Genomic DNA, 115,343 nt, shown 5'->3' with positions numbered 1-115,343 from the left:
CAGCCGAATCGCAGTCAGCATTTGGTGTGGCAGGCGATGACTTAGCGGGTTTCCCTAACGGTCGCCGCCCTGGTGATGACGTAGTTGATATCGCCCTTCGCGTAGTTATGGGCCGTTTGTGCTACCCCATCCCAGTAGCAGGTGAAGATACAGACCTTGGCCTTTGTACACCAGAGGACGCCAGCGTAGGTAATGTACCTTTCACTGATGGTGCACCTGTCGATGCAAGCATGATTGATTCATCATTTCCGTACCTAAAAACACCACTTGCTGGCTCTGAATAAGGAGATCCATCATGTCTATGAAGATTAGGTTATTAAATAAGCGTGGTGGTAACACTGCGCCTAATAAGCAAACGCCGTCACTACGTCAACAACACCGTATGTGGATTGCTTCAGGATTGGTGTTAGCACTTTCAGGTTGTTTCGACAGTGACGACGATAACGACTATCAAGCCCCTGAAGAGAATGCAGCGCCGGTTGCCGTTGACCAAATGCTGACAACGCTGGCTGATATTGCGTTTGATGGCACCTTAACGGCATCCGATGAAGATGGCGATGCACTGACCTTCGGTCTTGGTGAAAACGGCAGTTTAGGTAGTGCAGAAGTAAACACAGATGGCACCTTTACTTACACGCCAAATGCTCAAGTGACAGGAAGCGATAGCTTTACGTTTACTGTTTCTGACGGCGTAAACCCTGATGTTACCGCTACCGTTAGCGTAACCATAGAAGCGCAGCAGGTGTCTTTCTCTAGCTATACCCGCGATGCCTTCAATCAAGCGCCAACGGATGAACCGTTACTAATAAATGGACGCGAGTTCACCCAAGATGCTGACGAAACAACATTTGATGACTTATTGATAGACCAATAACACGCATTAAATAATAGAAATTTGTTAGCAAAAAACCAGTGTCAACCGTAAAGCCAGGGACGGCTTTTTTAAGGACCTATTCATGAAGTTTGTAAAGTGCTCAGCTTTGAAACGAGCCCAAGCAATTGCATCACTCACCCTGTCAGCTTGTTCGGCATTTGCCCAATCGCAAAACCCTGATTTCGATAGTGTTATAGCAACATGGCAACCTCAGCAGCAATCAATAGCGAATATAGGCGAAGCGGAGAAAGTCCTGTCTTCAAGTCGCTTCCTTTCGGCAACAGGAGATGAAAGAGAGCGCGTAACGCGTTTCGCAAACTTTATGCGAAAAGACTACACCTCATTGAATGCCGGACAGAAAGAGCGCTTAGTCATATTAGAGGCTCGGTTGTTACAAGGCATTCATAAATTTGACCAAGCACAGCAACACCTAAAGCAAATTGCCCACTTGCGATCGCCGGCTGCTTATTTACTCATGGCTGATATTGCCATACAGCAAGGTGACGCAGCTAAAGCAAAGGAAACCTGCGTAAAGCTGGTAGGGAAAACGAGTTTTCTGCTTGCATTTACCTGCATGGTAAGCGCTGAGTTTTCGCGAAACGCAGATATTAAGCTATTTCACAAACTCAAAGCTTTTGAGATTTATACCAGTAATGCTAGACCTGAGGAGCGCCAGTGGTTTTACGAAGTGTTAGCCGACATGTCTTTGCAGCTTGGCAACGCAGAAGCCGCTCTGAACTACCTATCTCAAAACGAGTTCGAGCAGCTTCCCATAAGCGCATTATTAGTATGGGCAGACGCCAACTTTGAAACGAGGAGCTATACGTCGGTAACTGAAACCTTCTCCTTAACTGTGCCAGATATAACGAAAGCCGATGACGGTCTTCTGCTAAAATGGGCCATTGCCGAGCGTGCACAAGGAATTATGCGATCAGAAGTGCAAACTCAACTTGCTAAAAACATGGAGATAAGAGTGTGGCGAGAAGACAGCTCGCACGCAGCACAAGTTGCCACTTACTTTTTAGAAATAAAGCAAGACTTCCCACTTGCCCTTAAATTTGCTGAACTCAATTGGCAGTATGCCCAAGCGTTAAGTGACAAAAAACTTTTAGAGCGCGCCCGCCGAGCTAATGTTGCATCAACTAATGCTTAAGGCTTTCAATTACCTCAGTGAACGACCCATGATTAGATTTATTGTATTTCTTATAGCAGCAACTTTCAGTATTCCAACGCTTTCTCACGAACTAAGTAACGGTTATTTAACCCTAAAAAATGAATCTAATGAGACACTTTCAGGCGAACTCTTATTGAAACCCAAAGACATTGGGCAAGTTGCCGGGCTTGATGCTAATAATGACGGCAATTTGACATGGGGCGAAGTTAATAGAAACCACAATCTAGCGAACGGTTACATCCAAAATCACCTGATAATTCGAGGTAGCGAGACACGATGTACCGTTAGTGTTGCACCACCCTCTCTACGTGATATATCTGCAGAGTCATTATTGGTATATCCGCTGTCGGTGAATTGCGCTTTTTTAAACGAAGTGTCTGTAAATTACACAGGTATGTTGAGCGACTTTCCCACACATAAACTGCTTACTTCCATCACCCTTAATCAACAAACAAGCGTGTATGTACTAGACAGTGAGCGCAGCTTTATCACTATAGCCCCAGAAAACAACCATTGGGTTTCCCAATTCGGCGAAATGGTTTATCAAGGTATTTGGCATATTTTTATTGGACTGGACCATATCCTGTTTTTGGTCGCAACACTACTGACCGTTAATTTATTCAGAAAAAATAAGCGCTGGGAAAAAGAACAAAGCAAAAAGCTCATAATAAAAAGTACGGTAATTTTAGTCAGCACGTTTACGCTAGCGCACTCAATTACGTTAACTGCTACGGCACTGGACTTTATTTCCCTTGATAGCCGTATTGTTGAACTAGGCATTGCTATTTCAGTGGTTATAACCGCAATTAACAATGTGTACCCTATTATCATGCGTTTAGGGTTTATCACCTTTGGGTTCGGCTTACTTCATGGAATGGGGTTTGCGAGCGTATTTGGAGACCTTAACGCCGAGTCTGGAAGTTTGGCGATGAACGTGCTTGCCTTCAATATAGGCGTTGAGCTAGGACAACTCGTTATAGTTGCGCTGCTGCTTCCATTACTCATTTTACTCAGAAACCTAAAGGCTTACTCAAAAGCTATTATGCCGATTGCGTCATCAATAATTGCGGTAATAGCGATTAATTGGACGTTGCAGAGGTGGTGATGCGAAATTTGCCTAGGCCTTTACATAAACACTGTTATTTCTTGCTCTTTCTAATATACTTGTATTGACATGTGGTACACTAAACTCGACAGTTAAACGTAGGAAAAGCGATGTCAGAGGCAGGAAGTTCAAAACAAGGAATACAGGTAATTTCACGGGCAGTAAAAGTGCTTCGCGCTTTAGAAGGCAAGCCAGATGGCTTAAGTTTAAGTGCCATTGCCAGTGAAGTTGACTTACCCCGTTCTACAGTTCAGCGTATCGTAGGTGCACTGGCAACTGAAGGCTTTTTAATTTCGGCCAGCCCCACTTCTCGAGTCCGCTTAGGCCCAAGTCTGGTATCATTAGGCTCTGCGGCAAAAGTTGACATAGATAGGGTTATTTTGCCTTATATGAAGCGCCTTTCTAGAGAAATAGAAGAAACCGTGGATCTATCAGTACAAGACGGCAATTCTATGATATTCATTGATCAAGTTATTGCCGACTCACAAAAGCTTCGCGCCGTATCAGGCGTGGGTGATGCATTCCCAATTCATTCTTGTGCGAATGGCAAAGCCATTCTCGCCAGTAAATCTGACAGCGAGATTACTGCCATACTAGCTAATGCCTCATTCACAAAGCTTACCCCGTACACTTTGTCTGAAGCATCTTCCTTACAGATAGAAATTGAAAAGATACGTAAAAAAGGCATTGCCTTTGATAGAGAAGAACACTGTGAGGGAGTATGCGCAATAGGTATTGCCATTGAAGATCCCTATGGTCGTAACATTGCCATCTCTATCCCTATTCCGTCTGTAAGGTTCAATAGAAACAAACGGGAAATATCAGAAAAACTTATTGAATATAAAGCGATTATAGAAAAAGCATTAGGCGCCAGCTTGCAGTAGTATTAAGCGCAATGGTTAAGCGAAACTCGTTAATATAAAGGGCACTACACGTGCCCTTAACTTATCCCAACGCTCAATTTAAAAAAAGGAGTAACCACAATTACCTCCGCTCTTTCGTAGCCTTGGTTACCGATTATTCTGTTGAGCTACCCAATAGGCAGCGCAATATAAAACTATGCCAAATAGAATAATACCGCCCATCCAAAGCTTTGTGACCGTATCAACACTCATTTTTTCTCTCCCCATTTGTTTATCATTGCGTGTATCACGATGAAAAACAAAGTGATGGAAGCAATGGTTATCAGTGATAATAAAAACAATTGTGCCGCTAAGTTCATGATACCTCCTAACCTGCGAATGCTGCAGATTTAAGCTTCTTCGCGAATAACGCTGGTTGGCTATTCCTAACTCCAAGGTTGCCCACAACGGTTAATCCAAAAGCAACGATGGCTACAATGTGTGCGTTTTCGAGCATCGTGAGGCCAAAGTAGGTTTTAATTGGTGTAAAGGACCACAGCAAGTTAACCAGCCAACTAGAGAACAGCACCAACTTGGCTACCCATACACTTCTTTTCCAAAACAACCCGGCCACAATGATAAAGAAGAAAGGCACTAACCAAGCGAACAACCAAGTAATCGCTAAAATAACGTTAGGATGGAAAAATAACGTCATCAACGCAGCCACAAAGCCAATAGTTATGATGGTATAGCGAATGAGCTTTTTTTCTGCCTCTGGGCTAAGCGCCTTCTTTAAATGTAAGCCTACGATGTCTTTAGCGAAGATGGTAGCGGGAGCCAAGGCAGACATTGCGAAGGTAGATAACAAAGCACCTAAGAAACCTGCTTGCAGCAGCACCACTAACCAGGTAGGTAACAACTTAATGATCAATGCCGCGCCAGCCAACTTTGAACCGAGTTGAGCAAATTCGGGAATAGTAGCTGCCGCAATTCCCACCAACACAGGGAATACGCCGAACAAGCCATTAATAGGTGCGGCTATCCACAATGAACGCTGTATGGTTTTTTCATCTTTTGCTGACATTGCAGCCTGCATGCCTTGCTGATTGACAGATTGGGAAAACACCACTGAAAATATGGATGCTAGAGCAAAACTTACGAGTAAATCGGGTTTACTGAGAATGGACAACTTAAAAACTTCATCACGGCTTTCATAGTGTTGCACCACCCCCTCCCAACCATCTGGAAGTACATAGGCGAGATAAATACCCGCCGTAATGACCGCTACATACATCACCACTGCATTGACCAAATTTACCCACATGGTTTGCTTTATTCCCCCCATGCAAACATAGGCGGTACCAATGGCAGCTCCAATCACCGCACTCCAGCCGAGTGGCCAGCCAGACATGGCGGAAATACCAATTCCCAGTGTTTGGGCTTCAAGCGTAACCAAACCAAACACCACCATAGCAGCAACGCATGCGGTATAAATTCGCAGTTTTTTGTTATACAACTTGCCAATAAGCTCAGGGATAGTAGCGGTGCCTGTTCGACGAATCCAGCGCCCTGTACCTAGGCAAATGACGCATAATAGTATGGTATGTGCGAAGCAAAACCATAGCGCCACCGCCCCCAGTGAAAAAGACATTTCCATTAGGCCGTAAACGTGTGCAGACCCTAAATAAGTAATGGCAATCGTGACTGAGAACATAGCGACGCCCGCATTACGTCCGCCAAGCGCCATATCTGTGACTTGCTGTTGTTGTGACGCACGCCAGCTGAGATATTTTCCAATCCCACCGATGACGATAATATTGTACGCAAGCACCAGTACTAAAATGGTATTCATGGCGACCTCTTATCTCTCTTCTTATCAACTCACGGTAATGACGTTTGCGTCCTCACTACCCAGCAGTGCATCCACCATCAACATAAATAACTTGGCCGTTAATAAAGCTCGATGCAGAAGCTGACAACATCATCACTACCCCTACCATATCTTTCGTTTCAGCCACTCTTCCCATGGGTAGACGCGCTAAAAATGGGGCAATTCTTTGTGGATCTTCACAGATTTCCTGCGTTAACGGCGACTTGATTAATGTTGGCGCTATTGCATTGATATTAATAGTAAAGCCTTCTTTTACACCTTTTATCGACCATTCTGTGGCTAACTGCTTAGTGAGATTATCGATGGCGGCTTTCGAGGCCGCATAAGCAGTATAGCCATCAGGGTGACCACAAAAACCACGTACCGATGACGTATTCACAATTTTGCCGTGTCCCTGCTTCATGAAATACTTTCCGAACTCTTGGCAAGGTATCAACGTGCCTGTCACATTTACCGACATAACATGCTCAAACTTATCCTCAGGCATGGCTTCTGCAGGTGCTCTAAACGCCATTCCAGCGTTATTAATTAACACATCGATATGCCCATATTTGCGATCAATTTCACCCACCAAACGACTAATAGAAGTTCGATCTGTGACATCACTACTGTAAGCCACGCAACTTCCGTCAGTGTCTTGAATTGACGCGACTACATCATCTAAGGTGGATTGGTTCCTGGCTGTGACGATTACATGTGCACCGTGTAATGCAAATGTGCGCGCGTAAGCGGCACCCAACGTGCCATTCCCTCCCGTAATCACCACTACTTTATCTTTCATATCGAATAGGTTAAGAGCGAAATCATCACTCCAAGAATCTGTCATAGCCATGGGCTGTCCTCTGATTATGTTTACCGATCTGTTGTTAACATTTTCGTCAAACTAAGATGTTGAAAATGTCACCAACACAGTGGCAACGCGATTGGTATTATTTTTTAGCCTGCGTCCTTCGTTAGGAAAAATCGCAACAGAGTCTCCTGGGTGTAATACCGTTACCCGATTCTTTTCATCAATAACCGTAAGTTCACCGTCAATGACGTAGTACGATTTTTCAAACTCTGCACCAAAAGTACCTGTTTGATACTGCATGTTGGCGCCCCCATTAGGTAGGAAATAGCTTAGTCCTTGCCAGAACTTGGTTAATCCCGTTTCTTCTTCGCCCTGTATTTTGAGGGCCACCATGTCAAAATGAGCCGGAGGGTTGTAGGGTTTGATGTCTGAAAGTGAAACAATTTTCATCACACTCTCCTTAAAAATCGACGTTGTCTTTGCCTTTTAGCCCCAACATAGAGCGGGTCTCTTCTGGCGTGGCTATCTCTAGTGAAAATTCGGCAAGAACCCGCTTAATTTTTTCAACTTGTTGTGCGTTGCTCTGTGCCATTTGCCCCTTCCCAATGAACAAACTGTCTTCTAAACCTACACGAACATTGCCTCCCATTAAGGCGGTTTGTGTTGAAAACGGCATTTGGTGTTTACCTGCCGCTAATACTGACCATTGATAGTCATCTCCAAATAAACGGTCGGCAGTACTTTTCATGTACATCAGATTTTCTTCATCCGCCCCTATGCCACCTAAAATGCCAAAGATGGTTTGGATAAAGAAGGGCGGCTTCACCAAACCTCGGTCTGCGAAGTGGGCAAGGTTATAAAGGTGCCCTACGTCATAGCATTCGTGTTCAAACTTAGTGCCGTGCTCAGACATGATCGTCATGATTTTTTCGATGTCACGAAAGGTATTTCTGAAGATGAAATCGTCGCTATTTCTGACATATTCTTCTTCCCAGCTGTGTTTCCACGTTTTATAACGGGAAGCCAAAGGAAACATGGCAAAGTTAATACTCCCCATATTCAAAGAGCACATCTCAGGCTTCACTTTCATGGCGCATGCCAAGCGCTCTTCTACTGACATGGTAGGGCTACCGCCAGTCGTAAGGTTGATTACTGCATCGGTACGCTGTTTTATTTCAGGTAAAAACTGCATGAATACATCTGGGTCACCGGTTGGTTGGCCCGTGTAAGGATCTCGTGCATGAAGGTGGATAATAGACGCACCTGCATCGGCAGCCTTCACAGATTCATCGGCAATTTGCCTAGGTGTTATAGGCAACGCATCAGACATTGTCGGCGTATGCATAGCCCCAGTCACAGCACACGTTATAATCACCTTTTTGTTCTTTTTCATTGCTCTATCCTCGCTGCTGGGTCACATTTAAAAGATAAGTGTTAAGGTCATCTCTCACCTTCTGAATACGGTGTTCATTCCAAGATAAAAACCCCTGCCCCGTTTTCACTCCAAGGTTATTTTTAGCCACTTGGTCTTGTAGAACCGGCGAAGGGGACTTATCCGCGTTTAAACTTTGTAGAATGACATTGTGTATATCGAGGGTAAGATCTAGCCCAATGAGATCGGCATTTTCGATAGGACCAAGTTGAGGTAGACGCAGTCCAAAACTGTTCTTCACCACCACATCCACATCCTCTGCTGTACAAACGCCGTCGTTGACTAGCGCAATTGCTTCGCGCCACAAGGCGTGCTGCATTCGATTACCTACAAACCCAGGCACATCCTTTTTCACATGAACAGGCTTTTTACCAACGAAAGTGAGCAGCGCCATCATATTTTTAATGACATTCGTACTACTTTTTTCACTTTCCACCACTTCTACTAGTGGCACTAAATAGGGAGGATTCCACCAGTGCGTACCAACCACTTGGTTTTGAAAATCCAAACCATCGAAAATATCTTTAATAGGGATGACCGACGTGTTGCTGGTAACGATGGCTGTAGATTTAACAAACGGCTGTATTTGCCGAAAAACCTCTTGTTTTAAGGCAAGCTTCTCAGGAACGGCTTCAATAATGACATCGGCATTGGCCACGGCAGCTTCGATATCGCTAACTACATTGACATATTGGGTAGCAGAAATATCTCCACCCGTACTTTTTATGCCGCTGGTTATCTTGGATAATGCGGTTTCCCTCGCGCTCTCAAAGGGGTCAAATAAAAACACTGACAACTTATGGCTAGCGAATACTTGCGCTATGCCACACCCCATTAAGCCTGCGCCCAAAACAGCAACTTTGGTTGAATCGAACATAATAAAATCCTAATTCACATTAGCAAGAGGTTCTTAAGTGCCGAACCTCTTTCAGTGCTTTACTCGCTTTCGCCGCTTTCAATTCGAAACGAACCTGAACGATCTATCATTGCAACGAGCCTAACGATACAACCATCACCGCCTTTCCAGCGCCAAGGAAATGCTGCAATGGTACAACGCTTACCTGTTACTTTATCTAATTCACCACCGACATTTTCAATGCCGCATATACCGTTGCCTAACAGCGCACGATGGCAAGGTTCCCAGTCGGGGAAATCATCAATAATGGCTCGTCCCCCCGTATGCTCTTTGTATTCTTGCTCTAAGTGAGGAATTAGCGGGCCAGGACCATGTGGGCCAATCGCGGTTCCTAATGGATGGTCAAGTGCTTGCACATCAATCCCCACCATTTTTACTTTTTTCTTCGCTAGCCATTCGCCAGCCTCTTTGTAAAGCCCAGGGCCATAATGGTAGTACTCAGAAGAATCTGCATAGGTGTGATGCCACCCAGTATTAATGATAACAATGTCTCCTTCTTGAATAGCCGGAGTTGCATTTTCCAAGTCTTCCGCCGTAATTACTTCCCACTTTTTCTTTGGAATAGACACCACAACACCTTTGCCAAAAAAGCGTGGTAATGGCATTTGATCCATAAAAGGCGTGCCTTCCACTACGTGAGCTGGAGCGTCTATGTGTGTACCCGAGTGCATCACCGTTGTAATACGCTGAGTAAGCACGCCAGATTTAGACATACCATGCAGACGTTCAATCTTTACATCTTCAAAATATGGCCAGCAAGGCTGCCCTAGTCCCCATTCATGACTAAGGTCATAAAACTCCAAACCCGTGTCATTATTTATGTTCTCTTCATGAATCATACTGTCCATATCGTGCTTCGAAATTTTATGCACTCGTTTTAAATCATTAATCTTCATCTTATTACCCATATTGTGATACACGTTAACCGCTATATGAAACTAGCACATTAAAAAAACATGTCAATAACATTTTTTTTACACAAAATAGAATGAACAAATAAACAAAAACTATTAAAAACAAAAATTTAAATAAGTTGGAACGAGCAGCACTAGCAGCTCACGAATTGCAAATAACTTTTTGTTAACATTTTTAATAAGAACTATTGACAGGGTTAGGGAGGAGTTGTAGCGTAATTATTGAACAATACAGGTGTATCACATTGTGGTGACAAAAGAGGCAAAGTAATGTCTATAACGAACTTGGGGAAACCTGATATGACGAAATTTAAATGTAGCAAACTCACACAGGCAATATTACTCAGTTGCTCAGTTGCAATATCCCACTCAGTGTTCTCTCAAGAGCAGGAAGATGAAAAGCAAAACAACAATGCTAAGTTAGAGGTGATAGAAGTTACCTCTCAAAAGCGCACCCAAACCTTACAAGAAGTGCCTGCCACTATTACCGCTCTTCCTTCCGATGAAATTGAAAAATATGGTGTAGATGATCTCTTTGAAATTGCCGACTTAGTCCCTGGCATGGTGTTTTCACGAGCACCTGACGACGGCTTAGCCCTAACCCTAAGAGGCTTAGGCACCCCAGCCAGAACGCAAAGCTTTGACCAGTCTGTTGCACTGTTTCAAGACGGCATGTTTGTAGGAAAAGGGCGTATGTATTCCGCTGCTTTTTTTGATGTTGAGCGCATTGAAGTGATAAAAGGCACCCAAAGTACCTTACTAGGAAAAAACACCAGCCTAGGTGCAATTAGCATTGTGAGCCGCAAGCCTACAGATGAATTTGAAGCCAGCCTTAAAGGGGGCATCGAAGTGGCTAATCGAGGCTGGAATCTAGATGCAGCAATCAACCTACCCGTAAGCGACAATTTCAGTTTACGAATAGCTGGGCACGCTGCGGATCAAGACGGCTGGGTAGAAAATATTGCTACTGGTCGAGATGTCCCGGAAGACAGCGACCGGGGGTTACGTATTACTGGCCTTTATACCCCATCGGATACACTCACTATTACAGGTGCGTACCAACATTCTACCGGTGAACGTATTGGTAACGCCTATCAGTATGTGGATAACGGTAATTATTTTACCGACGACGTTATAGACATTATTGGCGAAGCACAATTGGACAATACCAAAAATGCTTGGTGCGACGAATGTAAATACAATGAAAGTTACCACGACACCACGGTAGATTCTTTCACTCTTACCATTGAAAAAGAAGTTGGCGAGTTAATGCTTACTTCGGTAACATCAACCGCGAACTATGACATTCTTTTTTATGATGATTTTGATTTCGGCAGTGCGTTTGACGAAGTTACCTATGTGACAACCGGAGACGTTGAATACTACAGCACATACTTCAAACGTGTTGAAACCTACGAGCAATTTTCACAAGAGTTGAGACTGGCCTCAGAAGGCCGCGATGATTTCGACTTTATGACAGGCCTTTTCTACTTCAACAGTGATTGGGACTCCTTGGAAGAACAGTTCTTTAACACCCCAAATTTCCCCCCTGGAGATATAAGCGGTGAAATATTCAATGGTTCATTCGGCAACGACTTTAAGCAAAAAACAGAAACCCTTTCTGTGTTTGCGCAATCTGATATATATCTTAATGACGACCTCACCTTAGCGGTAGGTTTACGCTATACCGATGAGAGCAAAGATGTAGAGTTTGATCGTATTCAAGGTGACTTACAAACCTTATGGAATACCGTCATCAACCCGCCTTTCGAGTCGGATTTAGACTTTGAAGACAGCTTTTTAAACGGCAATGCTTCGTTAAGCTATAACTACGATCGCGATACTACGCTATATGCATCTTATGGCGTTGGAAGCAAAACTGGCGGCTTTGCTGAATCTGCTGAAGTCACTAGTGGCGACCCCTCATTAGATGTATCTGAAGGAGGGGCACGGGTGAAATCGGAAGAAGCTCATACGTATGAAGCAGGTGCAAAATTGGTGTTACTGGATCAAAGCGTGAACCTAAATGCTGCTATATTTTATACTGAAATTTTCGATTTTCAGGAAACCTCGTTTCTTGTCACCGACTCAAGCGCAGGCTTTTTAACCCAAAATGTGGATGTTGAATCCACTGGTTTTGAACTAGATTCCCTTTATCAAATTAACGATGATTGGCGTATATCTGCCGCCGTAACATACGCAGATAGTGTTCACAAAGACGATGGTTCAGACCTAGCGCAGGCACCAAAATGGACAGGCAATATAGGTTATTCTTATATTAGCGAATTAGGCTTTAAAGATTTGCTATTGCTAAGTTCAGGCACCCTTCGCTATCGTGACGAAATGGTAAGCCAAATAAATGAAACCTACCCTTCTGATAGCCTTACTACGCTCGATTTTTCTATTGGCATTGAACCCTACGATGGCGTGTGGAACTTACGACTGTCAATTCAGAATATCACTAACGCCCGTTCAGCGGATTTCAGCAGCCCACCTGCCGCCCCCATTGGCGCCATACTTGGCGCGCCAACCGGCGATCAAGGCATTACCGCAGAAACGCTGAACCAGCAACGCATGATTAACTTACAATTTGCGTATAACTGGTTCTAACCGCGTTACCTACAAGGATAACGTAAACATCAAACACATAAATGGGCGTGTTGAACCAACCGCCCTTTTTATTTGGGCATTCTTTAATCAACCAATGCTAGATAGCTAAAAAAAGTGTTGTATGACGGCTCACTATCGCTATAATGCCCCACATCAGCACGATGTTGATGTTTTATAAATGCCAGAGTGATGAAATTGGTAGACATGACGGATTCAAAATCCGTTGCTAGAAATAGCGTGCCGGTTCAAGTCCGGCCTCTGGTACCATTCTCTTCTTAATAAATAAAAAGAGAAACAATAAACCGACCTTGAGTCGGTTTTTTTGTGCCTGTAAGAAATTGAATCGGCACGCCTAAAGCGCGCCGTCCGAGTGTCGGTCCAACCAAAGTCTGGCCTCTGGTACCATCCATATATTTTTGCAAAGCGTTTAGCTTGAATCAATTGACCTTTGACTCGTTTTTTTCTGGCGTTTTAAGGCTCTCCTGTCCTTGTCTAAATATAAGGTAATCTTTTGCTAACTTTTTATCTTCACTCATGAAATTAAATCCTTTAAATTAACTTCACTCTGCGCTTACCCAATAGTGCCAACATGAATTTTTGCACTTGATAAGTGGTGTTATGCTCCGCCTCATTATCTATTAGGTGACAATCTGAACAAATAGACAAGGCCAACGTAAAGTTGGCTGGACTTTATATACAAAGTCTAGCTTTGACTGACTATAGGTTTAGTGCTTCTGAACGTTTGAAATTGACGGTGAAATCACATTGCCAAATGTCCGCTTAATGCCCTGAGCCACTCGTCAACCATTTTTATCCAAGCAAAGGCGAATTCCTTTCCTTTAAAACCTTCAAATACTGCGTTTCATTGTACGGAGTATTAGTTTTCCAACAGCGGTATAAAATTCTTATCCATTTGAATGCAAGTGAGCGCACTGCTTGATGATGAGAGTTTCCTTTTTTCTTTTGCTGCTCATAGTAAAGCTGCGCCCAATAAGAGTATAGAACGGATTTTGCTGACCATTCAGTAAACGTTTGACGAATAAATTTCGAGCAACCCCATCGCCAGTGGACCCAAGCGGTTTTTCCGCTGCGCTCAGTTACAGGCGCAATGCCTGCATATTTTTGTACTTCTTGAGCGCTTCCAAATCGGTTTCTGTCTTCTCCAAATGCAACCAATAATCTCGGACCAAGACATTTTCCAACACCAGGTAAAGATTCATACAATGCGGCGTCTGGCATTTCATGGTAGATGGCTTCTATTTCTTGATCGAATGTTTTAATCGCTGTGATAATGGGAAGTATCTGATTAGCCAGTGTTATCGCAAGCAGTTTGTTTGATTCGATGACAACACTATCGTAAGTCAACGGTGTCGCACTTTTTATCGCCTCTAAACGAGGTGATACTAATTTGGCAAAACTACCGCGAGAGGTAAGGAAGCGAGAGATTGTGTCGGGTTTTGCGCGTTTAATTCTATCCAGCGACGGCCATCGAGTAATGAATTCGACGAATAACTGCGAATCTCTATGCGTGAACCACTCCAGAGGTTGCGGGTAATATTGCTTAAGCGCATTGATAAGCCGATTTACATACCGTTTCTTTTCATCCACTAATCGACGACGTTCCTCCACCAAAAAGGCTAGTTTTCTGATTTTATCGTCAGCCATTTTAAGTGGAGTTATTTTATCTGGATAGCGAACTAACAACTCAAGTGCGATTGACGCGTCAGTTGGATCATCCTTAGCTCCACTCGGTGATAACGCTCTACGATATCGGCACAGCATCGTCGGATTAATTGGGAATAAGGTGACAAAAGAATACTTTTGTAAGGCATAGACGATTGGCCCTTTTGACAGCTCAAGCGCAATAGCAATTTGTCCTGGGTGCTGTTGATGCAGCTCCGTAATCCACTGTTCAATAGCTTCAGCCGAGTGTTTTACAACAGCTAACTCCCTTGTACCATCAGCATACTGGATGCAAACATCATGCTTGGACGAAGCCCAATCTAATCCAATAAGAACGCTAAAATCATTTGTTCTAGACATAGTTACTCTCCCAACAGTTAACGTGTTGGATATGTCAGCTCAGTCTTTCGAAGAAAATATAGCGGCTATTCTTAAAGCAACCCCTGAGTATTTGTTTAAGACTAAGCGCACTCAGAACATCGAAAAAAAAGCGGTAAACATCGGGTGTTGTTGTCTGAGATTCGTATGAACCGAGCACATATCCTAAAAACTACATTATCGTTTATAGGATGCGAGTGACTATAGCTTGTCTTGAACTGCCGCCCGGATTCCGTGTAGTAGTGGTCCGGCTAGGCCGCGATTTTTCTGTACATGTGAATGATCAAATGTAAGTCATTACGTTTATCCGCATCAGTCACTTAAATACAGCCTCGCTTTCTATATTCCGCTTCCCATTCTGCAAAGCGTTTGAGTAGGACATCTTTAGTCTTTTGCTCACGTGCTAAGGCGCGTTTACTTTTCTTCTGAGCGGCCTGATTATCAATATGTGACGCCAGATAGTTCTTCTTCAAACATACTTGGCACAACATGGCTATAGTGTTGCTCGATCATTGCGGTGCTAGTCCCACATTGCCTAGCAAGTACATCAATCCGAAGATAACGGCTAAGCAATTGCCATGTTATGTAGGTATGTCTTAACGAATAAAGCGATCTCTGGCCGTCAGAGCTACTTCTTAACTCACATTCATCAAGTGCAGCGATGAACGTCCGTCCCAATTCTTTTGTAGTGCTTCCCTCAGCAAGCCTGAACAGTTCGTCATTGTGCTTTCGTTTTGGAAAGCGATCTCTCAGCTCCATAAGCGGATAGACGATATCGTCTTTACACACGACCGTTCTTGTACCGGTATGCTTTGTCGTCTTGCCCTTTCGGATTTTGATTTTGAAGATGACTTGGTGGTCTTAGCGTGTCATCTCAATGTCAGCCCAGGTCAGTTCTTCTATGTCGGCAAAGTGGTCAGTCAGCAAAGTCAGGCTCTGGGAGCTGCAATGAGAAAGCTGATTCATATTTGCTATGGCGAACTAAAGACAGAGACTGAATATCAGCCCAACATCGTTCTAAATTGAATTTGAATCGCGCGGAGCGAGATGGTATATCGCACAGTTATACCGCCAATGCATGTTTCTATTTGTTAAACTAATACAAATAACGGTTACTACACTCTCATAAAAAAGGTAGATGCCCACGATAAAGCAATCCACCTTAAATAACTCTTTAACTCAATGACACTAAATTTTGTGCTCTATTAGGTTGCAGTATAACCGCCATCTACTACTAAATTTTCACCATTGACCATGCCAGCTGCGCCGCTAACAAGATACAAGGCTGAATGCGCAATTTCTTCTGGTTGAGCAAAACGACGCGCCGGTACTTTCGCTTTAAAGTTTGCACCTGTTTCGCCAGACCAGTAACCACCCGCGCCTAACTCAGTCTCTACAACCGTAGGAGAAATAGCATTAACAGTAATACCTTCAGGGCCCCACTCCATTGCCATCACGCGGGTCATGCCTAGTACACCAGCTTTACTTGCGCAGTAAGCTAAGTGACCATCAAGTGCCACCAATGCCGCCTGAGAAGCAAGGTTAACAATACGCCCACTCTTTTGTCTCAGCATTTGTTTACCCACTTCACGGGCATATAAGAATGGACCTCGTAAGTTCACAGCCATAGTGATATCCCAGAGATCTGCTGGCGTCTCTTCAGATTTAGCAAGGGGGCCAATACCAGCATTGTTTACAAGAATATCAATACGTCCAAGCTTTTGCACCGAGTCAGCAACGATTTGCTGCGCAGATGCTTCATCAGCGACATCAGCTACCCACGCCAGGTTGTTCTCACCAAGTGAACGTGCTGTTTCATGAACGGCTTCGCTTTTATCCACCAAAATAAGTGTCGCGCCACGCTCAGCAAAAAGCTCAGCTATACATTTACCAATACCTGATGCGCCGCCTGTGATAAGAGCAACTTGCCCTTCAAGGTTGTAGGCTTTATCAAACGAAAATGACATTTTTTATCTTCCTCTTAATTAGTTTTATACGCGCTATTTTTTTGCAAGGCCGCTAGCACGGGCGTAGGTTGATACCACTTCTTGAATCCAGTGTCTGGCTAAAGAAAGCGGATCGTTGTTTAGGGTCCCTGCACGAAATGCCGCATATTGAAGTGGCATAAATTGACTCAACAACGTCATAGGTGCAGGTTGCTCTGTAAGGTTGTTAATAAGCGTTTGTACGCTTTCATCAACTTTAGGGTCTGCCCAGTAGTAACGCGACCTATCGCTAAAGCTGTATTTGCGCGCAAAAGCCTGCTCTTGCTCGGTACCTGTGTAATATTTAGCCCAGTTTTTCGGGTTTTCCAGCATTTGCTGTTCAAGTACTTGGCGTAAGTTTGAAAGTGGTTTATTGGTGATCCACTCTTGTTCAATATAGCTTAACGCAAACAACGCCTCGCGCGCCGCGTAGGTTAACCCTGGGCCAACTTTTAGAATGGCAAAATGATCGCGAACCAGATTACTTAACGCTGTTTCAGTTTGATAATCGGTAGAGTGCGCCTCATAAACCAGGTTTTCAATGTCTAATATGGTTTTGCTTAATTCCTGTGCTTTTTCAGGCTGATATCCAATGACCATAGCATGGTCAAACTCAACACCAGGCTGAACCACTACCCCGATGACTCTCTCCCATGCACTTTGCAAACCGCTTTGGTTAAACTTTTCTTTGTGGGTGTTTATGGTTTGTTTCAAGTCATCAATATTGGTGGTGGCAAGCTCATGTAAGTCTTCTTGGGCACCGCCGGGCACAGGTACCTCGGTACCAATAATATACATAGGGGGCACTTTCGAGTCGTCAATCGCGGCTTCGGCGGCGGCACATAAAATGGTCGCGCGCTCGGCGATTACTTCATCCGAAAGTGGAGCTACATCATCTGCGCACGCCATGCTCGCATCTAAGTGTATTTTAGAAAAGCCAGCGGCTACATAATCTGCCACCATTGTTTTTGCTGCTTCCATAGCTTCTGCGGCAGGTAACGATGTCCATGGGTTTGGCCCTAAATGGTCGCCTCCCAAAATAAGATCATCTTCAGAAAAACCTACTTCCTTTGCAATATCTAGCACATACTGACAGAAGTCACTAGGCGTCATACCGGTGTAACCGCCTTCATGATTTACTTGATTACACGTTGCCTCTACGAGCAAGGGTGAGCCATCAGTTTTAGCTTGCTGCATAGACGCTTCAATAACAAGTCGGTGCGCAGAACAAACAGAATAAATCCCTCTGCTACCATCGGCTCTATTTCGTTCAACAGTTTCTTTCAGAAAATTAGCATTCATGTTTTTTCTCCACTGATAGTATAAAGTGATCTAGCTCGTTTACTGTCGAGTTACCTTCCATAGGACCACGTTGTGTCACGGCCAGCGCGCCTGCAGCGTTTGCCAATTTTAATGCGCGCTCTATTTCAATCTCTTGTGCTAAGCAGGCAATAAGGGTTCCGCCAAAGCAATCACCCGCCCCTGTTGGGTCGACCTCGGTTACCTTGAATGAGGGCATTTTTATCGAACGTGTTCGATCGTAGTAAACGCAGCCTTCAGCGGCATTTTTTACCACCACCATGTCCATGGAATATTTGTTTAGTAGGGTTTCAACAGCGTCGCTTTCTGGTACATCACCACAAAAATAATGCAGGTCTATTTCGCTGGGGAGCAAAATGTCGCACGCCTCTAAAATTAGCTGAGTGGCTTCTTGAATCACCGGCGATACCATGATTTCTGGGCGAATATTCGGGTCAAACGATACTTTTCCGCCACTTTGCTTAACCAACGCTAATGCGCGCTTAACCGCTGCAATTGAACCCGCGTTGCCAAGCGATGAGCCCATTACATGAAAATAACGGCAATTGCTGGCAAGGGCAGGGTCAACGGAGTCTTCGTTAATAAGCGCTGCTGCACTGTTACTAATGTTAAAGATAAACTCTCGGTTTCCGTCTTTTTGATAAGTAACAAAAGCAGTGCCTGTTGGTAATTCGTCCGAACGGCTAATACCACTTACATCCACACCATCACTGCGAAGCCGGTTTAAGATAAGCTCGCCAAAACCATCATTTCCAGCACAACCAATAAAGGCCACGGAAGCCCCTATTTTAGCCGCTTGATCCGCGAATATTGCTGGAGCGCCACTTGGATAAGGCCCAAGAAATACACCCGGCTCGGTAAAGGATTGGCCAATATCTTCTGCCATAATTTCAGCGAGTAGTTCGCCCATACATAAAATGTCAGTCATCGCTCAACTCATTGATGCTTGTCGTCCTCTATTAGCACTAGGACAACCGTTTAATTACATAAGCAATCCCGCTTTTTATTAAACAGAATTGCTACTTTTAATCGGCTTTGTTTTACCTTTGATAGCGTTTAACGAAATCACTTACTTTCGATTTTTTCTTTAAAGCTTATCTTAAGCATTCAAAAAATTAACGCTGACTACTTAGCTAGCCTGAAAACGTGCCTAGTACGAAATATCGTGACAACCCGCCATTGTTAGGCATTTAAAAAGTGGACGATATGGTTAAATCTGTATATCGCCTGCTTAAAGCGCGGCAAAATCTAGATTTAAAATCACAATAAAATCGAAACTTTCGAAAGCCATTTATTTCATTTTTTGATGGTAACCTTGGATTTACTGTTCGTAAAGTTATTTCGAAGATTTCGTAAAAAAAAATATTCTAACGAAAGTAAAGGTAAACAATGATCGTTGCGAGCGGTAATATCCGCTAAGCGAAAATAAGAGGTTTAAGATGCGGGTTGTTAGCTTGCCATCCCCCGGTAGGCGAGGATACGGCGAAGACGGCGTGTATAAGGGCTGATTATTTACGGGTGCTTAATTGCGGATTCATAGTGTAAATAAGCAGGCCATAATTAACATTATGGCCGCATAACTTATCCTAGGGCTGGGTCACTGCTGATAGAAGATTACTTCCTATACCACTATACAAGTGGCAGTTAGCGTTGCTAACTCAACGTATTATCAATACGCGCGTATGTGGCCAAGCCCTATTCACTTAGGCACTGTGTTCAGCCATTGATTGACTGCGACTACTCCAGCGCGTAGCAGGTTGCTCCGCTTTATTGAGGGTTTTATGGCGTTGTAGCGACCAATATGCCGTCACAAAGTAAATAACCGTACAAATAAAGCATGCTATTTCAAACTGAGATTTATGCATGGAGTAGATGCTCATGCTGTCACTAAAAAACATCACTTGGCTGGCAAAGGCAAAAATTATAAGTAACGAAATAGTAGAACAGCCGTTCAATACTTTCGTAAATAGTGAGCTATCTTCTAGGGGGGGCTGCACGTTTTTCGCCTGTTCTGCTTGGTAAGCTTTTATGTTTTGCAGTTCTTTTTCCTCAGCCTCAATTTCTTTACTGTAGTTCTCACCTGCGCCATATTTTTTAGCCAGTAAGGTGTAAACGACAATAGTGAACAACCAAGTCGGTATAAATAAATAGTAAAATGACATTACATCAATGATATTCAGACTAACGCCAAACACTAGCGCCAGCACCCACGATGCAATAGCTGGAACGCTGCGAGTAATGTTTTTATATTTAGCCCAATAGCGGGTTAAACCAATTTTAGGAAATAAAACATGCTCAGCAAATACGATACCGCCAACGGGCACGACCAATAAACCTGCGTAGGTAAGTAGTGGCAACATTTGAGAAAATACAAACGGGAAACAAGCAATAATTACGGTAACAACACCAACAATAGCGGTAGTACGTTCGCGAGACTGCGCCACAAAAATAGATTGTGCAGCAAGACCAGCGCGGTAAAGATTTGCGTTTGCCGTAGTCCAACCTGCGATGATAACAACCACAAAGCCCGTCCAGCCTAATGCGTGATAAGCAACATCGCCAGGATCAAGAGATGATATTGTGGTTTTTAGTAACACCGCTACACCAGCTCCCATAACTCCTGCAGCGATCCACGCTAAGTAATGACCAAAAAACATGCCCACACCTGAAAATAAACCGTACCGTTTACGTTTAGCAAACCTAAATATTGCCATATCAATTAAGCCAAAGTGGGTAATAGAGTTTGCTGCCCACGCAAAACCAATAACTTCTAATAAACCAATACCTGGCTCTCCCTGTGCATTAGTGCCGGTCCATATGGAGGCGTCTCCTATTGCTATAAAGTCACCAAAACTATTTAAAGCAGTGGTGCCCAATACATAGTTAGAGAGTTCAGGAAATAAAACAAATGAGCCGGCTAAAAAGATAACAAATAGCCAGGGCGCACAGATTTTAGAAAAGTCTGCCACAGTGGAAAAGCCATACATAGCAACAAACACAACAATTGAGCCAACCGCTAAAACAATTGCTACAAACGATAAACTATTTGGATACCAATCTAGCTGCGCCGGAATGTTAAACAAAAACCTCACCGCTGTTGCCGATACAGTGATCATTGCAGCGGATATCACACTAAATATAACCACATTAGCCCAGTTATAGAGCTTGGTCATCGAATTACCAGCAATCTTATTAAGGTAGTTGTATATACTTAAACGTGTTTCTACCGCAATGGGAGTGGTAATCAACCACCATGAACACATCGCTAGAAAATTACCAATGAGTAATCCTAGTAAAATATCGATGGTAGATGCGCCCAGCGCCACGAAGGTTGCACCAATCACAAATTCGGTTGCCGCTACATGCTCACCAGCAAATAGGCCAGCAAAGTGTTTCCAACCGTGCAGTTTGTGGTTAGCAACGGGAAGTTGCTCCTCATTCACATTGTCTAATCTATGTGTATTTATCGTCATGGATTTTCCTACTATTACAGATATTGTCTGCTTATAACTTCGTCACACTAAATTGTTCATCGCTCCCTACTTTTGCATTATTCATGGTCGAGTGGCGTCGAGACACAACTCACAAAAATAGTTTTTACAATAGCTACTTGTGTATAAATAACGCTCAAATAAGATAATATTGATGCTACTTCGATACTTTTTAACCAGGTAATTCACTTTCGAATAACATGGTGAACATTTTCTGCTAGCGCTCAAAAGTAATCGTCTACTAAATAAACCATTAGCGAGTGCGTAAATAAAAAACGATAAAAGCATTAACTTAAAAAACATACGTGAAGCTTTACTTATGCTTAACGCACGATAATAAGTGCAATACTCGGTTTAACCCCCACATCAAATCGAAAGCATCGAAAGAAAAAAGCTTTCATTTGTTAATAGTAACGCTGCGGTTGAGGTACGTAAAGAAATTTCGAAGACTTTGTAAACAAAAACCTTCACTCGAAAGGTTAATAAAGCAAGATATGCTTGAGTCTACAGCGGTTAATAGGTTAATTATTTTCACGCAGTGACGTTGTAAGGAAGTAGCGAAGAGATAGTAAATAGGCAGCAGGATAATGGTGAGCCTAAGCAGAGGCAGTAAAAAAGACGTGGTGAGCACACTTTATACATTTGCCTGTTTGTTACCGCTCGGGATGTAAGGGGAAATCAAGCCATACTTAAGCTTTTTCAATTACTTAGCGAGAAAGCCCAGTGAGGGTTAGTCACTGGGCCGTGTATGGCTGCCGTTGCTTATTTGGCGCAGCGCTCAATAAAAGTATCAAGCTCGGAAAAGGTAGAGGTGCCTTCCATAGGGCCTTTTCGTGCCACCGCTAACGCACCTGCGGCATTCGCATATCGTAGTGAATCTTCTGGTGACATTCCCTTAAGACGGCATACCACAAAAGCTGCGCCAAAACAGTCGCCAGCGCCTGTAGGGTCTACCTCATCACTGGCAAAAGGGGGAAGTGATATTAGCTCACTGCGGTTATAGAAGCTGCCGCCGTTACGACCACGCTTAATCGCAATTTCGCGCACGCCAAGATCAAGGATTTCCTCAATTGCTTCATTTTCTTTATTAGAGCTGGTCAGCATAGAGATATCGGCACCACTTGGTAAAAATATATCTGTATACTCTAAAATGAAATTAAGCGCCTGACGCATTTCAGGAATTTTTAGCATTTCTTTACGGATATTAGGGTCGAAAGAAATAGAACCACCGTTATTTTTCACTATTTCAATCGCTTTTTTCATTTCGTCAATAATACGGAACGAAAATAAAGACGACCCCATAACATGGAAGTGTGTACAATTTTTAAGTAACAACTTTGCCGAAGGGGTTAGCGAAAAGTGTGCACATGCGCTATTCGTATAGTTGAAAATAAAGTCGCGTGAGCCATTTTTTTGATAAGTAACAAATGCCGTACCCGTTGCAATTTTTTTGTTAACGCTAATACCACTGATATCGACGCCATCGTTACTTAGCCGAAACATATTAAGCGCACCAAAGTCGTCGTCACCTACGCTGCTGATAATGCCACAAGGTTGATTTAGCTTCGCTACTTGGTCAATAAAAATAGCCGGAGCACCGCTAGGGTAAGGGCCTGCTAATGCGCCCGGCTGTCGAAAACTTTGACCGACTTCTGTCGTCATAATTTCCACTAAAATCTCGCCCATGGTCACAATTTTGTTCATTTACACTCCATTATTATACTGCCTAAGGTACGCATAATAGTTAACCGCCACTATATATATTATAACTACCCTGAGTGCTGGTATTTGACATATCTGCTTGCTGAAGTAGCGCAAGCTCTTCATCCCCCAGATCGCAATTAACAATGAGCGTACTCAGTTCGCTTAAGCGACAGACAGGATACCCTTCGCATGCAGAGAAACCTACACGTGAGATTAAGCCGATATTTTTTTCTGCATGACTGACAACATCGCGATATAACCGCGCCATAGCCGCATTTTTAACGGTAAGATAGCCCTCTTCGTTTACGCCCATAAACTCAATGAAGCACTTGTTCACTAACTGCAGACGCACCGCTTGTTCAGCAATAGGGCCTACCAACGCAGTGCAGTCATCAATCACCGCACCACCCAATATTTGTAGGTCGCAGTTAATAAATTGCTGCACAGTGGGAACTATTTCATAGGTATTTACAATGAGTGACAAGCTTTCGTGAAGCGCCAAAAAAGGCACCATTTTATGTGTTAATTCACTCGCGCCTAAAAAAAGCGTATCGCCACTTTCGGCGCTATTGGCGGCCAGCTGCGCTATAAACGTCTCATCAGCCTTACTTACTGTAGACGACGAGGTTGCTTCAACTGGGTAAGATTGGGACGAGCTTGAGTTAGGATTATATTTCGCGCTACCAAACGAGCGCACTATAAACCCCTGCTCTTCTAAATAGTTGAGGTCGCCACGAATGGTGACCGTAGAAACCGAGAATTGCTGACTTAAGGCCTCTACTTTCACTTCGGTTTGTTGGCGAATTACATCTAAAATTTGTAATCGGCGCTTCAGTGAACTATTTCCAGTCGATCTGACCAAACTAATCTCCCTCAACAATCGGCCAGAACGGCACTGCTAACTTTACATAATTAAACGTTTACAAAAACATAGGTTTGTTTAGCGCGGCACTTCTTTGCCCTGCTTTTGATGTATAGCTTGAATGTAAAATTCGAACTATTCGAAAATAAATACTTACAACCGCGAAATACTAACGCCAAGGCCCCGAAGGGTCAAGGTGATGAAGTATGGGCCTGAAGGTAAACGTCTTGATACTTTAAGTTAATGACAATTTTTCGAGATAGCATTATTTGAAGAAGACAGCAAATAGGACAGTCACTTCCTCTGCTGATGTCCAGTTGGATTCTGAGCTAACTCATGACTATTGAAACACCCCATCCATGCAAAGAATTTGCAAAGTTTTTCAACATGCTTTAACTTATTGATTTTTAAATACAAAAGAATGCAGTATCTTTTCAAATTCCGTTGCTAGCGATAGCGTGGCGGTTCAAGTCCGCCCACTGGTACCAAACATTAAACCAACTTTTCAGTTGGTTTTTTTGTATCTGAAGCTCAGTAAATCGCCACGCAAGCGTGTCGGCCGAGTGTCGGTCCAATCAAAGCCCGCCCACTGGTACCATCTCTTCTTTGTAGAAGTAGATACTGAAACCGGCGAGAGTCGTTTTTTTTGTGTCTAAAAGAAAGATAACCTACCTGACAAAAGCGGCTCTACCCCATAACCGGGGGATCAGTATTTATCCTGTTCTATTAATTTGGGGTAAATCAGACGAGTAAATTAACTTTAAACAAAAGCTTTTTCAGATCTTGTCTAGAATCAAAAACTAGAAGAAGAATGACTGTCTTTGTAGACTCTTCAACTCGGTAAAGCACCACATTATGACTATCGACAAGAAGCTGCCTGTATTCGGTTAACCCTAATTCCAGGAGCCTGTCGCTATGAGGCGCAGAATACGGATTTCCATAGAGTTGAGACTTAACTTTTGATTTGATAGCTCGCTTGGCCTCGTTTGCAACATTGTGATTAAATTTTCTGGTTAAAAAGGCATCCAGTTTTTCAAGCAAAGTTTAAAAACCGGTGTCATTTTTATGCTATATTCAATCGTCGTCAAATGCTTCATCCAGATCAAATAGCCCGTTCTGTCGCGCACTGCGTTCTGACAAGTTTATGAGTTTTAATAATGTTATAGTTTTTTGCTGTTCTTCGTAGTCATTCGCATCCTGAATAACATACTTTGGCTTGCCATTTTGCGTGACCAAAATGGGATTATCCAATTCCAGATGATTCGCATGTTCCTTAATGTAAGATACAGTTTGAGTTTTCATGACAATCTCTATTGGTCTAAATATAGACTTATTATAGTCCGATAGACGAGGAATGAAACGGATAGACTTCCTAGTGGATTGCAATATTTTCATGATGTACCCATACCGGAACATTTATTTAATCAATACTTCATTTGGTACTGCCTAACAATTGAAGTCCCCCACCAAACCAATTAAAGTCGCTCAACATTCCCCCCTAAATTCCCAAAAAGGCTTTAATTGATGAACATTGAACGAATGGAAACCAAGCAGCGCATGAGTCGCATTGTGAAGCACAATGGCGTTATCTACTTATGCGGGCAAGTATGTGCAGATGCCACGCAAGATATTACCCACCAAACTCAAACCATGCTTGATAAAGTGGATAGCTTACTTGTTCAAGCGGGAAGCGATAGAAAGCATATGCTTTCAGCGACCATTTACCTTAAAACCATGGATGATTTTGCGAAAATGAATGAGGTATGGGATAACTGGGTACCAGAGGGTTATGCTCCAGCGCGAGCTTGTGTTACTGCCGATATGGCACGCGAGGCACTGCTTGTAGAAATCTCTGTTGTTGCAGCTGAGATTGTAGACTAAGCATAGAAATTAAGAACTGATTTTAGGCTCTATGATTATCGGTATGCCCACACATAGAGCCAACCATTCTAAATTTATTCAAATATTTCTCGCCGTCATATCTCTGAAATAAATATCCTATAGCGTATAAGGTTCTCTGAAAGTGCCGTCAAAAGCACTATTTCAAAATGCACATTGCTCCGATATGAGTTTTCATGAAGAAATTGAAACGCTATCAATACGAACGATATGCCATCCTCTGTCAACTCGCCTACCCCGACGCCGACGCGCAATACGAAAAAATACTAGATCCTTTTCATGAACGTCATCTTGTCGATAAATACGGTAGAATGAGCGTAAGGATATTGTGGGTTGAGAACAAAAAAGAAGTCATCATCGTTTTTCGCGGTTCGTTAGGCTTCAAAGATTGGTTTGCCAACCTGTTTTTCATACCCTATAAATTGCACCAATTAAATAGAAATTTCTTTGTCCACTGGGGGTTTGCCCGATTGCTTGCGCAGCCAATGTACTCAAGTACAAAAACCTCTGATGACGCCTTACCGCTCAGAGAACTACTCGTAAAAGTATTAGAGCCACTTCGTGCACAAGGCAAACGGTTTTCATTTATCGGTCACTCATCCGGTGGCGCGGTCGCCGTGCTCATGGCCGATTATTTCGAAAGACGGTTCCCTAAGTCAGTAAAAAGAGTGGTTACCTTTGGGCAACCTGCTGTTGGCACCCGCTCTTGGTACAAGCATTACTTGTTAAACCATCGAACGTATCGCATTTGCTGCGACCTAGACGTTATTACCTTTATGCCTCCCTTCCCTTTTTACTTCTGGCATGTGGGTAAAATGCTGTGGCTGCATGATGATAAAATTTATGAAAACACGCCTACCCACAGGCGATTTTTAATGTCTCTTAAAAGCTGGTTGTTGCGCCCTATTACCTACCACTACATGCGGAAATATATCCGCAACAAGTCATTGTTTGACGAGCATTAAATCGATCATTTTTAGCCATTTGAGCGTAAATTAAATGAGTTAATACACGCATACCCATCCAAATGAGTTAGTTGGCAGGCGAGAGGAAAGATGGCTTCATTAATCATAGAACGCGCAAGAGCAGCACTTAAAAACGCATTTGTCGGCGACGCACTCGCTATGCCAGTGCACTGGTTTTACAACCCAGCTGATATCTATAAAGCATTCCCATTAGGAATAGAACAATTTGAGGATGCGCCATCCTTTCATCCCTCTTCAATAATGTCGCTACACTCCACGCAAAAAGGTGGACGGGCAAACAAAGCATCAGCTAGCCAAAAAGAGATAGTGGGTGAGGTCATTCTAAAAGGAAAAAGACAGTACTGGGGTAAAGACAACGTTCATTACCATCAGGGAATGAAAGCAGGTGAAAATACGCTTAATGCCCACTGTGCTCGTATCGTTCTAACATGTGCCCTTAAAAGCTATGATGCAAACGAGTTTTTAAACCAATATATTAGCTTTATGCGCGCTGACGAGCCTAGTCATCCAGACACCTATGCCGAGTCTTATCACAGAGGTTTTTTCGCAAATCTCGTACAGGGCATTCCGGCAGAAAAATGTGGAGCGGTTACCCACGATACAGCCTCAATAGGCGCATTTGTATCAGTAACCCCTCTAGCGATAGTAGAAGCTGCTAAAAATACCGCGCTTAGCGATATCAAACACCTGTGCCGTGAACATTTGTATTTAACTCATCCCGATGAGTCCTTAGCTTCAGTCTGTAATTACTATGTAGGGCTGATATACAAATTGGTTCACCGCCAAGATGAATCACCCAAGGATATTCTAGAAGAGATTGCGAGTAAGTCAGCAGGGGTGGACTTGGCTGAGCTTAAGGCAAAGAACAAAAGCGATATTGAAGTTGTAGGGCGCATGTATTCGCCAGCGTGTTATATTTCAGACGCGTGGCCCGCTGTTTTGTATTTCGCATACCGCTATGCAGATAATCCGAAAAGAGCGCTTATAGCAAACACTAATGTGGGCGGTGACAACGTGCATCGCGGTTTTGTTTTAGGGGCCATACTAGGTTTAATACACGGAGCAGAGATAACCCCATGGTTTAGTGAATTAACTGATGCGAAAAAGCTAAACTCGCTAATCGATTCTCTAGCCGAGGAATAATTAGAATACGGAAGTATTGAAGTTTAAAGCTGTGTACTTTCAGGGCGAAGCGAATGCCTAACTTAGCGCTTTGTAAGCTACTAACTAACGATATTCGCTTCAGCCTAGTTAACTTTGTGGCAAAACCTTACAGCCTAACTGTTTGACCCGTTTTCGCCGCTTCAAATATGGCGTTAACAATCTCAATATCAGCAAGCCCTTCGCTACCGCTTACCATAGGCGGGCGACCCGTTAATATGGCTAAAGCGTCGTTATCCATTTGAAGCGTTTGCTGCATTCCGTCAATAGGTTGCAGTGTTTTCCCGTCAGAAGTTGTCCCCGTTACACCGTTGTAGCTCTGCATAGGTTTTAACTGATACCAACCGTCTTCACAGTCCGCTTTGAAATAATTAAACCCTTTTACTACGCTAGTGCCGCAATCGGCCACCAGCCCGTCACCAAAGTCCATGGTAAATAAAGTAGTTTCATCAACCTCGGTGAACTTGTTTGGGAAGCGCTGTGGAGGATGGCTACCGGTAACAGACAAAGGCTCTCGCCCAGTTAGGAAGCGCGCGCTGTTTATTGCATAAACGCCCATGTCATAAAGGGCACCGCCTCCCATATGCTTTTTCATGCGCCAGTTGTCTGCCGCCCTACCCTGCCCGGCATAACCCGCAAAGCTTGATACTGCCGTTATATTCCCATAAGGTTTCGTTTTTAGATACTGATGAAATGCGCGGGTATTAGGTTCGTGCTGCATGCGATAGCCGATAGACAAAGTCACACCATTTTTATTACAGGCGTCGATGATAGCTTGGCACTCCTCACTATCCATCGCCATTGGCTTTTCACACCAAACGTGCTTTCCAGTATTTGCAGCCTGCACAGCAAAGTGTTTGTGCGTACCTGTGGGCGTTACAACATAGATAACGTCAATATCATCATTATCAGCAATCTCAGCCATAGAACCGTATGTATATACGTTGGCGTCTTTTATGCCGTACTTTCTTTGCCACTTGGGAATTTTTTCTTCGCTACCTGTGATGATGCCTCGCAGCTCACAATACTCAGTGTGCTGTAGCGCAGGCGCTAATAAATTTGTGCTGTAATTGCCCAAACCAAGCAAGGCTACGCCTAGTTTCTTTTTAGCAGGCTGAGCAAGTAAAAAAGGGCTGTGAGCAACGAGTAAACCCGAACCCGCTATTTGAAGAAAATGACGACGAGTAATACGAGGCATTAGCCCTCTCCATAAGACAATAATCCATGTATGCTTTTAATAGTGCTTTACTTGTCTATACAGATCACACAAAGATGACTAAGAAGGATAAGAAAGCTCATGGTTGCGACTATATATTTAAGAGGTTATGAGTTCTTAGCTACTGTTTTAAAACCTTATCTGTTGGAGTTTACTCTTTCGTTTCGTAATACTTAGCACTGAACTTTAAACATGAAATTTTCGTAATATTTATACCGAAACCACACCAACATATGCGTGAAAAACGCTTCTCACCAAAGGCTAAGACATGGATAACGCTGGCTCTATCAATGAAAAACAAAAAAAGAATTTAACTGGCGCTTACCCTAAAATAGCCAAGCAAACTAAATTGCTTAACACCTTAGTAATCTTCGCTTTTATTTACACCATGTATTTAGCGAAATCACTTCTAATTCCACTGTTCTTTTCAGCTTTTATAGCCTTACTGTTAAGCCCACTTGTCGCCATCGCTAGAAAGGTATATGTGCCACGGACAATTTCGGCTGGCGCTCTAATAGTACTGTTGGTAGCCCCTTTTACTTTGTTGTCAGTACAGCTCGCTGAGCCTGCTGAACGTTGGCTACACTCCCTTCCTAAAATAGCTGCCGAAATAACAGAAGAAATAGAAGAAATTAGTAGCAGTATTGACGCCTTTACTACCCCTCCACCTCCTCCCGAGACCGAGCCCGAAGAAAGAGAGTCTTCGATTTTTGATTGGTTTGGCGACAAGGATGAACCCGATACGCCAGTGACTCAGTCTGATAAAACAAATTCAGTAACAGACAAAATTAAGCAGACCGGCATTGATATGGGTTTAACGCTTTTCAGCAGCGCGCCGTTTTTATTAGCGCAAATTCTGGGCTGTGTAGTATTAATTTTTTTCTTGTTAGTTTTTGGTCCTAACCTGTTTCATGTTTTCATTAGAGACTTCCCCGTGGTTACGGATAAAAGACGAGCATTAGTGTTAGTCGATCAAATTCAACGAGAACTCTCTTCATACATAGTAACGATTAGTATTATAAATACTTGTTTAGGGCTGGCTACTGCAGGCGCATTTCATTACTTTGGTATCGAAGATGCCTTATTGTGGGGGGCACTAGTCGCTTTAATGAACTTCGTACCCTATTTAGGTGGCGTTGCAAGCTGCGTTGTACTTCTTGTTGTGGGGCTCGTTCAGTTTGGGCTTACAAGTAGTCTATTTTTACCCGCGGGGGTCTTTCTTATTTTAAATATCACCGAGTCTCAGTTGATCACACCGGCTGTTTTAGGACGAAGTATGCAGCTTAACCCACTCATTATTATAATTTGGATAGCAATAACAGGTTGGTTGTGGGGCGTAATTGGTGTGCTGCTTGCTGTACCTATCCTAATGTGTGTGAAAATAATACTGGCAAACTTAGGGGTGTTTAACCACTGGATAAGGCTTATTGAGTCGAAGTAACACCTTTTTATCTAGCTAAAAATTTGACTTCCATTGCTATGAAAAAAAGGGGTCGTTGTAAAAAAGGCCTAATAAAAACATGTAAAAACGTTACATAGGCCTTTTATAGTAGGTGATAAAAGCTATTTGAAAAAAAGCTATCAATCAAAACAATATTGACTACATCCCTTTCGCAATCAAGAGTCTTTGTTGCTACGTTCGGTTAATATAAAAATGCCAAAAGGAGGTAGTTTCACATTACCATTGTTGATTTCGATGGATTGTGTGCTTACTCCATCAGCCCAAGCAAACAAACTGTAAGGCTCTGCAGGTAGATTAGATAACTGGTAGTTATCTAATTCGTCGTTAGCAACATGAAGATAAATCCAAACTGATTCATTCTCAATACCATTAGAGCGGCGATAGCCCAGTACTTTATTCTCATTATCGCAATGAACAATGTCTGTGCGAGAGCCCGTCAAACCCGACGTAGCTTTGCTCTCGCCTTTTCGTAGTTGAACTAAACGCGAGATAGCTTTCAAATACTCGCCGAAGCTTTCTTGGCGCGACCAATCTAAGTCTTTTGTATCGTTAAACCAGCCAGTCTCTTTGAACTCCTGTCCCTGAAATAGCATAGGAATACCAGCGCTTGTAAGCACCAGCGTGGCTGCTAACATGCCTTTTTGACGCGCAAAATAATCGTCATCTACATTCCCAGGCGCAATTTCTTCCACCAAGCGGGCTTTACCATTCGCCACTTCATCGTGAGATTCTGTATAGACTACTCTCGAAAAGGCGTTGCCGCTATATTGTTTGCATAGGGCGCTAACAAGTACATCAAGATTGACGTTTTCATCGTTCGATTGAGTGAGCACTTCACGTACCGGGTGTACAAATGCAGCGTCCCATTGCGCCGTGTAACCACAACCACCTTCGTCTACAAGATTTGTAATGTAGTCGTGCTGATGTAAGTCTTCAGCAATTGTCATTTTTTCAGCGCATGCTTGTTGAATACGCCCATTTATTCCCTTAATGAGTTCATAAGCTTCTGGAATATCATCCTCTCCTGAATCTGCACCAGAGATGGTACGCATGAAAGGCACCATGTCCATACGCAAACCATCTGCTTTGAACTCTTGAAGCCACATCATGGCATTGTCGGTAATATAATCTCGCACCTCTTGACGGCCATAGTCAGGGCGGGTGTCACCCCAAGGGGTACTAGAACGCTCATCGTTATAGAAATAAATTCCGCCCTTGTCGTTCTCGCTCCAGCCATCAAATTGCCAAATATCCAAGTCACTAGGACCAAAGTGGTTGTAGACAACATCCATTATCACACCGATTCCCAGCTTGTGAGCAGCGTCGATAAAACGCTTAAGACCATCTGGGCCACCATAAGCTTCTTCAACAGCAAACGGGCAGGCTGGGTTATATCCCCAACTAATATCACCTGCAAATTCGTTCACCGGCATAAGCTCAATCATGTTTATACCCAGTGACGCTAAGCTATCTAACTTCTCTATCGCCGTGTCGAACGTACCCTGCTCGCCATTTTTACGGTGAAAGGTGCCAATATGAAGCTCATAGATAATTCGTTGATGAATAGGAACAGGCTTAAAGTCTTCTACTTCCCACTTGAAGCAATCATCATAAATAACGCTATTACCAACACTATTGGTCATTAACCTCGCCCTAGGGTCGTTCTTCAATACGCAATCACCCTGAGCATTAGTTATTTCATACTTGTATTCATGACCACCTTTGGCATCATCGGTTTCACAACACCACACACCGTTGTCCTGTCTCCGCATACTGATGCCTGGGCGATTCCAGTCATTGAAATCTCCGGTAAGTGAGACGCTTTTTGCATTAGGCGCCCACACGGAAAAACGATATCCATTTTGTGTTTTTACTACACCTGGACCTATTGGATTTTCACACATTTTATTAGCGCTCCAACGCGAAGGGTTGAATAAAAAAGAGGATTGCATCGCGAAAGTAGCGACGACTCAAATAGAGTCCGTTGGATGTGCAACTCAAATGCCAATAACAAGTGTGGCTGAGCCCTTATAACTCAAGAGTTACTAATGCTGCGTCACCCTGTGCCGTTTAATTTTGCGTAGTTTTTACACATTGCTTGGTAAAATTGGTGATGAGTAAGTTAGGTACTGACTGCATCTGGGTAAATGTAATATCAATAAGAAGAGTTGTACCTCCGCTAGCTAGCCACCCCTTACGAGTTCACGCATTGCATAGCGGTTTAACTTAATAACCGCTATGCAAAGTAACAATATGAGAAGATGTAATAAGTGAGTTTTATTTAAGGTGTTTCTACATAAGGAATGAAGCGACCTAATACAATAACGCTCATCCATAGCGCTATAGATAACCAAGCCACTACCGCTGCTTCTTTGCCTATCGTTGGTGGCTGGTGAGTCTTATGTAGCTGCGGTTTTACTCTTTTTACAAAGTAAATCGTATTAACACCAGCTAGTCCGATAGCCAGCATCTTAAGCCCGAAAGCAAGGTTGACTAGGTATCGTCCAGGGTCGCCTACTACAAATAAAACCCCCGATATCAAATTAATAGCGAAACCGATAAGGGCAAAACGGAGAAACAACTCAACATTGTTTAGCGGAATTTTTTTGGCAACACCTACAAGCCTTAAATCGACGACAAGTAAAGCCCCAAAAAGCATGCTTAAACCTAAAAAATGTGCCATTTCTAATATTGGAAATACTACAGCATTGTCCATAACGAAATGATTAAGCTGGCTTGATTGTAATGTCTCGATCACTGTGGATAGAAAAGTATTCATTTTTACGCCCCTAACCTGTGTAGCCAATCAAGCGGCCAGCAATAATAGCAAACACCCAACAAAGCAATGCGACGACAGCCAGCGTCTTATGCCTTTTATCGTTTTCGCTTGGTGATGACATCGCTTTTTTGACCATCAACTTAGTAAAAGTAAGTCCCAAAATGACCATTACAATTTTTACTCGAAAAGCTAAGTTGAAATAAAGCTCGGAAGCGTTTCCTAAAAACAAAGCTGAACCCGATAGAAAATTAATCACGAAACCAATCAAGCCTATCGACCAATAAGGAGTAAAAGATGAGAGAGGTATCCTTGATGCAAATCCTAAGACACGAGCACATAACATCAATGAAACGCCCACCATAATCGCCATACCAATTGCATGCAGCGACAGGATAATGGGATATCCCCATTGCGTGCTCGATACAGTTGTTCCAATTTTTGTCTCTTCAAACCAATACAAAAGAGGTTTTACCGATTGACCTGCTTCAACTTTTTCTGAGGCGCGTGTTACACCTACACCACCTAAGCTGTCTGACCCTCGTTCAGCGGTTAGGTCTTCACATTCGTAGTCTATGTATTTGTCATTGGTGAAGGTTACCTGATCTTGCCCTTCCATTGGTGACGCTAAAAATAGTGGGTCTGTTATCGTATATTTTCTGGTTAAAACAGTGCCATCTTCACTTAGCGTAAATCGCTCTACTATAGTCATTTGTGTACTGTTCTTAGCTGGAGAAGGTGGGCCTGGTCTTCCCGCAGGGCGACTTCTCCCCTCACTAGGCAGGCCTTGTTCACCGTCTGGGCGTGGTGGCCGGTTTGCCCTTTCTTGCCCCGGTGGCGGGCCGCCAGGATTACCTCCAAGAGGCGCCATTATCCACCCTTCATCAAACCCTGTGGTTGTCACGACTAATTCATCGCCTTCCCAATGTCCTGTAGAAAAACCGGCACGATTAGGCTGGTAGTCTTTTGGAATAGTAGTGCCGTCTAAGTAAATCGTACGTTTCAAATTCATGAAGCCGTAAGTCAACGTAATTCGTTTATCTGTTTGGTCAATATGATTGACCATCATATCGAACCACCAGTCCATGATGATATTGGTAGGCTTACATTGGTATCGAGGGTTGTCTGCTGATGTCGCCCCTTCAACCGCTTTTTCTCCAGCAGGTGTTAGCATAGCTCGACTACCTCCTCCACCGGGAGGGCCTTCGCTTGAGCGAACCATGACCCAATTTCCAGCCATATTCAACGAACCATCTTCGCGAAGACGCTCACGCGAACTTAGGTCTACGGTCTGCTCTGGTGACGCGGCGTCAAGATGGTCGTCCTCATCATGGTGCTCGTCATCATCATGATGATCGTCCTCGTCATGGTGGTCGTCCTCGTTATGAAGGGCTTCTTCTTCATGATCTTCTGCACTATAACCTTTTGACGGCTCGTTTTTTACAGCACCTTCACCGTTTTCAAAAACGCTACCATTTTCATCAAACTCGCTGTTTCGAAATGCGACAACACCATTTTCAAAGGTGATTTCTTTCATGTAACAAGTAGTAGGATCGGTTCTGTCTGGTGAACCTTTGATGGAAATGAAGCTACCCGTTTTAAAGAGCGACTGAGTCCAGCCTCTTCGCTTTAACAAAGAACCAGACTGTAATTCGCACCGTTTGTTCGTAACCTTACCGGTTTCATCAATTGAGTCGAAATACACGTAAGCATGTGGGTTAACAAGACGAACCCTAGTAATGTTACCGCTAAACTCGACCGTTGCATTGGTATCGAATTGTCCGCTACTTCCGTGGTGGGCATGTGCTGATAACGAGGTTAATAGCGCAGCAAAAACACATAAATAAGCAAGGTGCCGCATTACTTTTTCCTTGATAAATAGTTTTGTTCGGGTCACTTGTCACCTAGATTGGAAATGGTTTACAAGGTCAATGATATGTCTTTGGTTTGTAGGTAGATCATAGTAAATCGGATCTCCTCTCACCATAGGAAAAGTGTAAAGACGGGTTAAATTATACGCTTAGCACTACAGACAACTTTTCCAGTTTAACTACTCACTCCTACCTCATTTTTAGCGACCATTCACTTTCGGAATACCTTTTTAACACCTAGTTAGCCTCTTTCCGTAAAGTTCCGTAAAAGAGGTAAACCTGCGTAAATCCACTTGACCATTCCGACCGAAAATCACTCAAATAGATTTATAAATCATTAGCTTATGTAAATTCGAATTTACACTAATGAAATACAAATGAAATATAAAAGACGAACAATTGCGGGCTGTGGAAAACAGAGGCTTTTTACCTCTCTACTAAATACGTATTAGTACCTAGCGCATTGGTATCGACAACAAAATACAAACCTAACTTTCATTAACAAAGAGAAGCACATGATTAAAAAAACTTCGCTTAGTCGCATTGCGATGGCTGTCGCACTGTCTATTGGTGTTACCGCTACAGCGGTCGCAGCCACCGGTCAATCTTCCGCAATGCGCGGTACAATTGTTGGTCCGCAAGGTAATCCAGCTGCAGGAAGCGCTATTACCATTATCCACCAGCCTTCAGGTACTGTAAAAGAAGTCACGGTTAACGAAGATGGCGTATTTTCAGCCCGTGGTTTGCGCGTTGGTGGCCCTTATATGATTATTGTTGAGTCAGATAAGTTCCAAGGCCGCGTTATCGAAGATGTTTACTTAGAGTTAAATGACACCTTCGAGCTAGATACAGCGCTGGAGTCTGCGTCCAGTATTGAGCGTGTGACGGTTACAGGTAGTCGAGATTTTTTTGCGAATAATGGCTCAAACTCAGTCTTCGGAGAGTCCGCCATTTCCAACATGCCTACATTTAATCGCGATATCAAAGACATTGTACGCTCGAACCCACTGGCAGTGGTAAGCGCTGACGGAGAAGAATTGAGCATTGCTGGCTCAAACCCTAAATACAATACTTTCACCGTAGACGGTGTAGGTGTTAACGACACCTTTGGTTTGCAGTCAAACGGATACCCTACTTCTCGCCCACCTGTTTCGTTAGACGCTATTAGCCAAGTGTCTGTTGAGTTTACCCCTTTTACAGCTCGTGCCGGGAAGTTTGGTGGTGGTAATGTAAACGTGGTGACAAAATCTGGTACAAATGACTTTCATGGTACTATGTTTTATGAAGAAGTCCCTTTTTCAGGCACGGCCGAAGACACAAAGCTTTACAATACAGAATATGATGTTGATAACGAAGAGTCCTCATATGGTTTCACGTTAGGCGGACCGCTCATAAAAGATAAACTTTTCTTCTTTGGTTCTTATGAAAAATGGGAAGAAGAAATAGATACAGGCTTTAATGCTTCCGCTTATCCATCAGAATTAGTCACCGCAGCAGAGAACGTCATTACTGCTCTTAGTGAAACATACGGATTGGAAGACTCGATTGCTGGCGCGCCCGACGCCGATGAAGATGAGAAGTTCTTGGTTAAACTAGACTGGAACATCAATAACCATCATCGTGCTGACTTCACCTACAGCTATCAAGAAAATACCGCGGCACAAAACTACAATGACGATGCCGAAGAAGTGCACCTTACCTCCAACACCTGGACACTTGCCCAAAAGAATACTTACTACACCACGCATATCTACTCAGATTGGACCGATAATCTTCAAACTGAGATAAGTGTATCTTACAAAGAATTTGAGCAAGCCTCTGTTACCGCTTCAAATTGGGGTGAAATCAACATAGATACTGCAACGGGTACCGATAACGGCTACTCTATTGTTGCTGGCGTAGATGAAAACCGCCACGCCAATGTACTAGAAAATGAAGTATGGAACTTTGCGGCTCACGCCACCTACCTCGCCGGTGATATTGAATATAAGTTTGGTGCCGAAATTGAGAATACATGGAACTACAACCTGTATGGTCGTGATTCATTGGGCACATGGTACTTTGACGATGTCGAAGGTTTTGCTAACCAAGATATTTCGTTCTTCGAATATGCAAACGCATATACCAATTCTGTAGATGACTTGGCCTATGATGTAGAAAGCACGGTCTACGCGCTTTATGGTGACGCAACCTTTGAGTTATTCGAAGACTTTATGGTAACTGGTGGCCTTCGTTATGAGTACCTTACGGTTGAAGACTCACCGCAACTTAACGATAACTTTGCTAATACCTATGGGTTTGCTAATACTGAGAACCTAGATGGCTTTGATATTGTCTTACCTCGACTAAGTTTCAACTGGACGCTTAGTGATAAGCTTACGCTTCGCGGTGGTGTAGGACGCTTCTACGGCGGTATGCCATTGGTGTGGATATCTAACGCTTATACCTCTGATGGCGTCACAAACGATTCAATCACCTTTTCAGATTTAGACGCTACCTCTGTCGACTTCACATCAGTTCCAACTGAAGCGCAAAGTGCGCTAGTACAAGGTGCTGGTAGCACAAACAGTATCGATCCTGATTTTGAGCTACCCTCAGACTGGCGCTATCAAATAGCGGCAGACTACACCTTCGATATTCCAAATGTGGGCGATAACTTTGCATGGACCACAGAGCTTACCTATGTTGACCGTAAAAATGCAGCCTATTGGGAAGATCTGTCTCGTGTAGACAACGGCAATAGTACAGTGGACGGTCGTATCATTTGGGACAACGTTTACGATGGAACTGAATATGCTGATAACTATGACATTCAGCTTACCAATTCTGACGATGGCGGCCGCAGCATTCTATTTACCACGGCATTGGCTAAGCAATGGGATAACGGCTTCAGCCTAAATGCTTCTTATACTCACCAAGATATTACTGAAGTTAACCCTGGTACAAGCTCTACTGGCGAATCAAACTATCAGTACGAAGTAACCGTAAATCGTAACGACCCGCTGTTAGGCACCGCATACTATGAAACTAAGCATCGCTTGTTGGTTAACTTAGGCTATACCCATCAATTCTTTGAAGGATATAACACTAACGTTAACTTATTCTTTGAGCGCCGCTCAGGCCAACCATTCTCATGGGTACTCGGTTCATACCAAGACGGCGACTTAGGCGATCAAACCGCGTTTGACGATTCAGATATTTATCTACCTTATATTCCTTCTGGTGCAAACGACGCTGCGGTAGATTTCGAAAGTGGCCTAAGCTACGACGAAATTATGGCTATTGCAGAGCAAGCTGGTGTAGCAGGTTACGCTGGAGGCTACGTAGATAAATACGCTAACACGCAGCCTTGGGTTACCACTATGGACTTAGCGATTTCTCAAGAAATCCCGGGATTTGTTGAAGGTCATAAAGGCCGCATTTATCTAAACATCGATAATTTTGCAAACTTGCTGAATGACGACTGGGGTAAGGTTTACGAAATGACCTACCCTCAGCAGATTTTGTTTGATTACGATGTGAATGAGGCAGGCCAATATGTTTATCAAGAAGCTTATGGCGGCACAGATACGCGCAACTACGATTCTTTCGACGAAGAGCAATCAACTTGGAGAATTAAGGTTGGCGTTAAATATACGTTTTAATGCTGCTCTTAAAAGCACTATTTAATTGCTTCTAACGTAACCGCAAGGCTTACAGACGTAGTTGAAAATAAAGCATCGCCCTACATAAACCCAAGGCGATGCTTTTTTCGTTGCGTTAACCGCTGCAATTAGTGAACTACCGCGTCACGCAGACTACTACACCCTTGGGCGCACCGCATGCAGTTCAAAATCTACTGTGCCGTTTTTAAGCTTTTCGAGCTGCGCTGCATATTCTGATGAAGCAAGAACCGCCTCAATATCATTCGCGCTATTCCACTCTAGAATCACAATCTGCTGTGGCGCTACAGCATAGGGGTTATGATCACTTAGTGATATATCCTGAGTTATGGATATCACTTTACCGCCCAACGCTTGCGCTTTTTTCGCAAAGCTGTCGATAAAATCATAATAGTTGTTAGGTGCTTTTGGGTTCACCCAGGCCAATGAAACTGAATATATCTTGTCTGTCGAAAATGTCAGCGTGGTAGGCTTAGTTACTTCATAGTCATAAAGCTTTAACGCTTCCCAAGCCTCTCTTCTTAACGCCTTTATTTCGCTAAAAAGTGGTAGCGATTGAAATGATTTTTGCGCGTTAAGTGAAGGCCACTGACTTACCACAAATACGTTAGGACTAAATGTTCCTATTAGCGTTTTTTCAACGACAAGCACCCCATGTTGGGTATATCCATATTCGCGTGCTGTTGATGCTCCTAATTCAAAATACTTATCACGCAGCGGCCGTTTTTCCGCTTCAGTTACAGGTGCAATAAGCTGCATCACCGCGCCTGGATTAAAATGCACCGACAGCGTTTTCTCTTTTTCATTAGCTATTACGGGTGAAGCAAACAAAACACTCAACAACCCAAAACTTAAAGCCATGAAATTTATTGAATTAAGTGACATTCAAACTCTCTCTGTGATAGTTAACTTTGTGGTTATGCAAATACATTAGCAACTGAAGCAACCCAAAACACGGTTTGTTTTTTACTCACAATGGTGCATTATTGTTCCATGAAAGATTGGAACGATTACGCATTAATTCTTGCCCTTCACAGGTCGATAACCTTAAGAGCGGCCGCTGTAGCTCTAGGAACCACTCATACCACGGTGGCAAGACGCTTGGCATTATTGGAAAAACAATATAGCGCCAGTATTTTCGAGCGTATTCCAGGCGGGTACCGCGCTACCCCTTTTGGCGAGCAGCTTGTCGCCACCGCAATGCAGGTTGAAAATGTAGTTCGCGAGTCAGAACGACTTTACTGCGCAAGCAATGAAAAGCTCGCAGGCCCAATAACGCTCTCACTGGGCGAGCCCATGTCGCAGTTTTTATTAGCCAAAGAACTCGGTGAGTTCACTCGGCTATATCCGTCTATTCAATTAAAAGTGAAAAGCTCCACAACGTTCGCCGATTTAGACAAAGGTGAGGCGGATGTCGTAATACGCGGGGCACCTAAATTACCAGAACACTTAATTGGTAGGCGACTTTACAAGCTAGGCTTGTGCTTTTATGCACACAAAGATTACTGTGAAAATACGCCCCGTAAAGACTGGCGCTGGATTGCGCCGTTAGAGAATGAAGTTTGGCCGCAGTGGCTAGCACAATCGCCTTACCCAGAGGTAACAATTGGAATAGCAATCGATGACATCATCTCTCGATATCACGCTATATTAAACGGCGTAGGTATGGGAAGAGCAGCATGTTTCATGGGCGACCCACACCCCGACCTAGTGCGATTACCGGGCAGCGCGCCCGTTTTGAAATACGATATTTGGCTTCTCACCCACCCTGATTTGTATGAACAGCCCAAAGTAAAATTGCTGATGCAGTTTTTAACCGATGCGTTAATGGCTAAAAAAACGCTCGTTGAAGGAGAGGCATAAGTCTATTTACGGTAAACCATTTAGCTGGCTTACTGCTGCAGAACAACGCTTTGTTTATAACAAACGGACCATATTAGCAGCTGCAAGCCCAAGCCTCCTTAAACAAAAGCGACCCACACTATAAGCCGCCCCTTATGGATATCGCATTATGCAGTCTGACTACGACACCGCTTTGGGTACGTTAAGCGCATTCCGTGCGTCATTGGTTAGTTTCACTAACGCTTTTCGTACGTCTGTTGAAGACATGCATGGCGCCTCAAAAGGGATAAACCAAGTCTGCTTTTCTGTACCGCAATGCATGCCTTCTGGAAATACGCTGTGCATTATCGGCGCTTCAACGTTAACACCTACTTTGTGCTGCAAGATAAGATGCATCGCGTCCTGATGGTCTTCATTCATATGGGTAATCATGCCCTCTGCTGCGCTATGCCAGTCTTGGGCTTCAACGCGCCAATAGTTTTTATCAACCCAATGGATTTTTCCGAACCCACCAATAAAACGTACTCGCTCAGTACGAATAACGTAAAAATTGAAATCGTGGGTTTGCTCGTATTTTTTAGCTTGTGGGAATAAACGAAGATACTGTGCTTTCACGTCATCTTGGTTCGCTAGCTCCGCACTCCCCATAATTGTCACCCGGCCATTCGCCTGAGAGTCATCTTCACTAGCATCGAAAATGGTTAAGCTAACCTTGTCGTTCGCTTTAATATTACGCGTATGCAGTGCGATATCACTGATGTAGATAATTGCGTCACCAGCAGGCGTTAAATAATAAGGTACAACCGAACCAAAAGGGTAGCCGGGCATTGATGTTGAATGCGTACCTAATACACCGCTGTGATGGGTGCGGCTTAGCTGTTTTGCTTGAAATGCAATATCTTGCATGCTCATGGTTAACTCCGTTCTTGTTTATCGGTTTTCGTAAAAGTTAATGTGTCACGAAAACTTGTTTTTGTTCGTTTTTAATTAGGTTTAACTGGGTGTGATAGCACCGAGAAAGCATATCGGTAGTAAGTACTTGCACTGGTGTCCCGTCGGCTAAACACTGCTTTTCCCCCAGTAAAATGAGTCTGTCGCAATAAGGGGAAATTAAATTTAGATCGTGACTTACGCAAATAATGCACAGCCCTTTTGCCCGCAGTGCAACCAGTTGCTGCATGACGAGTTTCTGATGGCGTAAATCTAAGGCTGAGGTGGGTTCGTCTAACAGCAAAAGCTTGCCTTCCAAACTCTCGTTTTGATCGCCCGGTATTATTTGAAGAATAGATTTAGCTAAAAATATTCTCTGCCTTTCCCCGCCAGATAAGGTTTGAATATTGCGAGCAAGTAAATGCGTTATGTCAAACTGCTCGGCAATACCATGAATCAACCGACTCTTTTGTTCTAACGACTCAACATACTGATACCGCGCCAAATGAAGTAACTCGTCGGCGATAAATCCAAATGGTGTTGACGCGCTTTGTGCCATCACTGCACGCTGCTTTGCTAATTGATTTGCACTTAGCAAACTAATTTTTTTTCCGCCAAGCGTTAGCGTTCCAGCAGATGGCATTTCTACACCACTAAGCATAGTAAGTAGCGTAGATTTACCGCATCCATTTTCACCCGCTATCGCGGTAAACTCACCAGTGTTAAATGACAAAGATATTTGCTCAAGCAAACGCGTGTCACCTCTGGCTATCACAACATCTTTTAATGTAAGCAACGCCGTGCTTAACGGTTTGCCATTCTCACTTTGCTTTAAAATTTCCATTTTCATTTTAGCTACACCCCACCACCAAATATGCGGCGTTGTTGCCACAGTAAGTAAAGGAAAAATGGCGCCCCTACTGCTGATGTAACAATACCAATAGGTATTTCCATAGGCACAAATAAGGTACGAGCCAATGTATCGGCAACCATTAATAGCAATGCGCCCATCAATGCGCTGGCAGGTATCAGCACCTTGTGGTTTACACCAAATATTGCCCTGCACATGTGGGGCACCACCAAACCTACAAAGCCAATAATGCCGCACAGCGCCGTCGCTAGTGCCACAGAGAACGCCACCAGCCATAAAACCCAGTGTTTGTATCGGGTAACATTAAGCCCCATATAAGCCGCCTCTTTTTCACCAAGCGCGAGTAAGTTAAGCGCATTACGTGACTTCATAAGACCAGTAAAAGCCACAAGCCCAGCTAGCGCAATAAGACCACAAAGCGTCCAGCTTGCTCCGGCAAGACTACCCATGGTCCAGTAGCTTATTTGGCGAAGTGCATCATCGCTTGCTACATAACTAATAGCCCCTATTACGGTTCCGGTTAAGGCGTTAATGGCAACCCCAGCCAAAATAAGCGCGGCTACTGAAACGCCTTGCGGTCCATTTGAAAACCGAAGCACTGTCCATACAGAAAGTAGTGCACCACCAAATGCCCACATGGCTACCCATATAGACTCAAGCGCGGGGATGAGCGGAGGTACTATGGTCATACTAAGGGCTGCGGCTGCGGCCGCGCCACCTGCAATACCAATTAAACCAGGGTCGGCAAGCGGATTGCGCACTAGCCCCTGCATTGCACAGCCAGATACGGCTAGAAGCGCGCCAATCAGCATTGTCATGATCACCCTTGGCAGCCTTATTTCAGACAACACATACCAATGGGTTGTGTTTGCTGCCGTATTTTCTACCGTACTTTCTACCGTATTTACGCCGCTAATGAAGTATTTAAGTTGCTGTTCAATATCAATGGGTAAACTGCCGCGGGTTAACCCTACATAAGCACAGATCAACAGCAATACAACCAGTATTCCCATGCCTATACGTTTTCGCTGCGCGCGGGCATTAATAAGCTGAAGGACTACAGGCGTCAGTCGGTAATCACTTGAATAATCGCGTGGGTTATCACTTGAGTTATCGCCTAGGTTATTACTATGCTTAGCTGCGGAAGATAACTGCATTATTGACTCGTTCTACTGTTAGCAGCATTTTGCGTTTGTTTCATTTCAATGGCTTTTCCTGCGTGCTCTGCAACACGCTGAAGCGCTACATCAAAGCGCGGAGAAAGCCCCAAGCTAATGCTGCTATCCATGGCATCAACTAGGCAATGAATACCGGCAAAGGTGGTTGCCAACGCATGGTGCGTACAAAGTGCGTCCTTCGCGCTTTTCCCACGTAGCATGTGACCAGCGGCAATCACGATATCAGGGTCTTGCATCAGCACAGACTCGGCACTCATCACTTTGTAGCCTTCCACTGCTGCACCTATATTAACGATACCCAGCGTATCGAATAGCGCTTGGGGCACGGTATTTTTACCCGCAACCGTTATTCCTCTGTCATTATTCGCCACTACAAAAAGCGCTTTAATTGGCGTATTGAACGCTAAGGTTTTATCTGCGTACCGCGCTTTTTGTTGCTCTACCTTCTTTTCAATATCGTGAACAAGGGCAACGGCGTTATCACTTGCCGATAGTTTTTCGCCGATATCCAGTACTAGGCGCTTTAGACCAATTAAGTTTTTGTCTACGTTAAAGGTAGTAACCTCTACGCCAGCATGGGCTATTTGTTCAAGCGCAACACTTGGGCCTGTCGCCTCTGCTCCTAGCAGCATTGTGGGCTGTTGGGCCAATACTCCTTCAGTGCTAAGCTGACGAAAGTACCCAAGCTTTGTTAAACTTGCCGCTTCTTTTGGGTACATACTGGTACTGTCAGTTGCAATTACCCAATCGCCTCGTCCTAATGCGAAAACAATTTCGGTGATACTGCCGCCAGCGGTAACAATTCTAGGAGATGCAGTTTGCGTTTCATCTAAAGGGGCGCTAAACGCCCCTACTGCAAACAAACTCCACCCTACCATCACAGTACACAACGCTTTTACGGCAATAGATGAAAGTGAAAGAGCCTTTTGCAACATCATTTACTCTCCACTTACCGGGTCGGCGCGGAAACTATACGCACCTGATGTTCCCTCTTCATCGTAGTAGCTAGTAATTTGAAGCTTGTAAGTCGTATCGCCTGCCTGAATTAAATAAACCCCAAACTGTGAGTAAAGTAAGTGGCTGGTACTGTCGTAGAAATACCAGTTGTTCGCACTCATCGCGTACTCGCTAACGGTCTCTTCACTGAAGCCATAAAACTGTGCCGCTTCGGTATCCACGCCATCGTACGTTTCAGCGTCGGTGCGAAGTACGGTCGCATCATCAGCAATAGAAAGGGTAAATTCCCCCGCTCCGTCCGCACATGGAATTGATAGATCCCAACCGTCTGCTTGTGTAACTACTTGCTGCATATCGAAGTCAACGTAAACGGCGTCGCTACAACCCACCGCATCAAGGGTCAGTGCGACTTCTTCAGCAAAGGTGGTTTGCCCGTCAAGAACGCTTTGATGCATAACGCCAAGGGTTATTTCACCGATACCTCGCCCTTCAGTAACAATATCGGTAACGTGAAATTTTGTGTAGTTGCTGTCAGAGGACACGATGTAATAGGTTTCTTCATTTGGCGTTACTACGTGAGTGGTGAAGTCGTAGTTGTAAAAGGTATCGCCGATCACCTGGGTTTCTGTATCTGTACTGAACGCTTCAGCTTCTGGTATACCACTTTGAGTAACAGCTAAGTAGTCGTCTAGTTCGCTGTCAGCACTGGCATTTAAGAATAAGTCAGACACTGGCGCGCCCGTATCATCGTAAAAGTCATTATTATTTCCGGTAAAATAAAGGCTAACAGCGGTTTCCTGGTTTGTATTTAAAAACACATTGGTACGCTTAAAGCCAATATCCCACGTGGTATCTGTTGCGGCTTCTTCTTCAGTAAGCGTAAGTTGCGTTTGTGTATCTAAGTCAAAGTACACAGCCACAGGCTCGGATGTAGACCCTGTACTAAAAGGCCCGTAAATGGTTCCCTCTTCGTTTTCGCCGTCACTGCTTCCGGCATCTGAATCTCCGCTACCATCGGTCACTTCATCAGGCGTTTCAACAGAGGTGTCATCACTACTTGAGCTGCCACAAGCAGTTAGTCCGAATGTCATGGCAAGCAGTAACGCTAAATAGGTTTTGTTCATGTGTTTTCCTTATTAAAATTTGCCGAATTAACCAGCGGTTTTTAGTTGTTGGTTTGGGATCTGCCGTTAGGTATTTTTTGTTTTGATCTCAAACGCTGTTTTCTGTGTCGGTGCTTTCGTTATTTGGTTATTTCAATACTGGTAACTCACACCCAGATACAATCGCCTAGCAGCAATGGGCCTTGCATCAAAAGCGCCCGCCACAAGAGCGTCAGATGAGCGATGTTCATCAGTGAGGTTTTCAAGTCCAAGGCGCGCTTGCCACTGAGGCGTGAACTGGTGCTGCACGACTGCGTTAAGCGTGGTAAAGCTGTCTTTGGCAATTGTGATATAGCCACTGGAAGGCGACACATTTCCCTCATGCACTCCGTAAAGCTGAAGGCTGGTGTCGGTTTGGCTAAACTGATAGGTAACGGATGCTTTAACTAAATGAGTAGGGCGTTCAGGCAAGCGCTGTGAGCTGCCATCTTCAGTAATTAAATAACTGTAATTCAGTTGCCACTGCCAATTATCATTCTGCGCGCTGGCGCTTAAATCTGCACCGTAAAGGGTAGCTTCATCGAGGTTTTGATAAACTGAAATATCTAAACCTGCCTCTTGCGATGCATCCACGTCTACCGCTGTGGTGATGAAGTCATCAGCTTTAGTGTAATGAAGGTTAATATCAAGGTGATATAACCAATCATTTTGGGTCGGTTCTATTCGAAGATTAGCACCTAAGTTGGCATTCAGCGCGGTTTCAGGGGTAAGTGCGTCGTTGCCAAGCACCATATAACCTAAGTTACTATGGTCGAAGATGTAATAGCGTTCCTTGAGGTTAGGCACACGATAGCTACTGCCAGCCCCTGCGCGAAGTTGCCATGAAGTGCTGTCAGCACTAAATGACTGGCTTGCACTTGTTTTAAATGCTGTATGCCAACCAAAATCAGAATCGTTTTGTATTCTTGCGCCAGCTAAAAGCTGGGTGTCGTTTTTCTGCCAGTTTCCTTGTAAATAAAGCTCGGCACTTTCTCTACTTACGTCGTCAACTTCAACCGTGCCCGTGCTGAGGTTTTGCTGGTCCAGCGTGTCGCCATGTAAAACAAGGCCGCCTACCCACTCAATATCTTTGGTGGAGTAAATCTTTTGCGCTTCTAATTCCGCAAGCTGAATATCGGTTTGACGTAACCCATTGCTGTTCCCGCTTTCTTCATTATGTGAAAGATAGCGTGTGTTGATATGCCAATCGTACTGCTGTTCAACGCGAACGTCGTGCTGCCACTGGGTAACGTTTGAAAGATAACTAATAATGGTGGCTTGACCCGGTATTGATGACTGAGGTTTGTTTTTTTGCTCGTCCAGCCATTGCCCTTTGTATTGCACGCTAATGTTATTTATCAACGTCGATAAAGACATTTGCACAAAAGATTTGTCTACCGCGCCACCATCTTGTGACGTGGTTTCGTTGTCGTAATCAAAACCAGGGTTAGTAATATTTTGGGCCGTTATGCCAAGCTGCCAATTGCTTACTGCTTTCGCTGCAGTGACCCTAGACGTATGCCCGAATTCATCACCGTCAATTGCATCATCGGTAAAATAAGATGCCTCGTAGTCTGCTGAAAACTGCGAGCCTTCTACCTTTTCGGTAATGATATTGATAACGCCGCCCATCGCAGAGCTGCCGTAAAGCACAGAAGCGGCGCCTCGTACAATTTCAATTTGCTTAATATTAGCAACGCTAATTTGGTCAAGATCGACCGAAGAACCTGTAGGTGAAATAATAGGTTGGCCGTTGATTAACACCAGCACATGGTCACCATTGAAGCCATTTAGCTGAACGTTGTACCCGTCTTTTTGACTGCGTCTAACCACAACACCGGGCATCACTTCTAGCACTTGGCGTAGTGTGCCTTTACTTAATCGAGCAATGTCCTCTTTATCTACCACGTCAACTTTTACAGGTGAGGATGCCAATAACTTTGGTGTTCTAGTGCCTGTAACAACAACGCGTTCAAGATCACCTTCTGCTAAAACTGAAAAAGCCAACGGAAAGCTAGCGGCTACCAAAAGTGGAGGTAAAAAGTGAACTCGTTTCATTTATTTTTCCTTTAACGCAAATGATAATGATTTGCGTTTGATCTTATTTATTTAGAAACGTTTTGCAAGAAGAAATGTAGAAATTCGTTAGAAATACTCTGCTACAGCATTGGGTTAAACGTATTTTTTGCATTAAAAACAGAGCGATAGGACGTTAAAAAATTTTCGATGTTTTGCGAGAAAAGAACAGCATCACGTTGGATTGGCAACACGACATAGTGGAATAAAAAAGAGATAGAAAGAAAAAAGCATTTTCCTTCTACTCTTAGTAATGCGGCTTCCCTTACAACAAAAAAATTAGTAGTAGGAAGACCGCTACACAAATGGTGTAGCGGTATGCAATTTGTAGCTAGTTAGTCGAGTCATTTACGTAAAACACATTGTCTGGTATTTCATTTCCAATGCCTGTGTTGTTACGAATAACATCGGCTAGCGTCACCCCATCAATCATGTCTAGCTCTTCATCTGTTAGATAATTTTGGTACCAAAACCTGTCACCATCTCGAAGGGCTTCAAATTGCTCCGTGACCATTGCGCGAAATAAAGGACCTAACTGAGAACCTTCTTCCGCCACTGGGTCCTCTGCAAGACCGCCAGTAAACAAGTCAATATCGTCAACGCTTGCATAGGTTGCCTCAAGCGCTACTTGTAACTCAGTATCTGAGGTTACTTCACTGAACGACTGTTTGCGCGCTAGTCCGAATTGGTCGCGCATATCATTGTAGGAAGGCACACCGTGATCTCTTCCTCTTTGAATATTTAGCGCAACCAAATCTAAGCCCCCTTGGCCGGGTGAACCGAATAAAAAGTTACGCAGTTCACTAGTAACTTTCACGTCGATAGCTTGGTGTAGCTGACCTGCAAGACCTCTTAAAATAGGCTCAATACTTTGCTCATTGGTAAGAATGCTAGGCGCAGTAAAGAACACTTCTCTTACAGATAAATTTCCTTCGTCAATCGTATTTCCCTGTGCATCAAGTCTCAGTATCTGGTCGTTGATAAGCGAATGACCATGACGAAATGCTGCAACAGAAAACGCATTATAAAGCCCGGGATCAACGGTATTATCATACCCTTCATAGCGAGATAGCGCGTTATCGCCAATAAGCGCGGGCAAATACTCGTTGTAAGTTATAGCCTGAAGTTCAGCTATCACTAATCGACGTGCTGCTTGGAAGATTTCTTCGCCTGATGCTCTAGGCGACTGTTCAGCCAAAATTGCCGCAAGTCTATTGTGCTCCCTAACCCATAAGGTATGCATGACAGTTAGTCCAACCTGTTCGTTGGCACGCACTTCACCGCCTAAAAACAGCTCGTCGTCTTCCACACCAAACGCGTTACCGTTGGTTTGACCGCTGGTATTGAAAGGCAGCAAGTTACCTTCACTTGTCGCTAAGTAAGGGCTATCTTCCCCTACCCTTATTGCTGATGCACGTTGTTCGTCCGAGCCATAGATCATACTGCCGTCTATCCATGCGGTAAGCTCGTTTTCTTGCTCTCTTGGATTACGGGTACTCGTTCCAGTGTCATGGTCAAAAATGGCCCTAGAGAACAAAATAGTCGCGGAACCGGTGCTTTGCGGGTCAAAAAAAGGATCTCCGGTAGGGACCGAGATATCTGCAATTTCCTCAAGACCATCAGTTAACCCGAAGTCGTGATCGATGAACTGCCCCCACTGCCAAACGAAATCAGACGTACCGAAATTGTTAGGAATAACTTCACCGGTTTCTTGATGGTGTATATTGTTGGAAATTAAGCGAGCACTAGGTCGATTTACCCCCGACATAGTAGAAATGCCATTTTCATAGTCTGGCTCACCCCAACGTTTTAATTGGGTAAACGCAGCCCCCCACAGTGGGTTAGCATTATTGTTTAAAGAGCCATCTATGGTTCTCACTTCTCTATTATCAACAAAGTCATTGTCGTCGTCCCTGTCATTATTAACACGTTCTCTTCGTTCGTTAGCATCTTCGTTTATCCCTTGTGAGGATGCTCTGCGGTCGTTAACCACTACGGTCACGTCATCAGAAGCCGTAACCCCTTCGCCATCGGTCGCGGTAAGACGAAATACTAGGGTTTCGTCATCTGAAGTAGATGGGGCACGAAAGCTCGCAGTTAAAGTGTTTGCGTCCTCGATATCCACCGTCTCTCCCGAGATCTGCTCCCATTGAACGCTAACGCTGCCTTGCGTATCGCTAGCATTACCCTGAAGCACTACCATAGACCTTTCATCTATTGTTTGCCTTTCCCCTGCTTCTACTACAGGGGGTGTATTAACATTGTTTTCATCAGAACTACAGGCACTGATGGCAATGACAGCTGCTGTCAGTGACATTCTTACTTTTTTCATATTCAACGCCTTCTTTCACTTCTACAAGAAGTAACTAGGTTTACGAGAACAGATTAAAACGCACTTAATCATGAACTCACTGCTTAGTAATAACTCACTACAACGTGCTAATAGAGCAACACGCGGAGAAATTACTTATAATTTCGACATGGAAAAGCAGCCGTTATCATTAGGTTTAATAGATATCGCTGAACGCAAAACAAGATTAGGAATAATTCAAATGATATAAAAATTTGATAAGCAAAGATTTTTGCGCAAAACCGTCAGAAAAAAGTTGGCAAGTTTATTGAAGTATTCAGTTGAAAATAACGTTTTTGATAACGCTATACCTTGGAAATTTAGCTTTCACACTAGAAAACAACGAGATTTTGACACTATGCGCCTACCTACTAAACAACTTATTAATAAAATCGAAAATTTGTCTAATGGACTGACGCCAGAACAACTATCGAGCTTTTTAGATATTATTGACGCTATGACGGCACTTGTTGAAGAAGCGGGCGAATTTAAGGAATGTAATAAGAAGGATAGCAAGGTAAAACCCGCACAAACACCTTTAGTACCCAACGCTGTTCACTAAGTGTAATCAGCAAACGTTGCAAACCAAAGGTTGATTAACGCTGTGCATTGAAATACTTTAGCGCGCAGACTATTTTGCAGAAAATTGAAGAAGATAATCGCGTGCTATACCTTGTTGCAGTAACTTGCCTATGGGCATTTTCCTTTTCACTTATCGGTGAATTTTTGGCGGGCTCGGTAGATAGCTACTTTGCTGTACTAACCCGCATTATTCTTGCTGCTTTAGTATTTCTTCCGTTTCTTAATTTATCACTACTAAGCGCCAAGCAAAAAGCGGCGTTGGCAGGTTTGGGGGCTGTGCAGTTAGGGTTAATGTACATCTTCTTCTATCACGCGTTTTTGTATTTGTCCGTGCCGGAAGTACTGCTTTTCACCATTTTCACACCACTTTATGTAGTCATATTAAACGACGCTCTGTTTAAGCGCTTTACTCCGTTTCATTTGCTGTGCGCGCTTATCGCCACCGCCGGGGCAGCAATAATCCGCTTTAATGGCATAAGCGATAGCTTTTGGCTTGGTTTTACCATTGTTCAGGGCGCGAACCTGTGCTTTGCGCTAGGACAAGTAGGCTACAAAAAGCTGGCCTCTACTTTTACAACCCAAGTGCCTTATCACAACGTTTTTGCATGGTTTTATTTGGGCGCGCTGGCTGTTGCCTTACCTGCGTTTTTCCTATTCGGCAATCCAAGTCACCTACCAAAAAATACCGAGCAATGGGGAGTGCTATTGTGGTTGGGTATTGTGGCATCGGGGCTTGGGTATTACTTTTGGAATCAAGGTGCGCTTAAAGTTTCTGGTGGTACGCTAGCCATTATGAATAATGCGCTTATTCCGGCAGGGCTTGTGGTTAACTTACTCCTTTGGCAAAAAGACACCGATTTTACTCGCCTGTTTCTTGGTGGTGCCATCATCGCTGTTGCGCTTTGGATGTCTCATCAATACGCCAAAAAACAGGGGCGAGCATAAGCCTTACCAAAGCCAACGCTACGCAGGACTATACTCACTTATCATGGTGTAGTCTTTACGCGGCCCAATGACCTGCCATGTAGAGCGCCACACAGGCCACGCTGTGAAGTCATAGCGCACTACATAATTGTCATCGCCGCATAAGTGCTCAGCGTTTGGGTTGGTCGCACTGAAAGAATGAAAATAACGTTCATCGTCGAACAACACTTCAAATAAACCAGTTTGAGGCTGCTGCCAGAAATACCGACGCTCAGCTAGCATTATACTGCCGTTAGGCGCAGTAACCTCGCCTTTTTCGTAATACGCCAAGCCGCTTTTTTCATCTTGTACGCTGCCTTCCAGCCAGCTAAATTCAGCCTCGCCAGAAAAGGTAAAAACATCGCCATTTCGCTGGATGATTTTGCGCGTTAGCGTCCATCGCCCAGCAAAATCGTCCAAGGTATTAGGAGAGTTAACTGTCATTGTGCCTCCCTTACCAAAAATAAGTTACAGTGGCTGAATATTGATCGCCTCTGCCTGGCGTTCCAGGGATTTCTTCAAAGCGCTCGTCCCACAAATTATCCACGGCCAATACAAGGTTTAGCCCTTCAATTTGAGACGGTGAATAGGTAAGGGTAACATGCGAGAAAAACGCAGAGTCGCTGCCGTTTCTAAGCGCATTGGTTTCTTGTTTTCGCCACTCGTTGTCAATGCGAATTTCAACCGTATCGGTTGCAAACCACACCAACCCAAGGGTTGCGCGATGCGGCGGATAGTTAAGCGCGTAAAAGCTCGCGTCTACCTCATCAATTCGATAGTTTTCAGACTTGTCTAAGTAGGTGTAGCTGGCTACTAAATCTGCGCTATCAAAGCGCTTAACTGCAATCAACTCAGCACCCAGGGTTTCAATATCGACCGGGTTTGCACTGCGCGCTGAAGTAGCATCAAAGCTATACGTCCAATCTGTCAGCTCGTTATCCCAGCGATAGAATACGGCGGTATCAACTTTGAAAGAGGAATGATCAAACGACGCTCCAAACTCTAGGTTTTTGCTGACTTCCCGCTGTAGCTGGTTGTTACTTCTAAACAGACCGCTTGTGGTGCTGCCGCCTACAGCAGTGTAGCCAGCCACCTGCGTCGCTTCTGCATACGAAAGATAGAGCGTACGTGAGGCGTTGTTCCCTGTTTGGGTAAGCCAACTGATATCGCCCACAAAAGACAGTCGGTCGTCGTCGCGATTCGTATCGTCAAACGCCCCACCTAAACGAACGGTAAGCGATTCATTGCTGTTCAACTGAGTTCGATACTCAGGCATTACGCTTATTTTGTAGTAGTCGCGAGAGGTGAAATTATTCTCTAACGTGGTTGATGTGATGTCGTCTGCGGTAAGCTGTGCTGCGTAGTTGATACCGAATTCTTGTGAAATATTATGAATACCCGAAAACGCAAATGACTTCACTTTGGTTTCGTGAAACGCCTGAAACGCTTCAGGATTTTCACGTGAGAACACGTAATGGTCGTCATTTTCTCTGTAGTAAGCTGAAACCTCAAAGGTATTTCCCATCTCCTTTTCGCCGTAGCGCTGTTTATGATTTAGCATGACCAAACGAGTTTGAATATCTTCCGTTTCGTTTACGTTGAAAGGTGTATACAAGTTAGGCCAGCCAAAAAACTTTTGCTGGAAGCCATAAAACAAATCAGTTTGTGAATCGTCACTTGCTAGTTGGATGCGCCCTGACGCACGTTCGAACTTATGATCGCCATTGGCAATAGTCCCATCACTCTCAGAGCGAGAATACTCGCCTTCAATTCCTACGGACCAACCGGGTAAATCACTAAGCGTGTGCTTTACTGCACCGTGTACACGCTGCAAATTGAAGTTGTTATTACCTACTCCCAGTGACACGCTACCTGCTGTTTGAATAGGGCGCCAATCATAAGACACCGTACCTACTGAACTATTTACGCCGTAAAGCGCGTTATCTACGCCCGTAAAAATACTCGGTTTCGTCAACATTTCTGGTGCAATGGGAATTTCAGCGAAATAGTGCCCTGTTTGCGGGTCAATAAGCGTTGCGCTTCCTATGCGAAACCCCGTGTTTTCGAATATACCGCCGCGAATGGTGACGTCAGCCTGCGCTTCTGCCATGTTCCTTGATTGCAAATCGACACGGGGGTCGTACTCTAAATTAGATATAGGTGAATTAAACGTTCCTACCGGCTTGTTATTCGCCGTCGCCGCCCCTTCAATCGTAATTTTTTCTACGCCTACTTCGTTGCTGTTCATGCCAGAGTTAGCGTTTGATGGACCAACACTTTCGGCGGCCATGGTGGCAAAAGATACCGTGAATAAGAGCAAAGATAGGATTGTGTGACGCATCCAGTGTCCTAGTTAAAAATTTATGTTCAGCCTGCAGGCAAGAGTAAAAGAACGCAGAGTGTATAGCATTAGTGGGCCGAGGAAAACGCTGGCTTGAGGAGTTTGGACCATGCCGGGCTTACCGACTAACTATACAGTAAGCGTTAAGTAACAGTTCTAGTAATAAAATCAAACAAGCCGGAGGCTTCGATGTTCCGGCTTGTTTGTTATACATTTTCTATTCGCCGTTTTGCACTGGCATTTTCCCTGAGTCACGGTTTTCCCACCCGTGCCCGTTGAACGGATCTACACCTAGCTGCTGCATAATGTAGGGGAAGTCAACGTTAACCCAGTTATCTACAATTTTACCGTCTACCACTTTCCAAAAATCCATATAGCGAATTTCAACTCTTTTACCAGTAGGCTCTATTCCCATAAAGGTTCCCGTGTGAACCGCTTCTTGGCGACCAAACGCAGCGCACCACTCACCTTGTGTAACGCGAGCTTCATCTATACAAACTTTATCAGAAAACGCAGCCTGAAACGGTCGCTGCCAGTTGTCTTGAAACTCTTTTAACCCTTGTTTGAAGCCGCAACCTGCATTGCCCATCCAGCGAAAGTTCTCGCTGAAGAAACGGCCCATATTATCGATATCATGATCATTTAATCCATCGACCATAGCGTCAATGGTATCAATGGTTTCCTGCGTTTTTGACAAGTCGTTGTCTTTTGTAAGAATGCCTTGTTCTGGACGTGAACCTTTCATCTCATATCTCCCGAAAAAGTGTTGAGTAATGCATATTAAAAGCTCTGTTTAAAGAATGCGTAATTAGGGTTTTGAAACAGAGCGTAAAGTAGATATTTAGCGCTAAGAACCAAAACTGGGCTCATCACCCTAGTGATTGCCCAGTTTGTTCAGCGTTTAAAATAGCGCACTGCGCTACACGTGTTAGTCGAACTTGTACTGTAAGCTTACGCCGTATGTACGCGGGTTATTCCAGTTTGCCTGAATGGAGTTAATAGGCAGCCCATTAAGCACTTGAGACTGAACCACTGCACGAGTTAGCACTTCTTCATCCGTCAGGTTATTTGCAAAGAAATCGACGTTTAAGTTTTCATTTACTTCCCAAGAGATGCGAGCCGTTACCATGGCGTGTGCATCTACTTTTGTTTCAGGAATGTTGATATCAAACGCGTAGTGATCGTCAACAAAGTTCACGTGCAGATAAGGTGTTAAGTAACCGCCATTTGGCAATGAGTATTCATACCTTGCGCTTAGGCCCAGCGTATAATCTGGCGACATAGCTGGAGAGTAACCCGCAAAGCTAAACTGGCTATTTGGATCGTTTATATCCTGACGGCCATCAACATTGCCTAACCCAAGTAGCGGCTGAAGTTGAGAATTACCTACAGCAAAGTCGTCGGCGAACTCGGCGTTAAGAAGCGCCAAGGTTGCATTTAACGTTAACTCGCTTAGTGGGCGCCATTCCAAATCAGCTTCTAACCCGTAGGTGTCAACCTGACCACCATTTTCATAATATTCAAAGGTTGTACTAACGCCAGTAGAAACGCACTGTGCCACGGTTAAATCAGTTGTTGTGTCGTTACACGAAACTGCAAACAGCTGCGCTTTCACATCGTCATATTGGTTTGCAAAAGCAGAAACGTTAAACCGAACGGTGTTATCGAATAAAAAGCTCTTCAAACCAATTTCGTAAGAAATAACTTCTTCATTGTCGTAAAGCGGGTCGGCGCCACGCGCTACCACCCTCGCGTCGTTAGCACCACCAGTACGATAACCTGTTGCTGCACTGGCATAGACCATCATGTCTTTTGCAACATCTAGCTCGTAAGCTAACTTCCACAATACCGCTGAGTCGTCCCAATCGGGAATTGAATCGCCTGTAAATGTCTTTTCGTCTTTGTTATAGCGAAGGCCAACCAATAAGCGGTTGCTGTCGTTAAGTTGATAACGAGCTTGGCCAAATACGGCTACAGAGTCGACTTCATGCGGGTCGTGATTTGGATTTCCCCACGAAGGAACCGTAATAGAATCTGGCTCACCGTTACCGGTTGTATCCTCTCGCCACAGCCATTCCCAATCCGCTTCTTGCGAGAACAAATAAACACCCGCTATCCAAGAAAACGGGCTATCGCTTTCAACAGATGACAGCTGTAGCTCGGTAGAAAACGCTTTTTGGTCGTCCTGACGTCCAAAGCCCCCAACAAAGTCTAAGCCACCATCGCTGTAGTCGTTATCGTAGAATTGCTCGCCTGACAGTTCAGAATAATTGGTGGTCCACTTTGCATTTGCCCAGTCCATCGCCCAGTCGAGCGTCAAGGTTGCCGACCACGCTTCCTGGTTATCGAAAGACACCGCATTTCTGTATACATCATATGGGCCTTCATCATCTCGCTCAGCATCAGCTGGCTGATAAATGTGGCCAGGTGTCACCGTAGCAACAGGGTTGTAAACGCCCGACCCCGGTGAGGTTTCAGAAATTTGATAACCCGCAATTTGTTGGTAACCCCAAATCGCTTCTGAGTTTGCATCTTTCTTACTGTAATCAAGGCGAAGTAATGCAGTAACATCGTCTGAGAATTCGTATTTAGTCGTGTTACGTAAGTAGAATTGGTTCTTTTCGCGTAAATCGTCTGACGAGCCCGGTAAGAAATGGTTTTCGATCATGCCGTCATGACGGTCGTGGCTCATGACAAAGCGCGTAGCGGCTTTATCACTTAGCGGCAAGTTTAAAATAGCTTCATAGGCCGAACGGTCATAGCTACCATGAGTAAGTTTCACAGAACCACTGGTATAGCCAAGTTCAGGCTGCTTTGAAATAACGTTGATACTACCTGCAAATGTATTTCTTCCATATAGTGTTCCCTGCGGCCCGCGCAGTACTTCAATGCGCTCAATATCAACGTAAGCCCCTAAGCCACCGGTGGTCGTTGGCACATAAATACCGTCCTGGAAAATACCAACAACTTGTTCAGCAATACCTGTACCGGCCACGCCAACTTCGTTGGTACGAGCACCGCGCATAGCGGGACGAACTTCACCACCCGAGCTGCCTATTCTTAATCCGGGAACAACGTTTTCAAGACCACTAATATTTTCAATGCCGTTACGCAAAATATCGTCTGCACCTAACGCGCTCACAGAAGACGATACTTCCTGCAAATCTTGAGATTGTCGGTTTGCTGTTACTTCGATACGTTCAACACCCGCTGCTTTAGCTTCGCTGTCGGGAGTTTCTTGTTGGGCGCTAGCGCAAAAACTAACGCTGATTAGAAGTGCACTTTGAATAGCGCGGGAGAGGTATGTTGTATGGTACTTTCGTTGGTCTTGCTTCATCGTGATAGTTCCCAGATTAATAAAACCTTATCTGCAGTAACTTGTTAGTGCCCTGCGTTTATCAAGCCTTTGATGACCCTGCCTGTGACAACATCATACTAGGTTGTTTAATTCTTGGTCTAAACAAACATACAACCCAATTTACTTCGAAGTCAATAAAAATGTTCAAAGATTGTTAATTCATGAATTTTAATTTTTTGTTTAAACACACTAAAAACAAATAAACCAATGTAATAAAAGGCTTTATTCATAAATAAAGAGCTTTATCAATGACAACAACAATAAGATTTCGAAGTATAAATAGAGACTTCAAGTCAAAAACGACTGGTAGGATCTGAATAGAAAAATCGTACTCGAAAGGATAGAAACCGAATGCTGATGCATGAGCTAAGCATTAGTGGAAATAGGTAAGAAAGTGCACTTAAGATAGCTTGGGTTATCAGAAAGCCCACCTAGCAAAAACGGACGTTTTGCTAGGTAGCTTCGAGGGAAAATGACGTCAGTCAGTACACCTATTTCAGGTATAAAGCCCCTAATATTGTTAGCTTAACTGTAGGTGGTAGTGCGCGATAAGATATCTAACCCTTGTTGTTTTAACCAATATGGCACATCCATCAACACCCAGTTTTCCAGTAATTTATCCCCTTTGCGGTAGTACACATCGACTACTCGCATGTCGGCACGAATACCCGACGCCGGCATGCCGAACAAGCCGCCACCAGCCGTATTCGATAGGTTAGGCCAGCCAAAGAAACAGGCAAAACTGCCTTCACCAAATCGCGCCACATGACCATTAAAAACTTTATCTTTCAGTCCTTTACGAAAAGGAAATTGATGTTGCTGCTGGTAGCGCTCGATAGTAAATGTAGCCCCTATTCCCGCTGGCCCGTACCACACCATATCTTCACTCCAGCATTTGGCGAGAAGCTCTGGAGGACAGTTGTCGTTACCCGATTTGTTCAAAGAATCTAGGTCTCTTACCATTTCTTCAACCAGCTCAATGGTCTTTTTAGACTCCTTAGGATCTTGCTCTTCAAACAGTAAACCGTTGTGATCACATGGCCCTGGATAAACAAACGTATGGCCTGTTTCTACGGGCAAAGGATTAAGCCCAACTTGTTGCATTAGTGCAATTAAGTCGAAGAAAACAGCGTGGCTAACTATCTTATTTTCGCGTACTTCAAAAAACTCGGCATACCGTAAAAACGCCAGTTTTCCCGTATTTCTAATACCAAGAAATGGCTTGTCGAACAGTCCAGCAAAGTGACCCATCGACATAACCCATTTGCCTTCGCCGGCGCTGTTATTTCCCGCCATAAATACGTCCTCACGGCGCTTCATGCGCGTAAAACTCTGTTTTAACGGCTCCCACAACTCTTGCACTAATTCTGCTGGAGTCGAACATTTATCAAACGGATAGCAGGCATAAATCTTCGCATTTTCATCAACATACGATTTCACTACGCCTTTAACATCACTTGCCTCACCGTTGTCAAAAGCGGCTTGATAGGATCTGACCACGGCTTTTTCGCTATTAAAACTCATGACTTACGCCTCTTTGTTTAAAAAATTGTTAATACTGGCATGAAATAATTAATGACTTCGAAGTCATTATGTATTAGGTTGAATATTATTGTAAATAGAAAGCGCGCTTATTAAGCAGGCAGAGTAAAGAATATGACTGAAAATTTTGGCGTTTTAAACTGGTCTATCTTAGGCGGGTACATCATTGCGAACCTGTTGCTGGGTTTGGTGATTGGTAAAAATATAAAAAATTCCGACGATTTTTATCTCGGCCAAAAACAAACTCCGTGGTGGGCAATAGGTATTTCGGTTATTGCCACTTACGTTAGCGCCATGACGTTTCTTGGGGCACCAGCCTGGGCTTATTCAGAGGGGCTATCTGTTATAGCACTTCATTTGAACTACCCTCTCGTCATCATGGCTGTAATCATATTCTTTTTCCCATTCTTCTATAACGCAGGTGTAGCGTCCATCTACGATTACCAAGAACGGCGTTTCGGCAAGCGTGCCCGCGCCATGGTATCCAGCATTTTTATGCTAAGCCAAATCATGAGCTCAGCAGCTATTCTTTATGCTACCTCTCTTGTGTTGTCGTTCATTACTGGCGTACCTGTAGTGTGGTCTATTGTTATAGTTACTGCCATAGCGCTTATCTACACCATGATGGGCGGCATTACTGCCGTAATTTGGACTGACGTTATACAGTCAGTGATCTTATTTGTGGGCGCGGGCATTATTATGTACGCCCTGCTTGAAAGCGGCGACACTACGCTGTCTTCATCAATGAGCGAGCTTAAAGCTCAGGGTAAATTAAACCCACTTAATTGGGACTTCGACTTTACTGAAGAAACTACAGTGTGGAGCGGCATTATTGCTATGACGCTGTACCATATCACCGTTTACGGCACCAACCAAATGATGGTGCAGCGAACGCTGGCTGCCAAGAATATTGGTGACGCCAAAAAATCTTATTTATTAATGGGTTTCTGCGCGTTCTTCATCTACTTCTTCTTCATTGTACTTGGCGTGCTGTTCTACGACTTTTATCAAGGCAAAACCTTCGAAAACAGCAACACAATCATTTTGCAGTTCGCAACCGATTACGGCTTGCCGGGTTTAATGGGCATTATTGCAGCCGCGGTTATGGCCGCTTCCATGTCTAGCCTAGACTCCTCATTTAACTCGCTATCGACAGTGGCAACTATCGATTTCTACATCAAATACTTCAAGAAAGACGCGTCGGACGCCCATTACCTTAAGGCTTCACGTATTTTTACCTTGTTCTTCGCTGTACTTATTATTTTTCCAGCAATTGGCTACCACCTATTCAGCGAAGGCTCAATTTTAGAAATTTTGTCTAAAGTAGGCTCCTATTTTGTAGGTGCGCAAATGGGCATGTTCTTCTTAGGATTTTTCTCTAAGCAAACAACCGAAAATGGCCTGATCATTGGCACATTGAGCGGCTTTATTGTTGTGACTTTAGTGGCCTTAAATACAGATATCGCGTGGCCTTGGTACTGCATCATAGGTGCAAGTGCCAACATTGTGGTGTCTATGATTGCTAGTCGCCTTATCGATGGCGTTCAAACCGAATACAACGCTTATACCATTAAAGGGCAGCAGCAACACTTCGCGCGCGAAGGTCTCGATGAGAAAGAGCAAGGATGGTATCGCGTACCCGGCCGCGTAGACCCAATCAACTACATATTGTTTGGGTTCTTCTTACTCACACTCGTGTTCTTATTTTCAATTCAATTTATGTTTTAAAAGCCAAACTCAGCGCTTTTGAGGGAGATTCTATGAGCGAAACATCCATAGCAAAAACGGTGTATTGGCAGCCTCTGCATGACATGCTGGACCCTGCACGAAGTAAAACGCAAACCTTAGCGGGTTTCGATGAAGAGTTTGTCGACTTAGCAGACTATATTTTGCGCATAACCCATCGTATTTGGGAGCAGAAAAACATTGGAGCTTGCTACGATTATTATGCTGACTACTGCCCGGTACATACGCTTGGCGGTTATGCTGACAGTGTTGATGTGGTGGTTCAAAATACGTTAAAAACCATTGCCGCCTTCCCTGACAGGTCGCTTATAGGTGAAGACGTTATTTACCGTGAAGAAGCCAACGATGTGTATTATTCGTCGCACCGTATCACCAGTATTATGACCAATAAAGGCCCCTCTGAATTTGGCGCGCCAACAGGCAAAACCGGGCGTGTAACCACCATTGCAGACTGCATGTGCAGAGACAATAAGATTTTTTACGAATGGCTAATGCGAGACAATAGCTTTCTTATCGCTCAGCTTGGTATTGAGCTAGACGATGCTGCAGCGTTTCAAGCCAAGTTTCCTGTTTCGAGCACGTTTACCCAATGGCTAAATGAAGAGTACGCACGAACATGTGCTAACGAGGCATCGCGCTGGGAAGCATTGCCAGAACAAGACAAGCCGTGGGGCGACTTTGCCAAATCATGGGCCGACCAAATCTTCAATAAGCGCATGTTCAATAAGCTCTCTGACTTTTATAAACCTAATGCTTCTGTGCAGTGGCCGGGCGGACGCCAAGCCACTGGCAATGCAGCTATTGGCGGCATGTTCATTAAGTACTTGGCCAGTTGCCCAGACGCCAACATGGTAGTAGATCACATTTGCGTTACCCATTACGACGACAATCGCGTGAACATAGCGCTTAGGTGGGGCCTGGCGGGTCATTACAATGCTACACAAAGCAAATATGCGCAGTTTAATCAGCAACCCCATTACATTTTAGGGGCAACTCACTTTGAGATTGAAGACGGTGTAATAGCCAAGGAGTTTACGGTGTTTGACGAAGTAGCAGCGTTAGCAAACCTTATGCGCAAACTACCACAAGCGACGGAGGCATAAGCATGTTAAGCACAATTCAGCAGTTGCTAGAAAAACAAGACACACAAACACTTACCGCTGCCTTGCTTCATTCAAGCCGCTGGCTTTTAGGAGAAAGACTGCACTACGGGCCAATTCAGCAGCGGGGTTTAATGGCTAATTGGCTTGATATTACAACGCATTTTGAGACCGTTGAATTATGCGCGAAGGTGCAAAGTGGTGATGTTGAAGCAGGCGTATTTTGTCTTTCATCAGCATCAACAACCACATACTTTATTGTAGAATGCGAACATCGCAATGGCGCTATTAAGCAATTACTTCAATGGGTAGACAGTGCTTCGCTTGCGGGGCGCTACAATACAAAAGAAGCCCCTGGCGATGACAACTCGATCTCGCTACCTTTTTGGCCCGAGCCAGACCCATTACAGCTGAGCGAATTTGACCCTCAACTTCATCTTATGACAACCCATGCGGGCATTAACGATGTGGTTGCAAGTAACACTAGCGATAAGAGCAAGGCGCTACTGTCGCAATGGTGGCAAGTGTGGCAAGGCTTCGACACTGCTGGCATCAAAGAGCTATACAGTGACGCTACCCATATTAGCGTAAATAACCAAGTGTTAAACAAAGAAGATTCCCCTTCTGTCTCGTCTTGGCTGACTCAACTTGAGGGAAAGTTACACCGCCGCTACTGCCAGTTGGAACAAGTAATAGCTGATGAAAGTAACGCGCTAGTTAGATGGCGAATAGATGCAGACCTGAAGACTGATAACGGCCTAATACGTGTGCGCCTGCCCTTAGCAACCATGCTTACGTTTAACGAGAATAAGATTACTACTGAGTACTGGGTAGTTGATTCTATCGCGTTTGAAAAACGTTTTGGTGCCCCCCTTCCCTTTTAACACCCCTTTTAAGGCTAACGTATCAGCTTCCAGTCACTAAAAATTGATACGTTAGAATTTTGCGCCTCTCCGTGTGTAGAGGCGTTTTTTTGGCTTTCTATTAGTGGTGATTGAGAGGTTGAGGAGTTTGTTTTTTTGGCTTTTTTTTGATTTAAGGGGCAGCTATGAGCGTATAGCGGACATGGGGTATTTCTAACTCGCAAGACCTCTTCAGACAATGAGGAACGGACGCTCAAATTGCTTCAGGTTCGAGTGTTCTCAATATTCACTAACTACTGAAATCGGACACTTACGTTTGTCTGCAGACCAGCCCTTGTGTGTACAAAACGAAAGTTGGCTTTATCTTGATTGCGACTATTTTGATATTGAAACTTCCGAAGATTATTGGAACTCTAATACCGTTCCATATTTTTTGGAGTGATACAGCCAAAACAAAAAAAACGTGAAGCCACCTATAATTGTCCAAAGTATATCGTGCAAATCAAATGTAGCTCTAGGCAGAAAAATCTGAGCAAGCTCCCAAATAATTAGCCCTGATTGACTAACGATTAAAACGTATATGTGAGCATATCTTGAGGTTAGAATGGAACTTTGCTTATTGAAAACATGAGGTAATGCCGGATAGAAAAGACAAGGAATTCCGAGTGCAGGTAGGTAGTTTGGTATGAAACCTAAAATGTAAATTATGATCTCAGAGTTACCAGTGTAATTTGCTCTCACCGTATCTTCAAGATAAGTAAATCCAGCAAAACACAATGCGAAAACGCCGTAGTAAAGATAGCTTGGTTTGAACTTCATACATGATCGCTCTATTGAGAAATGAAAATGCTCTGCATCATAAGGGATAACAGTAATCATATCACGACTAGACTAACTTGCTGCTCGCTTTACTTTCGACAGATATAACCAAACGCCAAATAACCGCTTTGCACAATTTGCAAATCCTAGCTTTTAGATTACCTCACCGTCCGTTTTACGCACACACCTGCCATTCAAATCAAAGGCACTTTAATAACAGCCAAGTATCTATCACTGCATCATTACCGATAGCATTTAGACAAGAGCCACACAAAAAATCGCAATGTTTATTAAAAAGTCAGCCAAAAGGCTGCTTCAATCAAAACAAAAACGTATAACTCCGTCTTTTTACGCCTTATCAAACGTCTCGCGCAGTGCTTTGGCGCCACTTAACATACAACCGTGGTCAGAACCTAGTAAGAATAGAGAAACGCCTTTTTCTTTCCAGTAGGCCAACTCTTCTAAATTACCCACGAACATGCCCGTAGCTTTTCCTGCCTTGTGGCTTACTTCAACTAAGTGCTCAACCGCTTGTTTAACTTTTGGGGCGTCTGCGCTGGTTTCGCCTAGCGCTACGGTTAAATCCATTCGTCCTATAAACAAGCAATCGACACCGTCAACGTGTGCAATGGCTTCTATGTTGTCAATTGCATCTAAATCTTCAAGCTGTGCAACAATACTAACGTTTTTGCCCGCTTCTAAATTTTCACTCAATGGCTTTGTTGTGTAGCCTGCAAATCGGCTTGAACCTGCATAGCCTCTTCCACCAGCACCGTAGTGACAATGCCTTACGATGGCACTTAGCTGTTCCGCCGTTTTCACATGTGGCACAACTACACCGTCTGCGCCCATATCTAGCACATTTAGCAGTGTTTCTGGGGCATCGTTTGGTGTTCTTACTAGAACAGGCATGTTCCCTGCTCTAGCCGCAAGAATACAGGTATCTAAATCCTGTCTTGAAAATGGTGCATGCTCAGCATCTAAACACAATACATCCATGCTAGCGTGCGCCAATACTTCAATTACATTGTAATGGGGCGTTTTTATGAACGTACCCAAAAGGCTTTGCTTGTTTTTAAGCGCTTGTTTAAGCATGTGCTGCGCCTCCGAAAAAGTTATACAAATGCAGGTTCACTTGTGCGCTTTGCTCAAGCATTGCGAAATGCCCCGCGTCTTCAATCAGCACCAATTCGCTATTTGCCGCCAGGCTATGCATTCTTTGCTGTTCTGAAGGCGGACAAAGTACATCGTTGCAACCGCCAATTATCAGCATTGGATGTGCGCAATTAGCTAACAGTTCGCTAGCATCCGGGCGCGTTGCAAGAATTTCGAGCTGGGCTCTATAACGCTCAATTCCTGTATCCTGCGCCATCTGAGCAATTAATTTCATTAATGCTTCATTGGGTTTATGTAGATATACATTGCTAAACTGATCGTGAATAAGCGTTTCTAAACCATGCGAAACGGCATAGTTTAAATGCTCGCTTCTGGCTAATCGCCCTTGAGGTTTGTCTGCATGTGCATTGCTGTCTAGCAATGCTATTTTTTCAATTCGCTCGGGAACGCGCGCTAAAAGTTCAAACGCCACCATACCGCCCATTGAAAAGGCGCAAATGCTGAATGGCTCGCCTTCATCAAAAAGACGTAACGCGTGACTGGCAACATCGCTCAGGTTGTTATGCTGGTCATACTCTAAGGTAATGCACTGATGACCAGCATTGGTTAAGGTCGTTATTTGGTTGGTAAAAACGTTTCCGTTACAAAGGGTTCCGGGTATAAATAATAGTTTACTCATTATCTCTTGGCGCAGCGGCCACTGAGTTTCCTTCAATGAGCTTGCCCGGCCAGTAACGTGTCTCTGGCGGTATATCAGGGCTCTCAATTAAGTTAACCAGGGTTTCTACTGCTGCTTTTGTCATAAAATAGGTTGGCTGACTTACGGTCGTCAGCTGGTAGCTGTGCCATGAAGAAGCACTGATACCATCAAACCCAACAACTGAAATATCTTCAGGTACCCGTAAATTCAGGTTTTCCCGTATTTCGTCAATGGCACCAATTGCCATTGTGTCGTTGGCACAAATAATTGCAGTAGGAAGCGCATTTTTTTCGGCATAAGCACTTAAGCACTCTCTCGCCGAGTCATAGCTGTAGTCGCCATAAACCACGTTAGTGTCGGTAAATCCATGAGATAGTAAGGCATTCCTTGCACCACTTAACCTTGCGCGGGCCACATCAGAATCTTTTGGGCCAGCCATAATTAAGAAGTGCTGATGATGATGGCTAACTAGAATATCCACCAACATGCGAAGGCCTTGGTCATGGTTACAACATACCGAGCTTACACTGTGATCAGGAAGCTCACGGTTATACAACACCACTGGAATATTGTGTTTAGCAAACTGCGTGACACTGTCGGGTTCGAAGTGCGCGGTAAGCGCAACTACACCGTCGACCTGGTACGCTAATATTTGCTCAATAACCGTTTCTAGCTGCTCTGCGTCATCAAGTGTAAATAACAGCACCCGCTTGTTTTTCTCAGCGATGTGTTTATTTAGCTGTGCCAACACTTCGGGGAAGTTCACATTAGCTCGCGATGAAATAATTACCGCAATCATGCCCGTGCTTTGGTTTATCAACATGCGTGCAATGGCGTTAGGTTTGTAGCCTAACTCCTCTGCGGCTTTTAGCACTTTTTCACGGGTTTTCTTAGATACGCTAACGCCCGGGCGATATACCCGCGACACTGCCGACTGAGAGACTCCTGCTGCGTGGGCAACGTCATATGACGTCACCCTATTTTTTTTATTCAATTATTTTTTTCCGTAACGACGTAATCGAATGTCAGCCTGTTCTTTGTGACCTGCAAAACCTTCAATTGCACATAAACGTGAACAATACTCGCCAACCATCACTGAGGCTTCTTCCGTAACACGCTGGTATGTACAGGTTTTTAAGAATTTACCAACCCATAGACCTCCAGTATAACGACCTGCGCCCTTCGTGGGTAGAGTGTGGTTTGTACCAATACATTTGTCGCCATAAGACACATTGGTTTCAGGGCCTAAAAACAGTGCACCGAAGTTACGCATGTTCTTTTGAAAGTACGGCACGTCTTTCGTCATAATTTGAACGTGCTCAAATGCTAGGTCGTTAGCGACCTCTAACATTTCATCATAGGTGTCACATACAATGACTTCACCGTAATCTCGCCATGCGACAGAGGCCACATCTGCAGTAGGTAGAATAGTTAACTGGCGTTCTACTTCGGCCATAGTATCTTTACCCAGTTGCTCGCTGTTGGTAAGCAACACGGCCGGAGAATTAAGCCCATGCTCAGCCTGCCCTAGCAAATCCGCCGCACATAATTCGCCATCAACACTGTCGTCAGCAATAACTAACGTTTCTGTTGGACCCGCAAAAAGGTCAATACCGATGCGCCCGAACAATTGACGTTTGGCTTCCGCGACAAAAGCATTGCCCGGCCCAACAATCATACTTACCGGTTCAATAGTATCAGTGCCCACAGCCATAGCGGCAATCGCCTGTACACCACCAAAGGTATATATTTCATCTGCACCGGCTAAGTCCATGGCTACAATTACGGCTGGCGCGGGTTTACCCTGAAACGGAGGAGTGGCAGCAATTACCCGTTTCACGCCAGCCACCTTTGCCGTAACAATGCTCATGTGTGCTGAAGCTACCAGCGGATACTTACCACCGGGTACATAACAACCCACACTGTCTACCGGAATATTTTTGTGACCAAGCACTACACCGGGCAGTGTTTCAACTTCAACGTCTTTCATAGACTCACGCTGAATGGTCGCAAAGTTTCGAACTTGTTCCTGCGCCCATTTGATATCGTTAATCTCTTGCTCGGTTAATTGCTCATAGCATGCATCAATTTCTTCACGGCTCAACCTAAAAGACTTCGGAGTCCATTTGTCAAATTGACCAGAATATTGCGAAACGGCTTCATCTCCGCGCTTTTCAATATCGCTAATTATATTTTCAACTATCTCTTTAACTTTCTGATTATCAATTGCTTTTTCTTCTGCCTGCTTGCCTTGCTTCAAGTACTTGATCACGGTCTACTCCTCTACAAAGGTGAATGAGATGTTACATTAATCGAACAAATATTTATCTTGATCTTCACCAAAAATTACATAAGAATGACTTCGAATGCAATTATTATTTTGAGGTGACATGTGGCTTTCTCTCAAGACCTATTAAAAGACAAGACAATTTTGGTTACAGGTGCGGGTAAAGGCATTGGTAAAGCGTGTGCTTTATTGGCTGACGCATGTGGTGCAAATGTTATTGCTGTGGCGCGTACCGAAAGTGACCTTGTGGCGCTTAAGAATGAGAGTTCAGAAAGGCTAAGCTTTTGGGTGGGAGATGTTCAAGATAAGGCGCTTTATGAAAAGATCCAAGCACTTCCCCTCCTCCATGGGTTAATCAATAACGCCGGAACGAACCGCGTTGCGCCAATGCAAAAACAGAGCGATGAGAATATTGACGATATTTTGAATTTGAATATTCGCTCTGCATACAAAGTTGCGCAGGCCGCTATTACGCCAATGCTTAAAAGTCAGGCTCCATCCATTGTTCACATGTCATCACAAATGGGCTTTGTGGGCTCTCCTGGCCGCACGCTTTATTGCTTAAGCAAACACGCAATTGAAGGCTTAACGAAAGCCATGGCTGTGGAACTGGCGCCGAATAATATTCGCGTCAATAGCGTAGCGCCAACATTTATTAAAACACCAATGACTGAGCCGATGCTTCAAGAACCAGCGTTTGCTGAAATGGTGATGAACAACATTCCCTTACAACGCTTAGGCAGCGTCGAAGACGTTGCTAACGCGTGCATATTTCTACTTAGTGAATTGTCTATGACCACCACGGGTAGTTGTCTTAAAGTCGATGGCGGTTGGACCGCCCATTAAATACGAGGTATCACTGTGTCAGTATTATCCGAGCGTTTAGTCCGCTATGAAGAATTAATCCCATGCCGCAACGCGTTTATCGATACGCGCTCGCCAGGCAGTGATCAAAAAGAGAACTTCACCATAATTGGTCCAGGTGTCGCAGAAAACCCAGACCAGCATGTTCACATTGCTATTCCGCACGGCTTTAACATTGGCGGAGCTCGTCAGCCTCCCGGCTGCCTTAACTCGCAGCATAGCCACCTAACCGAAGAAGTATTTGTTGTGTCTCAAGGTAGCTGGCACTTTACTACTGGCGTTGAAGGCAACGATGCCGTAGTGCGTATGGAAGAAGGCGACATTATTTCTATTCCTATGGATTTGTTTCGCGGTTTTGAAAATGTAGGCGACGGCACGGGATACCTTTACGCAGTATTGGGACAAGACGATCCAGGTCGTGTACTTTGGGCTCCTCAAGTTTTTGATATGGCCAGCGACTACGGGCTTGTCTTGCTCGAAAACGGTGGTTTAGTTGATACTACTCTGGGACAAAAAATTCCTGAAGGCGTTGCGCCTATGCCAAAAACATCGGCAGAACAAATAGCGCAACACCGCGTAATTGATGATGAAGAGTTAGAGCAGTGCGTGGTGCGTTTAGCTGATTTTCCGTTTAGCAACAACACGGCATTAACCCAAGGAACCGATGTTTTAGAAGCGCCGCTTATCGGCCCTTCAAGTGCCGATGAAAAGCTTGGTGAAACAAAGCTAAACTGGTCTCATGGATTCTGCGTTCGCGCACTTAAATTCAAGCCGGGTGCTTTTATTACTACGCACAAACGCTTCGAGGAAGAAGTGGTATATGTGCAAAACGGCAGCATCAAAATGCTTGTTGACGGCGAAGCGCTCATTCTTAATAAAGGCGATACATTTACCACACCTATTGGCGCAGCTCGCAGTTTTGCGCAGCAAGGTGATGAGGTAGCATTAATTTATGTGACCCGACGCGGTGACACAGCCAAAGCCCCAGAATTTATTGATTAGAGGCAAATGCGATGTCTACTTTTTCAAATATAGCACTGAAAAAAGCGTTTCTTCCTTTTCGAGAAGCACAGTACGACTTTGACCTCGAAAAGCTAAAAACGCTGGGCGATACCCTTTTTTCACAGGATGCCGCCATTAAGTTTTGTGTGCCTTTTGATGACATGACAGGCCACCGCGAAATGCTAGATAAGGTGTATGCGCCATTGCTGAAGTCTGTCCCCGATCTTGAGCGCCGTGATACCATAATTATGGTTGGCGAGGACGACAAGCAATTGCGCTGGTTAGGTTGCTGTGGTTACTACACTGGGCGTCTTGAAAAGCCCTGGTTAGACATCCCTGCGACTGGCGATCAAATTCATATGCGCTTTCATGAGTTCTATCGTTTTGAAGGCGACACCATAGTGGAAGTTCAAGCCATTTGGGACTTGCCTGAAGTCATGATGCAGGCAAAGTGCTGGCCGTTTAGTCCAAGCTTAGGTACCGAGTGGCATGTGCCGGGGCCAACAACCCAAGACGGAATACACTTGTTTGAAAAAGACAAGTCGCTTACCGCACAGAGCCATCAGCTTGTACTTGATATGCTAAATAGTTTAGGAAAATTCGCCGAAGGCGGTGTTGCTGCCATGAACCTAGACAAATACTGGCACCCTAAATCAAACTGGTATGGCCCTTCTGGTATCGGTACTGGACGCGGTATTCAAGGCTTTCGCAATACCCATCAAGAAGCGTTTTTAAACGGTATGCCTAACCGCGTGGGCGACCCCGCAAACGGCCATTTGTTCTCCGAAAATAATTATGTGGGGTTCACTGGCTGGCCTGGCATGAGCATGACCATTTCAGGCGATGGCTGGCTTGGCATTGTGCCAAACGATAAGCCCATCACTATGCGCAGCTTAGATTTTTGGCGCAATGAGAACGGCATGATACGCGAGAACTGGGTGCTAATAGATTTACTTCACGTATACCGTCAACTAGGTGTTGATGTATTCGCCCGAGTTAAACAGTTGACCCGTAACAAGTATCGATAACTCCCGTTAAAGATGCTTTTTGCCCCGTATTGCTACTTCGTAATACGGGGCTTTTTTATGGGTTTACCTCAAGTCTACAAACTCTCTAAATCAAACGCGCCTTGCTTTGAGAGCTTTTCGTTCAATGGCTTCACTTCTTCACCGAACAAGGTATCTAGCTGTACTTTATACTGCTGCCACTTTGCCTCTAAGTCTTCCAACCGTTTTAGTGCACCAGCTTGTGCAGGCGCGCCTGTTCTGTCGAAGTTATCCATCAGGAAACGCACTTGTCTGTCGAGCATATTAGGCCAGTTAATGTCGTCTTCAAAGGTTTGATGTTTTGGCTGAATAACCAAAGCTTCCCAATCGTCAATTGCACTAACAATGCGCTCGATTGAAGCCGATACATCACTTGCCAGCATTACGTTGTCTTCAGAAACGCCGTTTAATTGCGCTCGCACTTCACGGGCTTTTTGAAGGTGAGCAAACAAATCATTCAGTAAGGTTTCTGTAGCCTGAATGCTCTTTTCAACCACTTGAAGCTGCGCTTTATCTGCTTCTTCCCTTGGGTCTGGAAGTACTTTAAATGTGCGGGTTTGTGCCTGTTCACCTATAGTGATTTTCGCTTTGTAGTCTCCAGGCATAACACGGGCGCCGTTCCAACCGCCAAACAGTTTTACATTCTCGATGCAGTTCAATGGCTCACGTCGAAGATCCCATACAAATTCGTTGTAACCCGCTTTTGTTGCAGGGTGTTTAAATTTAACAGGGCTGCGAACGTCTTCGTTCCCCTTCGCGCACTTCTCAAATGCACTAGGTGCAGATGACAGTGTGCGAACAAGCTCGTTATCGGCGTTAAATATATCAATGCGTAGCGTTTGCTCTTCTTCTAACGCGTCTTTCAGGTAATAACGGAAGGTAGCGCCACGTGGCGGGTTTTTCGCTTGAGGCTGGTCAGTCATGCCACCGCCAGATAGCAAGCGAATGCCATCTACGGGTTCAAACTGAAACAGCGCTTCGCCATCTAGCGACTTGTGCACTTCACGTAGCGGGCTCATGTCGTCTAATATCCAAAAGCCTCGCCCTTGGGTTGCAATGACCAAATCATCACCTTTAACTTGCATATCGGTAATCGCCACAGGCGGAAGGTTTAAGTCTAATTCTTGCCAGTGTTTACCGTCGTCGAAACTAATAAACATACCGCTTTCTGTACCCGCGAACAGCATACCTTCGCGCTCTGTGTCTTCACGCACTACACGAACAAAGGCATCCTCTGGTAGGCCTTCGTCAATACGCTTCCAGCGCTTGCCGTAGTTGTCGGTTTTGTAAATGTAAGGCGTGTAGTCATTTAATTTATAGCCTGCTACCGCAACGTAAGCTCTGCCTTGTGCATGAGGGCTAAGTTCTATGGCATTGACCTGCGCTTCTTTTTTATGAGGGGTGATATCTTTCCAGTTTTTGCCCTCATCACGGGTTATATGCAGCTTACCGTCATCGGCTCCAACCCAAAGCTCGCCTTTGTTAACTGCCGATTCGGCAATATAGAAAACCGTGTTGTAGTATTCGGCCCCGGCTTGTTCATTGGTGATCGGCCCGCCGTTCAGCCCCTGCTTTTCAGGCTCGTTACGGGTTAAGTCTGGGCTAATTTCCTGCCAGTTCACACCGCGATCTGTGGTTTTTAAGATCATCTGCGTGCCATAGTACACGGTGTGAGGATCATGCTTTGACACTAACACAGGGGCATTCCAGTTGGTGCGGTACTTTTGATCACGTGCGTTTCTGCCAAACACATATTCAGGGTAAGGCATAATGGGCCGCGTTAGCCCAGTATCGCGGTTGTATTCGGTTAATGTACCGTTGATTGTAGTGGCGTAAATCAGCGTTGGATCGTCAGGGTTAAACGCAATATGCGCGCTCTCACCGCCGCCCACGGCAAACTGATCTTCTATTCCCATGCCGTCACCCCAGGTTTGAGAAGGCGTTGCCATGGTTGAGTTATCTTGCTGTCCGCCATACACATAGTAAGGGTTTAAATTGTCGGTAATAACGCGGTAAAACTGCGCTGTTGGCTGATTGTAAATGCTTGACCAGGATTCACCGCCGTCGAAGGTGATCGTTGCGCCACCGTCGTTAGCGTTGATCATGTTTAAGCTATTTTCAGGGTTTATCCACATATCGTGGGTATCACCGTGGGGCAGAGATTTAATTTCGAAGGTTTTACCGCCATCAATGGATTTATGCAGCTGCACATTCATCACATACAGGGTATTTTCGTCGTTAGGGTCAACTTTGATGTGGTTGTAGTACCACGCGCGGGCTTTAAGAATATTGTCGCCGTTCATTAACGACCAAGATTTACCCGCATCATCACTGCGATAAAGGCCGCCTTCATCAGCCTCGATAATGGCATACAAGCGCTTCGGATTAGACGCGGCAATATCTACACCGACTTTACCTATAAGCTTAGGGAGCCCTTTTTCTAACTTGTCCCAGCTTTCACCACCGTCTGTTGACTTATAAAGGCCACCACCCTCGCCGCCTGACTTAATAAACCAAGGCGTTCTGCCGTGATGCCACATGCTAGCATAAAGAATTCTAGGGTTAGATGGGTCTATTGCTAAGTCAGCGGCGCCGGTATCGGCGTTTACTTTTAACACATGCTGCCATGTTTCACCGCCGTCTATCGTTTTGAATATACCGCGCTCTTCGTTAGGCCCCCATATATTGCCCTGTACTGCAGCCCAAGCTATATCGGGGTTGGTGGGATGTATGCGAATTTTAGGGATTTGACCGCGTTTATCTAAACCTACCAGCTTCCAGGTTTCACCACCGTCTGTAGATTTATAAACACCTTTTCCGTGGCTAGTGGTTACGCCTCGAATAGGGCCTTCACCAGTCCCTACATAAATAACGTTAGGATCTGAAGGAGCAACGGCGATAGCGCCAATACTGCCTACTTTGAATGTTTTATCGGATATGGCTGTCCACGATAAACCCGCGTTTTCGGTTTTCCAAACACCGCCACCGGCGGTGCCCATAAAATAAAGGTTGGTATTACCTTCAACTCCAGTAACCGCTACCGAGCGCCCACCGCGATAAGGCCCAATAAAGCGATACTCCATTTTATCGAAAAGCTCAGGGTTAACCGTATCTTCAAGTGCGAATGCAGAATGCGAGAAACTAGAAAGTGTGCTTACGCAAATAGCAAGCGCAGCCACCATTTTCCCAGAAATCAGTCTCTGTGAAACCATAAAAAGTGCCTTGTCGTGTTTTTATTTTTTATAAGAAGAACTTCTTATACTGCGTTGTTAAAGGCGTTATGGCAAAAGTTTTTGTAGTGAACATGTTTACACTTATTAGAAACGAAGAACCTAAGCTTCTCTACTCTTATGGTAAATCAGAAGTAGGAAATCCTCTTATAGTGCGTTGCCGTTAACTGGGATATAGATAGAAAAAGACTAATAAAAGCAACCACTGAGAAGTTTCAACATGGATTATTACGTTTATATACTGTTTGATACCAAGACCAACGATGTTTTCTACGTAGGGAAAGGTAAAGGCTTTAGAATCGATCATCACGAAAATGACACTATCGAGAGTGAGAAAACTTCTAAAATTAAAGAGTTACAAGAGGCTGACCGTTTCGGCAAGCGTGTTGTGGGCCGATACCATACAGAGAGCGAAGCCCATGCTGTTGAAACTGTGCTTATAAAGTGGGTTTACGGCTTTGATAACCTTACGAATAAAGTGCATGGCCGTTATTCCGCGCTAATACGAACAATAGGTAATTACGAAACGATCCCAGGTATTGATGTGGAGTACACACCTAACCTCAACGACGGTTCGTTCACTAAAGCTCAGCAAGAGAAGTTTGTTAAAAACAACATTGAGGCCAAGCTAGAATCAATCAAGGAGAACATTGAGCCACTTCTTGAAGGTACCCAATATTCTATGAGTGAAATTATTGGCACGTCACCGGCTGATACTGGTCTTTGGATAAATAACCCTTCCATGGACGTTTCTATTAGGCTAAAACTGCCATTAGCAGGAAGAACAATTAGCCCAGAGTTTGTAAGCAAAAATACAGACAAAGAATCGAAAGCTCGCTTTGCACAGGCCATGGCCCCACTAAAAGTAAACAATGGCAGCGTAGGTAGCTACATTGGATTACAGAATTATCTTGAGCGAGCAGGGATTAATAAAGATATTGAGGTACGCCCAAAAGCCGATGATATTGATGAGATCTTCAATGTCGTAACATTCATGATGGAACAACTTGAAACTAAACACAGTTAGACGATTAAAAAGGCAGGTCCATAGGTTTTATTAACATGGACCTGAACTAATTCTTAGCTTCCTTTTTAAAAATAGTCCCTCAACACGCACTCGCTGTTGGAAAGTTTAGCGACAATTCGGTCGCCAAAACCAGGGAAAAACTCAATAGTAAGAGAAACCCCTTCTCCTCGGCTTTCCATTGGAAAGCCACTTAACCACTTAAGGTAGGTTTCTACTTCACTATCTGTCAGCGCCATCGACTTATTCAGATCATCTTTAGTTGACTGAATAGTCTCTCTGTCGAAGTCACTGCTACTAACATCTTGTTTTTCAGGCTTTGCAGTATTATTCGTTTTCGTACGTGGTTGTGTTTTCATGGCGTTTCCTTCAAGTCATCACTACCAAACTAGATGTTTCTTTGTCATCAACACGCAGATTAAACAAAGTACTGGGTTGCCTGAATAAGCCGTTGTCTTAGCGAGTTAACGATTTCATTGTTCTTCCCTTGTCTCAGCCCGTACAATAAAGGCACTTCGTTGTTACAGCGCCAGTGTTTTTTGCTCGCACTGTGTAATTCGACAACTCATTGCTTAAAGAGACTTTTTTATGAGAATTTTACTTTCCGTTGCCTTCGCTGCCATTCTTGCCGGCTGCGCTACTATTTCTCAATTGGCGGTTTACACTGTGTCTAATGCCGAGTTAGAACAAGTGCTTGATAGCCAATTGAGTAAGCTGCAAAAGCAAACCTCACTTGCTGGTATCCCTCTTTATCTTGATGTGGAAGATATGACGGCGACCATTGGCCCAGATGGCAGGGACGTGGTTCAGTTAGGCGCAATTGCTACTGCTCGAGTAAGTGCCTTTGGCTTGAACTACCCAGCTAAGGTAAGCCTTTCATTAGAAGGCACGCCTTATTACGACAGTGAGGAAAAGGCGATATTTGTGCGCTCGTTGTCGCTACTTGATAGCACCGTTGATGCAGGCGGCTTTAAAGGTAATTTGGCACCTGTGAGCGGCGAATTTATGCAGCTAATCAACGGTTATTTGGCCACGAATCCCGTTTATCGCTTAGATCCTGCGAACAAAGCGGTAAGCATGCTTTCAACCGTACCTTTACAGCTAACCGTTGAACAAGGTCAGCTTGCACTTCGACCTAAACAATAATCATTGTGTAACCGTACCAATTGTCATGTACCGAACGTCGAGTGTTTCAGTCATACTAAGGTAGGCGAAGTCTCGACGCCAAAGAACAAACTTCCGCTTTAGTAAAATAGGCAGGCATAGTGACAGAACGCATTAAAACGCTAGATGAATTTGCACAGCACGTAAATTACTCATTGCTTAATACCCTTACTCCAGACCCGCAGTCGACGTGCGATGGCAACGACCATGACCCGCGCCAAGTTTTCTCGGGCCACTATGTGCCGGTTACTCCGACCCCATTATCTTCGCCCAAATATATTGCGCACAGCGAAACGCTATTTGCCGAATTGGGCTTAGACGATAGTCTGGCTACATCTAAAGATTTCACCCAGCTGTTTTCAGGCGACATGTCAGCAGTGCCCGAACCTATGCAGCCTTTCGGCTGGGCAACCGGCTACGCACTTTCAATTTACGGTACGGAGTACACACAGCAATGCCCCTTTAGAACGGGTAACGGCTACGGCGACGGCCGCGCAATTTCTATCGTTGAAGCAGTATTAAACGGCAAGCGTTGGGAAATGCAGTTAAAAGGTGCTGGTCGCACGCCTTACTGCCGTGGCGCAGATGGCCGTGCCGTATTGCGCTCTAGCGTGCGCGAATTTTTAGTCCAAGAACACATGCATGCTTTGGGCATTCCCACTTCACGCTCGCTTAGCTTGTTTATGTCTGAATCAGACACGGTAGACAGGCCTTGGTATCGCGAAGGGTCTCATTCCTATGAGCCAGAAGTGATGGTAGAAAATATAACGGCCATATCCACCCGCGTCGCTCCTTCCTTTTTGCGCGTGGGGCAAATTGAGCTTTTTGCTAGGCGTGCTCGCTGTAACGAACACAGCGAAGCGTTAAACGAACTAGAAGCCATTGTTAAACACCTTATTGAGCGAGAGTATTCAAGTGAAATAGACACTACAGCGCCGTTTGACGAGCAAGTGGTAACGCTGGCTGAGCTATTTAGAAGCAGGTTAACTCGCCTAGTTTCTAATTGGGTTCGCGTAGGTTATTGCCAAGGCAATTTTAATAGCGATAACTGCGCCGCAGGAGGCTTTACGCTGGATTATGGGCCATTCGGCTTTTGTGAGTTTTTTGAAGCCGACTACCAGCCTTGGACAGGCGGTGGTCGTCACTTCTCGTTTTTAAACCAGCCCATAGCTGCGCAAAAGAACTTTGATATGTTCTGTCGCTCACTGATGCCGCTACTTGAAGGCAACAGTAAACAGCTATCTAAGCTTAACGAGATCAACGACGGTTTTTCTGGCGTGATGGAACGCGCTATGGAGAGCATGTGGGCAACAAAGCTTGGCATTGCCAGCTACGACCACGACTTGCTAATTAAGCTGCTGCAATTAATGCTGCGCACAGGCGTGGACTACAGTCTGTTTTTCCGAGAGCTATCGTCAATGCCTGAAGATATTGCGGGTTTGACGAAAAGCTTTTACTACCCAGCTAAAGCAGAGGTAATGACAGAATGGAAAGCGTGGTTACAAACCTGGCGTGAGCGTATTGAAAAGGACGCAGAAGCACACGATGATGTGGCGAACGCTACTGCTGCTGTAGCAGAGAATATGCGCAAAGCTAACCCTAAATTCACTTGGCGCGAGTGGCTTATTGTGCCTGCCTATAAAGCCGCCGAGAAAGGTGACTTTACCCAAATTCACGAACTACAGAAGATACTTACCGCGCCTTACGATGAGCAGACAGAAGAGGTAGAGAATAAGTATTATCAACTGCGCCCACTTGAATTTTTCAGTGCTGGTGGTGTTGCACACTACAGCTGCTCTTCGTAATAAAGAGCAGCTTCATTTCATTCTACTTACAGCGCGTCGATGGCTAAACTGGGCTCAGTAAACCAAACAGGCCCTTCGTCGGTCATATAGAAGTGATCTTCTAATCGAATACCGAAATCGTTTGGCACCACTATCATAGGTTCGTTACTAAAACACATACCAGGTGCTAGCGGGTGAGGATTATCTTTTACCAAATACGGCCATTCGTGAATATCCATACCAATACCATGCCCTGTTCGATGGGGTAAGCCTGGCAGGTTATAATCTGGCCCTAAGCCATCTTTTGCCAAGCTATCCCGTGCGGCTTTATCCACGTCACCACAGGGAATACCGACTTTTGCAGCGTTAAATGCCGCAAGCTGCGCACGCTTTTCGCTTTCCCAAAGTACCCGTTGCTTATCGGTTGGCTCTCCAAAACAATAGGTTCGCGTGATATCAGACAGGTAGCCATGCACTTTACACCCGGTGTCAATCAATACTAAGTCGTTTTTCTTCAATATCTGCGGGTCTTTCACGCCATGGGGAAACGAAGTAGCCTTCCCAAAAAGCACGATGCAAAAATAGTTACCGCTGGCCCCTACTTTTTTATGTGCATCATTTATAAATGCTTCAACTTCTGTCGTGGTTATACCTTCATAAAGCATACTGGCTGTGGCTTTGTGCACCGCAAGGGTCATGTCCATGGCTCGCTGAATTAGCGCGAGTTCATTGCTGGATTTGTGCATACGACAGTGCGCAGTTACCTCTGCACCATTGATGATTTGCCATGGTTGTTCAAGCGCTTTATTAAAGCCATCTACAATAAAAAACTGGGTTGATTCATCAACACCCAGTTTGCTGCCCCCCGCTGTATCCAGCTCACTTAACATAGAAATGGCAAGCGCGTATGGGCTTTCATGTTCTTGCCAACCGATAATCTCGCCTTGTACTAGTTTAAGCTCGTTTAATGAATCTATTTCAAACGTAGGGGCCAGATATACAAGATCACCTTTTGCAGGCAAAAGCGCGCCAACTAAACGCTCACTGGCGTACCACTGCATGCCCGTAAAATACGCTAAGTTAGTACCCGCGTTTAGATATAACGCGCCAATGCCATGCTGCTGCATATAATGCTTCGCCTTAGCAATGCGGGCTTTAAATTCTGAAAGTGGGATGGGTGTTAGGTCACCAGTCATGTTGCAAAGGCTGTCCAGCGCCTGCTGCGGTGTTTTTGTACCTATTTCCGTGCTTATTCTTGCGCTTAGCTGTGTTTCTTTCGGAGTGCTCATACGCCCGCCTTAACTATGAATTTATTAAAACGGGCACACTGTACAATAATGGGTAGGAAAGTCGAGATAAGCGAGGGTAGCGATGCCTGTTAAATGGCGTAACTAATGCTGAACACTCGCTTACTACAACTGAATTTTACAGGGCACTTTTCCACGCAGCTTCTGGAAGTAAGTACAAACCTTTCTCGCTTGTTGCACCTTCATTCACAATATAGCCGATGCCTGCAGCCATAACGGCCAAGGTTACGTCGAAGGCATTAATACTGTCACCATAACCCGCCGTTAAGTTAAACATAGAGCCATCAGCGAGAAGATACAGCGTTTTATCGCCTAGCTTATAAGCGTTAACATAAGGCATTGGCACACTGTGAGTAGCGTTATTTTTTAGGTATGGCACATCAATTTCTTGTGCCACGTGGCCTACATTTAGAATAAATGCGCCATCTTTCATGCTGTCTAAATGTTTTGAATTCACCACGCCATACGCTCCAGTTGCAGTGGCAATAACATCAGCTTGGCTAGCAGCTTCATTCAAATCGACCACTGGCCAGCCGTCGTATTTCGCCTGAAGCGCTCTTGCTGGGTCAAGTTCTGCAACTTGAACCTGTGCACCAAACGCCTTTGCCGATGCAGCAACGCCCTGCCCTACCAAACCATAACCAATAACAACCACTACTTTTTCGTGCAGGGTTAAGTGGGTGGTTTCAAAGAAGGTTTGCCATGCGCTTAAGCCCACCATGTGCCTGTTGTGAAGCCCTTCTTTAACTGGCAAGTCATCCCAGTTAAATATCGGGTAGTGTGGCGCCATACCGTTTAAGCGGTTAATGCCAGATCCTGTTGCTTCTAGGCCCGATACAATGCTTGGAACTGGCTTATTTGCTTTTATATTTTCGTGAAGTCGGGTAGTTAGATCAGCGCCCATTTCACACAAGTGGGTGGGTTGCCACGCCAGCGCTTTATCGAATGACTCAGACCAATCAGCCTCGCTCATATCACGCCACGCATGGGCCGTTGCGCCTTTATCAACAAGGTAAGACACCACGTCATCTTGCACTGTAGTGGGGTTACACGTGGTAAGAAAAATGTCGCACCCTCGTGAAAGTAACCCTTCAACCAAAGGTGCCATTTTCAAATCTAAATGCATGTTGCAAGCAAGTTTAACGTTCGACAGATCGGGAAGTGATGCGATGGCTTTGCGAGTGCGCGGCATATGCAGGCTGGCCCACGCCAACTCTGCTTGAAAATCTTGGTACATGAAAAGGATACTCTGAGAAATCTAAGAACAGCAATACTACGTCAGGTATCCTGCAATTCACAAGTTGTGATTATAAAAGGGCTTTTTGTATAAAAGCCCTTTTAATGACTTTATTGGTAGCTAACGTTTTCAACGCTGTATTCTTCGTTGTTAGCCCTAATTTTAGGCGTATTGTGATGCGATACATTTTCAATAACGGTAATTGGTTCGCCGTTAGTTAAGTAAAGCGAAATTGGGGCACTGTCTGTAAGCGTAGTATCGTCGATATGAAGATTTTGTACGCCGTGGAAATACATAGATGCGCCAGTCCTATGGGTTTTACCTTTCCCGACGTTTTGCAACGTATTACCTTTAACACTTACCATTGGGCCAAATGTGCTTTCATCAAAGCCACCGCGGTACACGGTTACTACTTCCTCTTTCACATCGGTGAAGGTATTGCCTTCAATCGTAAGGTTTTCAACACTGTAAACCCCTAAATCTTCCGTTTCTTTATTCAACGAGAGTATAGCCCCTGTGATATTGTTCATGTCAGAGTTGGCAATAACAATTTCATCAGCAAACGTGCCAGGGTAAGCCTTAAAGAAGTAAAAGTAGCCGTTGATGTTAAGGTGTGTCACTTTCACATTATCTACAAGTAGCGAATAATTGATATTCATTGAAGAGCGACTGGTTCTGATAATGCTATTGCCTTTGTAATCGGGTGAAGCGGCGCCATCAAACCAGAGGTTGTTCAGCGTTAAAGCCCCGCCATTGCGAATAACGATAAAGCTTGGTTTCTCTGAACGGATAACAGGTTTAGCGCCCGGCTTTGCCATCACCGTAACCGGGTGGTTAATATTCGCAAAGCGGGTTAACAAATATTCGCCACCATTTTCCAGCACTAGCGTGTCGCCTGGCTTGCTGTTTTCAAGGGCATTAGCAAGGGTGTCTATGCCCTGTCTAACCGCAATTTCTTTGCCGCTTCCAAATGCAACTTTGCCGTCTTTTTTATCGTAATAAGGTGCACCCACCTTATCTTTGGTAACAGGCAGCTTAATTTCCCCGAAATCAATACCATCAATTAAACTTTGCTCGGGGGTCATTAAGCCGTACTCGTTCTTCGTTACCTTATAAGGGGCTGTCGCAAAGCCTTTGCCAATTGGGTTTTCAGACGTTTGCGTTAACACATTACCTTTAAAGTTTATGCCTGATACATCATCAAACACCGTAATGGGTGTATCGTTGTATTTACCCAAAATAATATTGTTTTGCATTTCAGAGCTTTTAGGTGGTGCTGAGCGCTCTTCATCTGCACCCGCACCTAATTGAATATAGTCACTGTCGATCACGATATTATTATTCATGACAGACTCAATTACTGGGTCGTAACGGTTAGGCGGTGAATTAGGTACGCCGTTCATAATGACGAGTGCGCCGCGAAAACGTCTGCCGGTTAGGCCATATAGGTAGTTGTTCTTTACAGTTTGGTGTTCGTTAATGATGCGAATACCGCCGGTATTTGGCTTTCTATTACCAAGAAAGTAATTATTTTCTACCCGTGTATAATGCCCATGGCGCATTGTTAACGTGCCCTGAGCTTCAAAAAACACATTGCCTAAAAAGGTGTTTCCACTCGATTTGTTAGAGATAATTTCGTGTTCTCCGCTGGTGCGATCGAAATAGTTGTATTGCACTAGTGTGTTGGCATATTCGCGGGAAAAGTGACTGGTGCCTATGCGTAAGGTTTCACCACCATTAGCACCAAGCACCTGCCTTGGGCCAAAGTAGTTGTACTCTATAACGTGGTGATTCTCTCTACTTTCTTTCGAGTTCATTCTCACCGCAACTGTTACGCCACGGTTACGTTTATTAATAAACGAGTTATGGTCGATACGATTGTGTTTACCATAAATAGCAAGCCATAAATCTGAAAGCTCACGCTCTGGGTGACTAAAATCGTCAATAACAACATTCGTTAAACGGGAATAACTTGCCAGCTCTGTAGGCGAGGTTTTAAATGCAATCACTTCGCCTGTAGGTGTATGCCCGCGGGTAAACACTAGCCCATCAACCACTAAATATTTGCCCGAAAGACTCAAGTTAGACTGCCCGGTAATTATTACCTCACCGGGGGTTTGTGCATTTAAAGTTATAGGTTTACTTTCAGTGCCTTCACCTTTAAATACAAGTTCAACGTTTGTCCACTCACCGTTCGCAAGGGTTATAGTGTCGCCCGGTTTTGCCGTTTCTACTGCTTGGTTAAACGCTTCAATATTAGAAACAAGAGTGGCAAATGCTGAGCTACTGAAAAACAGCAATAGCGCTACACCCAGAATATTTAGTCTACTTACCAATATATGATTCATTTTCTAACCTTGTTATTAACAACGCTGACAGCCTTAAATGGTTAAGGCGTTAAACATTTCGATTTATAAATTTAATAGCACTATGAACGACTTCTTCTACCGGCATTGCCACATCTATATGCTTGCCATAGTAAGGCAACTGGAAAGTATTTAGCTGCGAACGCAGTAATTTGGGATCGAAAAAGTGATCGTTACGAGAAGAAAGTCTTGAAGCCAACAAAGCCTCACTGCCTGTAAGCACTATCCAATGAACAGGCAACGTTTTATTCGCACTTAGTATATTGCGGTAAGCTTCTTTCAGTGCCGAGCACGCCAGCACTGCCCCTCCAGCTTTTTCATGTTCAATAAGTAAATTGGAAAGCGCTTCTAACCATGGAAATCGGTCTTCGTCATTGAGCGCTTTTCCCCGCTTCATTTTTTCTATATTTGCTTTAGAGTGAAAATCATCTCCGTCGAAAAACGGAAGTGAGTAATGCCCGGCGAGTGCTTTACCCACGGTTGACTTACCTGTACCCGACACACCCGCAACTACAATCAACATATTAAAGCCTTACACTTGTTCAAAAAGCGCTACCACGCCGTTAGCTGAAATGATGACAGCAAAAATAAAAGCCATTACTAGTAGAGTATTTAGCAATTTTCCTGGCGCATCTTTTTTCATTAAGGCTTTTTTGTTTGCCAAAATTAAGATGCCTAAAGTGACTAATGGCAATACAAATACATTGAATACTTGAGAAAGTATTTGCCCTTTTATGGGGTTGAAGCCGAACACGGGAATAATGAGTGCCACCAAACAAGCGATACCTGTTATCACTTTGAACTGTGTTGATTTGGTATCTAGCTTACCAGAGCGATAATCTGCAATAAGAAGAGGGGCTATTAGCAAACAAGGAAACACGGAAGAAAGCCCTGCCGCTAGCGTCCCGAAAAAGAATACGGTTAATGCCGTTTTGCCTGCTATTGGCTCGAGGGCATTCACCATGTCTAATACATGCGTAATCTTTTTCCCTTCGTGAAACAGTGCACCATGGGCAACAGCCATAACCGATGCGCTTATGATAAATACCAAAATGGCTGCAACAATTGCATCTTTCTTTTGCTGCCCCTGATTAGCCATGCCCCAGCCTTTGCCCTGAATGAACAAAGGGCGAGATAAAAACGTGGCAGCGGCCATTGTTGTGCCCACAAACGCAGCCACCATCATCTTTCCGCCTGGTACATCGGGTATTGAAGGTACAAAGCCAGCAACGACCTCGGCAGGAAGCGGGCGGACAACAAAGAGCGAGAATACGAAAGAAATTCCCATGCATGACACAAACATCACCAGTATTTTTTCAAAAAGCGAATATCTACCGATGAGCATAATGGCGTACATAATGCCGATGACCGACACTGCAATGCCTAATACCAACTCGTACTTATATTGGTTAAGAGCGGGGGAATAAAGCGCCAGCATCTCGAATATGATATTTGACGAAATACCAAGAATGCCCATGAGGGAGTTCCATTGCCCAAATGTCACGCCGACTATAATTAAGATGGCGATAGTACGTCCGAACTTAAGATGCTTTTTAAACGCAAAAAGTGCTGTTTCGCCAGTGACTATGGCGTAATTGCCATAGGCATATATGAGCGCTCCTGAAAACAGGCAACTTAAAAACAAAACCCACAATAGCGACATTCCGTAAGTACTGCCCGCCACTATCATAGATGTAACGCTACCTGTTCCTATGGTGTAACCTATTGCAAAGAACGCCGGCCCGAATGCCATTAGCTTTTTGAGAATCGGCAACATTTTACTACCTCTTTTTATAATTTATTCGGCACGCATCAAGCTTCGCCAGGCTTACGCCATGTATACGCCACCGTTGATGTCCAAGGTGGCGCCTGTTATAAACCCGTTGTATTCCGATGCTAAAAAGGCCACTGCGCGAGCTACATCTCGGGGATTTCCCGCACGCTTCAACGGTATTTCGCTAATGGTTTTGTTCGCTGATTCGTCGGTGGTGTGAGTTGAATGAAAGCGCGTCCCTAATATAAGACCAGGTGTAACCGCATTAACTCGAATACCTTCGCCTGCAAGTTCAGCAGCTAGTGAACGAGTGAAGGTGAGCACCGCTCCTTTTGACGTTGAATACGCAAGCGAGCCTCCATGGCCTCCCTTTCTTCCCGCTAAAGAAGACAAATTCACTATCGAAGCCCCATCGTCTGCCGATTTCAAAAGGGGAAGGAGTACACGACTAACCATCATGGTTGAGGTGACATTCACCGCCATGACCTTTTCCCAGAACGCATTGTCTATATCGTCTAGCGTATGGCGTTCTACAAGATCTCCGGTGTTATTCACTAAAATATCCAAAGAAGACGTTAAAGAGAGGATCGTTTTAGCAAACTCATTCACAGCATCTTCGTTCGTTAAATCGGCTTGGACAGGGATTATTTCTCCCACACCCGATTCCAAAACTTCTTTTTGTAGCTCTTTTACCGCATCTTCAGAACGGTAATAGTGAACAATAACAGTTGCGCCTTGCGCCGCTAGTTCAGAAGAGATTGCTCCCCCAATACCACTTGCACCGCCAGTGACTAGGGCTTTTTTTCCATACAATGAATTCACTTTGACTCCTTATTTTTATCAAATAATTTTATTGATAAACCGTTTTAGTACCTTTTCAAATTAACACAGCAATATGCCATGTCAACAAAATAGAAACACAAAAATAACATTTCAAAAAAGCGAAAAAGTGATATTAAAAATAAAAATAAGCTTAATTTACAGATAGTTAGATTAAATCTAATAACAAGTTTAAGAGGCAAACAGCCTTATACTTTTGGCTAAAGCAGTGTCTTTTAATGCTTTAAAACGAAAATATAAGCATGTAAATCATATATTTATCTATTAAATACCCAGCAAGAAAGAAAATTATTCGGTGAAAAAGAAAGAATAATGTTGACTAGATTAAACTAAAGTGTAACTTTAATGTAAACATCCTGCCAGGCGGGATTTTTTATTAACATAAAACTAAACCGGTTTAGTTAACAAAAGAAAACTTCACATGAAATTTTTAATTCGGGGTTTGTGAGGTATAAAGCGGACCAGCTTTCGGAGAAGCGAAATGAATAATAAATTATCTAAACTCACTATTGCCATTCTATCTGCCTCTAGCGTGGGCTTTGCATCACAGGGGCTTGCTCAAGAAAATCAAGAGCTTGAACAAGCCGATGACGTTGAAGTTATAGAAGTACGAGGCATTGCCAGTAGTATTGCCGAGTCAGCCCGTCTTAAGCGATACGACTCTCGCATTGTAGACGCCATTGTTGCCGAGGATATCGGAAAACTACCAGACAACAACATAGCCGAAGCACTGCAACGTATCACTGGTGTTTCTATTAGCCGAGAATTCGGTGTGGGCGAGTCTGTCACCATACGAGGCATCTCACAAAACAGAGTGGAACTAAACGGCCGTTCAACTTCAGGCAGTGGTCGAGGTGGTATTAGTTTAGATGATTTTCCGTCGAGTTTTCTGAAAACCGTTGAAGTGGTGAAGTCCCCTACTCCAGAGATGATTGAGGGTGCGTTAGGTGGAACCATAAACATGACTACGGTCAGACCGCTAGAGCTTAATGAACCTCTTGTGGCTTTCACTCTCGATGGAGAGTACGCCGACAAAGCGGAAAACTGGGCACCTATATTCTCTGGTGCTGCTGGCACCAATTGGGATTTAGGTGATGCCGGTACCTTTGGCGCTTCCGTGGTTATGTCGTATCAGGACCGTACTTTAAGAAGGGACGAATTTTTCAACCTTGTAACGCCTACCGAACTGGATCTAGATGGCGACGGTACAAGTGATCAAGCGAATACTCCTAGCGGAAATTACCTTGTACGCAGCCAAAATACTGTAGAACAAAAAACGGAGCAGCGAGAGCGAACCGCTTACGGTCTTTCGTTGCAGTGGGCACCTAAAGATACCGATGCATTTGTTTATTTAGACATTAACACCACCGAGCTTGATGGTGGGCAGGAAGCCTATTCTGTACTTAACGATAGTAAGGACTATAGCGACTTGATCCTTGATAACGCTTATGGTGATGCGGAAGGACAACTCAATGACTTTGGTTCAGGTAGTGTATTTGTCCAACCTAAAACTTGGGCTGACTTTACTACCAATGAGACTTCTTCTAACGCACTTGGCGGGGAATGGTTTGTTACGGATAAGCTTAAAATATCAGGTGAAATTGCTTATACAAAATCTGAAAGTTTGCGAACGAATTCAGAATTTAACCTACGTCCAATATCTAGAGCGCAATACGAGGAAGACGGTACCGTTACAGAGCACCTGTTTACCCTGACAATGACAGGTGATGGCTCGCAAGTGCCTGGCATCGCTTTCTCAGATCCTGACGCGTTATTAAACCCAGATAACCTTGCTATAAGGCAGTTCACACACCAACGCTACTACGAAGAAAACGAGGAGACCGCCATTCGTTTTGACGTAGAGTACCTTGAGCCCATTCCAAGTTTTAGCTTTTTAACCAAAATAAAAGCCGGTGTGCGCGCAACAGACAGAGATTATGAGCTAGACCGATACGACCTGCGAACCAATGGTAGTGAACTGAAAAACCTACAAACCAGTGTGACATATGATGGTGTACTTCGACCAACTTGGGTAGATGAATTTAATGAATCATTTGGCGGCTTTAAAGAAGTTAACCATAGTAATTCGTTCGATCAATCCGGTATTTCGGGTAACAATGCTCTTACTCACTACTACGTGTACGATGGTGCAGCGCTTGCCTATGATATAGACGGCACCTATGCCCGTGTACAACAAATGCTTGAGGGGAGTAACTATGAACTCGTCGGCAGTCTTGACGATAACATGGTTCGCAACACTGGCTCTTACGCACAAATTAACGAAGAAACGCAAGCGCTGTATACACAGTTTCATTTAGATTTCGACAAACTGACGGCGGTAGTGGGTGCAAGGTATGTCAAAACAGATCTCGTTTCGAATACGTTTGATCAAAGTGGCGAGTATGATTATTCAGACTTTCTGCCAAGCTTAAATGCCACGTATTCACTAACAGATGAAACTATTCTTCGCTTTGCGGCCGCAAAAGTGATGAGACGACCTGAATTTGGCGAGTTAAGTCCTGCGCTTAATGTCGACAACTCATTAGTAACAGGTACGCAAGGCTCTTATCAGTTAGACCCCTATCGCGTTACTCAATATGATTTTTCAGCGGAACACTACTTTGGTGACGGCGGTATGGTGTCTGCGGCTATCTTTTACAAAGATGTTAAATCGTTCACCGTTGCTAGCAGTTCATGTCAAGCAGACCCGAACACGATAGAAGGGCAAAACGTCACTGAGTATGTAAACGTATGCTTGCTTGATACCGCGGGTGTTAGCCAAGCCGATGTGAACTACGTAACGGGCGACCAAGACCTTGCCTATGTTGAAGCTCAGCGTGATGCAGGACTAACAGGTATTGTTATAGATACTGACGTAAACGGCGGAAGTGGTGAAGTTACAGGTATCGAACTTGCCTACCAGCAACAGTTCAGCTTTTTACCTGGTATGTGGTCTGGGCTTGGCATAAGCACTAACTACACTTACGCAGATAGCGAACAGCCCGACGGTAACCCTTTGTTAGATATTTCTAACAATACATTCAATGGGCAAATTTATTGGGAACACGCCGGCTTCCAAGTTCGTCTTGCTTACAACTGGCGTGACAAATATCTAGACTCTCAGGATGAAAAACGCGTTCGTCCAGTTGGCGCACTAGCCACAGGTATTTACAACAGAACTAACCCTGACGAACCTTTCTTCGATCCGACATTGGGCAATAATTACCGTGAAGCTAGAGGTCAATTCGACTTCTCAGCGAGCTACGATATAAACGAAAACATAACGTTAGTCGCCAATGCGGTGAATTTAACTGCAGAACCCATTACTCAAGTAACAGAGCTGGGCAGTATTTGGCAGTACAGTGAAGCAGACCGTCGTTTCACATTCGGAGTAAGAGGCCGCTGGTAAGAAGCGCGCCACCTTTATTAGGCGCTGTAGCCTGCTGCAGCGCTAATTTCTCTCTCCCAATCTATAACAAACACCCTAGGTTAATTCTATGAAAATAAGAACGCCATTGGTTGCGGCTAACATACTTATTACTTTCACTATTGTAGGCTGCAATGGCAACGCACTATCTGAAGACAAAGGGGATTCCGACCGAGTACCCGGTGATAAATTCGATTTGAGTGGGTGGAATATTATGCTTCCCGTTGATGAAGACGGTGATGGTGCTGCAGACCGAGTTAACAATGACGCACTAAAACATTATCAGCACAATACATTCTTCTACTCAGATAACAATGACAATATGGTATTTGTGGCCCCTAACAAAGGCTTCACGTCACCCACTTCAACAAACACACGTAGTGAACTTAGACAAATTTATACCAGCGAAAATGGGCAAGTACCGAGTTATGAAAGCCCTCGTAATTACTTCGCGTTAACCTCCACACCGAATAGTGAAAACTTTGCTGCTATAGGCGGGCAAATGCAAGCAACACTAAAAGTTAATCACGTGTCGTTAAACGCAAAGTATGCCGATAAACCACCCGCCTATTCCGTGGTAGTGGGCCAGATCCATGCTGCAAAATTAAATGATGAAAAATCGGAAGACGCTGGCTTTGGTTGGGGTAATGAGCCTCTAAAAATTTACTACAAAAAGTACCCTAACCACGAAACAGGAACCGTTTTCTGGAATTACGAAAGGAATCTTCCTGAGAGCCATCCAGAGCGCATTGATATTGCTTATCCGGTGTGGGGAGATGGATGGAACGATGACACAGACCCTGGCAGCGAAGGCATAGCCTTAGGTGAATCGTTTAGCTACGAGATTAATGTTTATGGCGATACCATGTACCTTACATTTTCAGCTGCAAATCACCCCACAGTGAAACACCAAATAAACTTGGCAGATAACGTAGATGCTAAAGGAAGTGTTGATAAGCACGATGACCCTATTGGATACAAAAACGATTGGTTGTTTTTCAAAGTTGGGGCGTATAACCAATGCAGCACAAAAGATGCGCCAACGTTTCGCTACCCTGCATGCCCCGGCACGGGCAATTGGGAGATAGATAAAAAAGCAGGTAACTATACCAGTGTTTCATTTTCTTCTTTACAATTAGGCGACGCGGTAGCGCCTAAGTAATGCGGAAAACTATTTGTTACGTAAGCAGTTAGAGAACATAAAATGAATAAAAACAAAGTAAGACTCGTAGACGTTGCGACAAAAGCAGGCGTTTCAAAAAGTACCGCATCTCAATTTTTAAACGGTCGCTTCGACTTCATGTCGTTAGATACCCGCCTTCGTTTGCAAAAAGCAGTCGAGGAATTAAATTATGTACCTAACAATATTGCGCGTAGTTTAAAAACCAATAAAACCCGAACACTGGGCGTGATTGTACGCGATATCGCAAGTTATTACACAAGCCAAGCGATACGAGGAATGGACGATTACTGCAAAAAGCATGGCTATGATCTGTTTATTTATAACTCTGACTTCGATCCAGCTACAGAGAAAAGTGCGCTAACGACACTATGCCAGCTTAATGTCGATGGCGTTATTATTGCCTCCTGTGGTAACAATGCGAAGCTAATCGAAGATATTTCCAACAATACTGTTCCTGTAGTTCAGTTTCAGCTTGAGCATGATGATTGTGATACGGGTATTGTTGTTGCTGATTACAAACGATCATCGTTCGAGGCTACCGAGTATCTTATCGAACTAGGCCATAAGAATATTTGCTTTGTCACTCAACAGTTTGAAACAGTAAAGTCTCGCCATGAGAAATATCAGGGCTTTGTGGACGCTCACAACAAACACAATCTACCGGTTAAAGAAGAGCTCATCCTCCATTGGAGCAGAACTGAAGGTCTAGCCGCATCGCCGGTAGAGCTTCTTAAATCCGAATTAGCCCCTACCGCTTTTTTCACTCAACAAATTGCCATTACCGTTGATGTGTTAAAGGCGCTAGAACAAGCAAACATTAATATTCCCGGCGATGTCTCTTTATTAGGTTTTGAAGAAATACCTATGGCAGAATTTTTCAGAGTTCCGGTAACCGTGGTAAGACAGCAACCGTATGAAATAGGCAGTGAAGCAGCGAGTATGCTATTGAACAAGATAAAAAGCGGAAAGGCCTTTAACACCCGTACCCTAGTTCCCTGTGAACTCGTACTGAGAGAATCTTGCTCTACAGCAAAATCGACAGAAAAGCTTTAAGGAGTAGATGTTGCCGCTCTTTCGTTCCACAGCGCCACCTTATTTCGCCCGTGAGCTTTTGCTAGATACAACCCAAGGCTCAACGAAATACTGGTCAATTATTGCTAGTATTAACTTACGCCACGCTTATCAGAACGTATTGCGTACAGGTTTGCCAATCAGCACCAGATAAAGCTACTTTTTCTTTGAGGTATTACCAATTTACTTTATGCATAAGAGCATAAACTTGGCATACTATGGCTCTTTCTTCCTATTCTTAAAGCAGCAATCTACTGTTTTGTTACGCAAATTTACTCAAAGGCGTTAGTTCTTTTTATGCTTAGCTTTATTACCAGTACGCTTATTCCTGTATTGATCCTTCTTTTGATGGGGTGGCTTTTCTTTCGTATTAGGTGGCTGAATGAAGGCTTTATAGAGGCAGGGTCAAAGCTGGTATTTAACGTTGCGCTTCCTGCTCTACTGTTCTTATCAATCGCCAGAGCTGACTTTTCCAAAGCCGCGAATCTATCCCTTATGAGCGTGGGAGTGATAGGAACACTTATCGTATTTGCAGCGCTTATGGTTATTTCTCATTTGACAGTACATCCGTATAAAGCCAGAGGTGTAGTTGTTCAGGGCGGCTTTCGAGCCAATATGGGTATTATCGGCTTAGCCTATTGCGCTAACACCTATGGGCAAGAGGGTCTAGCTGTAGCGTCTGTCTACATGGGGTGTATTACCATCTTATTTAATGTACTTTCAGTTTTTGTTCTTAACTTTTACCAAGGTACGTCGCGCTCCTTAATGGGCCAAGTTACCGGCATGGCGAAAAACCCGTTGATCTTATCAATTGCCGCAGCCCTGCCCTTTTCATACTTCGAATGGCAACTTCCAGATACCTTAGTGAAAACAGGGGAATATTTCGCACAGCTTACCCTGCCACTTGCCCTTATATGCACAGGCGCCTCACTACAGTTCCGCTCTTTTTCCAGTGACTGGTTTAATATTGTACTTAGCACTACCAGTAAATGCGTAGTCTATCCCTTTGTATTGGTTGTTCTTGCCTATGTACTTGGCTTTAAAGGAATGGAGCTGGGCATTGTTCTCCTCTTAGCTATCTCACCTACTGCTGCAGCAAGCTATGTAATGGTTAGAAACTTAGGCGGGGATTATCGCTTAGCGGCAAGCATAATCGCAGTAAGCACATTGGTGTCTTTACCTATTACCGCCCTGGCTTTTGGAATACTTAGCAAATTGCAGCTTGTGTGATGAATAAGCGTTGGCACTAGCACTATTTCATAAGCTCTATTTCGCAACAGTCTTTTTCATAGTTGTTCGCGTCGATAGAAGAGCCTCCATTCTAACGAGCTGACCGCTCCAAACCTGTCTGACCAATTAAAAAATAAAATTTACCAAAATATTTAATTGGTCTGCTCCATTCTTCTTTAACTTCTGTTATTGTGTTTATTACAAATTGTCATTTTTAAATAACAACATTTTTACCCTACAACCGTTGTTGCCTGTTTTCATCAATGGCTATTTGATAACAAGGAAATAAATACAATGAACATCAAGAAATTTAGCCTTACCATGCTAGCTGTTGGTATCAGCCTGTCGTCTTTTGCTAGCGAAGCAAAAGGTCATCCTAACCTTATTCTTACCGAGCCTGGCGTAGAAAGAATGAGAGACAACTTGGGTGAAGTTCCTCTGTTTGATAAAAGTTTGGCAACCGTTAAGCAAGAAGTAGATGCCGAAATTGCAATGGGTATCGATACGCCTATTCCAAAGGATTTCTCAGGTGGTTATACCCACCAGCGCCATAAACAAAACTTCTTTATTGCGCAAAAAGCTGGCGTTCTTTATCAAGTGTTAGAAGATGAAAAGTACGCCAAATATATTCGTGACATGTTGTTTCAATATGAAGCCATGTACAAAGACTTACCCCTTCACCCGCAAGAGCGCTCATATTCGCGGGGTAAATTATTTTGGCAATGCCTAAACGACAGCAACTGGCTGGTTTACATGAGCCAAGCATATGATGCTATTTACGACTATTTGTCTGCTGATGAACGCAAAACACTAGAGGACAATCTCTTCCGTCCGTTTGCCGATTTTATTTCATTAGAAAACCCACAATTTTTTAACCGCGTACATAACCACAGTACCTGGGGCATTGCTGCTGTAGGCATGATTGGTCTGGTTATGAACGATGAAGAGCTTATTCAACGCGCCCTTTACGGTATTGAAGACGATGGCTTAGAAGTGGGCGGTAAAGACAACGATGGCGGTACTATTAAAGTAGAAGGTCAGCGCAAGGGCTTTTTCGCTAACTTAGAAGAGCCTTTTTCTCCTGATGGCTACTATACCGAAGGCCCTTACTATCAGCGCTATGCAATGTACCCTTTTCTAATACTTGCGCTGGCAATGGAAAACAATCGCCCAGACTTAAAGGTACTACAGCATAAAGATAATGTTTTATTGAAAGGCATTAATGCACTTCTTAACCTTTCTGATGCCGATGGTGAATTTTTCCCGCTTAACGATGCACAAAAAGGCATGTCTTATAAGAAAGCCTCTTTAGTTACCGCTGTGGATCTCGCGTACTTTTACGGAGAGAAAGATCCCCGCTTGTTAAGCGTGGTAGAAAAGCAAGGTGAAGTACTACTACAAGAGTCAGGACTTGAAGCCGCTATTGATATTCGAGATGGCAAAGCGGTTCCCTTTGTAAAGTCTTCCGTAAATTTAAGTGATGGCCCGAACGGTGACCAAGGCGGTGTAGGCATTTTACGTTATGGCAATGAAGACCTAACCCTGGTGTTTAAATATGCCGCGCAGGGTCTGAGTCACGGTCATTACGATAAATTATCGTTCTCCTTATACGAAAAAGGCGAGGAAGTTCTGCAAGATTATGGCCTAGCTCGGTTTGTAAATATCGGTCAAAAAGGCGGTGGTAACTATCTAAAAGAAAATACCACGTGGGCTAAGACAACCATTGCACATAATACTTTATCAATAAATGGCACAAAGCATTTTGATGGAGAGTACGACGTTGCCAGCCAGCATCACTCAGAACTTTTCACTTTTAACGCAGAAGATGACAACGTAAAAGTGGTTAGCGCAACAGAAGAAAATGCCTACCCGGGCACGTTAATGCACCGCACCATGGCGGTGATCAAAGACGAAAACTTTGAAAAGCCATTTGTATTAGACATACTACGAGTTGACACTGACAAGAAGAATCAATACGACCTGCCCTTCTATTACATGGGACAGATAATTGATAAGAACTTTACTCACGAGTCACCCACCACGTTATCACCATTTGGTGAAGACAATGGCTATCAACATTTATTCGTAGAGGGCAAGGGTAACGCGAGTGAAGGTAACACTAAGTTCCAGTGGCTTCAGCATGGCAAGTATTATACGCTGACTATGGTTACCAACGCTGAAGACGAGGTGTATTTGACTCGCATTGGCGCAAACGATCCAGACTTTAACCTGCGCCGCGACGCAGCTATTACGCTTAGACGAAATGACACTCAAGACACTTTGTTTGTTTCTGTCGTAGAACCTCATGGTTCATACAGCCCAGTGAGTGAATCGTCGATTAACTCAAGAAGCAGTATTAAAAACCTTGAGGTTGTTTTTAATAACGATGATTACACAGGTGTACGTATTACTGATGTGAAAGGCGACACTCAACTGTTTATCATCGCTAATCGCGATAATGATAGCAGCGCAAAGCACAAAGTTGAGATTGACGGCAAAAGCTACCGTTGGGTAGGCCCCTTCTTCTATATGTAGATGCCGCTACACACTACTATCAACGAAACCTGAAACAAAGCCTCGCAAGAGGCTTTGTTCGTTTTAAATATTGTTTTTTTACTCGTACATTTTTGTGTAACTGATTTTAACCCTATTTCCCTTGTAAACAGCACTCGCTAAAAAGGCATAGCTGATAGCTTTTTGGGAAAAGCTATTACTACTACTCGTTGCATTCCTTCAAGCCGAACTAATCATATTATCTTAACAACCGTTCCATAAAATTTTTACTATACTGGCTTTAGCTGCTAATAATTGATTGCACATAAAATTTCTATTGGAAAGTTGTGAATATCAAAAGTCACCGATGTTCTCCAGTCTAATTACGCTTAAATGGATTTGAACAAATTACATGTCACAACTTTTTCAGACACTACAGGCAAGAGTCATTATTCTGATTTTGATGATTGCCATACCCGGCTTCATTGGCATTTTTTACAACGCATACATGGAAAGGGATGAAGCAATAAAGACTGCTGTTAGCCAAGCAGTAAATACGACCAAAACACACTCGAATATACAAGCCAAACTTATTGAGGAAACGCGACATTTTCTAAAGAATTTGGCGCAGTTCGATGCGGTGCAGCAGCCTAGCTTACAACGGTGCAGTCGGTTCCTGTCGAATGTGCTTAAAGTAAACAGTAATTATGTCAATCTCGGTGTGCCAAGCGCAGATGGTCAATTGTTATGTAATGCCCGAGAATTGAAACGTTCGGTAAACGTTTACGACCGCCCTTATATACAACAAGCCATCGCCACCCGTAAATTTTCAATCAGTGATTTTCAAATAGACCGGGCGACGAATTTAACTAGTATTAATTTTGCCTACCCCGTTATAAATGCAGAACAAGGCAATTTAGTCGGTTTGGTTGTAGCTGTTATATCGCTCGACTGGTGGAGCGAAATACTCTCTGAGTCTTACCTGCCCGATGATACCGTTGCATTTATAACTGATAGTGAAAACAAAATTGTAGCAGCATTCCCCGCTAGGCAAGAACTGATAGGCACTCCATTAGATATAAAGGGAAATAAGAGCGCATATACAAACGGAACATTAGATAATAATGCTCTTCTTAGCGAAGACCCTTATCAACGCGTTTACGTCACACACCCGCTATTTGATGATGGACAACATATCAACATCACTATTGGTATTCCGCTTAAACAAACGTTCAAAGCAATTGATACCAGGTTGATGACAACCACACTTATTTTGGCGTTGATCGTTTTGTTTTTCGTCGGTGTTTCAGTATGGCTAATTAGGAAAAACGTTTTAATCCCCATAAAAGACCTTTTGAAGTCGACTACCGCGCTGGCCGAAGGCAAAGAGATGGATGAGACATCGACTAATGGCAGTATTGAACTCAAGAAGCTACAGCAACATTTTGCACAGATGGCTAAAACGCGCTTAGAAGCCGAAAAACAACTTATTAGTAGTCAAAATTCTTTGCAAGAAAGCCGAGACATTTTAGCGAGCCATATTGAAAACACGCCTTTGGGCTGCGTTACCTGGAATACAGACTTTATCTGCACAGATTGGAATAAGTCGGCTGAGCTAATCTTTGGTTACAACAAGGATGAAGCGATAGGCAAGCATGCCTCTGAGCTGGTTGTTCCCACTGATCTACGCCACGAGATTGATGGCGTATTCGAATTACTGGTAGAAGGTAAAAAAACCGTCCGCAAGGTAAACAATAATATCACTCGATTGCTCGAAACAATCACTTGCGAATGGTACAGCACACCAATCTTGGACTTCTCTGGCAAAGTAATTAGCGTAGTTTCATTAGTTCAAGACATTACTAAAAACAAACGCTTAGAAGACCAGTTAAAATTATCGGCCAGCGTATTCTCGCACGCAAGAGAAGGCATTTTTATTACTGATAGTGAAGCGAACATCATTGATGTAAACAAGACCTTCGAAGACATAACCGGCTACTCCCGAGACGATGTACTAGGTAATAAACCTAACATGTTCAAATCTGGAAAACAGTCTCCTGGCTTTTACAAGAACCTCTGGAGTTCAATCCTCAAGGAGGGATATTGGGCAGGAGAAATTTGGAATAGAAGAAAGAATAACGAAATATACGCACAGCTTTTAACGGTAAGTGCTGTGAAAGATGACGAAGGCACAATTAAAAATTACATCGCGATTTTCAGTGATATTTCAGAGACAAAAGAACAACAACATCGCCTTGAGCAAATGGCCCATTATGATGTTTTAACGAACCTTCCCAATCGTTCTTTGCTCGCCGAACGCTTGGATGAAGCTCTTAAGCAAAGCAAAATTAAAGAAAACTATGCGGCAGTGGTATTGCTTGATTTAGATGGCTTTAAAGAAGTGAACGATACATTTGGGCACAGCGTTGGTGACGAATTACTCATAGCGCTCGCTCGTCGCTTTAAAGGCATACTTAATGAAGACGATACCATTTCGCGTTTTGGTGGAGACGAGTTTGTCGCGGTTCTTACCAATCTACAACAAGCTCAAGACTTTGTTCCTATCGTTAAAAATATGCTGAAAGCGGCCTCGGACCCAGTCAAGTACGGTGAAAATGAGCTGAGAGTCTCAGCAAGCATTGGGGTGACAGTTTATCCTGAAAATGAAACCGACGCTGAACAACTCATTCGACATGCAGACCAAGCCATGTATTTAGCGAAGCAAAAAGGAAAAAATTGCTATCACCTTTTTGATATTGAATCAGAAGACGCCATTAGAACACGTCATGAAATCATAAAGAGTATAGCTAGTGGTCTTAAGAAAAATGAGTTCGAACTTTACTATCAACCTAAGGTGAATATGCGTACTGGGGCAATTGTCGGTGCAGAGGCGCTGATACGCTGGCAACATCCAAAACGAGGGCTACTGCCCCCAGCCGATTTTCTACCCTTTATCGAAAATCATCAACTTAGCATTGAAGTTGGCGAGTGGGTTATTGAAGAATCACTTAAGCAGTACAATCAATGGAAACAGTCGGGCATAGATATAAAAATTAGTGTGAACATTTCTGCCCTAGAGATACAACAAAGAAACTTTCCAACTCGTTTAGCGCATTTGCTTTCTAAAGTACCTGAAACACCGCCTAGAGCACTACAACTTGAAGTCCTCGAAACCAGTAAATTATCGAATATTAGAAAAGTGTCTGAGATCATGGAAGACTGCGTAAAGCTAGGTGTTTCTTTTGCAATTGACGACTTTGGAACAGGCTACTCGTCTTTAACTTATCTTAGACGCTTGCCCGCTGACGTGATCAAAATAGACCAATCTTTCGTTCGCGATATGCTGGTAAACTTAGAAGATAAAACTATTGTTACCGGCGTGATTGCGCTGGCCAACTCTTTCAACCGCAGTGTGATAGCTGAAGGCGTAGAAAGTATTGCCCATGGAACGTCACTGCTTGCATTGAATTGTGAACTCGCACAAGGATTTGGCATAGCCCGCCCTATGCACGCTAACGTCTTGCCAAATTGGCTGAGGCAATGGGAAACGAAAGAAGAGTGGAAGTAAGCTTCAAAAGTGGTGAATTGACCAAAACCCGTTACTTCCAAAGGCTATGTAATAACGTTAAATAATTTTGGATAACGTTTGGGTAAATCATGCCAGTGATCAATAACCGGAACGCCCTCAAAAATAACAGGCTGGCCTGTTTCTAGATGGCTGGCCCCTGTGTATTTCACTACCGACATACCCGCGCTCAACGCGCCCTCAATACCAGCGTCGGAATCCTCTATCACTAAACATTTTTCGGGTGAAACACCCATCTTCTCAGCGGCAAGAAGAAAAATATCGGGTGCAGGTTTACCCCTAGTTACCTCTGCGCTAGTGGTTACATACCCGTTAAAAACCTTATCTAGCGCTGTTGTTCTTAACGAAAACGTGACTCGTTCTGGGTGGCTACTGGTCGCAATACACTTTTTAACTAAAAGGCGCTGTAAAATAGCCTCTAGGCCAGGTGTGGGGACAAGCTCTTCGGCAAACACAGCCAATAGTGCAGTTAGATAGTCGTCCCTAAACGCCTCGGGTAAACGGGTGTTAAAATCCTCAGCTATTTGCGCTTTTGCAGACTCATAACTTTTACCTAAAAAGTACGTATCAAAGTAATCGCCATCTATTTCAACTCCAAGGTCGTAAAGCATAGAAATAAGCACGCGTTTACACAAAATTTCACTGTCAATAAGTACGCCATCACAGTCGAAAATAACCAACTCTATATCGGCGTTTGTTGCTGTTGGCTTTTTCTGCTCCATAATAATTCCTTGCTTATTTTACCCGTTGTTTATCAGATATGCCTTCCATACCTTGCTACGGTTACTGACTAAATCTCGGTTTAAAGCGTGCCATTTTTGTCTTTCCCTGGCGTTGAACATAAAGGGCTTTTGTATAACCAAGTACACGATTAGTGGTTGTTCACCATCAAATAGTAGACTTGTGTTGTACCCACAAAGCCCTTGCGTTCAACTCTCCATTATCTCGTTAAGCCGCCGAAGACGAGCGCGCTTCACCCCAAGATAGCTCAGGGATGGTTACGCCATCTTTGTCGAAGTGCATGATTTTCTCTTGCGCTGCCGTTAAGTTAATTATGTCGCCGTAGGCCACTTTACAATCACCATCGGCTTTCACTGTTAATGTACCGACACCATCAACATGAACATGCAAAAAGGTTTCAGACCCTAAGTGCTCAATCACGCCAACTCTGCCAGTCCACAGCCCTTTTTCTTCGGTAATTCTAAAGTGCTCTGGGCGCACACCTAAGCTGCACGTCGGGTCACCTGCTTTGGTATCTACACTAATAAAGTTCATTTTTGGCGAACCGATAAAGCCTGCTACAAATTGATTTACTGGCTTTTGGTAAAGCTCCAAAGGCGTGCCTACTTGTTCAATAATGCCACCGTTGAATACTGCAATACGGTCTGCCATCGTCATGGCTTCAACTTGGTCGTGAGTAACATAAATCATGGTGGTATCTAAGCTCTTATGTAGCTCAGATATTTCAAGGCGCATGTTTACGCGAAGTGATGCATCTAGGTTCGACAGTGGCTCATCAAACAAAAATGCTGAAGGCTGGCGTACTATAGCACGTCCGATAGCAACACGCTGGCGCTGACCGCCCGAAAGTTGACCCGGTTTACGGTCAAGATAGTCGGTAAGGTTAAGCATTTTCGCCGCTTTTTCAATTTTCTGCTCAATGATTGCAGGCTCTACTTTCGCTTGTTTTAGCGGAAACGCAATGTTGTTTCTTACCGACATATGAGGGTAAAGGGCATAAGACTGAAACACCATAGCCAAACCCCGCTGTGCTGGCGGCATGTCTGTCGCGTCCTGGTTATCAATTTCAATAGTACCGCTTGTTGTGTCTTCAAGGCCGGCAATCATGCGTAGTAACGTTGACTTACCACAACCCGACGGCCCAACAAACACAATGAATTCACCATCTCGAATTTCTAAATCCAGCGGCTTAATCACGTTAACGTCGCCGAAGCTCTTTGTAACTTGCTTTAAGGTAATACTTCCCATTTTGAAGTTCTCCTACTTAACTGCGCCGAAGCTTAAGCCGCGCACTAACTGTTTCTGACTAAACCAACCTAGGATAAGAATTGGCACCACGGCCATGACTGAGGCGGCTGATAATTTTGCGTAAAATAGGCCCTCTGGGCTTGAGTAACTGGCAATAAATGCTGTTAAAGGCGCTGCGTTAGCTGCAGTAAGAATGAGGGTCCAAAATGCCTCATTCCACGCCAAAATAACGTTTAGTAGTAATGTTGAAGCAATTCCTGGCAGCGCTATCGGCAGCAGCACCTGGAAGATCTCTTGCTTTATTCCTGCGCCATCCATTCGTGCCGCTTCCAAGATTTCATTCGGGATCTCTCTAAAGTAGGTATAAAGCATCCACACCATAATAGGCAGGTTGATAAGCGTCATTACAATGACCAAACCAATACGCGTATCTAATAATCCAAAATCGCGAAATAGCAGGTAAATAGGAATTAACACGCCTACCGGTGGAAGCATCTTGGTAGAGAGCATCCACATAAGTAGGTTCTTTGTGCGCTTAGTTTGGACAAACGCCATCGACCAAGCTGCTGGAATAGCAATAAGCAACCCAAGAAGACTAGCACCAAGCGAAATCACAACTGAGTTCATGAAATGGTCGAAATAAGGAGACCGAGAAAGCACTTCAGCATAGTTCTCCAGAGTCCAATCGAACATAAACAAACTCGGTGAAGCGGAAATGGCCTCTGACTCTGTTTTGAAGCTTGTAATAATCGTCCAAAGAATGGGGAAGAAAATCATCCCGCTTACTGTCCACGCCGCAAGGGTGTAGATAAGTTTTGATTTATTCGTATCTTTAATCGCCATTACTTATCCCTCTAAGTTCTTGCCAATAAGGCGCATTAGGAAAATAGCGACTATGTTGGCAATAACCACTGCCACAATACCGCCTGCCGAACCACCGCCTACATCGAACTGCAAAAGCGATTGGGTATAAATAAGGTAAGTAATGTTGGTCGAAGAATATCCAGGGCCACCACTAGTCGTCACAAGAATTTCAGCGAAAATCGATAGTAAGAAAATCGTTTCAATTAGAATTACTGCCGTCACCGCACGAGAAAGGTGAGGCAACACAATATATACGAACTTGCTCCATGGACCTGCACCATCAAGATCTGCCGCTTCTAGCTGCTCACGGTCAAGCGATTGAATAGCTGTGAGCAAAATCAGTGCTGCAAACGGTAGCCACTGCCACGACACAATAATGATGATTGACAGTAAAGGCAGTTCAGCAAAAAAGTCGATAGGTGTTACGCCAATAAACTCAGCAAAATGGGCAAACAGACCATTCACTGGGTTCATAAACATGTTTTTCCATACCAGCGCCGATACCGTAGGCATAACGAAAAATGGCGCAAGTACCATAATGCGTACGTAGTTTCGCCCCCATATTGCCTGGTCTAATAAAACCGCTAAGCCAATTCCGCCACAAATAGTGATAAACAATACACCGCCTACTAGCAGCAAGGTGTTAAAAAATGACTCGATGAATGCGGGGTCAGTTAAAAAGAACTCGTAGTTGAGAAAGCCGATGAATTCGTTATCGCCCGGCATAAGCAAGTTATAGTCTAATACCGAGAAATAAAGGGTCATGCATAAAGGCACGATCATCCATGCTAAAAGCAAAGAGACCGAAGGAAAAAGCATGATTTTGGCTAAAGTACGAGATTGTGTGGTCGCCATGACTAGCCCTCTTATAATTATTAAATGGGAAAGTGCAATTAAGCACTTTCCCTGTGGTTAACGCTGTTTATTTTGGGTAGCGCGCTTTGCGCATAGCGCGTTCAACTAAACGCTGTGAGCTTTGCAGTGCTTGGTCTACCGTCATTCGGCCGGTTAACGCGGCGCTAAACTGCTGACCTACTGCGGTACCAATACCTTGGAACTCAGGAATTGCCACAAACTGAATACCTACGTAGGGCACAGGCTCTACCGTTGGTTTTTTCGGGTCTGCAGAATTAATCGAATCTAGGGTAATTTGTGCAAACGGCGCGGCCTCTAAATAAGCGTCGTTCTCATACAATGAGGTACGTGTGCCCGGAGGTACATTCGCCCAACCTTTTTTATCTGCAACTAAGTTTGAATAGCCCTTTGATGTTGCCCAGCTGATGAACTTCATCGCCGCATCGGTTTTCTTACTGCTTGATGGAATAGCTAAAGTCCAAGCCCATAGCCAATTACCGCGTTTACCTAAACCGTTATCAGGAGCAAGCGCGAAGCCTACTTTGTCGGCAACTTCAGAGTCTTTTTCGTTAGTAACAAAGCCACCTGCTACGGTAGCGTCAATCCACATGCCGCATTTACCGGTTTGGAACAGAGCCAAGTTCTCGTTAAAACCATTGGCTGAAGCGCCAGGAGGACCGTATTTTTCCATTACATCTACGTAGTACTCTAAGGTGTCTTTCCACGCTTTAGAATCGAACTGCGGCTTCCAATTTTCGTCGAACCAGCGAGCACCAAAAGAGTTAGACATTGACGTTAATAGCGCAATGTTTTCGCCCCACCCAGCTTTACCGCGAAGGCAAATGCCGTATATCCCGGCGTCTTTATCGGTCATTGCTGCAGCAGCTTCTTTGATAAAGCTCCATGTAGGTGCTTTCGGCATTTCTAAGCCCGCTTTTTCCATTAGGTCTGTGCGGTACATCACCATTGAACTTTCACCATAAAACGGTGCAGCATAAAGCTTGTCGTTTACGGAAAGGCCACTGCGAATGGCAGGTAATAAGTCGTCAATATCGTAATCGTCACCTAGCCCGTTAAGTTCGGTAAGCCAGCCTTGCTTGCCCCAAATTGGTACTTCATAAGTGCCAATTGTCATTACATCGTACTGCCCACCGCTAGTAGCAACGTCGGTAGTAACACGCTGACGAAGAATGTTTTCTTCTAACGTTACCCATTTAAGGTCGATATCAGGGTGCTGCTTTTCAAACTCGCTGCTAAGCGACTTCATGGTGATCATGTCGCCATTGTTAACGGTAGCGATAGTGATAGTTTCTGCTTGCGCCGCCACGTTAATGGTTAGTGCGCTGGCTACAATTAAAGATAGTTTTTTTAACATCGGGTCTCTCCCCTTTGTACTCTTATCAGATATGACTTTCCCCTCCCCGCCCAAATATGGTTAACGCGGGGATGAAAAAATCAGAGGTATTAAAGTAAGTTAGGTGGTTAGGCAGCGAAGCAATTCCGTGCCTAACCTTTTGTGTTAAAACTTGGTTAGCGATTAAAACTTAACTGAAATTTCAGACGTTAGACCGTCGAAACCTGCGCCAATCTGACCGCCAGAGTTAACGCCTTCGTCTTGGTCTACGTATTCCACTTTCCAAAGGGTACGGTCGTTGATCCAATAACCCGCTGATACCTGTAGACGAGTAACTTCATTATCTGTTTGCTCAATAAGGTCTGACGTATTTTCAGATTCTGCATAACGTGCAGCAACATAGAGCTTCTCTGGAATAATGTACTGCTGCGCTTCTACCACCCAGTATTCAACTGACGAATCAGCCTCAATGACCTGGTTAGAATCGAACGTAGTACCTGTTGGGTCTAACACGCCTTCATTACCGAAATAAGTGATACCTGCAACAGCATTACCTTCTACGTCTGCAAAGGTATAATCATCAGTTGCTTTACCTAGCATTAAAATAACGCTGGTCTGGTCGCTTGGCTGATACGCCAAGTTAAGCTGCATAATTGATTGATTAAGCCCAGGTAGTGCACCTACGTGAGTATCACGTTCGCTAGAGGCAGAAGCAGAAAAGTTATAGTTTTCACCATCACCAAAACGATAGTTGGTAGTGGTAACGCCATCTAAGCTGGCAAGGCCATTTTCGAATACAAGTTGCTCGCCTTGATTAGCATTGAAGAAGTTAAGTCCGGCTTTAAAGCCACCTTCAAATTCCAAGGTACCTTGCAAGCGGTAGTTGTAGCCGCGATCTTCCTGGAAAGCTTCACCAAAGCTTGACGTAGTCATGTGACCCGCCACATTGTATGAGCGAAGAATGCCGCTATCGAAGGTTTCGGTGTAGCTCAGCTGAATACCGTTTTCGGCGGTAGCGTAGTCGTTAATGCCGTTACCGATAAGTGCGTTACCTTGGTTGTCTGCACCGTCTTGGAAACCTTTAAATTGGAAAGGAGAGGCACCTATGTTGCCCACACGCAAAATAAGGCTAGCGTTCTCTTTTTCATAGCCAGTCAGTCCAAACATATCAAACTCGACACCGGCAAAATCTTGGTGGAATGAGAAGTCTCTGTCGCCATTATTACCGAAGTCATTAGGCTCTTCAGCGATATCAATATCGGCAGTTATGTTTTCGGTGATTTTGAACTTAAACATTAAGTTCACGCGAAGACGACCGAAGCCATCTGACTGAGTTTCATCTTCTGGACGAAACGCTCCGTCTTTGGCTTGGATAGCTTGATAATTCTGCATAGCTAAGAAGTTAACTTGCACTCGACCATCAAGAAATTCATTGGGTTCACTGGGTGGTACGTACATTGGCTTTTCTTGGCTAAGTTCTTGCGCCATACCTAACGTTGGCACAGTGGCAGCCATTACAGCGGCGGCGATCAGACTTAAAGATGCTCGTTTAGCGCACTTAGTTGATTGCATCACGTGTTTCGTTGTGTCAAGTCCCATTATGAACCCTCTTTTATTCTTTCGTAATTGTGTGGAGTGTAATTTTTGAAGAGCATTTGAATCTTGAAGACATTTGGGAAAACATCACTAAAACCCAAATGCCCAAACAAAGATTAAATGCTCAACATGTGAGAATATGACCACCGTTTGTTATTCACGTCAACCAAAAAATTAACAAGTTTTTATCAACAACCTCCAGAAACTATATAAATTAATGTTTTAAATAACTTTTTTATTTTTAACTTAAATGTAAATTTAATAAATTAAAAATAAGATGAAATAACAATTTACATTTACTTAGCAATGACAACTATCAAAAAGGATAAAATTGATAATAAAAACTGGTTAGAAAGCAACTTGATTTACAAATAACCAAAGCAAGGGCAATTGCAACTTGTGCCGTAAAAGTGAGAAACATCGATGAAATTTGTACTGTTGTCGTATCTATGCAGTGTCGAATAGGGAGATAAAGGCAGGTGTGCCATACTCGACTAACACTTACGTTGCCCTATTCATAAGGTGATTTATGCTTAAAAATGCAAAGGTATTGCTAATTCATGGCATGCTGACATTGTTATTCGTTTCACAGGTCTCTCTTGCACAGGGAACCGACGCCAATTCGCTAACTCGCCTCGAATTTGATAAGCGTTTGAGCACGGTGGAGTATCCGTTCGAAGTAAAAATGTTTAGTTTCTCATCACAGGGAAACGACCTAGAAATGGCCTATATGTTTTTGCCTCCCAAAGAGGAAAAGCCTGTGGTAACGCTTTTTCATGGGAAAAATTTTAACGGAGCTTACTGGGAAAGTACGGCGCGTCTTCTGCAAAATCAGGGTTACGGCGTTCTTATTCCCGACCAAATAGGCTTTGGAAAATCGTCTAAACCTACCCAATATCAATACAGTTTTGCCACGCTTGCGAACAATACGCGACAATTGATGCAGTCTTTAAACATCGAGAAAAGTATTATTGTAGGGCACTCCATGGGCGGCATGTTAGCTACGCGATTTGCATTGCTTTCCCCCGACACAAGCGAAAGCCTTATTTTGATAAACCCCATAGGTTTAGAAAACTACTTGCTATATGAAAGTTACACCGACATTGAAAAGGTATACCAAAGTGAGCTTAAGAAAACGCCAGATATGATCGTTAATTATCAAACAAAAAACTATTACGATGGTGCGTGGAACAACACATATGCCGAGCATGCCGAGTTTTTACAAGGGTGGATAAACGGCCCAGATTGGGAAACACTAGCACGGGTTAATGCCCTGACCTACGATATGATATTTACGCAGCCGGTTATTGAAGAGTTTGATGATTTAGCCCTGCCAACCACACTAATATTAGGTACCCGTGATCGCACAGCGCCCGGACGTGCAAACAAACATGACAAGGTAAGTAGAGAATTAGGTCGGTACGACAAATTAGGCAAAGAAGTAAAATCACGCAATTCAAACATCCATGTTGTTGAATTGGAAGGGTTAGGCCACTTGCCTCACATTGAAGCTTTTGAGCGCTTTAAGGTGCCATTTTTAAACGCATTGCATGACTAATTTCCGCGTAGTCATTACTTTCTAGAAAACCGATAGTAAATTTCTGGGGCGCATTAAGGTATTTCTCTTTGCCTTTGCGCCCAAACCCAAAAACGGTCATATAGGGGCGACTTACATAGGTGTCGGGCGAATCATCGTCTTTGTGACTGTATAGATAAATCACCCGTTCGAGCTTTTCATCACCGAATGCAATCCACTCAGGCGAGGGTAAATCGCCGTCGAAAGGTGTTTTTATAGACTGGCGAGTATTGCTTTTACTGCTGTACCAAAAGTCACTACTATCCATTTCTCCGCCGGGCACTCCCTCATATTGAACCCAGTAATGATAGCCGTCGCTCACGTTTAGCATAGTGAAGTCACAACGGTCGGGATAAAAGTCCCACTGGGCTTTCCACTTTCCGTTTGAAGAAATAAAGTGAATTTGTACGTGCTCAGGCTTATTTACGGTAACTTCCCCCTTTGAAGGCGCTGTAGACGCGTTCATCGCGTGGAAATAACTACCATCTTGTTTGTGAACGGCATTCGGAAACCCACGGTATTCTCCTTTCCAGCCAGAACCTTTAATGTTGTTGAAACCAATCCAGTCAATGCCATCTTTGTCTAGCATACTGGATAGCCCTCCTCCTTCCCTTTCTAGGTAGTAGGTAGCATGCGTAGTGGTAATGATATAGGCAGGAACATTATCACCTGCAGATTGATCAAACCCTTCTGTTAACATTACAGAAGATGAAGATGGCAGCACTGCACAAGCGTTAAGCCCACTTATTGAAATAGCAATAAATGCGGCTAAAAACCTTACCCTGCTGCAGCCCGATGCCAACGGTAGCCCGTCACCCTTTTTATTCAGCGCCCTATTTAAGTATTTAAACATAGCTCTTCCTTATCATTCCTGTCCCTTTCATTGCTCTAAAGGGATCGTCGCCATACGGGACGTTGCACTTGCTTTCAACAAATATCCGATTAGTAGCATAATGCCCGCACACAGCAAAAACATGAGCCTTCCCCATAGTGGGTTTGGGATCATCATCATTGCAAGCATCCCAATACTCATCAACATCACCATGACGCCTAACTTATGACGCTGCTTGCTGTCATACTCATCTTGTTCAACATCAGAGATAACCGGGGTTTCCAAGTCTTCAAAGAAATGATTAGTTTCTTCACGGTTAGTATCATATTCTGCCTTGTAGAAAAGCGACGTTACGCAAAAGAAACCAGCAGTGATTATCAGGTGCGCGGCAATCATCATCATAAGGCCAACATCGATTGACTCTCTTCGCGTAAAAGCGGTCTTAAGCCCTATTATTTGCGCCAAGACATCTGCTGTAAAAACGTGAGTCATAAACCACGATACGCACAGTCCTAACCCCACTGTCGCCCACGGTGCCCATTGTGGTGTTTTTCTAATAAAAAGCCCGAGAATGAGCGGTATGAGCAGTGGTACTTGTACCATAGTAGAAACGTTCATCATTAACTCAAACAAGCTCAGTTCTTTTAAGGACTTAAAGAAAAGCGCAACTAAAATAACCAATATACCGCTTATAAAACTGACCGTGCGGCTGACTTTCAATAAGTGCTGGTCACTTACCGAGGAATTGCGCTTTTTCAATAAAGGCTGGTAGACACTTCGAACAAAAATACCCGCATTTTTATTTAGCGCGGAATCCATTGATGACATAGAAGCGGCAAAAAGCCCAGCAAGTAACAAACCTACCGTTCCAATGGGCATAGCATTACGGGTAAATACAAGATACACAGCATCGGCAGCTTTGTTGCCTAACTCTGCATAAGAGGTTGCTGCATCAGGGTATAAAATGGCGGCTGCCCAAGGTGGTATAAACCAAACAATACTACCTATCCCCATAAGTACCATTGCGAGAAGCGCAGCTTTACGCGCGTTAACCGTATCTTTCGCATTCAGAAAGCGAAAAGAGTCGTTAAGGTTCATAATAGTGATAAGTTGTTTGGCTAGAAAGAAGACGAAAGAGCCTATAAGAATTACGCCGTAATTCATGTCTGGGCCCATGACAAAATCCACCGGGAAGTCATTAACAAGGGCAATTGGACCGCCCACTTTTACTAGGGCAACAATGGCACTTGCCACCGAAATAACCGCCACAATCAACGTTTGTACAAAATCAGAGGCAACCACGCCCCACGCGCCAGAAAGTACAGACACAAAAAGAACAGTGAGACCTGTAGCAATAATGGTAAGGCTAATATCAGCATTGAAGACTGCGCTGGAAAATACCCCCAGTGCATTTAGCCATACTCCCGCATTGATCATGCTAAAGACAATAAGTGCCCACGAGAAAAACAGTTCGTTTTGCGTACCAAAGCGACGCTTTATCCCTTCTGTAGGTGTGTCTACACGCATTTGTCTGAACCGCGCAGAGAAATATAGCCACCCGCAAAAATAGGCAAAGGTATTGGCAAAAAACACCAGACTTATAGAAAATCCATCTGAAAAAGCTTTTCCTGCAGCCCCGGTAAATGTCCAGGCAGAGAATTGCGCCATAAATGCGGTTGAGCCAACCATCCACCAAAGCATGCGGCCACCACCGCGAAAATAGTCACTGGTTGAGTTTTTCGCTAACGATTTAAACGCAAAGCCAATACCCAGAATCAGTGCAAAATAACCAGCAATGACAATGTACTCATAGACCATGTCAGCCTCCTAGGCCAAGTGTTTCACGTCAACCCAGTTGTCGTTCTGTCTAATCAAATCAATGAGCCGCTGGTATTGAGCACCCTCTTTAAAGGTCTGATAAGTAACGTTTCGTGTGCCTTCAATGTCGGCAACAAGCTCGCGGATAAGGTATCGCCAATTACGCTCGGTATCCCCTTCACCTTCGGGATTATTTTCAGCAATGTCGTTAGGCAGTGGCTGTTCGTTCCATTGCTGAGTCGTTTGGTCGTAAAGGTATAGCGGTCCGCTGGCGTAGTGCCCCCTAATGTAAATAGCGCCTTTACTGCCATAGATCACCACGTGATCTTCATTAAATCTGGGGTGTAGCCCTCCGTGTTTAAAAAGCACAGAGACAGGCTTTGTTGCGCTTTCACTTTTTATCTGGGCCAGTACGGTATAGCTCCATTCAACATTAGATTCGCCCCATTCAAGTGAAGGGTCGTTAATATCTTCGGGGATAAAATCTCTTCGTTTTTTGAAGTTGTGAACCCCTTTAACGATAGGCGCTTTACCCAGATCGTCTCGCACTTCGCCCATAATAGATAAGATTTCTTCGCCTAAAATAGAGGTAACAATCGATAACTTATGGGTAAAATTGTTATTCAGGCGACCGCCCCCATCTTCCTTGCGGTGAGACCAGCCAAAGGGAATATTACGCTCTAAATTGAAATGAGAAATACATTCGGCTTCTAAAGGTTCGCCGATTTTACCTTCAGCCACTAAGCGTTTAGCAAAAAGGACATCCGGCATGTATCTGAAGCTGGCGGCAAAAGCCGTTTTAACCCCTCTTTGTTCTGCCAATTGATAGAGGCGTGAAGCCGACTCCCCCGTTGTGGAAAGCGGTTTGTCACTGAACACGTGACACCCCTTTTCGATAGCGCTGATAATTGCACTTTCGTGCGCGCCGCCAGGCGTTGCTATTGACACTATGTCTGGCTTGCACGTTTCTAGCGCATGGTCCCAATCGGTGCTGGCGTAAGGAATAGACAAATTTTCAGCAACTTCTTTTACCACAGATTCCGTCCTTCCAACTATGCCCACAACTTCTGCCCCCGCATACCTAAAAGCTTCAGCGTGACCTTGACCGGCAAACCCTGTACCTTGAATTAATACTGTTAATGGCTTATTCATCGTTCGTTCCTCTCGCTCAATGTCTATAGTTACCAGTTCCACACTGTGCCATCTTCTAGTCTGCTAACCGGCAAGTAGGAGCGTTTATATGGATATTTGGATGCAGCTTCTTCGTTAAAATCTACGCCTAGCCCCGGCTTGTCGGGAATAAACGCCATGCCATTCTCAACAGTAAAATCATGAGAAAAAAGCGTGTTAAGCCCAGCATTGTCAAACCCGACAAACTCCTGAATACCGAAGTTTGGGGCATGTAAATTTAGGTGCATATGGGCTGCAAAACAGATTGGAGATAAATCGGGCGCACCATGAGGCGCCGTCTTAACATTGTGGACATTGGCAAAATCCCCAATACGACGCATACCAGTAATGCCCCCAGCATGGGTGGCGGCGGCGCGGATATAGTCAACACGCTGTTCTTCAATAAGGTTTTTGCAATCCCACAGCGTATTGTAGGTCTCGCCTATGGCTAGTGGAGTGGTGGTGTGCTGTCGAATAACGTCATAGCTATTCTGATTTTCTGCGATGGATGCATCTTCTAAGAAAAGAAGGTTATAAGGTTCCAATAGTTTCCCAAGTCGTGCCGACTCGATAGGCGTTAAGCGGCTATGCACGTCATGTAGCAAGTGGATGTCATTACCGAGCAACTCTCGCCCCTTCGCAAAAAGGTTTTCGACCATATCGAAGTATTTCGCGGTGGACCAGGTTTCTTCAGGTGGAAGAGGTCTACTCCCCTGAAGTTCAAAGTAGTCTTTCTTATCGCCTAATACTCCATAAGTAACGCTTAAGCCAGGAATAGCAGATTGCAGTCTAATTGCCTTGAAGCCTTTTTTTACGAGTTCTTGGGCTTTTTCAAGCGTGCTATCTACATCTTCACCACTCGCATGGGCATATAAGTTCACGCCTTTGCGACTTTTCCCGCCTAGTAACTGATAAACAGGCAAATTGGCAACCTTGCCTTTAATATCCCACAGCGCCATATCGATAGCCGCAATCGCCGCCATATTAACGGGGCCTCTACGCCAATACACCCCCTTATAAAGATACTGCCAAATATCTTCAATATCGTGGGCATTGCGCCCTATAAGACAGGGCGCGATATGCTCTTCTAGCATAGCGGCGACAGCCATTTCCCTGCCGTTCAATGTAGCGTCACCTACGCCATAAATACCGCTCTCGGTTATGATTTTTACTGTGACGAAATTACGCCCAGGGCTACTCACGAACACCTTTACCTGTTTTATATTCACCCTGCTCTCCTAATTAACTAATGCTTACGAACTAATGCGTTTCTTAACCGAATAACGAGTTTTCGGGCCTACCGATAGCTTCAACCTCACGACGTGAGAAAAAATAATCACTCTCACAAAACAGAGATAAAACGTTTTAGTAAAACGTTTTAGTGGACGAAATTAGCATATGCAGGCACTATGTCAACATCGCATTAACATTTGGTTTTTGATTTTTTCATGCACAAAGCAAGACTTAAAGACGTTGCTCAACGAGCAAAAGTCTCAAACAGCACTGTGTCTCAATATTTAAATGGAAGATTCGACTACATGTCGAAAGAGACTCAGCAGCGCATAAAGGCGGCCGTTGAAGAACTTAACTACACACCAAACCCCACAGCGCGGAATTTGAAAGGCAAACAAACTAAAATGGTTGGTGTAGTGGTGCGCGATATTACGGGTTTTGATACCAGTAAAACGATAAGAGGTATTGACGATTACTGCAAAAAGTTCGGATATAACGCCATTGTCTATAACACTGATTTTGATCCAGAAGAAGAAAAGCGAGCGCTAGAAAGCCTCAATGATATACGTGTAGATGGAATTATCATTGCGTCCTCAGGCAAAAATGAATCACTGATAAAGAACTACGATAAAAAAGGGCTTCCCATTGTTCACTTTCAGCTAGAGCACGACGGAAGCGAAAAGCGCTTAGTTACTTCTGATTACTGGCGAGCGGCCTATGACGCAACACAATACCTTTTATCTCTTGGACACAAACAGGTAAGTTTTGTTACGCAAACTTATACCAACGTTTTATCCAGGAAGGCCCGTTTCGATGGCTATAAAGCCGCATTGGAAGCAAATAATATCGAATTTAATAACGGCTTAATTTTGTATTGGGACAGGAATAGAGGCTTTGAAACGTCTCCGGTTTCACTATTAGAAAAAGAAAATGCCCCTACTGCTTTTTTCTCTCAGCACTTAGCAATCACCACTGAGCTTTTGACAGAATTTAACCAACACAGTGTATCTATACCGGAAGATGTATCACTTATCGGCTTCGATGAAATACCCATGGCAAAGTTTTTTAGTGTGCCCGTATCGGTAGTGAAACAAGAGCCTTACCAAGTAGGACAAGAAGCCGCTAAGCTATTGCTGAACAGCCTTAAATCACTGGAAACGGAAAGTAAAAGAGTACGAGTGAACTGCACGCTAACCAAACGGGCATCGTGCGCCCCACCTAAATAAAATGTATCTAACTATCAATACATTACAGGGCGTTATTTAACGCCCTGAAATACCAGCTTTTGAACTCGTCTACCGGTATTAACTTCGGTGGTGTAAAGGTTTCCTTCGCTATCGGTATCAATACTGTGTAGCCAAATAAACTGACCTGGGTAGCGACCGTTTTTACCTATCGAGCCTAGCTTTTCATGGGATTTTCTATCGTAAATCCAAATACGCCCGTTCATCATGTCGGCAACGTACAAGTATTTTCCATCGGGTGAAAATGCTACATCAGTTGCTGTACCTAGCCCCCCAGTTTCTGGTCGTACGGCAAAGTTTTTAACAAAGCGGATATCACCGCTTTTTTCCCGTTTAAATATTTGAAGGCGGTTGTTTCGACGGTCACATACATAGATAAATCCGTCGCTGTCTTGATTTATACAATGCACGATATTCCCAAATAATGGGTTTTCCGGGTCTATCCCCTGCTTTTGCGGCTGGGTGGCTTGGGACTGATCAAAGTCTCCTTCGCGAGTGGGCCCTAATGGCTTTTCTCCATAAGCACCAAGCACATGAGTCGCCCTCTCTTTCTCAACATCAAAACTTGCAATGCGCGCATTAATATAGCCATCGGCAATCACTAATTCGTTGTGCTCACTGTCCATAAACATATCTGCGGGATTGCCCAATGTGACAAGGTCCATGTTGCCGTTAGTTTGCCCACGCCTACCTATACCTTTTACAAACTCGCCATCAAAAGTAAAACCCACAGACACATGGTCGTCTTTGCCATTCCCAGCTAACCAAACCGTGTCATTTTCATCAACAAATAGACCGTGTACGTTTACCGGCCATTGATTTACACCGTCTATTGTAGGCGCGTTGCTTTCGCCGCCCCATGCTTTAGCTACCTCGCCATCGGGCGTAAAACGAATAACATGGGGCGCAGGTTCACAACACACCGCGGTGGAGGGTGTTGCAGCAAGGCCTATATCAGTTTTGCCAAGAGAGTTGGGACGCTGCAATATCCAAACATGATCATATTTATCGATAGAAAGACCCGACACCTGCCCCAGCATCCAGGTTTCTGGCAACGATGGCCAGCTTGCATCAACGCTAAACCGAGGCAGGGGCTTGTTATCTATCGGGTAAGTGGCCATAGGGATAAGCGGGGTTGTATTTTCTGATGATGTAGTGCTCTTTACTGTTTCGACACCCACTGATGGAGACATGGCTTGTGGGGTATTAGCGAAAGTTAAACTGCTAAAAAAAGATGCAGCAGTTAGTGCAGTAGCGCAAAAAGCATTAGCATGTATTCTAGTCATGGGGCTTTCCATTTAAAGCAAAATCGGTAAACGGTAAACATAAATAGCATGCTGCTAGGCAGCCGATGTAATTGCAATAAAAAGCGCCAACCTGTATGAGTTTTAAGCTAAACTGAAAAGCATTTTCACCGACTGGCTAGGTAAAGCAAATTCATCCTACCTAAATAGGATGAATTCAATTTTCAAAAGTATTTTTCTTCGTGGGAATATCGGCGCTTCTATATTTGTCGGTAGGGATGTATTTCTAGGCCACTAGCTCTAGTAACGGCGACTAACTTCCTAGGCGACTAGTAAACTGCCCTACCGCATCTACCACTTCTTTCGCACCACCTTGAATTTGTTCAATGACTTCACCCGCTTCTTTGGCATAATTCAAACCAGATTGCGCTTTTTCATCACCTTCGTTAACCAAGTTCACCGCATCGGTGGCCAATGTCTGGTTATGCTTAACCACGTTGATGATTTCTTCCGTGGCTTCTGTTGTGCGCGACGCTAACTGGCGCACTTCGTCCGCAACAACCGCGAAGCCTCGGCCCTGATCCCCTGCTCGTGCCGCCTCAATGGCAGCATTTAGCGCGAGTAAGTTGGTCTGTTCCGCTATAGCACTAATGCTTCCAATGATTGTGGCAATTTGTTGAGACTGAGCATCTAAGGCGTTAATCCCCTCTTTGGCCCTGTCCATTTGCTGCGAAAGCGAAGACATTTCTGAGAGCAACTCACTAATCACTTCTTTGCCTCGTGACGCAATTTGATCCGTATTGTTTGAAGAGCGGTAAGCGATGTCAGCAGCGCTAGAAACAGCGTTTTCTCGCGAAACTTGTTCGGTAATATCTGTAGCCAGTTTAACCACTTTGTACATGCGCCCGTGAGAGTCACAAATAGGGTTGTACGTAGCCTCTAACCAAAAGCTATTGCCATGGGCATCGAAACGTTCAAAACGTCCGGCAACAAACTCACCGCGGGCTAGGCGATCCCAAAAGTTTTTGTACTCAATAGAATTAGCGTATTCGGTATCACAAAAAATTCTGTGGTGCTGGCCCTTTATGTCGTTCAGGCTATATTTAACGGTTCTAAGAAAGGCTTCGTTAGCATCTTGAATTACGCCGTTAAGATCAAACTCGATCGCCGCAT

General features: G+C 44.1%; 86 protein-coding genes and 1 tRNA gene (2 of these 87 cut by a window edge). 32 read left to right on the top strand and 55 right to left on the bottom strand.

Annotated elements, in window-relative coordinates; translation table 11 throughout:
- The 5 genes from E5672_RS08725 to E5672_RS08705 form a co-directional block, all read left to right on the top strand.
- Nucleotides 1-284, top strand: partial view of a DUF4331 domain-containing protein gene (locus E5672_RS08725; protein WP_136781845.1) — the final stretch only. 1,309 nt of this gene lie to the left of the window's left edge; the window shows 284 of its 1,593 coding nt (coding positions 1,310-1,593); its start codon lies beyond the left edge, outside the window; its stop codon occupies nt 282-284.
- A gap of 11 nt (nt 285-295) precedes the next feature.
- On the top strand, nt 296-874 hold the full coding sequence (locus tag E5672_RS08720; protein ID WP_136781844.1) for an Ig-like domain-containing protein: 579 nt from the start codon (nt 296-298) through the stop codon (nt 872-874).
- Nucleotides 875-956: 82 nt separating this feature from the next.
- Nucleotides 957-2,027, top strand: coding sequence for a tetratricopeptide repeat protein (locus E5672_RS08715; RefSeq protein ID WP_136781843.1), 1,071 nt, complete (start codon nt 957-959; stop codon nt 2,025-2,027).
- 28 nt (nt 2,028-2,055) lie between these two features.
- Nucleotides 2,056-3,153 (top strand): HupE/UreJ family protein, encoded by a 1,098-nt coding sequence (locus E5672_RS08710; RefSeq protein WP_136781842.1) that lies wholly within the window; start codon nt 2,056-2,058, stop codon nt 3,151-3,153.
- A 110-nt stretch (nt 3,154-3,263) separates the two neighbouring features.
- Entirely contained in the window at nt 3,264-4,037 is a 774-nt protein-coding gene (locus tag E5672_RS08705; protein WP_136781841.1) for an IclR family transcriptional regulator, read from the top strand.
- A 346-nt stretch (nt 4,038-4,383) separates the two neighbouring features.
- Here E5672_RS08705 and E5672_RS08700 read toward each other — a convergent pair whose 3' ends face one another.
- From E5672_RS08700 to E5672_RS08675, 6 genes are read right to left on the bottom strand one after another with little or no spacing between them, the layout of a single operon-like run.
- Complete coding sequence (locus E5672_RS08700) at nt 4,384-5,847, bottom strand: sodium:solute symporter family protein (RefSeq protein WP_136781840.1); 1,464 nt, start codon at nt 5,845-5,847, stop codon at nt 4,384-4,386.
- Between the two features lie 55 nt (nt 5,848-5,902).
- The gene (locus E5672_RS08695; protein ID WP_136781839.1) at nt 5,903-6,718 is read right to left on the bottom strand and encodes an SDR family NAD(P)-dependent oxidoreductase; all 816 of its coding nucleotides are present in this window, start codon (nt 6,716-6,718) and stop codon (nt 5,903-5,905) included.
- A gap of 51 nt (nt 6,719-6,769) precedes the next feature.
- Nucleotides 6,770-7,126, bottom strand: coding sequence for a cupin domain-containing protein (locus E5672_RS08690; RefSeq protein ID WP_136781838.1), 357 nt, complete (start codon nt 7,124-7,126; stop codon nt 6,770-6,772).
- A 10-nt stretch (nt 7,127-7,136) separates the two neighbouring features.
- Nucleotides 7,137-8,069, bottom strand: a complete 933-nt coding sequence (gene kce / locus E5672_RS08685; protein WP_136781837.1) for a 3,5-dioxohexanoate:acetyl-CoA acetone transferase — start codon at nt 8,067-8,069, stop codon at nt 7,137-7,139.
- Between the two features lie 4 nt (nt 8,070-8,073).
- Nucleotides 8,074-8,985, bottom strand: a complete 912-nt coding sequence (locus tag E5672_RS08680) for a 3-hydroxyacyl-CoA dehydrogenase family protein (RefSeq protein WP_136781836.1) — start codon at nt 8,983-8,985, stop codon at nt 8,074-8,076.
- Nucleotides 8,986-9,044: 59 nt separating this feature from the next.
- Nucleotides 9,045-9,920 carry a cyclase family protein gene (locus tag E5672_RS08675; RefSeq protein WP_136781835.1) on the bottom strand — a complete coding sequence of 292 codons (876 nt, stop codon included), beginning with the start codon at nt 9,918-9,920 and terminating at the stop codon, nt 9,045-9,047.
- 318 nt (nt 9,921-10,238) lie between these two features.
- On the opposite strand from E5672_RS08675, the gene E5672_RS08670 reads away from it, so the two are divergent.
- Entirely contained in the window at nt 10,239-12,548 is a 2,310-nt protein-coding gene (locus E5672_RS08670) for a TonB-dependent receptor (RefSeq protein WP_136781834.1), read from the top strand.
- 180 nt (nt 12,549-12,728) lie between these two features.
- Nucleotides 12,729-12,815 (top strand) — tRNA-Leu (locus tag E5672_RS08665).
- Nucleotides 12,816-13,358: 543 nt separating this feature from the next.
- Here E5672_RS08665 and E5672_RS08660 read toward each other — a convergent pair.
- The 8 genes from E5672_RS08660 to E5672_RS08615 all read right to left on the bottom strand — a co-directional run bounded on the left by E5672_RS08660 (nt 13,359) and on the right by E5672_RS08615 (nt 25,273).
- On the bottom strand, nt 13,359-14,591 hold the full coding sequence (locus E5672_RS08660; protein WP_136781833.1) for an IS110 family RNA-guided transposase: 1,233 nt from the start codon (nt 14,589-14,591) through the stop codon (nt 13,359-13,361).
- A gap of 1,223 nt (nt 14,592-15,814) precedes the next feature.
- Nucleotides 15,815-16,576: a GolD/DthD family dehydrogenase gene (locus tag E5672_RS08650; RefSeq protein WP_136781832.1), complete on the bottom strand. Its 762-nt coding sequence runs from the start codon at nt 16,574-16,576 to the stop codon at nt 15,815-15,817.
- 33 nt (nt 16,577-16,609) lie between these two features.
- Nucleotides 16,610-17,896 (bottom strand): D-tagatose-bisphosphate aldolase, class II, non-catalytic subunit, encoded by a 1,287-nt coding sequence (locus E5672_RS08645; protein ID WP_136781831.1) that lies wholly within the window; start codon nt 17,894-17,896, stop codon nt 16,610-16,612.
- On the bottom strand, nt 17,886-18,842 hold the full coding sequence (locus E5672_RS08640) for a sugar kinase (RefSeq protein WP_136781830.1): 957 nt from the start codon (nt 18,840-18,842) through the stop codon (nt 17,886-17,888). Before E5672_RS08640 ends, E5672_RS08645 begins: the two co-directional genes overlap by 11 nt.
- 775 nt (nt 18,843-19,617) lie before the next feature.
- Nucleotides 19,618-21,387 carry a purine-cytosine permease family protein gene (locus tag E5672_RS08635; RefSeq protein WP_136781829.1) on the bottom strand — a complete coding sequence of 590 codons (1,770 nt, stop codon included), beginning with the start codon at nt 21,385-21,387 and terminating at the stop codon, nt 19,618-19,620.
- Nucleotides 21,388-22,167: 780 nt separating this feature from the next.
- A complete protein-coding gene (locus E5672_RS08630; protein WP_136781828.1) occupies nt 22,168-23,109 on the bottom strand; it encodes a tagatose kinase in 942 nt (313 codons plus the stop codon).
- Between the two features lie 40 nt (nt 23,110-23,149).
- On the bottom strand, nt 23,150-23,971 hold the full coding sequence (locus tag E5672_RS08625; protein ID WP_161569384.1) for a DeoR/GlpR family DNA-binding transcription regulator: 822 nt from the start codon (nt 23,969-23,971) through the stop codon (nt 23,150-23,152).
- Nucleotides 23,972-25,045: 1,074 nt separating this feature from the next.
- Complete coding sequence (locus tag E5672_RS08615) at nt 25,046-25,273, bottom strand: type II toxin-antitoxin system Phd/YefM family antitoxin (protein ID WP_136781826.1); 228 nt, start codon at nt 25,271-25,273, stop codon at nt 25,046-25,048.
- A gap of 222 nt (nt 25,274-25,495) precedes the next feature.
- Between E5672_RS08615 and E5672_RS08610 the strand changes: the two genes are divergently transcribed.
- The 3 genes from E5672_RS08610 (at nt 25,496) to E5672_RS08600 (ending at nt 27,999) form a co-directional block, all read left to right on the top strand.
- Nucleotides 25,496-25,852: a RidA family protein gene (locus E5672_RS08610; RefSeq protein ID WP_136781825.1), complete on the top strand. Its 357-nt coding sequence runs from the start codon at nt 25,496-25,498 to the stop codon at nt 25,850-25,852.
- Between the two features lie 194 nt (nt 25,853-26,046).
- Nucleotides 26,047-26,835, top strand: coding sequence for a lipase family protein (locus E5672_RS08605; RefSeq protein ID WP_136781824.1), 789 nt, complete (start codon nt 26,047-26,049; stop codon nt 26,833-26,835).
- Nucleotides 26,836-26,925: 90 nt separating this feature from the next.
- Nucleotides 26,926-27,999, top strand: a complete 1,074-nt coding sequence (locus tag E5672_RS08600) for an ADP-ribosylglycohydrolase family protein (protein WP_136781823.1) — start codon at nt 26,926-26,928, stop codon at nt 27,997-27,999.
- Nucleotides 28,000-28,126: 127 nt separating this feature from the next.
- Here the strand turns inward: E5672_RS08600 and E5672_RS08595 are convergent, their stop codons facing one another.
- Nucleotides 28,127-29,215: a Gfo/Idh/MocA family protein gene (locus tag E5672_RS08595; protein WP_136781822.1), complete on the bottom strand. Its 1,089-nt coding sequence runs from the start codon at nt 29,213-29,215 to the stop codon at nt 28,127-28,129.
- 286 nt (nt 29,216-29,501) lie between these two features.
- On the opposite strand from E5672_RS08595, the gene E5672_RS08590 reads away from it, so the two are divergent.
- Nucleotides 29,502-30,674: an AI-2E family transporter gene (locus tag E5672_RS08590; RefSeq protein WP_136781821.1), complete on the top strand. Its 1,173-nt coding sequence runs from the start codon at nt 29,502-29,504 to the stop codon at nt 30,672-30,674.
- A 176-nt stretch (nt 30,675-30,850) separates the two neighbouring features.
- Here E5672_RS08590 and E5672_RS08585 read toward each other — a convergent pair whose 3' ends face one another.
- From E5672_RS08585 to E5672_RS08575, 3 genes are all read right to left on the bottom strand, one after another.
- On the bottom strand, nt 30,851-32,599 hold the full coding sequence (locus E5672_RS08585) for an alpha-amylase family glycosyl hydrolase (RefSeq protein ID WP_136781820.1): 1,749 nt from the start codon (nt 32,597-32,599) through the stop codon (nt 30,851-30,853).
- Nucleotides 32,600-32,976: 377 nt separating this feature from the next.
- Entirely contained in the window at nt 32,977-33,474 is a 498-nt protein-coding gene (locus tag E5672_RS08580) for a DUF6644 family protein (protein WP_136781819.1), read from the bottom strand.
- A gap of 10 nt (nt 33,475-33,484) precedes the next feature.
- Entirely contained in the window at nt 33,485-35,332 is a 1,848-nt protein-coding gene (locus E5672_RS08575) for a DUF6152 family protein (RefSeq protein WP_240692193.1), read from the bottom strand.
- A 525-nt stretch (nt 35,333-35,857) separates the two neighbouring features.
- Here E5672_RS08575 and E5672_RS08570 point away from each other — a divergent pair.
- Nucleotides 35,858-38,986 carry a TonB-dependent receptor gene (locus E5672_RS08570; protein WP_136781818.1) on the top strand — a complete coding sequence of 1,043 codons (3,129 nt, stop codon included), beginning with the start codon at nt 35,858-35,860 and terminating at the stop codon, nt 38,984-38,986.
- A gap of 156 nt (nt 38,987-39,142) precedes the next feature.
- Here E5672_RS08570 and E5672_RS08565 read toward each other — a convergent pair whose 3' ends face one another.
- Complete coding sequence (locus tag E5672_RS08565) at nt 39,143-39,889, bottom strand: hypothetical protein (RefSeq protein WP_136781817.1); 747 nt, start codon at nt 39,887-39,889, stop codon at nt 39,143-39,145.
- 108 nt (nt 39,890-39,997) lie between these two features.
- Here E5672_RS08565 and E5672_RS08560 point away from each other — a divergent pair, with 108 nt between their 5' ends.
- Nucleotides 39,998-40,867 (top strand): LysR family transcriptional regulator, encoded by an 870-nt coding sequence (locus E5672_RS08560; protein WP_161569383.1) that lies wholly within the window; start codon nt 39,998-40,000, stop codon nt 40,865-40,867.
- A gap of 159 nt (nt 40,868-41,026) precedes the next feature.
- Here the strand turns inward: E5672_RS08560 and E5672_RS08555 are convergent, their stop codons facing one another.
- The 7 genes from E5672_RS08555 to E5672_RS08525 form a co-directional block, all read right to left on the bottom strand.
- Nucleotides 41,027-41,758 (bottom strand): HugZ family pyridoxamine 5'-phosphate oxidase, encoded by a 732-nt coding sequence (locus tag E5672_RS08555; RefSeq protein ID WP_136781815.1) that lies wholly within the window; start codon nt 41,756-41,758, stop codon nt 41,027-41,029.
- A gap of 37 nt (nt 41,759-41,795) precedes the next feature.
- Nucleotides 41,796-42,626: an ABC transporter ATP-binding protein gene (locus tag E5672_RS08550; protein ID WP_136781814.1), complete on the bottom strand. Its 831-nt coding sequence runs from the start codon at nt 42,624-42,626 to the stop codon at nt 41,796-41,798.
- Between the two features lie 5 nt (nt 42,627-42,631).
- Nucleotides 42,632-43,804 carry a FecCD family ABC transporter permease gene (locus tag E5672_RS08545; protein WP_136781813.1) on the bottom strand — a complete coding sequence of 391 codons (1,173 nt, stop codon included), beginning with the start codon at nt 43,802-43,804 and terminating at the stop codon, nt 42,632-42,634.
- A complete protein-coding gene (locus E5672_RS08540) occupies nt 43,804-44,763 on the bottom strand; it encodes a heme/hemin ABC transporter substrate-binding protein (RefSeq protein ID WP_136781812.1) in 960 nt (319 codons plus the stop codon). The genes E5672_RS08545 and E5672_RS08540 overlap by 1 nt, the downstream gene beginning before the upstream one ends.
- On the bottom strand, nt 44,764-45,906 hold the full coding sequence (locus E5672_RS08535) for an HmuY family protein (RefSeq protein ID WP_136781811.1): 1,143 nt from the start codon (nt 45,904-45,906) through the stop codon (nt 44,764-44,766).
- Between the two features lie 132 nt (nt 45,907-46,038).
- Nucleotides 46,039-47,982 (bottom strand): TonB-dependent receptor plug domain-containing protein, encoded by a 1,944-nt coding sequence (locus E5672_RS08530; RefSeq protein ID WP_136781810.1) that lies wholly within the window; start codon nt 47,980-47,982, stop codon nt 46,039-46,041.
- Between the two features lie 349 nt (nt 47,983-48,331).
- Complete coding sequence (locus E5672_RS08525; protein WP_136781809.1) at nt 48,332-50,332, bottom strand: peroxidase family protein; 2,001 nt, start codon at nt 50,330-50,332, stop codon at nt 48,332-48,334.
- Between the two features lie 286 nt (nt 50,333-50,618).
- On the opposite strand from E5672_RS08525, the gene E5672_RS08520 reads away from it, so the two are divergent.
- Together E5672_RS08520 and E5672_RS08515 are read left to right on the top strand one after the other, a co-directional pair.
- Nucleotides 50,619-50,912, top strand: coding sequence for a hypothetical protein (locus E5672_RS08520; protein WP_240692192.1), 294 nt, complete (start codon nt 50,619-50,621; stop codon nt 50,910-50,912).
- Nucleotides 50,913-51,013: 101 nt separating this feature from the next.
- A complete protein-coding gene (locus E5672_RS08515) occupies nt 51,014-51,877 on the top strand; it encodes an EamA family transporter (protein WP_136782265.1) in 864 nt (287 codons plus the stop codon).
- 18 nt (nt 51,878-51,895) lie between these two features.
- On the opposite strand, the gene E5672_RS08510 is transcribed toward E5672_RS08515, so the two are convergent.
- From E5672_RS08510 to E5672_RS08490, 5 genes are all read right to left on the bottom strand, one after another.
- The gene (locus E5672_RS08510) at nt 51,896-52,339 is read right to left on the bottom strand and encodes a DUF6314 family protein (RefSeq protein ID WP_136781808.1); all 444 of its coding nucleotides are present in this window, start codon (nt 52,337-52,339) and stop codon (nt 51,896-51,898) included.
- Between the two features lie 10 nt (nt 52,340-52,349).
- On the bottom strand, nt 52,350-54,236 hold the full coding sequence (locus E5672_RS08505; protein WP_136781807.1) for a TonB-dependent receptor plug domain-containing protein: 1,887 nt from the start codon (nt 54,234-54,236) through the stop codon (nt 52,350-52,352).
- Nucleotides 54,237-54,453: 217 nt separating this feature from the next.
- Entirely contained in the window at nt 54,454-54,981 is a 528-nt protein-coding gene (locus E5672_RS08500; protein ID WP_014980218.1) for an ester cyclase, read from the bottom strand.
- 183 nt (nt 54,982-55,164) lie between these two features.
- Nucleotides 55,165-57,573 (bottom strand): TonB-dependent receptor, encoded by a 2,409-nt coding sequence (locus tag E5672_RS08495; protein WP_039235428.1) that lies wholly within the window; start codon nt 57,571-57,573, stop codon nt 55,165-55,167.
- Nucleotides 57,574-58,119: 546 nt separating this feature from the next.
- Nucleotides 58,120-59,118, bottom strand: a complete 999-nt coding sequence (locus E5672_RS08490; RefSeq protein ID WP_136781806.1) for an ester cyclase — start codon at nt 59,116-59,118, stop codon at nt 58,120-58,122.
- A 132-nt stretch (nt 59,119-59,250) separates the two neighbouring features.
- Here E5672_RS08490 and E5672_RS08485 point away from each other — a divergent pair, with 132 nt between their 5' ends.
- Genes E5672_RS08485 through E5672_RS08475 form a run of 3 tightly spaced genes read left to right on the top strand, consistent with a single transcriptional unit; the run spans nt 59,251 to nt 62,866 of the window.
- Nucleotides 59,251-60,864, top strand: a complete 1,614-nt coding sequence (locus tag E5672_RS08485; protein ID WP_014950641.1) for a sodium:solute symporter family protein — start codon at nt 59,251-59,253, stop codon at nt 60,862-60,864.
- A gap of 32 nt (nt 60,865-60,896) precedes the next feature.
- On the top strand, nt 60,897-61,985 hold the full coding sequence (locus tag E5672_RS08480) for a nuclear transport factor 2 family protein (protein ID WP_039226041.1): 1,089 nt from the start codon (nt 60,897-60,899) through the stop codon (nt 61,983-61,985).
- 2 nt (nt 61,986-61,987) lie between these two features.
- Nucleotides 61,988-62,866, top strand: coding sequence for a nuclear transport factor 2 family protein (locus E5672_RS08475; RefSeq protein ID WP_136781805.1), 879 nt, complete (start codon nt 61,988-61,990; stop codon nt 62,864-62,866).
- A gap of 1,146 nt (nt 62,867-64,012) precedes the next feature.
- Here E5672_RS08475 and E5672_RS08470 read toward each other — a convergent pair.
- The 4 genes from E5672_RS08470 to hisD are packed head-to-tail and all read right to left on the bottom strand — an operon-like array spanning nt 64,013 to nt 67,752.
- Entirely contained in the window at nt 64,013-64,759 is a 747-nt protein-coding gene (locus E5672_RS08470) for an HpcH/HpaI aldolase family protein (RefSeq protein ID WP_136781804.1), read from the bottom strand.
- The gene (locus E5672_RS08465) at nt 64,752-65,459 is read right to left on the bottom strand and encodes an alpha/beta fold hydrolase (RefSeq protein ID WP_136781803.1); all 708 of its coding nucleotides are present in this window, start codon (nt 65,457-65,459) and stop codon (nt 64,752-64,754) included. The genes E5672_RS08470 and E5672_RS08465 overlap by 8 nt, the downstream gene beginning before the upstream one ends.
- Nucleotides 65,452-66,474: a LacI family DNA-binding transcriptional regulator gene (locus E5672_RS08460; protein ID WP_131137345.1), complete on the bottom strand. Its 1,023-nt coding sequence runs from the start codon at nt 66,472-66,474 to the stop codon at nt 65,452-65,454. The genes E5672_RS08465 and E5672_RS08460 overlap by 8 nt, the downstream gene beginning before the upstream one ends.
- On the bottom strand, nt 66,475-67,752 hold the full coding sequence (gene hisD, locus E5672_RS08455; RefSeq protein WP_136781802.1) for a histidinol dehydrogenase: 1,278 nt from the start codon (nt 67,750-67,752) through the stop codon (nt 66,475-66,477).
- Nucleotides 67,753-67,872: 120 nt separating this feature from the next.
- On the opposite strand from hisD, the gene E5672_RS08450 reads away from it, so the two are divergent.
- The 3 genes from E5672_RS08450 to E5672_RS08440 are packed head-to-tail and all read left to right on the top strand — an operon-like array spanning nt 67,873 to nt 70,661.
- Nucleotides 67,873-68,613 (top strand): SDR family NAD(P)-dependent oxidoreductase, encoded by a 741-nt coding sequence (locus E5672_RS08450; protein WP_136781801.1) that lies wholly within the window; start codon nt 67,873-67,875, stop codon nt 68,611-68,613.
- Nucleotides 68,614-68,628: 15 nt separating this feature from the next.
- Nucleotides 68,629-69,633: a cupin domain-containing protein gene (locus E5672_RS08445; RefSeq protein ID WP_136781800.1), complete on the top strand. Its 1,005-nt coding sequence runs from the start codon at nt 68,629-68,631 to the stop codon at nt 69,631-69,633.
- 11 nt (nt 69,634-69,644) lie between these two features.
- Nucleotides 69,645-70,661: an ester cyclase gene (locus tag E5672_RS08440; protein ID WP_136781799.1), complete on the top strand. Its 1,017-nt coding sequence runs from the start codon at nt 69,645-69,647 to the stop codon at nt 70,659-70,661.
- Nucleotides 70,662-70,735: 74 nt separating this feature from the next.
- Here E5672_RS08440 and E5672_RS08435 read toward each other — a convergent pair whose 3' ends face one another.
- Nucleotides 70,736-73,891, bottom strand: a complete 3,156-nt coding sequence (locus E5672_RS08435) for a WD40/YVTN/BNR-like repeat-containing protein (RefSeq protein WP_136781798.1) — start codon at nt 73,889-73,891, stop codon at nt 70,736-70,738.
- 238 nt (nt 73,892-74,129) lie between these two features.
- Between E5672_RS08435 and E5672_RS08430 the strand changes: the two genes are divergently transcribed.
- Nucleotides 74,130-74,936, top strand: a complete 807-nt coding sequence (locus E5672_RS08430; RefSeq protein WP_136781797.1) for a GIY-YIG nuclease family protein — start codon at nt 74,130-74,132, stop codon at nt 74,934-74,936.
- Between the two features lie 65 nt (nt 74,937-75,001).
- Here E5672_RS08430 and E5672_RS08425 read toward each other — a convergent pair whose 3' ends face one another.
- The gene (locus E5672_RS08425) at nt 75,002-75,292 is read right to left on the bottom strand and encodes a hypothetical protein (protein WP_136781796.1); all 291 of its coding nucleotides are present in this window, start codon (nt 75,290-75,292) and stop codon (nt 75,002-75,004) included.
- A 229-nt stretch (nt 75,293-75,521) separates the two neighbouring features.
- On the opposite strand from E5672_RS08425, the gene E5672_RS08420 reads away from it, so the two are divergent.
- Nucleotides 75,522-76,079, top strand: coding sequence for a YceB family lipoprotein (locus E5672_RS08420; protein ID WP_136781795.1), 558 nt, complete (start codon nt 75,522-75,524; stop codon nt 76,077-76,079).
- A gap of 119 nt (nt 76,080-76,198) precedes the next feature.
- Nucleotides 76,199-77,902, top strand: coding sequence for a protein adenylyltransferase SelO (locus tag E5672_RS08415; RefSeq protein WP_136781794.1), 1,704 nt, complete (start codon nt 76,199-76,201; stop codon nt 77,900-77,902).
- Nucleotides 77,903-77,928: 26 nt separating this feature from the next.
- On the opposite strand, the gene E5672_RS08410 is transcribed toward E5672_RS08415, so the two are convergent.
- From E5672_RS08410 to E5672_RS08385, 6 genes are all read right to left on the bottom strand, one after another.
- Complete coding sequence (locus tag E5672_RS08410) at nt 77,929-79,170, bottom strand: M24 family metallopeptidase (protein ID WP_136781793.1); 1,242 nt, start codon at nt 79,168-79,170, stop codon at nt 77,929-77,931.
- A 136-nt stretch (nt 79,171-79,306) separates the two neighbouring features.
- A complete protein-coding gene (locus E5672_RS08405; RefSeq protein WP_136781792.1) occupies nt 79,307-80,425 on the bottom strand; it encodes an adenosylhomocysteinase in 1,119 nt (372 codons plus the stop codon).
- 110 nt (nt 80,426-80,535) lie between these two features.
- Entirely contained in the window at nt 80,536-82,773 is a 2,238-nt protein-coding gene (locus tag E5672_RS08400) for a polysaccharide lyase 6 family protein (RefSeq protein WP_136781791.1), read from the bottom strand.
- A 49-nt stretch (nt 82,774-82,822) separates the two neighbouring features.
- Entirely contained in the window at nt 82,823-83,314 is a 492-nt protein-coding gene (locus E5672_RS08395) for a gluconokinase (protein ID WP_136781790.1), read from the bottom strand.
- Nucleotides 83,315-83,323: 9 nt separating this feature from the next.
- Nucleotides 83,324-84,568: an Nramp family divalent metal transporter gene (locus E5672_RS08390; RefSeq protein WP_136781789.1), complete on the bottom strand. Its 1,245-nt coding sequence runs from the start codon at nt 84,566-84,568 to the stop codon at nt 83,324-83,326.
- Nucleotides 84,569-84,619: 51 nt separating this feature from the next.
- Nucleotides 84,620-85,387 carry an SDR family NAD(P)-dependent oxidoreductase gene (locus E5672_RS08385; protein ID WP_136781788.1) on the bottom strand — a complete coding sequence of 256 codons (768 nt, stop codon included), beginning with the start codon at nt 85,385-85,387 and terminating at the stop codon, nt 84,620-84,622.
- A gap of 499 nt (nt 85,388-85,886) precedes the next feature.
- Between E5672_RS08385 and E5672_RS08380 the strand changes: the two genes are divergently transcribed.
- The 6 genes from E5672_RS08380 to E5672_RS08355 all read left to right on the top strand — a co-directional run bounded on the left by E5672_RS08380 (nt 85,887) and on the right by E5672_RS08355 (nt 98,377).
- Nucleotides 85,887-88,814: a TonB-dependent receptor gene (locus E5672_RS08380; RefSeq protein ID WP_136781787.1), complete on the top strand. Its 2,928-nt coding sequence runs from the start codon at nt 85,887-85,889 to the stop codon at nt 88,812-88,814.
- Between the two features lie 88 nt (nt 88,815-88,902).
- Nucleotides 88,903-89,994, top strand: a complete 1,092-nt coding sequence (locus E5672_RS08375; protein WP_136781786.1) for a polysaccharide lyase family 7 protein — start codon at nt 88,903-88,905, stop codon at nt 89,992-89,994.
- A 42-nt stretch (nt 89,995-90,036) separates the two neighbouring features.
- Complete coding sequence (locus E5672_RS08370; RefSeq protein ID WP_136781785.1) at nt 90,037-91,068, top strand: substrate-binding domain-containing protein; 1,032 nt, start codon at nt 90,037-90,039, stop codon at nt 91,066-91,068.
- A gap of 315 nt (nt 91,069-91,383) precedes the next feature.
- Nucleotides 91,384-92,316, top strand: coding sequence for an AEC family transporter (locus E5672_RS08365; protein ID WP_136781784.1), 933 nt, complete (start codon nt 91,384-91,386; stop codon nt 92,314-92,316).
- 294 nt (nt 92,317-92,610) lie between these two features.
- Entirely contained in the window at nt 92,611-94,851 is a 2,241-nt protein-coding gene (locus E5672_RS08360) for an alginate lyase family protein (protein ID WP_205676482.1), read from the top strand.
- A 370-nt stretch (nt 94,852-95,221) separates the two neighbouring features.
- Nucleotides 95,222-98,377, top strand: coding sequence for a bifunctional diguanylate cyclase/phosphodiesterase (locus E5672_RS08355; protein WP_136781783.1), 3,156 nt, complete (start codon nt 95,222-95,224; stop codon nt 98,375-98,377).
- A 44-nt stretch (nt 98,378-98,421) separates the two neighbouring features.
- Here the strand turns inward: E5672_RS08355 and E5672_RS08350 are convergent, their stop codons facing one another.
- The 6 genes from E5672_RS08350 to E5672_RS08325 form a co-directional block, all read right to left on the bottom strand.
- Nucleotides 98,422-99,117, bottom strand: coding sequence for an HAD family hydrolase (locus tag E5672_RS08350; protein ID WP_136781782.1), 696 nt, complete (start codon nt 99,115-99,117; stop codon nt 98,422-98,424).
- Between the two features lie 226 nt (nt 99,118-99,343).
- Nucleotides 99,344-100,384, bottom strand: coding sequence for an ABC transporter ATP-binding protein (locus E5672_RS08345; RefSeq protein ID WP_136781781.1), 1,041 nt, complete (start codon nt 100,382-100,384; stop codon nt 99,344-99,346).
- Between the two features lie 12 nt (nt 100,385-100,396).
- Entirely contained in the window at nt 100,397-101,227 is an 831-nt protein-coding gene (locus E5672_RS08340) for a carbohydrate ABC transporter permease (protein WP_071959882.1), read from the bottom strand.
- Between the two features lie 3 nt (nt 101,228-101,230).
- On the bottom strand, nt 101,231-102,103 hold the full coding sequence (locus tag E5672_RS08335) for a carbohydrate ABC transporter permease (protein WP_071952603.1): 873 nt from the start codon (nt 102,101-102,103) through the stop codon (nt 101,231-101,233).
- Between the two features lie 67 nt (nt 102,104-102,170).
- Entirely contained in the window at nt 102,171-103,478 is a 1,308-nt protein-coding gene (locus E5672_RS08330; RefSeq protein WP_136781780.1) for an ABC transporter substrate-binding protein, read from the bottom strand.
- A 162-nt stretch (nt 103,479-103,640) separates the two neighbouring features.
- Entirely contained in the window at nt 103,641-104,915 is a 1,275-nt protein-coding gene (locus E5672_RS08325; protein WP_136782263.1) for a hypothetical protein, read from the bottom strand.
- 667 nt (nt 104,916-105,582) lie between these two features.
- Between E5672_RS08325 and E5672_RS08320 the strand changes: the two genes are divergently transcribed.
- Nucleotides 105,583-106,611, top strand: coding sequence for an alpha/beta fold hydrolase (locus tag E5672_RS08320; protein ID WP_136781779.1), 1,029 nt, complete (start codon nt 105,583-105,585; stop codon nt 106,609-106,611).
- On the opposite strand, the gene E5672_RS08315 is transcribed toward E5672_RS08320, so the two are convergent.
- The 4 genes from E5672_RS08315 to manD are packed head-to-tail and all read right to left on the bottom strand — an operon-like array spanning nt 106,577 to nt 111,678.
- Nucleotides 106,577-107,482 (bottom strand): hypothetical protein, encoded by a 906-nt coding sequence (locus tag E5672_RS08315; protein ID WP_240692191.1) that lies wholly within the window; start codon nt 107,480-107,482, stop codon nt 106,577-106,579. The two genes, E5672_RS08320 and E5672_RS08315, sit on opposite strands and share 35 nt — an antisense overlap.
- A 27-nt stretch (nt 107,483-107,509) precedes the next feature.
- Nucleotides 107,510-109,279, bottom strand: coding sequence for a sodium:solute symporter family transporter (locus E5672_RS08310; protein WP_136781778.1), 1,770 nt, complete (start codon nt 109,277-109,279; stop codon nt 107,510-107,512).
- Between the two features lie 9 nt (nt 109,280-109,288).
- On the bottom strand, nt 109,289-110,431 hold the full coding sequence (locus tag E5672_RS08305; protein ID WP_136781777.1) for a Gfo/Idh/MocA family protein: 1,143 nt from the start codon (nt 110,429-110,431) through the stop codon (nt 109,289-109,291).
- 29 nt (nt 110,432-110,460) lie between these two features.
- Nucleotides 110,461-111,678 (bottom strand): D-mannonate dehydratase ManD, encoded by a 1,218-nt coding sequence (gene manD / locus E5672_RS08300; protein ID WP_136781776.1) that lies wholly within the window; start codon nt 111,676-111,678, stop codon nt 110,461-110,463.
- 219 nt (nt 111,679-111,897) lie between these two features.
- On the opposite strand from manD, the gene E5672_RS08295 reads away from it, so the two are divergent.
- Nucleotides 111,898-112,908: a LacI family DNA-binding transcriptional regulator gene (locus tag E5672_RS08295; RefSeq protein WP_136781775.1), complete on the top strand. Its 1,011-nt coding sequence runs from the start codon at nt 111,898-111,900 to the stop codon at nt 112,906-112,908.
- Nucleotides 112,909-112,940: 32 nt separating this feature from the next.
- On the opposite strand, the gene E5672_RS08290 is transcribed toward E5672_RS08295, so the two are convergent.
- Entirely contained in the window at nt 112,941-114,212 is a 1,272-nt protein-coding gene (locus E5672_RS08290) for a beta-propeller fold lactonase family protein (RefSeq protein WP_161569382.1), read from the bottom strand.
- Nucleotides 114,213-114,483: 271 nt separating this feature from the next.
- On the bottom strand, nt 114,484-115,343 hold the 3' portion of the coding sequence (locus E5672_RS08285) for a methyl-accepting chemotaxis protein (protein ID WP_136781773.1). Its footprint extends 457 nt past the window's final position; the window shows 860 of its 1,317 coding nt (coding positions 458-1,317); its start codon lies beyond the right edge, outside the window; it ends in the stop codon at nt 114,484-114,486.

This window comes from Alteromonas portus (genome assembly GCF_005117025.1).
GTDB lineage: Bacteria > Pseudomonadota > Gammaproteobacteria > Enterobacterales > Alteromonadaceae > Alteromonas > Alteromonas portus.
This window is presented reverse-complemented; position numbering and strand designations above follow the sequence as displayed.

What these genes read in the sequence shown, in the direction of transcription:
- E5672_RS08490 (WP_136781806.1), bottom strand. Translation starts at nt 59,118, where the DNA reads ATGAGTTTTAATAGCGAAAAAGCCGTGGTCAGATCCTATCAAGCCGCT.
- E5672_RS08555 (WP_136781815.1), bottom strand. Translation starts at nt 41,758, where the DNA reads ATGAGCATGCAAGATATTGCATTTCAAGCAAAACAGCTAAGCCGCACC.
- kce (WP_136781837.1), bottom strand. Translation starts at nt 8,069, where the DNA reads ATGAAAAAGAACAAAAAGGTGATTATAACGTGTGCTGTGACTGGGGCT.
- E5672_RS08705 (WP_136781841.1), top strand. Translation starts at nt 3,264, where the DNA reads ATGTCAGAGGCAGGAAGTTCAAAACAAGGAATACAGGTAATTTCACGG.
- E5672_RS08700 (WP_136781840.1), bottom strand. Translation starts at nt 5,847, where the DNA reads ATGAATACCATTTTAGTACTGGTGCTTGCGTACAATATTATCGTCATC.
- E5672_RS08675 (WP_136781835.1), bottom strand. Translation starts at nt 9,920, where the DNA reads ATGAAGATTAATGATTTAAAACGAGTGCATAAAATTTCGAAGCACGAT.
- E5672_RS08565 (WP_136781817.1), bottom strand. Translation starts at nt 39,889, where the DNA reads ATGTCACTTAATTCAATAAATTTCATGGCTTTAAGTTTTGGGTTGTTG.
- E5672_RS08645 (WP_136781831.1), bottom strand. Translation starts at nt 17,896, where the DNA reads ATGAATGCTAATTTTCTGAAAGAAACTGTTGAACGAAATAGAGCCGAT.
- E5672_RS08600 (WP_136781823.1), top strand. Translation starts at nt 26,926, where the DNA reads ATGGCTTCATTAATCATAGAACGCGCAAGAGCAGCACTTAAAAACGCA.
- E5672_RS08505 (WP_136781807.1), bottom strand. Translation starts at nt 54,236, where the DNA reads ATGCGTCACACAATCCTATCTTTGCTCTTATTCACGGTATCTTTTGCC.
- E5672_RS08315 (WP_240692191.1), bottom strand. Translation starts at nt 107,482, where the DNA reads ATGTTTAAATACTTAAATAGGGCGCTGAATAAAAAGGGTGACGGGCTA.
- E5672_RS08605 (WP_136781824.1), top strand. Translation starts at nt 26,047, where the DNA reads ATGAAGAAATTGAAACGCTATCAATACGAACGATATGCCATCCTCTGT.
- E5672_RS08595 (WP_136781822.1), bottom strand. Translation starts at nt 29,215, where the DNA reads ATGCCTCGTATTACTCGTCGTCATTTTCTTCAAATAGCGGGTTCGGGT.
- E5672_RS08330 (WP_136781780.1), bottom strand. Translation starts at nt 103,478, where the DNA reads ATGTTAAAAAAACTATCTTTAATTGTAGCCAGCGCACTAACCATTAAC.
- E5672_RS08400 (WP_136781791.1), bottom strand. Translation starts at nt 82,773, where the DNA reads ATGAATCATATATTGGTAAGTAGACTAAATATTCTGGGTGTAGCGCTA.
- E5672_RS08530 (WP_136781810.1), bottom strand. Translation starts at nt 47,982, where the DNA reads ATGAAACGAGTTCACTTTTTACCTCCACTTTTGGTAGCCGCTAGCTTT.
- E5672_RS08380 (WP_136781787.1), top strand. Translation starts at nt 85,887, where the DNA reads ATGAATAATAAATTATCTAAACTCACTATTGCCATTCTATCTGCCTCT.
- E5672_RS08590 (WP_136781821.1), top strand. Translation starts at nt 29,502, where the DNA reads ATGGATAACGCTGGCTCTATCAATGAAAAACAAAAAAAGAATTTAACT.
- E5672_RS08350 (WP_136781782.1), bottom strand. Translation starts at nt 99,117, where the DNA reads ATGGAGCAGAAAAAGCCAACAGCAACAAACGCCGATATAGAGTTGGTT.
- E5672_RS08290 (WP_161569382.1), bottom strand. Translation starts at nt 114,212, where the DNA reads ATGACTAGAATACATGCTAATGCTTTTTGCGCTACTGCACTAACTGCT.
- E5672_RS08395 (WP_136781790.1), bottom strand. Translation starts at nt 83,314, where the DNA reads ATGTTGATTGTAGTTGCGGGTGTGTCGGGTACAGGTAAGTCAACCGTG.
- E5672_RS08500 (WP_014980218.1), bottom strand. Translation starts at nt 54,981, where the DNA reads ATGAAAGGTTCACGTCCAGAACAAGGCATTCTTACAAAAGACAACGAC.
- E5672_RS08635 (WP_136781829.1), bottom strand. Translation starts at nt 21,387, where the DNA reads ATGACGATAAATACACATAGATTAGACAATGTGAATGAGGAGCAACTT.
- E5672_RS08310 (WP_136781778.1), bottom strand. Translation starts at nt 109,279, where the DNA reads ATGGTCTATGAGTACATTGTCATTGCTGGTTATTTTGCACTGATTCTG.
- E5672_RS08540 (WP_136781812.1), bottom strand. Translation starts at nt 44,763, where the DNA reads ATGATGTTGCAAAAGGCTCTTTCACTTTCATCTATTGCCGTAAAAGCG.
- E5672_RS08670 (WP_136781834.1), top strand. Translation starts at nt 10,239, where the DNA reads ATGACGAAATTTAAATGTAGCAAACTCACACAGGCAATATTACTCAGT.
- E5672_RS08325 (WP_136782263.1), bottom strand. Translation starts at nt 104,915, where the DNA reads ATGTACGTACCACCCAGTGAACCCAATGAATTTCTTGATGGTCGAGTG.
- E5672_RS08375 (WP_136781786.1), top strand. Translation starts at nt 88,903, where the DNA reads ATGAAAATAAGAACGCCATTGGTTGCGGCTAACATACTTATTACTTTC.
- E5672_RS08510 (WP_136781808.1), bottom strand. Translation starts at nt 52,339, where the DNA reads ATGACAGTTAACTCTCCTAATACCTTGGACGATTTTGCTGGGCGATGG.
- E5672_RS08465 (WP_136781803.1), bottom strand. Translation starts at nt 65,459, where the DNA reads ATGAGTAAACTATTATTTATACCCGGAACCCTTTGTAACGGAAACGTT.
- E5672_RS08570 (WP_136781818.1), top strand. Translation starts at nt 35,858, where the DNA reads ATGATTAAAAAAACTTCGCTTAGTCGCATTGCGATGGCTGTCGCACTG.
- E5672_RS08575 (WP_240692193.1), bottom strand. Translation starts at nt 35,332, where the DNA reads ATGCGGCACCTTGCTTATTTATGTGTTTTTGCTGCGCTATTAACCTCG.
- E5672_RS08495 (WP_039235428.1), bottom strand. Translation starts at nt 57,573, where the DNA reads ATGAAGCAAGACCAACGAAAGTACCATACAACATACCTCTCCCGCGCT.
- E5672_RS08360 (WP_205676482.1), top strand. Translation starts at nt 92,611, where the DNA reads ATGAACATCAAGAAATTTAGCCTTACCATGCTAGCTGTTGGTATCAGC.
- E5672_RS08425 (WP_136781796.1), bottom strand. Translation starts at nt 75,292, where the DNA reads ATGAAAACACAACCACGTACGAAAACGAATAATACTGCAAAGCCTGAA.
- E5672_RS08485 (WP_014950641.1), top strand. Translation starts at nt 59,251, where the DNA reads ATGACTGAAAATTTTGGCGTTTTAAACTGGTCTATCTTAGGCGGGTAC.
- E5672_RS08715 (WP_136781843.1), top strand. Translation starts at nt 957, where the DNA reads ATGAAGTTTGTAAAGTGCTCAGCTTTGAAACGAGCCCAAGCAATTGCA.
- E5672_RS08345 (WP_136781781.1), bottom strand. Translation starts at nt 100,384, where the DNA reads ATGGGAAGTATTACCTTAAAGCAAGTTACAAAGAGCTTCGGCGACGTT.
- E5672_RS08695 (WP_136781839.1), bottom strand. Translation starts at nt 6,718, where the DNA reads ATGGCTATGACAGATTCTTGGAGTGATGATTTCGCTCTTAACCTATTC.
- E5672_RS08430 (WP_136781797.1), top strand. Translation starts at nt 74,130, where the DNA reads ATGGATTATTACGTTTATATACTGTTTGATACCAAGACCAACGATGTT.
- E5672_RS08560 (WP_161569383.1), top strand. Translation starts at nt 39,998, where the DNA reads ATGAAAGATTGGAACGATTACGCATTAATTCTTGCCCTTCACAGGTCG.
- E5672_RS08320 (WP_136781779.1), top strand. Translation starts at nt 105,583, where the DNA reads ATGCTTAAAAATGCAAAGGTATTGCTAATTCATGGCATGCTGACATTG.
- E5672_RS08355 (WP_136781783.1), top strand. Translation starts at nt 95,222, where the DNA reads ATGTCACAACTTTTTCAGACACTACAGGCAAGAGTCATTATTCTGATT.
- E5672_RS08615 (WP_136781826.1), bottom strand. Translation starts at nt 25,273, where the DNA reads ATGAAAACTCAAACTGTATCTTACATTAAGGAACATGCGAATCATCTG.
- E5672_RS08295 (WP_136781775.1), top strand. Translation starts at nt 111,898, where the DNA reads ATGCACAAAGCAAGACTTAAAGACGTTGCTCAACGAGCAAAAGTCTCA.
- E5672_RS08550 (WP_136781814.1), bottom strand. Translation starts at nt 42,626, where the DNA reads ATGAAAATGGAAATTTTAAAGCAAAGTGAGAATGGCAAACCGTTAAGC.
- E5672_RS08335 (WP_071952603.1), bottom strand. Translation starts at nt 102,103, where the DNA reads ATGGCGACCACACAATCTCGTACTTTAGCCAAAATCATGCTTTTTCCT.
- E5672_RS08690 (WP_136781838.1), bottom strand. Translation starts at nt 7,126, where the DNA reads ATGAAAATTGTTTCACTTTCAGACATCAAACCCTACAACCCTCCGGCT.
- E5672_RS08470 (WP_136781804.1), bottom strand. Translation starts at nt 64,759, where the DNA reads ATGCTTAAACAAGCGCTTAAAAACAAGCAAAGCCTTTTGGGTACGTTC.
- E5672_RS08405 (WP_136781792.1), bottom strand. Translation starts at nt 80,425, where the DNA reads ATGTACCAAGATTTTCAAGCAGAGTTGGCGTGGGCCAGCCTGCATATG.
- E5672_RS08390 (WP_136781789.1), bottom strand. Translation starts at nt 84,568, where the DNA reads ATGTTGCCGATTCTCAAAAAGCTAATGGCATTCGGGCCGGCGTTCTTT.
- E5672_RS08580 (WP_136781819.1), bottom strand. Translation starts at nt 33,474, where the DNA reads ATGAATACTTTTCTATCCACAGTGATCGAGACATTACAATCAAGCCAG.
- E5672_RS08420 (WP_136781795.1), top strand. Translation starts at nt 75,522, where the DNA reads ATGAGAATTTTACTTTCCGTTGCCTTCGCTGCCATTCTTGCCGGCTGC.
- E5672_RS08525 (WP_136781809.1), bottom strand. Translation starts at nt 50,332, where the DNA reads ATGAAAAAAGTAAGAATGTCACTGACAGCAGCTGTCATTGCCATCAGT.
- E5672_RS08660 (WP_136781833.1), bottom strand. Translation starts at nt 14,591, where the DNA reads ATGTCTAGAACAAATGATTTTAGCGTTCTTATTGGATTAGATTGGGCT.
- E5672_RS08720 (WP_136781844.1), top strand. Translation starts at nt 296, where the DNA reads ATGTCTATGAAGATTAGGTTATTAAATAAGCGTGGTGGTAACACTGCG.
- E5672_RS08365 (WP_136781784.1), top strand. Translation starts at nt 91,384, where the DNA reads ATGCTTAGCTTTATTACCAGTACGCTTATTCCTGTATTGATCCTTCTT.
- E5672_RS08710 (WP_136781842.1), top strand. Translation starts at nt 2,056, where the DNA reads ATGATTAGATTTATTGTATTTCTTATAGCAGCAACTTTCAGTATTCCA.
- E5672_RS08435 (WP_136781798.1), bottom strand. Translation starts at nt 73,891, where the DNA reads ATGGTTTCACAGAGACTGATTTCTGGGAAAATGGTGGCTGCGCTTGCT.
- E5672_RS08680 (WP_136781836.1), bottom strand. Translation starts at nt 8,985, where the DNA reads ATGTTCGATTCAACCAAAGTTGCTGTTTTGGGCGCAGGCTTAATGGGG.
- E5672_RS08340 (WP_071959882.1), bottom strand. Translation starts at nt 101,227, where the DNA reads ATGGCGATTAAAGATACGAATAAATCAAAACTTATCTACACCCTTGCG.
- E5672_RS08440 (WP_136781799.1), top strand. Translation starts at nt 69,645, where the DNA reads ATGTCTACTTTTTCAAATATAGCACTGAAAAAAGCGTTTCTTCCTTTT.
- E5672_RS08475 (WP_136781805.1), top strand. Translation starts at nt 61,988, where the DNA reads ATGTTAAGCACAATTCAGCAGTTGCTAGAAAAACAAGACACACAAACA.
- E5672_RS08535 (WP_136781811.1), bottom strand. Translation starts at nt 45,906, where the DNA reads ATGAACAAAACCTATTTAGCGTTACTGCTTGCCATGACATTCGGACTA.
- E5672_RS08585 (WP_136781820.1), bottom strand. Translation starts at nt 32,599, where the DNA reads ATGTGTGAAAATCCAATAGGTCCAGGTGTAGTAAAAACACAAAATGGA.
- E5672_RS08545 (WP_136781813.1), bottom strand. Translation starts at nt 43,804, where the DNA reads ATGCAGTTATCTTCCGCAGCTAAGCATAGTAATAACCTAGGCGATAAC.
- E5672_RS08410 (WP_136781793.1), bottom strand. Translation starts at nt 79,170, where the DNA reads ATGAGCACTCCGAAAGAAACACAGCTAAGCGCAAGAATAAGCACGGAA.
- E5672_RS08650 (WP_136781832.1), bottom strand. Translation starts at nt 16,576, where the DNA reads ATGTCATTTTCGTTTGATAAAGCCTACAACCTTGAAGGGCAAGTTGCT.
- E5672_RS08480 (WP_039226041.1), top strand. Translation starts at nt 60,897, where the DNA reads ATGAGCGAAACATCCATAGCAAAAACGGTGTATTGGCAGCCTCTGCAT.
- E5672_RS08305 (WP_136781777.1), bottom strand. Translation starts at nt 110,431, where the DNA reads ATGAATAAGCCATTAACAGTATTAATTCAAGGTACAGGGTTTGCCGGT.
- E5672_RS08610 (WP_136781825.1), top strand. Translation starts at nt 25,496, where the DNA reads ATGAACATTGAACGAATGGAAACCAAGCAGCGCATGAGTCGCATTGTG.
- E5672_RS08640 (WP_136781830.1), bottom strand. Translation starts at nt 18,842, where the DNA reads ATGACTGACATTTTATGTATGGGCGAACTACTCGCTGAAATTATGGCA.
- E5672_RS08630 (WP_136781828.1), bottom strand. Translation starts at nt 23,109, where the DNA reads ATGAACAAAATTGTGACCATGGGCGAGATTTTAGTGGAAATTATGACG.
- E5672_RS08370 (WP_136781785.1), top strand. Translation starts at nt 90,037, where the DNA reads ATGAATAAAAACAAAGTAAGACTCGTAGACGTTGCGACAAAAGCAGGC.